Genomic DNA, 113,831 nt, shown 5'->3' with positions numbered 1-113,831 from the left:
GCGTGGGGCTGCTTCTCCCCACCGGGCGCGGGCTGCGCGTCGAACGGCCGCCTCCGCAGGCTGCGTGGCGGGGTCCGGTCCTCCGCGCGGTCCCGGTTTGACCGGATGCCACGGCCGCGCGTACCGTAACCAGGTCGAGTTGTCGATGGCTGCTGCCGCCTGCCTCCGATGGGCACGAGCCCGACGGTCCGGTCCCGGGCCCAGGGTGAAGAAGCGGTGCACTCGGGCGTTGCGAGCTACTCGTGGGCGCACGGTGACAGCCAGTCGACGCCCCACAGCGTCTCCCTGAGACACAAGGATTTCTGGAGCCCCCGAGTGAGCAAGCGCACCTTCCAGCCGAACAACCGCCGCCGCGCGAAGACCCACGGCTTCCGGCTGCGCATGCGGACCCGCGCCGGCCGCGCCATCGTCGCGAACCGGCGCAGCAAGGGCCGCGCCCGCCTGTCGGCCTGAGCCACGGCGCAGGTCCATGACGTGCTGCCTACCGAGCACCGGCTGAGGCGGCGCGAGGACTTCGCGGCCGCGGTACGGCGAGGACGGCGGGCCGGTCGCCCGCTACTCGTCGTTCATCTGCGCAGTGGAACGGACCCGCACGGGACGGGGGACAACGCTCCCCCGCCGCGTGCGGGTTTCGTCGTGAGTCGAGCCGTGGGGAACGCGGTCGTGCGTAACCGTGTGAAGCGGCGCCTGCGCCATCTGATGGGCGAACGGCTGCCGCAGCTGCCCCCCGGTAGCCTGGTGGTTGTACGGGCGTTGCCCGACGCGGGTGACGCGGGTCATGACTCGCTCGCCCGGGATCTCGACTCCGCGCTGCAGCGGCTGCTTGGAGGGCCGCCGACGTGAAGTACCCGCTCCTGTGGCTGATCAAGCTGTACCAGTGGACCATCAGTCCGATGCTCGGGCCGGTGTGCCGCTACTACCCGTCGTGCTCGCACTACGGGTACGAGGCCATTCGTCGGCACGGTGCGGTGAAGGGAACGGCACTGACCGCCTGGCGCATCCTGCGCTGCAACCCCTGGTCGCCCGGTGGTGTCGACCATGTTCCTGCCCGGAAGCACCCGGTCTGGCATCAGCGGCTCCGGAGCCGCTGGCAGCATCGGACCCAGTCCCACGCCCAAGGAGCCTGATTCGTGGACACGATCCTCGGTCCTCTCTATACCGCTGTTTCCTGGATCATCGTCCAGTTCCACTCGCTGTTCAGCCTGGTCTTCGACGAGGACAGCGGCTGGGCCTGGGGTCTGTCCATCGTCTTCCTGGTGGTGCTGATCCGCATCGCGCTGATCCCGCTCTTCGTGAAGCAGATCAAGGCGACGCGGAACATGCAGGCGCTGCAGCCGAGAATGAAGGCGATCCAGGAGCGCTACAAGAGCGACAAGCAGCGTCAGTCCGAAGAGATGATGAAGCTGTACAAGGAGACGGGCACCAACCCGCTCTCCAGCTGCCTTCCCATCCTGGCGCAGTCCCCGTTCTTCCTGGCCCTCTTCCAGGTGCTGAACAAGATCGCGAACGACCAAGAGGTCGGCGTGCTCGACGAGGGCCTGGTGGAGAGCGCGCGGAACGCGTCGATCTTCGGTGCCCCGATCGCGGCGAAGTTCATGGACAGCGCCGCCACGATCGACGAACTCGGCGCGACACTGCTGGACGTCCGGGTCGTCACCGTCATCATGATCGTCATGATGTCGCTGTCGCAGTTCTACACGCAGCGCCAGCTGATGACGAAGAACGTCGACCTCACGGTCAAGACGCCGTTCATGCAGCAGCAGAAGCTGCTCATGTACATCTTCCCGATCATGTTCGCGGTCTTCGGCATCAACTTCCCCGTGGGTGTTCTCGTCTACTGGCTCACCACCAACGTGTGGACGCTCGGCCAGCAGATGTACATCATCAAGCGCAACCCGACGCCGGGCTCCCTCGCCTACAAGCAGCGTCAGGAGAAGCTGCGGGCCAAGGGCAAGATCAAGGACGACCCGGTGGAGGTCGCGGCCAAGGAGGCCGTCGAGCAGGCCCGGGCCAACCGGACCCAGCCCAAGCGGCAGCCGAAGTCCAAGCGGCAGAACGCCGCGACCGGCACTGCTCCGGCCAAGGCGGCGGAGGGTGAGCAGAGCCAGGCCAAGACCGGTCAGGCCAAGGCGGCACCGAGCAAGCCGGGCCGGCCGCAGCAGAACAAGAAGAAGCCCCAGTCCGCGAAGTCGAAGAAGTGAGAGGGAGTCCATCAGTGACGGACACCACCGAAGCCGCTGAGGGCACCGACACCCTTTCCCACCTGGAGCAGGAGGGAGAGATCGCGGCCGATTACCTGGAGGGTCTGCTCGACATCGCGGACCTCGACGGCGACATCGACATGGACGTCGAGGGCGACCGTGCCGCTGTGTCGATCATCAGCGACAGCAACAGTCGTGACCTGCAGAAGCTGGTCGGCCGGGACGGTGAGGTGCTGGAGGCCCTCCAGGAGCTGACCCGCCTGGCCGTGCACCGGGAGACCGGCGACCGCAGCCGTCTCATGCTGGACATCGCCGGCTTCCGGGCGCGCAAGCGCGCCGAGCTGACGGAGCTGGCCGGCGAGGCTGCGGAGAAGGCGCAGAACAGCGGCGAGCCGGTGAAGCTGAAGCCGATGTCGCCCTTCGAGCGCAAGGTCGTCCACGATGCCGTGAAGGCGGCAGGGCTGCGCAGCGAGTCCGAGGGTGAGGAACCGCAGCGCTGCGTGGTCGTCCTGCCGTGACGGGCGAGAACGGTGACACGGGCGGACGAGGTGGTGACACCGAGCCCGTCGGAGCGCAGGAGCTCGCCCAGCCGCCGGAGAAGGCGGAGGTCGTGTTCGGCGACCGCCTGCCCGATGCCATTCGCTACGCGGAACTGCTGGCCGACGCCGGGGTGCGCCGAGGGCTGATCGGCCCTCGCGAGGTGCCCCGGCTGTGGGGGCGCCATCTGCTGAACTGCGCGGTGCTCTCCGAAATCGTTCCGGACGGCGTGACGGTCTGCGACGTCGGCTCGGGGGCGGGGCTGCCGGGCATTCCGCTCGCTCTCGTGCGGCCGGATCTGCGGATCACGCTGCTGGAGCCGCTGCTACGACGGACCACGTTCCTCCAGGAAGCGGTGGAACTCCTCGGTCTCGACCATGTGACGGTGGTCCGCGGCCGTGCCGAGGAGGTCCTGGGCACGCTTGAGCCCGTGCACGTCGTCACCGCGCGGGCTGTGGCTCCCCTGGACCGGCTCGCCGGATGGGGGGTGCCCCTGTTGCGCCCCTACGGGGAGATGCTGGCCCTGAAGGGGGACACGGCAGAGCAGGAGCTGACCGGGGCGCGGTCAGCGCTGCAGAAGCTCGGTGTGGTGCGGACCTCCGTGGTCCAGGTCGGTACCAGCGTGGTGGAACCGCCCTCGACCGTGGTGCGGGCCGAAGTCGGGGAGAGTCCCGGGGGCGTGCGCTTCGCGGCCAAGCGGGCCAAGGCGGCTCGTGCGGGACGCGCTGGTCGTCGCCGTCGCTGACGTTCGTGACGCCCGTGCGGCGTCACGGAGGGGGCCGTGACGCGCCTTACTCCATAAAAGCGGCAAAGCTGCCCATTGCGGAGTGTCTACGGATCCACTGCCTGGGTCGAGTGCATCGTGTTTCACGTGAAACGCCGCTCCCTTCTGCATGGAATCATCAGTCGGGGTCGTGCTGCTGCAGAGCCCCACGACCGAAAGCAGCGCGCCCCCAGCCGCGACACGTTGTCCACAACCGGCGAGTTGTCCACAGAACCGCGGGGCTCAGTGGTTCCCCGCTCCTCAGGCATGGCAGGCTTTGACTCTGCGAAGGTGCCTTTCGAGGAGAGTGAACCGTTGCGGTCCGACGCTGATACCGCGGGACCGATGGCCGATCCGGTCCCTGGTCCCCGCGCTGAACTGGCGGACGTTTCACGTGAAACACGTGAGACGCTGCCTCCCATGGACGACACCCCCATCGGCCGAGCCGCACAGCAGGCGGTCGAGGCGATGCACCGCGCCGGCGAAGGACTTCCCAGGCCCGAGCAGACGCGCGTGATGGTGGTCGCCAACCAGAAGGGCGGGGTCGGCAAGACCACCACCACGGTGAACCTTGCGGCCTCTCTGGCTCTCCACGGTGCACGGGTCCTGGTCGTCGACCTGGACCCGCAGGGGAACGCCTCCACGGCATTGGGTATCGATCACCACGCGGAAGTGCCTTCGATCTACGACGTCCTCGTGGAGAGCAAGCCACTGTCCGAGGTGGTCCAGCCGGTGCGGGACGTCGAGGGTCTGTTCTGCGCGCCTGCCACGATCGATCTCGCCGGTGCGGAGATCGAGCTCGTGTCGTTGGTCGCGCGGGAAAGCAGACTCCAGCGGGCGATCTCCGCCTACGAGCAGCCGCTGGACTACATCCTGATCGACTGCCCGCCCTCGCTCGGGCTGCTCACCGTCAACGCACTGGTGGCCAGCACCGAGGTCCTCATCCCGATCCAGTGCGAGTACTACGCGCTGGAGGGCCTCGGCCAACTCCTGCGGAACGTGGACCTCGTCAAGGGTCACCTGAACCCCGCGCTGCACGTTTCCACCATCCTGCTGACGATGTACGACGGGCGGACGCGGCTGGCCTCGCAGGTCGCCGACGAGGTGCGCGGACACTTCCACAACGAGGTGCTGCGCACGAACATCCCGCGTTCCGTCCGCATCTCCGAGGCACCGAGCTACGGCCAGACGGTGCTCACGTACGACCCGGGCTCCAGCGGTGCGCTCTCCTACCTGGAGGCGGCCCGGGAGATCGCTCTGCGCAACGCTGAGGCGCACCAGAACCACCAGCACAGTACGGCGGAGGGGAATCAGTGACCGAACGACGAAGGGGCCTGGGACGCGGTCTCGCCGCGCTGATCCCTGAAGCCCCGAAGAGCCAGGACGACCACAACGGCCCGGTACCCACCATCGGGATCAACGGCACGACGTCTCCCACCGCGGTGCCGGTCATCTCCTCCGAGCGCGGTGTAGCGGCTGCGGCCGTCACGGCCCTTCCGGACGGTGCAGGCCCGGAGCCGTCGTCCGGCGAGGTGGAGCGGCCCACAGCCGAAGCCCAGGGATCGGCTCTCGCGGAGGTGGCGGGAGCGCACTTCGCCGAGGTGCCGCTGGAGGCGATCACCCCGAACCCACGGCAGCCCCGCGAGGTCTTCGACGAGGACGCCTTGGCGGAGCTGGTCACGTCCATCAAGGAGGTGGGCCTGCTCCAGCCGGTCGTCGTCCGTCAGACCGGACCGGAGCGTTACGAGCTCATCATGGGCGAGCGCCGGTGGCGCGCCTGTGGCGAGGCCGGGCTCGACCGCATTCCCGCTATCGTCCGGGCGACCGGCGACGATCAGCTGCTCCTGGACGCACTCCTGGAGAACCTGCACCGCGCACAGCTGAATCCTTTGGAAGAGGCAGCGGCGTATGACCAGCTGCTGAAGGACTTCAACTGTACGCACGACCAGCTCGCCGACCGGATCGGTCGCTCGCGTCCTCAGGTGTCCAACACCCTGCGCCTGCTGCGTCTGTCGCCGTCCGTGCAGCGCAGGGTGGCCGCCGGAGTGCTCTCCGCCGGACACGCTCGGGCCCTGCTGTCCGTGGATGACTCCGAGGAGCAGGACCGACTCGCTCACCGCATCGTGGCCGAGGGGTTGTCGGTGCGGGCGGTCGAAGAGATCGTGACCCTGATGAGCGACAAGCCCGGTCGTTCGAGCAAGGCCAAGGGGCCCCGAGCGGGCAAGCGTGTCTCCCCCGCCCTCGACCACCTCTCCAGCCGCCTTTCCGATCGGTTCGAGACGCGGGTGAAGGTGGATCTGGGGCAGAAGAAGGGCAAGATCGTCGTGGAGTTCGCCTCGATAGACGATCTGGAGCGCATCCTTGCCCAGCTTGCTCCTGGAGAGGGAAAGGTCTTGGAACAGCGGCTCTCCGCAGAAGCCGAGCAGGACGCACCGCAGCAGCGGACGTAGGCTCCGCCCCACGCACGCCGCGACTCCTTCGCGCCGTCGGGGGAGGCAGCGGACCGAATTGACGCCCCATGGATACGATGAATCCATGGGGCGTCAACTCGTTCCGCTCACCTTGGACAACCTGTCGGATCTGCCGTCGGCCTGCCGTCGCTGTGTTCATTGGGAGCTCGATCCCGTCAGGGCCGGGCATGCGGAGCGGGCAGGCACGGCAAAGGCGGAGAAGGAGGCATGGGTCTCCTCGGTTCTCCTGGAGTGGGGCTCCTGCGGTCGCGTGGTCTATGTGGACGAGCAGCCGGTGGGCTTCGTGATGTACGCGCCGCCCGCCTACGTCCCTCGGACCACGGCCTTTCCGACCGGTCCTGTTTCCCCGGACGCGGTCCAACTGATCACGGCAGCCCTCCTGCCCGCCTTCCGAGGCCAGGGGTTGGGGCGTGTCATGGTGCAGACGGTGGCCAAGGACGTGCTGCGTCGCCGGTTCAAGGCGATCGAGGCCATCGCTGACGCACGTGGAGCCGAAAGCCGCTGCCTGCTGCCCGCCGAGCACCTGCGAGCGGTGGGCTTCAAGACGGTGCGACACCACGTCCGGTACCCCAGGTTGCGGCTGGAACTGCGGTCCACGCTTTCCTGGAAGGAGGATGTCGAGCGGGCCCTCGACCAGCTGCTCGGTGCGGTGCAGAAGGACCCTGTGCTCCGTCCGCTGTGACAGCGACAGGGATGAGAAAACGGCCCGGCCTCCTCATGGGGCCGAGCCGTTTCACGTGAAACCTTGTACCGGGTGTCAGCCGATGAAGTCGGACAGCTCCTTCTCCAGCGCCGCCTTCGGCTTTGCGCCGACGATCGTCTTGACCACGTCGCCGCCCTGGTAGACGTTCATCGTCGGGATGGACATGATCCCGTACTTGGCGGCCGTCTCCGGGTTCTCGTCGATGTTCAGCTTGACGACCTTGATCTTCTCCGCCTGCTCCTCGGAGATGGCCTCCAGGGAAGGGGCGATCTGACGGCACGGCCCGCACCACGCGGCCCAGAAGTCGACGAGCACGGGCTTGTCGCTCTTGAGCACGACCGACTCGAAGTCGGCGTCAGTGACGGTCTGGGTGGCCATGGAGTCTCCTCAGTGTTGTCCGTACGGGGAAAGCTGGATGGTCTGTGTCAGGCGGTGGCTGCGGCGTGTTCGGCTTCGATGGCCTTCTCCGGTTCGGCGGGTTGGGTGTCGGAGAGGGCGGCGAGGTGGCGTTCGGCGTCGAGGGCGGCGGAGCAGCCGGTGCCTGCGGCGGTGATGGCTTGGCGGTAGGTGTGGTCGACGACGTCGCCGGCGGCGAAGACGCCGGGGATGTTGGTGCGGGTGGAGGGGGCGTCGACCAGGAGGTAGCCCTCGTCGTCGAGGTCGAGGACGTCGGTGAAGAGTTCGGTGCGGGGGTCGTGGCCGATGGCGACGAAGAGGCCGGTGACGGGGAGTTCGGCGGTGTCGCCGTTCTTGGTGGAGCGCAGGGTGAGGCTGGAGAGTTTGCCGTCGGTGGCGTGGATCGTCTGGACCTCGCTGTCCCAGGCGAAGCGGATCTTGGGGTCGGCGAAGGCGCGGTCCTGCATGGCCTTGGAGGCGCGCAGGGTGTCGCGGCGGTGGACGACGGTGACGGTTTTGGCGAAGCGGGAGAGGAAGGTGGCTTCTTCCATGGCGGTGTCGCCGCCGCCGACGACGGCGATGTCCTGGTCGCGGAAGAAGAAGCCGTCGCAGGTGGCGCAGTAGGAGACGCCGCGTCCGGAGAGTTCGTCCTCCTGGGGGAGGCCGAGGCGGCGGTGCTGGGAGCCGGTGGCGATGATGACGGTGCGGGCGCGGTGGACGGTGCCGGCGGAGTCGGTGACGGTCTTGATGTCGGCCTTGAGGTCGACGGCGGTGACGTCGTCGGGGATGAGTTCGGCGCCGAAGCGTTCGGCCTGGCCGCGCATCTGGTCCATGAGTTCGGGGCCCATGATGCCGGTGGCGAAGCCGGGGAAGTTCTCGACCTCGGTGGTGTTCATCAGGGCGCCGCCGGCGGTGACCGAGCCTTCGAAGATCAGGGGCTTCAGGGACGCGCGCGCGGTGTAGAGGGCCGCGGTGTAACCGGCGGGCCCGGAGCCGATGATGATCACATTGCGAACGTCACTCACAGGTGTCTTCCTTCTGTTGGCCGACGGCTTCCGGTTCCGAGTGGGGGTCTCACCCCGCCCAACGGATACTACGGGCCGCACATTCCCGCCGGTTCTCACCGGGCGGGCGGGCCGGCTCCCGTGCCGGAGTCAGGAACGCTCGACGGTGCGGAAGGCCAACTGTCGGCCCTCCCCCTGGGGGGCCTGGGTGACACAGCTCGCATCGACCACATAGGCGTCGACACGGCTCTCGTCACCAGGGTGCGGAAGCACGACCAGGTAGGCCGCAGTGCCCTGGTAGCTGTCCTCACCCAGGGCGATCGGCTGCTCGGCCCGGCCCACAGCGCGCTCGACGCAGGGCGGGACGGCAGGGGCGGTCTCCGCGGTGAAGGGAAGGTTGGGGTCTCCCTGGGCGCTCGGTCCGTCGGGCGTCGCCGGGTCCTGGTCGGGACGCGGGGCCGGGGACGTGGTCGGCGCTGCGAGGAGGGCATGAACCTGGTCTTCCAACCGATCGTGTCCGGCCGCCTCCTCCTGGGGCTTCGCCACGCTCGGTGGGTCGTTCGTGCTGTCACTCGTGAGGGCCCCGGACGCGAGCACCCCACCGAGGGCCGCGACAGCCAGGGCACCGGCCGCGCTGAGCAGTGCCGTGCGGCGGCGGGCCCAGGGGCGACGCCGTGGCCGGGGGCGGCCGGGCCCGGTCGCAGCTGCCGAGGTGCTGGAAGGGCGTCGTGTTTCACGTGAAACATGAGCCCTGGGATCTGTGGAGGGCCCCGGGAGACGCGTGGTGGGCCGGGCCGACTGCGCAGCCTCGGCGGCCAGGGCGGCCTCGATCCGGCCGACGACGTCCTCCGGCATCGGCTCCGCGGCGTTCAGCTCACGGAGATCTCCCTGGAGCGCGGCCAGGGTGTCGCGGACCTCGGCGCAGCGTCGGCACCGCTGGACGTGGTCCCGCACCCGAGCGGAGTGCTCGGGGGCCAGCAGGCCCTCGGCCAGGTCAGCGATGTCCTCGACCTCGGGATGGTCGTTCCGGTCGGGTGTCGCGAAAGACGCGGTCATGCTGCTCCACCTCCGCCCTTCACGGCTCCACTTCCTCTGACCCCTTGTGGCGGTGGGACGGATGCCCCGCCCGTCCGGTTCCGTCCTGGTGCCGAGGCGGTGCCGCCGTCCGGTGGGCCGCCGTCCGGCCGCAGGTGCCCGACGAGGGGGAGGAGTCGGGCCCGGCCACGGGCGCAGCGACTCTTGACGGTACCGACGGCCACATCGAGGATCTGGGCCGCCTCCGCGACGGGATACCCCTGCATGTCCACGAGCACCAGAGCGGCCCGCTGATCGGCCGGGAGCCGGCTCAGCGCGGCGATGAGCTGGCGGTGCACGTCCGAGCGCTCCGCAGGCGCCTCGGCGGACTCCTCCGGCTCCATCAACCGGTCCAGACGCTCGGTGTCGTCGGTCAGGGAGGTCCGCCGCGAAGCGGCCTTCCGCGCACGGTCGAGGCAGGCGTTGACGGTGATGCGATGCAGCCAGGTCGTCACTGCGGAGCGGCCACGGAAGGTCTCGGCCCGGCGGTACGCCGACACCAGGGCGTCCTGAACGGCGTCGGCCGCCTCCTCGCGGTCCCCGAGTGTGCGCAGCGCCACGGCCCACAGCCGGTCGCGGTGGCGGCGTACGAGCTCGCCGAAGGCCTCCGGGTCGCCGGCCACGTGGCGGGCCAGCAGCTCGTGGTCGTCGAGCGGCTCGGGGGCGTCACCGCGCCGGGTGCGCCCCATGGCGTTCTCGCCCACCGCAGGGCCCTCCCTCAGCCTGGGTACGGATCCGGATCAGCTCCGTATGCCGATCTCCGTGATCCGGCCACGGTATTCGCCGTCCTCGGTGAGCGGTAGCTCCGTGAGCCAGACCAGCACGTACCGCGTCTTGATCGGCTTCTTCGCCTCCAGGGCGACCTCGGACCCACGGCCGCTGCTGACCATGCTGAAATCGTGCAGCGAGTCCGGCTCACCGCTCGATGAGGATGGTGCGGCGAGGAAGTCGACGGCCGTCTCTCCCCGGAACCGGACGTCGAGTGTGTTCACCTGCTGCACGGAGCCGAGGTCCAGGATGAGCCCCACTCCCGGCTTGAGGTTCCCGAACTGCGCGCTGGCGTAGTACAGGGTCTGCCAGTAGCTGCCCTCGTCGCCGTCGAAGGCCAGGGCCGCGTCCTTGGCGCTCTCACGGCCCACGCCGCCGGGATCGAGGATGCGGGCCGACTCGATGCTGACCGGCTCCCCGGTCTCCGGCTTCTCGGCCGGGGAGTCCTTGCTCTGCTCCTCCGCGTCGTCCTCGTTCTGCTGCGTCGTGTCCGTTCCGCGGTCACCACGCAGCAACGTGTCGGCGACCTGCCAGCTGCCCAGGCTCAGGGCGGCGACCAGGAGCGCCGCAACCCCCCACTTGAGGGCCTTGCCGGTCCGGCCGCCGGGCAGCGCGGGCGGCGCGTCGGCGACCAGCCCGGGGCGGGCCCCGGGCCCGACGGGTCCGCGGTCCGCCGCCAGAACGCCCTGCTGGTAGGTGGTCCGCTCGTACGGTGCCGGATGCACGAAGTCCGGCTCCGGGGGACGGATGCGTGGCAGCTCGGCGACGGCCGCCACCAGCTCCGCGGGCGTCGTGCACGGCGGGTTCTCGCTGGAGGCCGTTGCCCCGTCGTTGACCAGAGCACGCATGGCCAGCTCCGACAGCCCTCGGTGAACGCCCGCGCGGACCTGGTCGGGAGGCATCAGGGTGCCGCCGGCAAGCTGGGTGGCGGCGCTCAGCCCGTAGGCGTCCTCCTCGTACGGCCAGAGCCGGGTGAGGGCGGCGTAGAGCAGCGCGCCGATGGCCTCCGTGTCGGAGCGCTGCGGGGTGTCCGAGGAGATGCCGCGCAGCGCCGCGTTCACCGCGAGGCCGCGGATGCGGTACTGGCCGGTCACGGTGCGCAGCACGGCGCCCGGGGTGAGCCGGAGGTGTGCGAGTCCCTCGCGGTGGGCCGCCGCCAAGGCCCCGGCGAGGTGCCGCACCAGCTCGTAGGCCTCGTGGGCGGGCAGCGGACCGGCGGCGAGAAGCGCCGTCAGTGGCGTCGCGTCCGGGAGCCACTCGTGGACGACGTAGACCAGCTCGCCATCCTCGACGGCATCCAGGACCTGGACGAAGCGGGGGTCGCCCAGGAGCGCGGCGGAGCGGGCGGCGGCCAGGACGGGACGGACGCGCCGGTGGTCGGCCGGTAGCACGTGGACGCCCACGGCTCGGCGCAGCTTCTCGTCCACGGCACGCCAGCTGCTGAAGCCGTCGAGCCGGGTGACGCACTCCTCCAGGCGGTAGCGCTTGGCGAGCTTGTGGCCGCTGTGCAGCTCGGGAGGTGGCGGGCTCGGCCGGGTGGCTCGGGCGGGCGCTGCGGGCGTCCGCCCAGGATCGTCCGAGGAGGCGGTGCCGTCGTCGGGGGAGGCCGAAGCAGGTGGCGAAGCGGCGTCCTCGCGGGGCGCCGTGTCCTCGGTGCTGTCGGCGGCAGCGGCGTCTGCCTCCCGGTCCTCGTGCTGGGGCGTGGCACCGTCGGCCGCGGTGTCCTCGGCGGTGTCGGTGCGTGGCGTCTTCTCGCCACCGCCCTGACCGCCCGAGTGCCCCACGTCGACGGCAGCTGTGCTCCGTTCCGCCACCGTCGCTCCTGCCTCCCCGTCCGTTCCGTCCCGTACCGGCCCGATGTGCCCGGTACATCGGGCGGGCCGGGACCGGCCACAGCCAATTGTGCCCGCCCTCCCCCGTGGCGCACGACACGGGAGGGCGGTTGGGGTGGTATCAGCGACCGAGTTTGGCGCGGACCATGCCGATCATCGCGGTCATTTCCTGGATCCGGAGTCGCTTCGCCATCAGGACGAAGAGCACCGCCATGACGAGCGATCCTGCGACGAGCGCGCTCAGCCCGCCCATGAAGCCGTCACCGAGCGTCCGCACGATGCCGTAGGCGGCCGCGCCACCCGCGAGGGTGCCCGGAACGCTGGCGAGCCCGAGCCGGGCGTAGGTGCGGGCGATGCGGGAGCCGTCGAGGTCGCCGTCGAGCTTGGCGCGCAGTCGGCGCCAGGCCACGGCGACGCCGATGACGTAGGCCAGGCCATAGGTGGCGGCCATGCCCGCGACCGCGTACCGGCCGGGCAGCAGCAGGTAGCAGAGACCGGCGCCCGCCGCGTTGCCGATCGCGACGATGACGGTGTTGTAGAAGGGCGTGCGCGTGTCCTCGTAGGCGTAGAACGCCCGCAACACGATGTACTGCACGGAGTAGGGAATGAGCCCGAGGCCGAACGCCATGAGGATCAGGCCCATCGACGTCGCCGGGTCGGAACCCACCGACGCGTAGAGCACGAGGCACATCGGCACGCCCAGGGCCAGGAACGCGAAGGCGATCGGCACGATGGCGACCGCCGAGGTGCGCAGGCCGTGCGAGAGGTCGTCACGGACGGCGTCCCGGTCCTCGTCATGGGCCGAGCGGGAGAGCCTGGGCAGCAGCGCGGCCATGACGGAGACGGTGATGATGGCCTGCGGCATCTGCCAGATGAGCAGGGCGTTCTGGTAGCCGAGGATGCCGGCGCCGTCGTTGCCTCCGGCCGCCGCCTCGGCCCCCGCCGCAGTGGCGAGCTGCGTGACGACCAGGAGGCCGGCCTGGTTGGCGAGCACGAAGAAGAACGTCCATTTGGCCAGCTTGGCGGCCTTGCCGAGACCCTGCCCCTTCCAGTCGAAGCGGGGCCGGAAGCGGAAGCCCGCGGCCCGGAGGTAGGGCAGCATCGCCAGGGCCTGGACCACCAACCCGAGCAGGGTCCCGACGCCGAGGAGCCGGATGCCCTCGGGCGGGATGCTCCCGACGCCGAGGCCTGAGCTCTCCGCGCTGCCGTAGACCCAGATGAACGAGCCGAACGTGAAGATGATGACGAGGTTGTTGAGGACCGGCGTCCACATCATGGCGCCGAACCGGCCGCGGGCGTTGAGGATCTGCCCCATGACGACGTGCACGCCCATGAAGAAGATCGTCGGTAGGCAGTAGCGTGCGAACGTCACGGCCACGTTGTTCGCGTCGGGGCGGTCCGCGATGGACACCGAGAGCATGCGTACCAGCAGCGGCGCGGCCAGGAAGGTGAGCAGCGTCAGACCGGCGAGGATCACCATCACGAGCGTGAGCAGCCGACTGGCGTACGCTTCCCCGCCGTCCTCGTCGTTCTTCATGGCCCGGACGAGCTGCGGCACGAAGACGGAGTTGAGGCCGCCGCCGATCGACAGCATGTAGACCATGGTGGGCAGCGTGTACGCGACCGTGTAGGCATCGCCGAGGAGAGCTGCGCCGAGGGCGGCGGTGATCACGAGCGTGCGGACGAAGCCGGTGATGCGGGACACGAGGGTGCCTGCGGCCATCACCGCGCTGGACTTCAGCAGTCCGCCGCCGCCGCGGCGGCCGCCGGGCTTGGCGGGAGCGGGCCGTGCCGCGTCACCGGTCGGGGCGTCCTGCGGGGGCGCCGTGGTCGCGGTGGGCGGGGCACCGGGAGCGGGCGGGGAAAGCGGAGCCTCGTGCTGCGGGACGGCGCCCGCCGGCGCCTGGTGGTGCGGTGCCCGTGGCGGCTCTCCGTACTCGCCGTACTGCGCGTACTCGGGGCTCTGCGCGTACCCGGGGTGCTGCGGTGCCCCCCCGCTCCCGTACGGCGCCTGGTGGGCGTACGGGGCGCCGGGCGGCTGCGGTCCGCGGTTCGAGGCCGGTTGCTGCCGGTCCTGGCCCTCGTACGGCACCCCGTACGGCGGCCCGGCCTGTGCGGAGGCAGGGGAGGAGCCGGGGTGGCCGTACGGGTGCTGCGGCGGCTGCTGCGGAATCTGCTGCTGATCCCGGAAGAGGTGCGCGAAGGCGTCCTCGGGCCGCTCGCGGGGGACGGCGCCGTGGCGGTCGTCATGGTCGGGCGCCCGGGTGATCAGCTCGTCCACACCGGTGTACTGGACGCGCGCCGCCTCGTCGGCGTAGGGCAGATGCCGGGAGGGCCCGTCGGGCTCGGGCGCGGGGGGTGTGGCCCACCGGCGGGGATCCGGTGCGTGGGGTGGAGCCTGCGGCGGCTGGTAGAGCGTCTCCGGCGCGGGGGGCGGGGGTGGCGGGGGGTGCTCGGCACGGTCGTACAGTGCCTCGTCCACCGGGTCCTGCGAGGCGAGGTCGCGGTTGCGGTAGGGGTCGGCGGCATAGGCGTCCTGCACGTACGCGTCGTGTCCCTCCTCGCCCGGTGCGGCCGGTCCCCGCTCACCGCCCTCGCGGTCGTACGGCACATTCACTGCGTACCCCACCTCATCAGTCGCGCCGGCGTTCGGCCCGGTACCTCGCTCAACGGTCCACTTTCTCACCTGGTCCGGGGGACTCCGTGCTTTCCGGCCCGGTGTCCTCGCTTCCGGTCGCCCCGGAGTCGTCCTCGGGGACGTCCTCGCCGGAGGAAAGCGGGGCGTCGGGGTCGGGTCGGGGGCCGCGTCGCTTGCGCTGCGTGTACATCCGCACGCCGGCGAGTACGACGAGCAGGACGCCGCCGGCGATGACGAGCAGCACGGTGGAGGTGATCTCCGTGACGTCGACCTGGAACGTCATCGGCTCGCCGTACGGCTTGTTGTCCTCGGTGTAGAGCTGGGCGGTCAGGAAGGTGCGGCCGTTCGCCTTGGCCGAGGTGTCGAAGGTGATCGACTGGCTGTGTCCGCCCTCGACGACGACGGACTTGACCTCGTCGTCGATCTCCAACCCGATCCGGCGCCCGGAGGTCAGCCGCAGCTCCAGGCCGTCGACCTCCTGCACCAGGTTGTTCTGCACCGTCACGGGGATGGTGGCGCTCCGGCCGGACAGCGTCATGGGCGACTTCGGGACGAGCTGGACCTGCTGGGTGAGGCTCATGAGGTAGTCGTGGACGGACTCCCGGTATGCCTGGGCCTCCTCGCCACGGCCGCGCCAGGCCGTGGACATCTCGCGCCGGACGGCACTGCCGAACGGCGTCACCACGCGGTCCTCCTGGCTGAGGATGACCGCGAAGTCCTTGAGGGTGGTCTGCGTCGCCCGCATGGACTCGAAGGCCTCGGTGGGCAGCTCCTGCTCCCGTAGCCGCTCGGGATAGGCCTTGGCCCCCGGCACCTTCCGGTTCGCCCGAGCGTCCGGCTCCGCCTTCGCCGTCTCGGCGAGGTCGATGAAGCGGGCCCAGCCGCCGTGCTCCGCCAGCGCCTCCACGGCCGTCGCCATGACCCCCGCCTGGCTCGCCGTGGGCATGCGCTCCGGCGCCACAAGGATGCTGCGGCGCTTCGTCGGGTTCTCCTCGGTGATGGACAGCGTGTGGGAGACGAACCGCTGGACCGCGTCCGTGGTGGTGTCCGCCCGGGTCATGTCGCTGCGGAACAGAGTGGACAGCGTGGCGTCCGCCGACACCGCGGTGATGCCCCCGCCGATCGGCCGCGCGGCGTTCGGCGTGTAGGGGAGGCTGCGGTCCTCCCGCAGGCTGTCGCTGCGCGTGATGACGTTCCGGGCCCCCGCCGAGGTGGCGACAGCGACGACGGAGCCGTCGACGGCGCCCTCCACCGGCCAGGCGAAGTCGGTCTCGGGAGTGGTGTTGAGGATCGTCTCGGTGGTGACCTCGGCCGCCGCGGTGGCCGTCTGCAGATGCCCCAGGGAGCCGGACACGTCGCGGCCGCGGTGGGCCAGGGAGGCCACGTCGGGATCACCGAAGGGAAGGGCGACGACCTCGCGGTCCTCGGTGGCGTCCTGGAGATCGTTGAGCCACCGGTTCGCGACGTCCTGGCCGCGTCCTGCGACCGGCCCGTCGGGCGTCTCGACCTGGTAGGCCTGTCGCATCGCGTCCACCGAGGCGAGGAGGTCGGGGTCGATGACCCACGTCACCGGGAGGTCGGCCCCCTGCCGTACGAGCTCGTAGAGGCGCCCGCCCGGGGAGATCTCGTCGAGAAGGTCCTCATCGCGGAAGACGGGCGTCTGCTGTTCGTCCGATGCGGTACGGGCGGTGAGGTGCGGGGTGGAGACCAGCGGCCACAGGAACGTGATGTCGGTACGGGTCGAGGCCGGCTCCGGCTGCCAGGGCAGGAAGGTCCGCTCGATACCGAGCACCTGCTCGTACCCCACGGAACGGGTGTGACCGGACAGGGCCACACCGAGCTGGTACGTCCCGCTCTCGTCGAACCCGAGGTCCTCTACCGGCACGTCGAGCGTGAAGGACCGCGTACTACCGGAGGGCAGGTCCTCCATCGGCAGCGCCGTGGCGTCGTCCGTGACCTCCCGGCCGTCCTGGTCGTAGGCGAAGCCCTCTCGGTCGGCGGCCCGCTCGATCGAGCTCCGCGTGGTGAGGACCGGGCCGGTGCGAAGGTTGACCTCAAGCTCGGTGAGAGCATCGCGTGACCGGTTGGTCACGCTTCCGCTGATGGTGAGCGTGTCCTCCCCGTCGGGGATCACGGGGCTCACCTTGGTGATCGACACCTCGGCCGCCTCGGCGCCCGCCTCCGCGTCGGTCAGTGTGGTGCTCCCGGTGCTGGTGCCGAGGGCGGGGGCGGCGGGAGCCGCTGAGGCCGGTGCCGCGTGCAGGGCGCTCGCGAGTAGCGGCGAGAGCATGACGGCCGTCGCCATGCGGTGCAGTCGACGTCTGGGCGCAGGGGCGGAATGCCTCCCCGGGGTCTTCGGCGCTTCGGCCACGCGATCGTCCGTCCCGTCTTCCGCTCTACCGCTGGTGGTCTGCCGCTCTCCCGATGCTAACGAGCCCTGCGGGCCGGGGGTGCCGCGGTGTACGTCACGCCCCCAGCCTCCCCGCGCGCACCGGGATAAGGGCCTACGGCGGCACCGGAGCGGAATGGGTGCGCGGCGGGCGGGAAGCGGCACGTACCCTGTGCTGTTGTGCCGAACGCCAAGACTGACAGCAACGTCCAGCAGCCGAACCAGGAGCTCAGCACCGCGCAGCGCCGTGCGGTGACGGAGCTGCTGAGGGTGTCCCCCGTGGCCGACGACCTGGCCCGGCGCTTCCAGGACGCCGGCTTCTCCCTCGCCCTGGTCGGCGGATCAGTACGGGACGCTCTGCTGGGGCGGCTCGGCAACGATCTGGACTTCACCACGGACGCGCGCCCGCAGGACGTCCTGAAGATCGTGCGGCCGTGGGCGGACGCGGTGTGGGAGGTCGGCATCGCCTTCGGCACGGTCGGCTGTATCAAGGCCGTCGAGGAGGACGAAGGCGCCCAGGAGTACCAGATCGAGGTCACGACCTACCGGTCCGAGATCTACGACCGTTCTTCCCGGAAGCCGGACGTGTCCTACGGCGACTCCATCGAGGAAGACCTCGTGCGTCGTGATTTCACGGTCAACGCGATGGCGGTGGCCCTGCCGGAGAAGGAGTTCATCGATCCGCACCGAGGTCTGGAGGATCTGGCGCGCAGGGTGCTGCGCACGCCGGGCACCCCGGAGGCGTCCTTCTCGGACGACCCGCTGCGGATGATGCGGGCCGCCCGGTTCGCGGCCCAGCTCGACTTCACCGTGGCCGGGCCCGTGCTGGCGGCCCTGCGCGACATGGCCGAGCGCATCGACATCGTCTCGGCGGAACGGGTCCGGGACGAGCTGAACAAGCTGGTCCTCTCCGACCATCCCCGGAAGGGGCTGGAGATCCTGGTGGACACCGGACTGGCCGAGCGCGTGGTGCCCGAGCTGCCCGCCCTGCGGCTGGAGCGGGACGAGCACCACCGGCACAAGGACGTCTACGAGCACTCGCTGACCGTGCTGGAGCAGGCGATGGATCTGGAGGACGGCGGACCGGACCTCACGCTCCGCCTGGCCGCCCTCCTGCACGACATCGGGAAGCCGAGGACGCGACGCTTCGAGAAGGACGGTCGGGTCTCGTTCCACCACCACGAGGTGGTGGGGGCGAAGATGACCCGGAAGCGGATGACGGCACTGAAGTACTCGGGTGAGCTCGTCAAGGACGTCTCCCGACTCGTCGAGCTACACCTGCGCTTTCACGGGTACGGCTCGGGCGAGTGGACGGATTCCGCAGTGCGGCGCTACGTACGCGACGCGGGCCCGCTCCTGGACCGGCTGCACAGGCTCACCCGCTCCGACTGCACCACCAGGAACAAGCGCAAGGCCGCCGCGCTCTCACGCGCCTATGACGGTCTGGAGGAGCGCATCGCCCAGCTGCAGGAGCAGGAGGAACTGGACGCGATCCGCCCGGACCTCAACGGCAACGAGATCATGGAGGCCCTGGACCTGAAGCCGGGCCCGGAGATCGGCGCGGCCTACCGGTTCCTGCTGGACCAGAGGCTGGAGCACGGTCCGATGAGTCGGGAGGCGGCGGTCTCCCTGCTCAAGAAGTGGTGGGCGGAGCAGCAGGGCTGATACGCGAGCGAGCGGGACGGTGGGCTGTGTTTCACGTGAAACACAGCCCACCGTCCACGAGCCGAGCCCATGGGTCCGCTGTCAGGGCTGCCTCGACTCGATCGTCCTGAGCCGGAAAACCCCGACGGCCGTCAGCCCGTACAGCACCGCGATGCCGACGACGAGAGCGGCCGACCGGCCATCGGGAGGCAGCACCAGCGCGGCCACCGCCGCCGCCCCGACGAACGCCACGTTGTACTGCATGTCGTACAGGGCGAACACCCGCCCGCGGAAGCCGTCGTCCACGGCAGACTGCACGACGGTGTCAGTGATGATCTTCGCTCCCTGGGATGCCGCGCCCAGGAGGAAGGCGGCGGCCAGCATGGGGACGGGCTGGAACGGAAGACCCAACACAGGCAGGAGGGCGGCTGCGCCCGTCGCGCACCAAGCCATCCAGCCGAGCCGGCCGAGCCGTCGGGCGCCCCAGGGGGTGACGACGGCCGCGACGAAGAAACCGAGGCCGGACACGGCGAGCGCGACACCGAGGAGCGCCATCCCCTCCGAGACGCTGTCACTCCATGCGTAGCGGCACAGCATCAGCACCATGACGGTCAGTCCGCCGTAGCAGAAGCGCATGACGCCCACGGCGAGCAGCGTGTGAGCGGCGATGCGCCGGTGGACCAGGTGACGGACCCCGTCCACGAGCCCCCGAGCCGTGCCGACGACTGCCGCAAGGACACGGGGCTGCGCCTGTGCGGGATCGGGGCCCAGGAGATCGGGCCCCATCCGCAGCGCCGAGAGTCCGGCGAGTGCGTAGATCGCGGCTGCGCTCAGTACCACCCAGGCGTCCGCGGTGGCGCCCTCGCTGAGGAGGGCCCGCAGACCGAGGGCCAGCCCGGCGCCCAGGGTCGCTGCGAGGGTCCCCGCCGTGGGCGAGACCGAGTTGGCCATCACCAGGCGGTCGCCGTCCACCACGCGTGGCAGTGCTGCGGAGAGCCCGGCCAGGATGAACCGGTTGACGGCGGTGACCGAGAGGGCGGAGAGGTAGAACAACCACGTCGGGACGGAGGCCAGCACCAGGGCGCAGGTGCCGAGAGCCAGGACGGAACGCAGCAGGTTGCCGAAGAGCAGCACCTGACGACGGCGCCAGCGGTCCAGCAGCACGCCGACGAACGGGCCGAGGAGGGAGTAGGGGAGCAGCAGCACGGCGAGAGCTCCCGCGATGGCTCCCGCCGAGGCTTCCCGCTCGGGGGAGAAGACCACGTATGCCGCCAGAGCCACCTGGTAGACACCGTCAGCCAGTTGGGACAGGAGGCGGACCGTGAGGAGCCGGCGGAAGTTCCGGAACCGCGCGAGGGTCCGTGCGTCGTGGATCAGGTTCCCCCGTACGGCGGGCATACGTCGCCTCGGCTTCCGGTCGTTCTCATGTTTCACGTGAAACAGCGCCTGAGGACTCCGTTCAGCCGCTCGGGTTCCCCCAGCGTACGGTGCGGCCCTCCGCGTCGAACGACGGCTCGGAGTCACCTGAGAGAGTCCCGTTCGCCGTAAAGGCATCGGGGGCACCGTCGAGCACTCCGCCGGCGGGATCGTCCGAACCGTCCCGGCGGACCGGGTCGTTCTCGGGCAGCATCACGTCTCGGACGACCATGCCGCACAGGTAGAGCACGCCGATGAGGTGCACGGCGATCGCGACGTGGTACCCGTCCTGCGGCAGACCCTGCTCGTTCCCGCCCGTCGTGTAGGCCAGGTACATCCAGATGCCGAGGAAGTAGAGGACTTCGCAGGCCTGCCAGATCAGGAAGTCGCGCCAGCGAGGGCGCGCGAGGGCGGCGAGGGGGATCAGCCACAGCACGTACTGCGGCGAGTAGACCTTGTTGGTGAGGATGAAGAGGGCCACCACCAGGAAGGCCAACTGCGCGAAGCGCGGCCGACGGGGTGCGTAGAGGGCCAGCAAGGCGATGGCCGCGCAGCCCAGCAGCATCAGGAGGATGCCGTAGGCGTTGGCCTTCTCCAACGGCTGACCGGTCTGCTGGGAGATGATCAGCCAGACCGAGCCGTAGTCCACGGGCCGTTCCTGGGAGAAGGTGTAGAACGTCGCCCAGCCCTCCGCCGCGAACAGCATCACCGGCAGGTTGACCCCCAGCCACGACACCGCTGTGCCCACCAGTGCCGCACCGAACGCCCGCCAGCGGGCCGCACGCCAGCACAACACGAGCAGGGGACCCAGCAGGAGCACGGGATAGAGCTTGGCGGCCGTGGCGAGGCCGAGCAGCAGGCCGAAGGCCAGCGGACGACTCCGGGACCACATCAGCATCGCGGCCGCCGTCAGGGCGACGGCCAGCAGGTCCCAGTTGATCGTGGCGGTCAGCGCGAGGGCCGGGGCCAGCGCCACCAGGAGCCCGTCCCAGGGGCGCCTGCGGTGGGTGCGGGCCACGCACACCGCGAGCACCGCGGTGCAGGCCATCAGCATCCCGGCGTTGACCAGCCAGTAGGCCTGCTGCTCCTGCATCGTTTGGGCGAAGTCGGGCGTCAACCAGGCGGCGACCTGCATGAAGAGCCCGGTCAGCACGGGGTACTCCAGGAACTCCATGCCCCCGGAGTACTGCGTGATGCGGTCGAAGTACGGGGTCATGCCCGCTTCGAAACCCCGGCCCGTATAGAGGTGCGGAATGTCGGAGTAGCAGGCGTGCACGTACTGGGCACCCTGGCCGAAGAACCAACCGCCCTCGTAGCAGGGCAGCTTCTGCACCATTCCCAGGGCGAAAAGGCCCAACGCACACAGCGCCACGACCCGCACGGGTGTCCACCAGTGCGCACCGAGCAGCGCGCGCCGCCCCACGGGGCCGCCGATCAGCTCACTCCCGGCGGCAGCGACCTCGTCCTCGACCGTGGGCCGCACGACCCCCTCGTCACGCACGCTCGTCATGCCCCACATCCTGCCTCACACCGCCTCGACCCAGCCCCGAGGCACCGACCCGCACCGACGCCGTTCGCCCCCCCCACGGCAGCGGGTCAGGTCTGGGCCATGTCCACGAAGCGGGAGTAGTGGCCCTGGAACGCCACCGTGATGGTGGCGGTGGGGCCGTTGCGGTGCTTGGCCACGATCAGGTCGGCCTCGCCGGCCCTGGGGGACTCCTTCTCGTAGGCGTCCTCACGGTGGAGGAGGATCACCATGTCGGCGTCCTGCTCGATGGAGCCGGACTCACGCAGGTCCGAGACCATCGGCTTCTTGTCGGTGCGCTGTTCCGGTCCACGGTTGAGCTGGGACAGCGCGATGACGGGGACTTCGAGTTCCTTGGCGAGCAGCTTCAGGTTCCGCGACATCTCGGAGACTTCCTGCTGGCGGGACTCGGGACGCCGGGAGCCGCCGGACTGCATGAGCTGGAGGTAGTCGATGACGATCAGTTGGAGGTCGTTGCGCTGCTTGAGGCGCCGGCACTTGGCGCGGATCTCCATCATCGTCAGGTTCGGTGAGTCGTCGATGTAGAGGGGGGCGTCGGTGACCTGCGGCATCTGCCGGGCGATCTTGTTCCAGTCGTCGTCCGTCATGCTGCCGGACCGCATGTGGTGCAGGGCGACGCGGGCCTCGGCGGACAGCAGACGCATCGCGATCTCGTTGCGTCCCATCTCGAGCGAGAAGATGACGCTGGGCAGGTTGTTGCGGATGGAACACGCTCGGGCGAAGTCGAGGGCGAGCGTGGACTTGCCCATGGCGGGGCGGGCGGCGATGACGACCATCTGTCCCGGGTGGAGGCCGTTCGTCAGCGAGTCGAGGTCGGTGAAGCCGGTGGGCACGCCGGTCATCTGGCCGCTGCGGGAGCCGATGGCCTCGATCTCGTCGAGGGCGCCCTCCATGATCTCGTTGAGCGGCAGATAGTCCTCGGACGTGCGCTGCTCGGTGACGGCGTAGATCTCGGCCTGCGCGGAGTTCACGATCTCGTCGACGTCGCCGTCGGCCGCGTATCCCATCTGGGTGATGCGGGTGCCGGCCTCGACGAGGCGCCGCAGGACGGCCCGTTCGTGGACGATCTCCGCGTAGTACTCGGCGTTGGCGGCCGTGGGAACCGTCTGGACCAGCGAGTGCAGGTAGCCGTTGCCGCCGACCTTCGTGAGCTCGCCGCGCCGGGTGAGCTCGGCCGCGACCGTGATCGGGTCGGCCGGCTCTCCCTTGGCGTAGAGGTCGAGGACGGCCTGGTAGATCGTCTCGTGCGCCGGGCGGTAGAAGTCCTGCCCCTGCAGGACCTCCACGACGTCCGCGATCGCCTCCTTCGACAGGAGCATGCCGCCCAGGACCGACTGTTCGGCGGCGAGGTCCTGCGGCGGGACGCGTTCGAAGGTACTTCCGGAGAAGCCGTCGTGACTGCGGTCGTGCTGTTCGCCCTCGGGCTCGCCCCCGCGCCGGGGGCGGGAGACGGGAAGGCGGTCACCGGGCCGCTCGGCGGTGGGCGTCGCCGCCCAGGGGTCCTCCAGATGCTCGGGCTGAGTCACCCTGCCCACCTCCTCCCGTGCGAGCCGCAGCGCGCAGTTCCTCTGGCTTTCTACGGCACAGCTCTGACAACTGAGGCGCCGCACTCCGGTTACGTCATGTGGGTCGTGCGGCGAAGACGAGGGGAACGCGGGGCGGGCGCCGGACAACGGTACGGCCGCACGGGAGCTGGGCCAATTCGGTTATCCACAGGGCCCTGTGGGTGACGTGCCCCATCCTGTGGAGAACTGCCGTGAACCTGTGCACGGGGCGGGGGACAGGCCTGTGGAGAAGCTCACCCGGGACCCGCAGCACCCCGCTTGACCTGCATGTTCTCCGTCCACCGGCTGTGCAGGGGAAAAAGTCGACGTCGAGCTGCGCGAACAGGGGCGGAGAGCGGTCGAGGCCGCCCGGACGTTGACCTTTGTAAGGGTCATCGATGCATTGTGCTTATTACCTGTGGATGTTTGAATCTCCTCATGCCCCCGCTCCGCCCCACGTCCGGCTCCCGGCAGGAGTCGGACGTCGCCCACGCCGGCCGACGCTCCACCCGGCGCCGCCACGACCGCGAGATCCTCGCCCTCGCCCTGCCGGCCTTCGGCGCCCTGGTGGCCGAACCGCTCTTCCTCATGGCCGACAGCGCCATCGTCGGCCACCTGGGCACGCCGCAGCTGGCCGGTCTCGGGATCGCGGCGGCGCTGCTCACCACCGGCGTCAACGTCTTCGTCTTCCTCGCCTACGCCACCACGGCCGCCGTGGCGCGCCGCGTCGGCGCGCAGGACCTGCCCGCCGCGATCCGGCAGGGCATGGACGGCATCTGGCTCGCCCTCGTCCTCGGCCTGGCGGTCCTCGCCGTCGTGTACCCGCTGGCCCCGGCCCTCGTCGACGCCTTCGGCGCCTCGGCCACCGCGGCCCCGCACGCGGTGACGTACCTGCGGATCAGCCTCTTCGGCATCCCCGCCATGCTCGTCGTCCTGGCGGCCACGGGAGTGCTGCGCGGCCTGCAGGACACCCGGACGCCGCTGTACGTCGCGATCGCGGGCTTCACGGCCAACGCCGTGCTTAACGTCGTCCTCGTCTACGGCGTGGGCCTCGGCATCGCGGGCTCCGCCTGGGGGACCGTGCTGGCCCAGTGCGGCATGGCCGCCGTCTACCTCGGGGTCGTCGTGCGCGGAGCGCGTCGACACGGCGCATCCCTCCGTCCCGACGCGGCGGGCATCCTGGCCTGCGCCCAGGCCGGCGCACCCCTGCTCGTGCGCACCCTGTCGCTCCGCGCGGTGCTGCTCATCGCGACGGCCGTCGCGGCGCGGCTGGGAGACGCCTCGGTCGCGGCGCACCAGATCACCCTCACCCTGTGGTCGCTGCTCGCCTTCGCACTCGACGCCATCGCCATCGCGGGCCAGGCCATCATCGGCCGGTACCTGGGTGCCGACGACGCCGCCGGGGCCCGGGCGGCCTGCCGTCGCATGGTGCAGTGGGGCATCGCCTCCGGGGTCGTGCTGGGCCTGCTGGTCCTGCTGGCCCGGCCGCTCATCCTGCCCCTGTTCACCAGCGATCCGGGCGTGCACGAGGTGCTGATGCCGGCGCTGCTGGTCGTGGCCCTCACCCAGCCCGTGGCGGGTGTGGTGTTCGTCCTGGACGGGGTTCTGATGGGCGCGGGCGACGGACCGTACCTGGCCTGGGCCATGCTGGCCGTGCTGGTGGTGTTCGCCCCGGTGGCCCTCGCCGTACCGGCCCTCGGGGGCGGCCTCACCGCCCTGTGGTGGACGATCGCCGGGCTCATGATGACGACGCGTCTGGTGACGCTCTGGGCGCGGGCCCGCTCCGGCCGGTGGATGGTCACCGGGGCCGTCCGCGTCTGAGAGGGTGCGCCCGGGCGGGCGGCCCCCGCACGGCGAAGCGGGCCGCACCCCGGCAGGGTGCGGCCCGCTTCCGTGAGCCGGTCGGCAGCGCAGTGGTTACGCGGCCTGGACCTCGACGCCGACCTTGGCGACGACGTCGGTGTGCAGCCGGACCGAGACCTCGTGCGCGCCGAGGGTCTTGATCGGGGAGCCCAGCTCGATGCGGCGCTTGTCCACGTCCGGACCGCCGGCCGACTTCACCGCGGTGGCGATGTCGGAGGGGGTGACGGAGCCGAAGAGCCGGCCGCCGTCGCCGGCGCGGACCTTGAGGCGCACGCGGGTGCCCTCGAGCTGCGCCTTGACGTCGTTGGCCTGCTCGATCGTGGCGATCTCGCGGATCTTGCGGGCTCGACGGATCTGCTCGACGTCCTTCTCGCCACCGCGGGTCCAGCGAATCGCGAAACCACGGGGGAGCAGGTAGTTGCGGGCGTACCCGTCACGGACGTCGACGACGTCCCCGGCGATGCCGAGGCCGGACACCTCGTTGGTAAGGATGATCTTCATGATGCGGTCACCCTTCCTTATCGAGCGGTCGACGTGTAGGGCAGCAGCGCCATCTCACGGCTGTTCTTCACGGCCGTGGCGACGTCGCGCTGGTGCTGGGTGCAGTTGCCGGTGACCCGGCGGGCACGGATCTTGCCGCGGTCGGAAATGAACTTCCGCAGCAGGTTCGTGTCCTTGTAGTCGACGTAGGAGATCTTCTCCTTGCAGAAAACGCAAACCTTCTTCTTCGGCTTGCGAGCAGGCGGCTTCGCCATGGTCTCTCTCCAGTGAGTTCAAGAAGTTGCGGGTGAGCCCGCTTCCGGCCGGTCGGAACCGGTCAGAACGGGGGCTCGTCCGAGTAGCCGCCGCCGGAGCCGCCGCCCCAGCCGCTGTTGCCACCGCCGCCCTGCTGGCCGCCGGCCGGAGCACCGGTCGCCCACGGGTCGCCGGCGGGGGCACCGCCCCCGCCCTGCTGGCCGCCGGGACCGCTGTTCCAGCCGCCGCCGCCCTGCTGACCGCCGCCGCGCCCGCTGGTCTTGGTGACCTTCGCGGTCGCGTTGCGCAGGCTGGCGCCGACCTCGTCGACGTCCAGCTCGTAGACCGTGCGCTTGATCCCTTCACGGTCCTCGTACGACCGCTGCTTGAGGCGGCCCTGCACGATGACCCGGGTACCCCGGGTCAGGGACTCGGCGACGTTCTCCGCCGCCTGCCGCCAGACCGAGCAGGTCAGGAACAGGCTGTCGCCGTCCTTCCACTCGTTCGTCTGCCGGTCGAAGGTGCGGGGCGTGGACGCGACGCGGAACTTCGCGACCGCCGCACCGGAAGGGGTGAAGCGCAGCTCGGGGTCGTCGACAAGATTGCCGACGACCGTGATGACGGTCTCGCCTGCCATGGGGGTACCTCTCGGCGTGCTGCTGGCTGCTGGGGCTGCGTGGCGCTGCTACTCGGGGCCTTCGTCCGTGAGCCGGGGCTCAGCGAACGGAGGGACGGAGCACCTTGGTCCGGAGGACCGACTCGTTCAGGTTCATCTGGCGGTCGAGCTCCTTGACGACCGCAGGCTCGGCCTGCAGGTCGATGACCGAGTAGATGCCCTCGGGCTTCTTGTTGATCTCGTAGGAGAGACGACGACGGCCCCAGGTGTCGACCTTCTCGACCTTCCCCTTGCCCTCACGGACAACGGAAAGGAAGTTCTCGATCAGGGGGGCGACAGAGCGCTCCTCGAGATCGGGGTCGAGGATCACCATCACCTCGTAGTGACGCATGTGGAACCCACCTCCTCTGGACTCGGCGGCCACGGTCGTTCCGTGGCAGGAGGGTTGTGTATGCGTGTAGCCACGGTCCCTGCCGTTATATCCGCCGCCACTGACAGTCCCCGGATTCGGCCGGAGCAGCGTGGGCGGACGGGACAGACACCGGTGCAGACGGCACAGCCTACCCGCGATGGGCCTTCCGGTTGAAATCCGGCCCGAGCACCCCGCAATCTGGACACAACGGGTGTGAGCGGCGCCACAGCGCGCCGCCTTCCGCTGGGAGGTGCCCCATGGCACAGGCAACACGGCAGCACGACCACCGGCACGGCCTTCTGTCCGTGCTCAACACCGACGGCCGGGCGCATCCGGTGGAGAACGCCTTCGCCGCGGCGACGATCGTGCTGGGGCTCGTCGCCTTCGTCACGTCCTTCTTCGCCGGGCTGCACATCCTGGCGTCCTGGGTGGGCCTCGTGGGGGTCCTGACCGGCTTGCGCGGCCAGATGATCTCCGCGACGACCGCCGAGCGCTTCCTGCTGATCATCGGACTCGGCATGGCCGCCTTCGGCCTGTACCTCGGCATGGCGAACGGCGGCTTCTTCGACGGCTTCTTCGGCGACCGCCACGGCGGCTTCAGCGCGCTCTGATCGTCGCTGCGGCACGGGACCGGTGTGGTGACGTCCGCTCCGGCCGTGCCGCGCCCCGTACGGGGCGTTCCCCGGACCAGTAGGCTTCGCGCCAGACCCTGCGAAGTACGCCGGAGGAGCGCCCCCGAATGAGCCTGACCCTGAGGACCATCAGCCGCGAAGAGCATCTGGCGTACATCCGGAGCCTGCCGTCGGCCAGCCACTGTCAGGTCCCGGCGTGGGCGGACGTGAAGACCGAGTGGCGCGCGGAGAACCTGGGCTGGTTCGACGAGCGCACGGGCGCGCAGGTCGGTGCCGGGCTGGTGCTCTACCGGCAGTTGCCGAAGGTCAAGCGCTATCTCGCGTACCTGCCGGAAGGGCCGGTGATCAACTGGTACTCGCCCCATCTGGAGGACTGGCTCAAGCCCATGCTGGCGCACCTCAAGAGCCAGGGCGCGTTCTCGGTGAAGATGGGCCCGCCGGTGGTGATCCGCCGTTGGGACGCGGTCGCGATCAAGAAGGGCATCCAGGATCCCGACGTGAAGCGCCTGCGCGACGTCGAGGCGACCTTCATCGAGCCGCGCGCCTTCGAGGTGGCCGACAAACTGCGCCGGATGGGCTGGCAGCAGGGTGAGGACGGTGGCGCCGGCTTCGGCGACGTCCAGCCGCGCTACGTCTTCCAGGTCCCGCTGGAACAGCGCAGCCTGGAGGACGTTCACAAGGGCTTCAACCAGCTGTGGCGGCGGAACATCAAGAAGGCCGAGAAGGCCGGCGTGGAGGTCGTCCAGGGCGGCTTCGACGACCTTCCGCAGTGGCAGAGGCTCTACGAGGTGACGGCCGAGCGCGACCGCTTCCGGCCCCGCCCGCTGAGCTACTTCCAGCAGATGTGGAAGGCGCTCAACAACGAGGACCCCAACCGGATGCGGCTGTACTTCGCCGTGCACGAGGGCGAGCCGGTCGCGGCCGCGACGATGCTCGTCGTCGGTGGGCACGTCTGGTACTCCTACGGCGCCTCCGCCAACCACAAGCGTGAGGTGCGCCCGTCCAACGCCATGCAGTGGCGCATGTTGCAGGACGCCTACGCGCTCGGCGCGAGTGTCTACGACCTGCGGGGCATCTCGGACTCGCTCGATGACAGCGACCACCTCTTCGGGCTGATCCAGTTCAAGGTCGGTACCGGCGGGGAGGCCGCGGAGTACCTCGGCGAATGGGACTTCCCGCTCAACAAGCTGTTGCACAAGGCGCTCGACATCTACATGTCGCGTCGCTGACCCCCTCTCGCCCGCGCCGGTCGACCGAACACCGGCCGGGCCGCTCTCCGTCCACCAGGCCCGCGTACACGAGAAAGGTCCCCCACCGGCATGGCGCTCTCCCTTTACGTCAACACGTCCAGCTGGCGAGCGCACCAGCAGACGGTGCTGGAGCAGTTCCCCGGCATCGTCCCCGTCTGCAAGGGCAACGGCTACGGCTTCGGTCACCAGCGGCTCGCCGAGGAGGTCACGCGCTTCGGCTCGGACATCCTGGCCGTGGGCACGACCTACGAGGCGGCCCGCATGAAGGACTGGTTCAGCGGGGACCTGCTGGTGCTGACCCCGTTCCGCCGCAGCGAGGAGCCGGTGCCGCTGCCCGACCGGGTCATCCGGTCCGTCTCCTCGGTGGACGGTGTCGGTGCGCTCGTCGGTGCGCGGGTCGTCATCGAGGTGATGAGCTCGATGAAGCGGCACGGCGTCCAGGAGGAGGACCTCGGCAAGCTCCGGGCCTCGATCGAGGACGTGCGGCTGGAGGGCTTCGCGATCCATCTGCCCCTGGACCGCGCCGACGGTTCGGACGCCGTGGAGGAGGTCATCGGCTGGATGGACCGGCTGCGGGCCGCGCGGCTTCCGCTGGACACGATGTTCGTCAGCCATCTGCGGGCCGACGAGTTCCAGCGGCTCCAGCAGCAGTTCCCCCAGACCCGCTTCCGCGCGCGCATCGGTACGCGGCTGTGGCTGGGGGACCACGCGACCACGCAGTACAAGGGCGCCGTCCTGGACGTCACACAGGTCGCGCGCGGCGACCGGTTCGGCTACCGGCAGCAGAGGGCCCCGGGGGACGGCTGGCTGGTCGTCGTCGCGGGTGGTACCTCCCACGGGGTGGGCCTGGAAGCGCCGAAGGCGTTGCAGGGCATGACCTCACGGGCCAAGGGCGTCGCGCGGGCGGGGCTGGCGACGGTGAACCGCAACCTGTCGCCCTTCGTCTGGGACGGCAAGCAGCGGTGGTTCGCCGAGCCGCCGCACATGCAGGTCTCGATCCTGTTCGTGCCGGCGGAGGCGCGCGAACCGCACGTGGGCGACGAGCTGGAGGCCCACCTGCGGCACACGACGACGACGTTCGACCGGCTCGTGGAGCGCTGAGCGCCGACCCCTGCAGCACATGTGAAGGGGGTCGTGTTTCACGTGAAACACGACCCCCTTCACGGCGACCGGCCGACTCGCGCCGGATCAGTGCGACGGTCCGGCGCTCAGCGCTCGTCCTCGCCCCTGATGAACTTCTCGACGTTCTCCCGGGCCACGTCGTCGAAGTACTGCACCGGCGGGGACTTCATGAAGTAGGAGGAGGCCGACAGGATCGGGCCGCCGATGCCCCGGTCCTTGGCGATCTTCGCGGCGCGCAGCGCGTCGATGATGACTCCCGCGGAGTTCGGGGAGTCCCAGACCTCCAGCTTGTACTCCAGGTTCAGCGGCACGTCGCCGAAGGCACGGCCTTCGAGTCGGACGTAGGCCCACTTGCGGTCGTCGAGCCACGCCACGTAGTCCGAGGGACCGATGTGGACGTTGTGCTCACCGAGGTCGCGGTCGGGGATCTGCGACGTCACGGCCTGCGTCTTGGAGATCTTCTTGGACTCCAGGCGCTCGCGCTCGAGCATGTTCTTGAAGTCCATGTTTCCGCCGACGTTGAGCTGCATCGTGCGGTCCAGGATGACGCCGCGGTCCTCGAAGAGCTTCGCCATCACGCGGTGCGTGATCGTCGCGCCCACCTGGGACTTGATGTCGTCGCCGACGATCGGCACACCGGCCGCGGTGAACTTGTCGGCCCACTCCTTGGTGCCCGCGATGAACACCGGGAGGGCGTTGACGAAGGCGACCTTGGCGTCGATGGCCACCTGCGCGTAGAACTCGACGGCCGTCTGGGAGCCCACGGGCAGGTAGCAGACGAGGACGTCGACCTCGGCGTCCTTGAGCGCCTTCACCATGTCGACCGGCTCGTCGGCCGACTCCTCGATGGTCTCCCGGTAGTACTTGCCGAGACCGTCGTAGGTGTGACCGCGCTGGACCGTCACGCCGGTGCTGGGCACGTCACAGATCTTGATGGTGTTGTTCTCGCTGGCGCCGATGGCGTCGGCCAGGTCGAGGCCGACCTTCTTGGCGTCGACGTCGAAGGCGGCCACGAACTCCACGTCCCGGACGTGGTAGTCGCCGAACTGGACGTGCATCAGACCCGGGACGCGGCTGTCCGGGTCGGCGTCCTTGTAGTACTCGACGCCCTGGACCAGCGAGGCGGCGCAGTTGCCCACGCCGACGATGGCTACGCGAACCGAACCCATTCCGGTTGCTCCCCTTTGTACTCGAATGAATCCCGCACCATGCGGGACTCAGGTGGTGTCATCGGACGAATCCGGTCGGGTACCGCCCCGATGCCGGGGCAGATCGCCCGTGTCTCCTGACTGGCGGTGCTCGCGCTGATCGCGCCCCGCACGTTCGCTCTCGATCAGCTCGTTGAGCCAGCGGACTTCGCGCTCCACGGACTCCATGCCGTGGCGTTGCAGCTCGAGGGTGTAGTCGTCCAGCCGCTCGCGGGTGCGCGCCAGTGAGGCGCGCATCTTGTCGAGGCGCTCCTCCAGGCGGCTGCGGCGGCCCTCCAGGACCCGCATGCGCACGTCCCGCGAGGTCTGCCCGAAGAAGGCGAAGCGCACTCCGAAGTGCTCGTCCTCCCAGGCGTCCGGACCGGTCTGGGCGAGCAGCTCCTCGAAGTGCTCCTTGCCCTCGGCGGTGAGCCGGTAGACGATCTTCGCCCGCCTACCGGTCAGCGCCGCGGCCCGCGGGTCCTCCGTGAGGCCGCCTTCCTCCTCGGTGATCCATCCCTGCTGGACGAGTGTCTTGAGGCAGGGATAGAGCGTGCCGTAGCTGAAGGCGCGGAAGACGCCCAGCGAGGTGTTGAGCCGCTTGCGCAGCTCGTACCCGTGCATGGGGGCCTCCCGCAGCAGGCCCAGAACGGCGAACTCGAGGATGCCGGAACGCCTGCTCATAGGCGCCGTGCCTCCTTCCCGCCTCGCGGCCCGTTCGCCGATGTCCACACTGACCGTTGTCGTGCACCGCAGCGACGCGTCCCAGCTCCGCGGCGGACCGATGAAGGCCCGTCGACGGGCGCCCACCGATGTGTCTCACCGATGTACTGGGACGATGTATCGCTTCGATACATCCTGACGATAGAACGCTCCGAGGTATGCGGCAAGGCCGGAGTGGGCGTGTTCGGTCTCACATCTGTGAATCCCCAGATGTGATCTGCCTGCTTTCGGATGAATGTCAGGCAAGAAGTGTTTTGATGATGCGTACGCTGACGCTGTGCAGAAGACCACCAGGAACCAGGGGCCGCCGGACGGCGTCCTCATCCTGGACGCAGTGCGCCCAATGAGGCTGACGGGACGCACGTGGGGGGTCCGGAAGTACACTGCCGCCTTCAGGCGCGGGTGCCTGACCGAGGAGTAGCTGTTCCCATGAGCGAGCACCGCCGCAAGCCGCCGCAGTCGCGCGGCCGCCGCGCAGCGCAGCCGTCGTCATCCGGGCGTCGTGCTGCGGCTGCCCCCAGCGGTCCCACCACGAGCACACACGGCGTGCCCGAGCAGCGGCCGCACGGCAGCCGCGCCGAAGCGCGCCGCGCCGCGCAGCGGGGCGGGAGCCGGCGGCGCGCGCAGACCGCGACGGCGGCCGGGGCGGGGGTCGCCGCCGCGCACGGGCGGGGGCGCGCGGCACCGGTGGCCAAGAAACGCTTCATCGACTACCCGCGCTCGGGTAAGGACGGCGTCCGACGGTGGCTGCCGTCCTTCAAGCAGATCGCCGGCCTGTGCGTGACGGGCCTCGGGCTTCTCGTCGGCCTCTTCATCGTGGGCTACCTCATGGTCCAGGTGCCGAGCGAGGCGAACGCCGCCGCCCAGCAGCAGAACAACGTCTACTACTGGTCGGACAACACCGTCCTGGGCCGGGAGGGCGAGAAGAACCGGCAGAACATCCAGTTCGCCGACATCCCCAAGTCGATGCAAGAGGCCGTCGTCGCCGCGGAGAACGAGACGTTCTGGACGGACAGCGGTGTGGACCCGAGGGGCATCGCCCGCGCCGTGGTGAACATGGCCAAGGGGGGTGACACCCAGGGCGGCTCGACGATCACGCAGCAGTTCGTGAAGAACAACTTCCTCACGCAGGACCAGACGCTGACGCGCAAGTTCAAGGAACTCTTCATCGCCATCAAGGCGGACTCCGAGATGGAGAAGGAGGAGATCCTCCAGGGGTACCTGAACACCGCCTACTACGGACGCAACGCCTACGGGCTCCAGGCGGCCGCGCAGGCGTACTACGGCAAGAACGCCGTGGACCTCGAACCGGACGAGAGCGCGTTCCTCGCCACCGTCCTCAAGGGGCCGGACCTCTATGACCCGGCCGGCGGACTCAGCGAGATCGCCACCCCGAAGGCCAACACGGAGCGGGCCAAGGAGCGGTACGCCTGGATCCTCGACCGTCAGCTCGAACTGAAGATGCTGTCGAAGGAGGAGTACACCGAGTACCGGGACTTCCCGGATCCGCAGGACCCGAAGCCCGTCTCGGGGGACTCCGCCCAGGCCAGCTACATGATGGAGACCGCCAAGCGGTACGTCATGGCCAAGACCGGTCTCAACCGTGACGACTTCGAACGCGGCGGCTTCCAGATCTACACGACCTTCGACAAGAAGAAGACCGGGCAGCTGGAGAAGGCGGTCGAGTCGGCCCGCGAGAAGCACCTCAAGCCGGAGGAGCGGGAGAAGGACCGGTTCGTCCAGTTCGGCGCGGCCTCCGTGAAGCCGAACGACGGAGCGATCGTGGCCATCTACGGCGGTGAGGGCGTCGAGAAGGGCCACTACAACAACAACGCCGACACCAGCGGCATTCAGGTCGGTTCGACGTGGAAGCCGTTCGTCCTGGCGGCGGCCATGGAACACGGCACCTACCGCAGCGACGGCCAGGGCATCTCGCCGAAGAGCGAGTACGACGGCGACAACGCGATCGTCATCGAGAACCAGGACGGTACGCCGTACCTGACGGACGACAACGAACCCTTCCAGCAGGTGAACGAGGGCGACGCCGACTACGGGGTCGTCACCCTGCGGGAGGCGATGGAGCGCTCGGTCAACACCCCGTTCGTCCAGCTCGGCATGGACGTCGGGATGGAGAAGGTGCGGGACGTGGCCTCCGCCGCCGGCATCAGCGACCACAGCTTCGACGCCCTCAACCCGTCCTTCGCCCTCGGCACCTCCACCCCCTCGGCGATCCGCATGGCCGACGCCTACGCGACGTTCGCGGCGTCCGGCGTGCAGACGGAGCCTTACTCCGTCACCAAGGTGGTCCACAAGGGGGAGGAGCAGGAGGGGTTCGAGAAGCCGAAGAAGGAGCAGGCCCTCGACGCCAACGTCGCCAACACGATCACCGACGTGCTGAAGGGCGTCATCCAGAAGCCGCACGGCACCGGGTACAAGAACGCCCGTGAGCTGGGCCGGCCGGCGGCCGGGAAGACCGGTACCACCGACGACAACAAGTCGGCCTGGTGGGTCGGGTACACCCCGCAGCTGTCCACGGCGGTGACGATGTTCCGCGAGGACCCGAAGAACCCCAAGCTGCTCTCCATGAAGGGCACCGGCGACCTGGACTCCATCCACGGTGGTGACATCCCCACCCGGGTCTGGGTCGACTTCATGAAGCCCGCGCTGGAGGGCGTCGACGTGGAGGACTTCCCGAAGCCGACGCCGATCGACAACGTCGTCAACGGCGGCAACGTGCCCGAGCCCGAGCCGGAGCCGAGCGAGGAGCCCTCGGAGGAGCCCAGCGAGGAGCCGAGCGAGGAGCCCTCGGAGGAGCCCAGCGAGGAGCCGAGCGAGGAGCCCTCGGAGGAGCCCAGCGAGGACCCGTCGTGCGGTCCGCTCGACTGGGGCTGCGACGACTCCTCCGGGCAGGACCCCGGCGGCCAGAACGGCGGCGGGGAGACCGACGGTCAGACGAACGGTCAGACGGACGGTCAGACGGACGGTCAGACGGACGGCCAGACCGACGGGCAGAGCGGCGGCGACTCCGACGGCGGGAGCCAGGGCAACGGTGGTGACAGCGGCGGCCTGTTCGGCGGCCCGGGCCGCCCGGAGGACGAGTAGCGGTCGGCGGGTGCGGTCGGCGGGCGCCCGGCGGCGTCGGTCGGCGGCACCCGCCCGACCGCCGTCAGAGCGTGAGCTTGAAGCCCACGTGCGAGGCGGTGAAGCCCAGCCGCTCGTAGAAGCGGTGCGCGTCCGTGCGCGACGCGTCCGACGTCAGCTGCACCAGTCGGCAGCCGAGCCGCCGTGCCTCGTCCACCGCCCAGCCGATCAGCTCGGAGCCCAGGCCGCTCCCGCGCTCGTCGCGGTGCACGCGTACCGCCTCGACGAGGGCCCGGGAGGCGCCCCGCCGCGAGAGCCCGGGGACGACGGTGAGCTGGAGCGTACCGACGGTCCGCCCCGCGCTCTCGGCGACCACCAGGTGCTGCTGCGGGTCGGCGGTGATGGCGGCGAACGCGGCACGGTACGGCGCGAGGTCGTCCGGCGACTCGCGTGCGGCGCCCAGGGGGTCGTCGGCGAGCATGGCCACGAGGTCCGCGATGTCGTCCGCCGTGGCGGGACGAATGGTCAGGTCGCTCATGGCCGCAGCCTACGGCGGGCGATCACCGGGCCTGCGGGGACGACGGAACGTCACATCCGTACGGCGTGGGCGGATTCGCGGAATTACTCCGCCACCGACGGCTCTTGTGTATGCATGAGGTAACGGTATGGTCGACTCCGCATCACGCCGCAATGCTCGGTCGGACGTCTGCCCTGCCCACAATCCGCGGTGCCATAACCGCGTCAGATAGGGGAAAAGACGAGTCACTTCCGCTCAGTCGAGAGTGCACGAACCGACCAAAGACGTAGAGGACGAGGCACACCATGACCACCACGTCGGCCGACAACGGGATACCCGGCTCCGACCCCGGCAACGATGGTGACTGGGGCTGGTTCTCCACCACCAGACGGAGCCCCGGCTCGGAGGGCCCCCGGACGTCGGGCGGCGGCCAGGGCGGGCGCCCCGGCGGCGTGCCCCCGCAGCAGCCGCAGCAGCCGCAGCACCGGCAACAACCGCAAGGCGGCGGCAACTGGCCCCAGCAGGTCCGGCAAAGTCCACCGACGCCGCCGCGCTCCGCGTTCGAGCCGGTGACCACCCCGCCGCCCATGGCGAACACCGCCCCGCCCACCGCCGACGCCACGCTCATCCGCCGCACGATGGAGGAGATCGAGCCGGCCGCGGACGCCGTCACCTCGTACTTCTACGCGATGCTCTTCGTGCGCCACCCCTATCTCCGGGACCTTTTCCCCGCCTCGATGGACTCCCAGCGCGACCGGCTCTTCGCGGCGCTCCTCACCGCCGCCCAGAACGTCGACAACCCGGCCGTGCTGACCGAGTACCTCCAGGGGCTGGGCCGCGGCCACCGCAAGTACGGCACCCGGCCCGAGCACTACCCGGCGGTCGGCGAGTGCCTGATCGCCGCACTCACGCGGTACGCGCACCACAGCTGGTCGCCGCAGACGGAGGCCGCCTGGGTGCGCGCCTACACGACGATCTCGCAGATCATGATCGACGCCGCCGCCGACGACGAGGCACACTCCCCGGCCTGGTGGCACGCGGAGATCGTCTCCCACGAGAAGCGCACCGACGACATCGCCGTCATCACGCTGCGCCCCGACCAGCCCTACCCCTTCCTCGCGGGCCAGTACACGACCGTGGAGACGCCCTGGTGGCCACGGGTGTGGCGCAGCTACTCGCTGGCCTCCGCGCCGCGCGCCGACGGGACGCTCAGCCTCCACGTGAAGGCCGTCCCCGCCGGTTGGGTCTCCGGCGCGCTGGTACGACGGGCCCGGCCCGGGGACGTCGTACGGCTCGGCCCGGCGGCGGGCTCGATGACCGTGGACCACCGGACGGACAACGGACTGCTGTGCCTGGGCGGCGGCACGGGCATCGCGCCGATCAAGGCGCTGGTGGAGGACGTCGCCGAGCACGGCAGGCCCCGCCCGGTGGAGGTGTTCTACGGTGCCCGCAGCGATCACGACCTGTACGACCTGGAGACGATGCTGAAGCTGGAGGCGCGCCTCCCGTGGCTGTCCGTCCGGCCGGTCGTCGCGGCCGGCTGCCCGGTGCGTGCGTCGGGCCTGGCGGGGCAGTTGCCGGACGCGGTCCGGGGCGCGGGGCGGTGGAGTGCGTACGACGGTTACGTCTCCGGCCCGCCCGGCATGATCCGCAGCGGGGTTGACGCACTCCGGGGTGTGGGGATACCCGTCAACCGGATACGGCACGACTCCCTGGACGAGCTCGTGTCGCAGAGCACACAGAACTGAACCCTTGGGGGCACACGACGTGGCGACCAGCGGAAGCAGCGGCCGGCCGGGCAGCTCGGGTGAGCACGCGATACAGGAGCAGCTCGGTTCGACGCACCGCGCGGACCGCTTCTACGCCGACCAGGTGCTCGATCACCTGAACGAGCGCATGCGCGAGTTCACCGGGCGGCAGGAGATGTTCTTCCTTTCGACAGCGGACCGGGACGGCAACTGCGACAGCACCTTCCGGGCCGGTCCGCCGGGATTTCTCCAGGTGCTGGACGAGCGCACCCTGGCGTTTCCGGAGTACCGGGGCAACGGCGTGCACGCGAGCCTGGGGAATATCCGGGAGAATCCGCATCTGGGCATTCTTCTGGTGGATTTCGTCCGGGCCCGGATCGGCCTGCACGTCAACGGCTCGGCGGAGATCCTGGAGGACGCCGAGATCCGCGCCGAGCACCCCGGCCTCCCGCAGGACCCGGTGCCCGGGCGCCGGGCGGAGCTGTGGGTGCGGGTGACGGTCGACGAGGCGTACATCCACTGCGCGAAGCACATCCCGCACCTCCAGTACGCCCCCAAGCGGACGTCGCAGGACTGGGGCACCGACGACTACAAGCGCAAGGGCGGCGACTTCTTCGGAACGGCCCGCGACCGGGCCGAGCGCGAGAGCGCCGAGGCCGGCGCCCCCGCCGGTCCCGCTGAGCCCGAGGTCCCGGCCGTCCCCGAGGACGGACCGCGGCCCGTGGACGCTCCGCCGACGCCTGCCCCGGTGTCCGCGGACGCCGCCGGGCGGCCGGGGGGCGTGCCCGCCCCGGCGCCCGTCCCGGCGGCGGAAACGATCCGGCCGCCCGCGCCCGAGCGGCCGCCCGTCCCGGCCGAGCCGCCCGCCCCCGCGCCCTCGGCGCAGGCCTGGCGGGAGCGGGCCGAGCGGCTCCTCGCGGAGGCGCGGGCCCGCCGGGCCGCCGGGGAACGGCCCTCGTACGAGGAGTGGTTCAGCCCGCCGCAGTGAGCCACCGGGCCGGGCTCGGGCCGGGCCCCGTGTCGGGCCCGGTCACCCGAGGTCGTCCGCCAGGAGCGCGCGGACGCCCTCGATGTTGCCCCGCAGGTACGCCCGGAGCGTGGGCGGGACGACGTCCACGCCGTCGATCCCCTCCGGTGTGAAGGGCAGCCGGACGACGTCGTACGTGCCGCACGGCTCCTCCACCTCGGGGCCGTGCCGCAGCGTGAGGTCCATCGACGTCAGCCGGCACACGAAGAAGTGCTGGACCTTCACCCCGCCCTCGTCGCCCTCGGGCACGGTGTCGACGAAGGCGGGGACGACGTCCGTCACCTTCGCGCCCAGCTCCTCGTCCAGTTCCCGGTGCAGCGCGTCGATCACCGAGGCGTCCTCGGGCTCCATGCCGCCGCCCGGCGTGATCCAGTACGGCTCCTGGCCGGGCTTGGTGCGTTTGATGACGATCAGCGAGTCACCGTCGAGCAGGATCGCGCGGGCCGTGCGCTTGACGACGGGTCGGACGGAGGACATGTGAGGGATCTGCCGCAGGACGGTGTGGCCGAAACCTCATCCACGGCCTCCTCCCGCGTGTTTCACGGGCGCGCGGTGTCGTCCACGCTTACGGCCTCTCGGCCGCGTCCAGCGCCCGCAGGACGTCGGCCACCACGTCCTCGGTGTCCTCCACGCCCACCGACAGCCGCACGAAACCCTCCGGCACCGCGTCCCCGCCCCAGCGGCCCCGCCGCTCCGCCGTGCTGCGCACCCCGCCGAAGCTCGTCGCCTGGTGCACCAGGCGCAGCGCGGCGAGGAACCGCTCGGCGTGCTCCAGGTCGGGCAGTGTGAAGGAGACGACACAGCCGAAGCGCCGCATCTGGCGGGCGGCCAGCGGGTGCGCCGCGTCCTCCGGCAGGCCCGGGTGCCGCAGCCCGCTCACCTCCGAGCGTCCGGCCAGCGCGCGCGCCACGGCCAGTGCGGTCCGCGCCTGCTGGTCCACGCGCAGGCGCAGGGTCGCGAGGCTGCGGTGGGCGAGCCACGCCTCCATCGGGCCCGGCACGGCGCCGACGATCTTCCGCCACTGCCGCACGCCGTCGGCCACCTCGGCGTCCCGGCAGGCGACGTAACCGAGGAGCACGTCGCCGTGGCCGGTCAGCGCCTTCGTGCCGCTGGCCACCGAGACGTCGGCCCCCAGCTGCAGCGGACGCTGCCCGAGCGGCGTCGCGAGGGTGTTGTCGACGACGACGAGGGCGCCCTCCCGGTGCGCGGCCTCCGCGAGCGCCCGGATGTCGCAGACGTCCAGGCCGGGGTTGGACGGCGTCTCCAGCCACAGCAGGGACGCGCCCGCCAGCGCACGGAACTGCTCCTCCCCGCCCGTCGGCACGCAGCGGACCCGGGCGCCGTGGTCCTCCAGCCGCTCCCGCAGCCGCGCCAGCAGGTTGTAGCCGTCGTCGGGGAGGACGACGACGTCGCCGGGCCGCACGCGGGAGAGCAACACGGCGGACATCGCCGCCATACCCGAGGCGAACGCCAGCGCGTGGGCCGTGCCGTCCGGGTCCTCCAGCTCCGCCAGCGCCCGCTCCAGGGCCGTCCACGTGGGGTTGCCGTCGCGGCCGTAGGTGTACGGGGCCCCGGCCGGATCGCCGGGCAGGTGGTAGTGGGCGGCGAAGGCGGGCCCGGCCAGGGGCGGCGCGTACGGCTCCTCCGGCGGCAGCCCGGCGTGCACGACCCGCGTGCCGTCGCCGAGCGGTGCGCCGGCGTGGCCGTCCGGTCGTTCGGTGGGGTTCATCGTGCGTGCGGCTCCTTCGTGGGAGGGGGCCCGGAAGGCGTCGGTCATGCTCCCATCATCGGTGACCGGTTCCGTCCGTCCGGCGGCGGGTCGGCCGGACGGAACCGGTCACCGTCCGGTGGCTCAGTCGGGCAGGACCAGCTCCACCGCCCAGGCGACGATGGCGATGATCAGCCCGCCCAGCAACGCGGTGCCGAAACCGTCGACGTGGAAGGGCACGTCCAGCACGTCGGCGATCCAGGAGGTGAGCAACAGCATGAGCGCGTTGATCACCAGCATGAACAGGCCGAGCGTGAGGATCAGAGCCGGGAGTGACAGCAGGTTCACGATCGGCTTGACCACGAGGTTGACCACACCGAAGATCAAGGCGACCACGACGAGCGTGAGCGCCTTCGAGCCGGTGCTGTCACCGGTGAGCGTGATGTCGCCGAGCAGCCACACGGCGACGCCGAGGGCGACCGCGTTGGCGATGGTTTTGACGATGAGATTCATCATGGTGGGGATGGTCTCCCAGAACCGCCCGGCGAAACGGCGAGAGGGCACTGGAGATGAAGACATTTCGGCTGGAGGAGCTGGAGGCGGAGCGCGCGGCGAACGACGGCGCCTACCTGCAGTTCCTGCGGGAGCGGAACATGTCGGTCGGTTTGTACGCGCTCGACCGCGGTGTCCCGGATCCGCAGCAGCCGCACCGTCAGGACGAGGTGTACTTCGTGGTCAGCGGACGGGCCGCGCTCACCGTCGGTGACGAGACCACCAGCGTCGCGCGCGGCAGCGTCGTCTACGTGCCCGCCGGGGTGCCCCACCGCTTCCACCACATCAGCGAGGACCTGCGCGTCCTCGTGGTCTTCTCTCCCCCGGAGGGATGACCGCCGGTGCCGCGCCGGGGCCGGCACCCCTAAGGGAACGGTCAGGGACGGGCGGGGGCCGACCGACCTCCGCCGCCGACCGGTCCCTGCCTAGCATGGGAGGTGTCCGGGCGGGACGCGTCACGGACCTCGGAGACAGGAAGCAGGGGACGGACATGACGGCAAAGGGGACGCTGGCGGGGCTGCCGACGTGGGTGAAGTGGGTCGGCGTCATCGTCGTCGCGCTCATCGTCTTCAAGGTGGTGATGGCCGTCCTGACGACGGTGATCGGTCTGCTGTTCAACATCCTGCTGTTCGCGGCGATCGTGGCCGCCGTCGTCTTCCTCGCACGGAAGTTCCTGTCGTCGTCCTCGGGTTCCTCCTCCGACCGCTGGTGACGGGCCGCTCCGGGCCGCTGAACTGGGCGGTCCGGGCGGGCTGCGGTAGGTGGTGACACCAACTCCGTTGTCAATCGGGTGACTTTGAAGCACGCGCATTGTGCTACTTCTCGATCTTGGTGAACGATGCCCCCAGGGGCCACCGGCCCCGAAATCCACAGCGAGATCCACAGCACCCGGTCGAGCCGCGACCGGGCACGAGTCGCCGGGGGCGCGGATGAACGGCAGGGTTCAGGCGCAGGTCATGATGAGCTTCCTCGCCTCGGAGGAGCTCTCCTTCCGGATTCCGGTGGAGCTGGTCTACGAGCCCGACGACCCGTACGCGGTGCGCTTCACCTTCGGTCTGCCCGGCGACGAACCGGTCACGTGGGTCTTCGGGCGCGAGCTCCTGGTGGACGGCGTGAGCCGTCCCGCCGGTGAGGGCGACGTGCACATCGCTCCGGTCGCCGACGAGGCCCTCGCCGACCTGCACATCCGCCTCCAGGTCGGCCCGGAGAGCGCGCTCCTGCGGGTCAGCGCCCCGCCTCTGGTGGCGTTCCTGGACCGCACCGACCGCGTCGTCCCCCTCGGCCAGGAGCCCGCCTGCGCGGACATCGACGCCGAGCTGGACCGCATCCTCGCCGGCCGGCCGTAGCGGACGCGCCCCCGGCGGCACCCGCCACGGGCGTCATCTGGCACGCCGTCGGCGTCCCCTCGGCGCACGGCGCAGTCCGGCGTCCTCCCGACCGAGCCCGGCGGAGACGACGAGCGCGGCCAGGCCCGTCGTCACCGGTACGGACGCGACGAGGCCGATCGAGCCCACGAGCGTGCGGACGATCTCCTCCGCCACCAGCTCACTCGTCGCCACCCTGCCGACGCCCGCCTCCGCGATGGAGAACAGCAGCAGCAGCGGTAGCGCGGCGCCCGCGTACGCCAGGACCAGCGTGTTCACCACGGACGCGATGTGGTCCCGCCCGATGCGCATCGCGGCACTGTAGAGGCCGCGCCGGCTCGCCGTCGGATCCGCCTGCTTCAGCTCCCACACCGCCGAGGTCTGGGTGACGGTGACGTCGTCGAGCACACCGAGCGAACCGATCAGCACCCCCGCCAGCAGCAGCCCGCGGATCTCGATGTCCGGATAGAGGCTGTGCACCAGCGCCGTCTGGTCGTCGGTGTTGCCCGACAGCTCGGCCCAGTCGATGAACAGCGAGCCCAGCAGGCCGATCAGCACGAGGGAGATCAGGGTGCCCAGCACGGCCACGGACGTGCGCGCCGTCAGGCCGTGACACAGGTACAGCGTCACCAGCATCACCGCGCTGCCCCCCACCACGGCCACCAGCAGCGGGTTCGACCCCTGCAGTATCGCGGGCAGGATGAACAGCGTCAGCACCCCGAACGTCACGGCGAGCCCCACCAGCGCCAGCAGTCCGCGCAGCCGGCCCACCGCGACGACCACCAGCGCGAAGAAGACGGCGAGCAGGATCATCGGGAACTCGCGCTCGATGTCGACGATGCTGTACTGCAGCTCCTCCGGGGCCTGCGGAGCGTAGGCGACGACGACGCCCTGCCCGGTGTCGGGACGGCGGGTGGCGTCCGGTGTGAGGACCTCGGTGAACGTCCGCCCGACGTGCGGACCCGTCGTCACCTCCACCGTCAGCAGGCGGCACGGGCCCGCCGTGGCCGCGTCACCGTCCTGCTGCTGCGCGTTGACGTCCGCGCAGTCCACCTCCTCCGACTTCGTGACCCGGGCCTCCTGCGTCTGCCGGTCGAAGCCGACGCCCGTCCGGCCGTCCTCGCCCTCCGGCGCGCCGCCGGGCCACAGGGCGACGAGGCCGACGAGAACGGCGGTGGCGAACGGGATCAGCACCGCGGCGATGACCGTCCGCAGGTGCCGGGACACCGGTGCGGCGGGGCCGTGGTGATGGGTGTGGTGAGGGCCGCCGTGCGGGCTGTGGGAATCGGTCACGGGACCGATCATCGCAAGACCTACTGGCGCGGCGCCCGGACGAACCGCTAGCGTGTGCGTGCTTTTGCACATCGCGGGAGCTCCGAGCACGGGGCTGAGAGGGCGCTGACGTCCGTACGGAGATACGGAAGAAAGCTGCGTCGACCGCCGAACCTGTTACCGGGTAATGCCGGCGTAGGGAGTGGGTCTCATGACCATGCACGATGCACGCATGCGCGCGGAAGCCGACGGCGGGGCCGACGGGTCCGCCGAGCGGACGGAGCAGCCGCGCTTCGGCTGGCACAAGGGCTACGTCGACGGCTCACGCCCCGACATCCGCGTGCCGGTGCGGCGGGTGCACCTGACCAACGGCAAGGACGTGACGCTCTACGACACCTCCGGGCCGCACACCGACCCCACCATCGACACCGACGTCCGCCGCGGCCTGCCGCCCCTGCGGGAGAACTGGATCATCGCCCGGGGCGACACCGAGGAGTACGCGGGCCGGGAGCTGCGGCCCGAGGACGACGGCGTCAAGCACACCGCGCCGCGCGGCGGGCTGCGCAACCTCGACGCCGTCTTCCCCGGCCGCCCGCGCCAGCCCCGCCGGGGCCGCGACGGTGCCGCCGTCACCCAGCTCGCCTACGCGCGACGCGGCGAGATCACCCCCGAGATGGAGTACGTCGCCGTCCGGGAGAACCGCTCGCCCGCGTTCGTGCGCGACGAGATCGCGGCGGGACGCGCCGTCCTGCCCGCCAACGTCAACCACCCGGAGATCGAGCCGATGATCATCGGCAAGAACTTCCTGGTGAAGGTCAACGCCAACATCGGCAACTCCGCCGTCACCTCCTCCATCGAGGAGGAGGTCGAGAAGATGACGTGGGCGACCCACTGGGGCGCCGACACCGTCATGGACCTCTCCACCGGCCGGAACATCCACACCACCCGCGAGTGGGTCCTGCGCAACTCTCCCGTGCCCATCGGCACCGTCCCCCTCTACCAGGCCCTGGAGAAGGTGGACGGCAGGGCCGAGGAGCTGAGCTGGGAGGTCTACAAGGACACCATCATCGAGCAGGCCGAACAGGGCGTGGACTACATGACCGTCCACGCGGGCGTGCTGCTGCGGTACGTGCCGATGACCGCACGCCGCAAGACCGGCATCGTCTCCCGGGGCGGCTCGATCATGGCCGCGTGGTGCCTGGCGCACCACAAGGAGAGCTTCCTCTACACCCACTTCGAGGAACTCTGCGAGATCCTGCGGGCCTACGACATCACGTTCTCCCTGGGCGACGGCCTGCGCCCCGGCTCCATCGCCGACGCCAACGACGAGGCCCAGTTCGCGGAGCTCAGGACGCTCGGCGAGCTGAACAGCATCGCCAAGTCGCACGGCGTCCAGACGATGATCGAAGGCCCCGGGCACGTCCCGATGCACAAGATCAAGGAGAACATCGACCTCCAGCAGGAGATCTGCGAGGAGGCGCCGTTCTACACGCTCGGCCCCCTGACGACGGACGTGGCCCCCGGCTACGACCACATCACCTCCGGCATCGGGGCCGCCATGATCGGCTGGTGGGGCACCGCGATGCTCTGCTACGTCACGCCCAAGGAGCACCTGGGCCTGCCGAACAAGGACGACGTCAAGACGGGCGTCATCACCTACAAGATCGCCGCCCACGCCGCCGACCTGGCCAAGGGCCACCCCGGCGTGCAGGAATGGGACGACGCGCTGTCCGACGCGCGGTTCGAGTTCCGTTGGGAGGACCAGTTCAACCTGGCCCTCGACCCGGACACGGCCCGCGCCTTCCACGACGAGACGCTCCCGGCCGAGCCGGCCAAGACCGCGCACTTCTGCTCCATGTGCGGGCCCAAGTTCTGCTCCATGAAGATCAGTCAGGACATCCGACGCGAGCACGGCGGGGACCTGACGACGCAGGAGATCGACGAGGGCATGGCCGAGAAGTCGAAGGAGTTCGCCGAGGCGGGCAACCGCGTCTACCTGCCCCTGGCCGACTGACGCGCCGGGCACGGTGCGCTCGCCCGGACGGCCCCGCCCCCGGCCGAGCGCACCACCGCCCCCGGCCGGGCGGGGCGGTCAGGGACAGAGGACCAGGACGGGGCTGCCGTTGTCGGCGAAGCCACGCTGCTCCACGCAGCCGTGACGGCGCAGCTCGGTCAGGGCCTGGCTCGTCCGCTGCGCGGTCAGCCCGGCCTTGACGGCGAGGAAGTCGACCGACATCCGTACCTCGCCCCGCTCCACGAGGTGCGGAAGCAGGTACAGCGCCACCGGCCACGCCCGGCTCCCACGCGGCAGGCGTAGACGCCACCGGTCGAGGACCTCCCGGGCCGTGGGAGCCGGCGCGGGTGCCGCCGCCTCGGCCGGAGCGTCCGGTTCCGGGCGCCGGCCCGTAGCGGCCATGCCTTCCACCGCCGCCGCGATGCGCTCCATGGCGTCGGCCACGCGCTGCTGCGTCGCGAGGGATGCCCGCTGCGCCGTGGCGAGCATCTCGTCGGCGCGCAGGTTGCGCTCCTCCAGGCGCACGATCGCGTCCGCAACCGGCTGCGGCATCGCGTAGGCGACCGGTGCGGCCGGGTCTGGGGGCTGCACGGCGGCGGGCTCCAGCTCGTACACCCCGTCGCGCTGCACGGTGACGACGACCTCGGTCACCCACTGCTTGAACGGCATGGCCTCGGGCTTGGTGCAGCCGTTGACGAGCTGGACGAGACCCTGGAGATTCACCATACGCATCGACTTTTGCAGCCTGTGACCTGCAAGTTTGCCCAAGGTGTCTGTCCCGTAGACGCCTTGGGCGAGCTCTCGCAGAGTGGCACAGCACTCCTTGGGGACATGCCACTGCAGAGCCTGACGGGTGTTGGCGTACCCCAGCTCGCTCGCCACGTCGACGGCCGGGAACCAGTGGGTGCCGTCGGGCAGGGTGACGCGGCGGACGCGGCTGCCGGTCGCGGCGTGGACGAAGTCGCTGATGTCGATGGCTTCGTGGCGGACCGCCCGCTCGGGCGACGTGTCGTGCTCGGACATCGAGCATCACCTCCGCCGTGGAGCGTAGGTGTACGAAAATCGAACACGCCCGGGCTAAACGTCAGTTCACCCGAACGGGTAACGGCAGGTCAGTCGGGGTTGCCGTCGGGTCCGGTGAAGTCCGGGCTGGTGAAGTCGGGGCTGGAGTAGCGAGGGCGGTCGCGGGTCTCCTGCGGGGCGCCGGGGCTGGTGAATCCGGGGTGGGAGTACCCCAGGCGCGGGGTGCGCGACGGGTCGGGCGGGGTGGTGGACGCCCCCGTGGCGGCGAGGGCGTCGCGGAGGAAGGGGGTGATGCCCCGGTCGAGGAGGGCGCGCCGCCAGGCTTCCCGGGCCCGGTCGACCTCGGCGGCGAGGGAGCCGTCACCGCCCCGGGGCGACGTGCCGCCCGGTGCGGACGCGGCGGACGGCGGACCGGCGGAGTTCCGCAAGGCCGTGAACACCAGGCTGACGCAGGCGGCGAGCAGGCCGGCGGCGGTCAGGGCGGCGAAGACCCAGCCCACGTTGCGCAGGGGTTCGGCCAGGGCGACGTCGGGCGAGACGGCGGCGAGGGTGTAGCCGACCGCGAGGAAGATGACGGCCGCCGCCCCCGCGAGGATCGGGGCGAGGACGGACAGGAGGGCGAAGAGTCCGGCGCCGCTGGTCTCGGCCACGGTGGCGGCCAGGCCGGAGGAGCCCCGGGTGCTGCGCCGCAGGTCCTCGCGCAGGCCGGTGAAGTGCTGGTACTCCGTGGCCGCGCAGGCGGCGATGGTGGAGACGGCGGCCAGCGCCATGGCGCGCAGCTGCTCGCGGCCGAGCCGTGGCCCGGTGGCCTCGCCGCCGGGCCGTACCGAGGCGGTGTTCAGTGCGGCGTCCAGGAGCCGCTCGAACTCGGGGCGGTCCTCGAGCCGCAGGTGTGGAGCGCTGTTCATGTGCATCCCCCGATGCTCCGTAGGGCCGTGGGCCGTGGTGGCGGCCGGCTTCCGGGCAGGTGGAAGGGCGGATGGAAGGGCCTTGATGGTAGAGCGCATCCGGTGCACCGTGACAGGGGTTTCCGAAATTGCTCACAGGGCGCTGTGACCGGCTCCGCCCGCTCCCGTGGCAGGTCAAGCCGCTGTGGCTGGAACTGTGCGGTCAGTTGCCGAGGGGAAGACGGCTCACCAGGAGCTTCCCGGCCATCGTCACACCGCCGTCCATGGCGATGGCGAGGCCGTCCGCGTAGACGTGGGGGCCGATGACCCGTGGCTCGTTGTCGCCCTCCGCGTCGTCCTCGACGGGCGGGACGTCGCCGAGCAGGTAGGGGATGGGGCTGTGACCGTGGACGATGCGTCGGCCGCCGTAGGTGTCGAGCAGTTCCCGGGCCGCCCGCGGGCCCACCTCCTCGTCGCGGAAGGCGAAGCGCTTGGTGAACTTGCGGAACAGGTCCCAGGTCTCGTCCGCGTCGCGCCGTTCGAGCGCCTCGGTGATGGCGTCGTTGACGGCCCCGATGGTCTCGCCGTACTCGAGGTAGGCGCTGGTGTCGGAGTGGAGGAGCAGGTGGTCGTCGGCGAGCGTCATGGCGTCCAGCCGGGACATCCACTGGAGGTGGTGCTCCTCCAGCCGCTCCATGTCGCCGCGCTGGCCGCCGTTGAGGAGCCAGGCGGCCTGGAAGGAGGCGGTTCCGGCGCCGGAGTCGACGGGCGTGTCGCCGAAGCGCTTGGCCCCGAGGATGAGCAGCTCGTGGTTGCCGAGCAGGGCCTTGCAGTAGCCGCCCGCGGCGGCGGCCTCGGCGGACAGGCGCATGACGAGGTCGATGACGCCGACGCCGTCCGGGCCTCGGTCGGTGAAGTCCCCGAGGAACCACAGTCGGGTGTTCCCGGCGGCCCAGCGGTCCTCGGCGTCGACGAGGCCGGCCTCGCGCAGCGCCGCGCGGAGCTCGTCGAGGTACCCGTGGACGTCGCCGACGACGTAGAGGGGGCCGAGCGGGTCCGCCTCGGATGCGCTCGGTGACGGGGTGTCGACCAGCGTCGGGGTGGGCCGGGCGCTGGCGGCTCCGGCGCCGATGACGGGCAGGTCGCGCACGGTGGGCGTGTAGCCGTCGTCCTCGGGTGGGTAGGCGTCGCCGGTCTGTGCCGCGTACCCGACGTGCGGCTGTGGCGGGTGAGTCGGCCCGTGAGCGCTCCCCACGGGGTACTCCGGGGGCGTCGCCGACCCCACCCGGGGTGGCGTGGGAACGGGCGTGAGCGTGGGCCGGGGTGTGACGGAGCCGCCGCCCATGTCCGTCGGCTGCCACCTCGCGGGTCCCTGACCGGCCCCCTGAGTCATCGACCCCTCCACCCTTGCGCGCAGCTTGCACCTGCCGGACCGTGATGTCGTGGGCTTTCCTGGTCGGAGGCCGGACCGGTGCCGTGCGCTCCATCATAGGAACGCCGCTCGGGGCTTGTGACGCACCTGGGGGGTGGCAATTCCCGCCAGGACGCCGGTGAACGCGATTTCCTCCGCATTTTTCCGGAGTGTGGGGTGTGCACCGGAGCGGGCCGTCAGCCCGCGGAGCCGGGGCCCCGGCGCGGCGGGCTGATGGTGGTCCGGGGCGGACGGCGTTGGGAGGAGGCGCGCACGATGAGTTCCGTGGGCATGACCTGCTGGACGGGCCGCCCCGCGCCGCCCACTCCTTCGATGGCGTCGATGAGGAGCTGGACGACGGCGGTGCCGATGCGTCCGGGTTTGAGGGAGAGCGTGGTGATCGGCGGTTCGGTGGCGGCGTACACCGAGGATTCGCTGCAGCAGACGAGCAGCAGGTCCTCGGGGACGCGGAGTCCGTAGCGCCGGGCGGCGGCGAGGAGGTCGGTGCCGTTCGGGTCGAAGAGCCCGTAGACGGCGTCGGGCCGGTCGGGCCGCGCGAGGAGCCGGTCGGCGGCGACGGCGCCGGCGCAGGGGTCGTGCGCGGGGTAGGTCTCGTAGACGGGGGGTTGGCCGACGCGTTCGCACCAGGTGAGGTAGGCGGTCGTGGAGAGCCGCGTGTAGGTGTCGGTGCTGGTGCCGGTGAGGAGCCCGATGCGCCGGGCTCCGGACTCGGCGAGGTGGTCGAGGAGACCGGTGACGGCCGCCTCGTGGTCGTTGTCGACCCAGGCGGTCACAGGGAGGGTGGCGCCCGGACGGCCGTCGGAGACGACGGGGATGCCCTGGCGGACGAGTTCGGTGACGACGGGGTCGTGGTCGGCGGGGTCGATGACGACGGTGCCGTCGAGGGCGACGTTGGCCCAGACGTCGTAGGCGCTGTGCCGGGCGGGGGCCGGGAGGATGACGAGGGCGTACCCACGGGCGAGCGCGGCCGACGTGGCGGCGCGCACCATGTCCGCGAAGTAGGCGAACTCGGTGAAGGTGAACGGTTCTTCGCCGTAGGTCGTGACGGTGAGCCCGATGAGCCCGGACTTGCCGGTGCGCAGGGTGCGGGCGGCGGCGGAGGGGCGGTAGCCGAGGCGGTCCGCGACCTCCCGGACGTGGCGGCGCGTGGCGTCGGGGAGCCGGCCCTTGCCGTTGAGTGCGTCGGAGACGGTCGTGATGGAGACGCCGGCGGCGGCGGCGACGTCCCGGATGCCCGCACGCGCCAGCCGGCGACCGGTGGACCGGCTCACCTGGTGCTTCCCTGCTGCTGTCATGGCGAGCCGATAGTAGGGCTGTGGGAGGGGCCTCGCGGCGCCACCGACCCCCCGGGGGAAAGGCACGATTCTGCAAGATCGACAACGGGTAACTACCTTGGATTACAGGGCAGTTGGGCTCGATGAGGAAGGGTGCAGGGGTCCAAGAGGTGCTTGGCCCCTCACTTCTTCGGAGGTTGCGAAGAGGTCTCAACTCACCTGCATGAGTGATGCGCGCCAGGGAGTCCGCCACCGGCGCGCAATTTTCGTTCCGCGCCCCATTGAACGGACGGGGCGGCGGATCGCGCAGCGGGAGGCCGTGACCGGCCCTGTGTGCCCGTGGACCATTCCTCTTAGGGTGTGCAGTATTGGCGGACGGGCTCGCGGGGCGGTCGACCCGGAGCCCGCCGAGGCTGTCAAGGAGGACTGCGATGACCGACAAGACCCCGAAGCTGCGCGCGGCGCTGGACGGTGTCCCCACGTACAAGCCGGGCAGGCCGGGGGCCGCGTCCGCCGCCGGGGCCGTGTCCTACAAGCTGTCCTCCAACGAGAACCCCTACCCGCCGCTGCCGGGTGTGCTGGAGTCCGCCGTGGCGGCGTCCGGCGCCTTCAACCGCTACCCGGACATGGCCTGCACCGGTCTCATGGCCGCGCTCGCCGAGCGGTTCGACGTGCCCGTGACGCACCTGGCCACGGGCACCGGCTCGGTGGGCGTCGCCCAGCAGCTGCTCCAGGCCACCGCGGGCCCCGGCGACGAGGTGATCTTCGCCTGGCGCTCCTTCGAGGCCTACCCGATCATCACGCAGATCTCCGGGGCGACGGCGGTCAGAGTGCCGCTGACCGCGACCGAGGAGCACGACCTCGACGCGATGGCCGACGCGATCACCGACCGCACCCGGCTGATCTTCGTCTGCAACCCGAACAACCCCACGGGTGCCGCCATCCGCCGCCGCGAGCTGGAACGTTTCCTTGACCGGGTGCCCGGTGACGTCCTCGTGGTGCTGGACGAGGCGTACCGGGAGTTCGTCCGCGACGAGGACATCCCGGACGGCCTGGAGCTGTACCGGGACCGTCCGAACGTGTGCGTCCTGCGGACGTTCTCCAAGGCGTACGGGCTGGCGGGGCTGCGCGTCGGCTTCGCGGTGGCGCACGAGCCGGTCGCGGCGGCCCTGCGCAAGACGGCGGTGCCCTTCGGCGTCAGTCAGATCGCCCAGGACGCGGCCGTCGCCTCGCTCGCGAGCGAGCAGGAGCTGCTGGAGCGGGTGGAGGGGCTCGTCGCCGAGCGGGCCCGGGTGAGCCGGGAGTTGGTCGTACAGGGCTGGACCGTGCCCGAGACGCAGGCCAACTTCGTCTGGCTGCGGCTGGGGGAGCGCACCGCGGACTTCGCGGCCGCGGCGGAGCGGGCCGGTGTGGTCGTCAGGCCGTTCCCGGGGGAGGGCGTGCGGGTGACCATCGGGGAGCCCGAGGCGAACGACCTCTTCCTCCAGGCGGCCGCCGCGTTCCGCAAAGAGCCGGAGGCGTGAGACTCCTGGCGGGTCACGTGGCGTGAGCCGCCAGGAGGTCGCGTCGTCCCCGTCCGCGTCGGTCAGGCGAGCTCGACACGGACGGGGTCGCCGCTGCGGACCGTCGCGAGCCGGCGGGGGTCGCCGTCGACGGACCCCAGCACGTTGCACGGGCCGGCCAGCCGGCACTCGTCCCCACGGGATATCGGTGTGGGTCCGTAGGGCAGCGCGAGGGCGTCGCCCTCCGTCCAGAACGCGACGGTGCCCGGGTCGACGACCTGCAGGGCGCCGCTCTCCAGCGGAAGGCTCAGCCCGGTGTCGAAGTAGACCTCCTCGCCCCAGGTCGCGGCCCGGGACTCGACCGGGAGGGCGCCCAGCAGGGCCCGCGCGGCCGGAGTGTCGTCGAGGGTCGCGGTGAGCCGGCCGGCGGGCCAGACGATGCGGATGCTGCGGGCTTCGGGTGTCTCGCTCATAGCCAGATTTCAACATTCTGTTGACTTCCGAGGAAGGGGGGGACCCCCCTTTTCGGTCCCTCACGCCGGTACGACATAATGCTTGTGATTGTGAACGCATTCACGAGCGTGTCCGCTTCGGTCCGTTTCAGGCGTCCATGATCGAAAAGCGACATCACGACAAGACGCCACATGCCCGGATCAGACCGGAAGGGAGAGCCGGACGCGACGGGCGGCAGCCGTGCGCACCCGATGCCCACGGCGAAGTGAAGGAGACAGCGACGTGCACGTGGATCTCGCTCTGGCGCCGGAGACGCTGGCGCGCTGGCAGTTCGGCATCACGACCGTCTACCACTTCCTCTTCGTCCCCCTGACGATCTCGCTGGCCTCGCTCACGGCGGGCCTGCAGACGGCGTGGGTCAGAACGGGGAAGGAGAAGTACCTCAGGGCCACCAAGTTCTGGGGGAAGCTTTTCCTGATCAACATCGCGATGGGCGTCGTCACCGGCATCCTGCAGGAGTTCCAGTTCGGCATGAACTGGTCCGACTACTCCCGCTTCGTCGGGGACGTCTTCGGCGCTCCGCTCGCCTTCGAGGCGCTGATCGCCTTCTTCTTCGAGTCGACCTTCATCGGCCTGTGGATCTTCGGCTGGGACAAGCTCCCGCAGCGCATCCACCTGGCCTGCATCTGGATGGTCGCGGTCGGCACCATCCTGTCCGCCTACTTCATCCTCGCCGCCAACTCCTGGATGCAGCACCCGGTCGGCTACCGCATCGACCCGGAGTCGGGACGTGCGGAGCTGACCGACTTCTGGCACGTGCTGACCCAGAACACGGCGGTGGCGCAGTTCGCGCACACCATCACCGCGGCCTTCCTCACCGGCGCCGCCTTCATGGTGGGCATCGCCGCCTACCACCTGATCCGCCGTCGACACATTCCGGTGATGCGCACCTCGCTCCGGGTGGGCCTGGTGACCATGGTGGTCAGCGGCCTCCTCGTCGCCGTCAGCGGCGACCGGCTCGCCAAGATCATGTACGAGCAGCAGCCCATGAAGATGGCCGCCGCCGAGGCGCTGTGGGACACCGAGGGCCCGGCGCCCTTCTCCGTGTTCGCCTACGGCGACGTCGACGAGGGGCACAACACGGTGGCCGTCGAGATCCCCGGCCTGCTCTCCTTCCTCGCCCACGACGACTTCAGCACTCCCGTCCCGGGGATCAACGACACCAACGAGGCCCTCAAGGAACAGTTCGACGAGGAGCTGGGCCTCGGCGACTACCGGCCCAACATCCCCGTCGCCTACTGGGGCTTCCGGTGGATGATCGGCTTCGGCATGACGTCCCTCGCCCTCGGCGTCGTCGGGCTCTACCTGACGCGCCGGAAGCGCTGGCTCGCGCCCTCCCTGCGCACCGGCGCGGAGGAGGTGCCGCGGCTGGCGCTCACCCGGACCCGGGAGCTCGGACCCACGCTGACCCGCTGGTACTGGCGTGCGGCGTTCCTCACGATGGCCTTCCCCCTCATCGCGAACTGCTGGGGCTGGATCTTCACCGAGATGGGCCGCCAGCCCTGGGCGGTGTACGGGGTGCTCCCGACGGCCTCCGCCGTCTCCCCGAGCGTCTCCCAGGGCGAGGTGATCGCGTCGATGTCCCTCTACACGGCCCTGTACGCGGTGCTCGCCGTGGTGGAGTTCCGGCTGCTGGCCAAGTACGCCAAGGCCGGTCCCCCGGAGCTGACCGAGGCGGACCTGGACCCGCCCACCCGCATCGGGGGCGGACGCGGTCCCCGGGCCGACGAGGACGCCGACCGTCCCATGGCCTTCTCCTACTGACCGACGCCGAGCCCCGGGCGCCCGGCCTCCCGGTCGCCCCGGACCCCCGAAAGGAGCGTCATGGAGCTCCCCACCCTCTGGTTCGTCCTCATCGCCGTCCTGTGGACCGGCTACTTCTTCCTCGAAGGATTCGACTTCGGCGTCGGCGTCCTCACCAAGGTCCTCGCCCGCGACCGCGCCGAGCGCCGCGTCCTGATCAACACCATCGGCCCCGTCTGGGACGGGAACGAGGTCTGGCTGCTCGCCGCGGCGGGCGGGACGTTCGCCGCCTTCCCCGACTGGTACGCCACTCTCTTCTCCGGCTTCTACCTGCCGCTGCTGGCCGTGCTCATCAGCCTCATCGTGCGCGGGGTCGCCTTCGAGTACCGGGCCAAGCGCCCTGAGGAGCGGTGGCAGCGCAACTGGGAGCACGCCGTCTTCTGGTGCTCGGCCCTGCCCGCGTTCCTGTGGGGCGTCATCTTCGCGGGCGTCGTCCGGGGGGTGCCGATCGACGCGGAGAAGGAGTACGTCGGCACGCTGCTGGACCTGTTCACCCCCTACGCCCTGCTGGGCGGGCTGCTCACCCTGGCGCTCTTCACCTTCCACGGCGCGGTGTTCACGGCCCTGAAGACGGTCGGGGACATCCGGGCCCGGGCACGGAAGCTGGCCACGGGGCTGGGTGTCTTCGTCACGGTGCTGGCGTTGGCCTTCCTCGGTGCCACCCAGGCGGACGGCGGCGGGTCGGCCTCCCTGGCCGCCTTCCTGGTGGCCGTGGCCGGGCTGCTCGCGGCGCTCGTCGCGAACGGCCGGGGGCGGGAGGGCTGGGCCTTCACCTTCTCCGGCGTCACCGTCGTGGCGGTGGTGGCCATGCTGTTCCTCGTCCTCTTCCCGGACGTCATGCCCTCCTCGCTGAACGAGGAGTGGAACCTGACCGTGGAGAACGCGGCCTCCAGCCCGTACACGCTGACGATCATGACCTGGTGCGCGGGCATCGCCACGCCGCTCGTCCTGCTCTACCAGGGCTGGACGTACTGGGTCTTCCGCAAGCGCATCGGCACCCAGCACCTCGCACCCGACCCGCACGCGGGGACGGCCTCCGACGAGCCGACGGCCTCCGACGAGCCGACGGCTCCGGCCGCCCGGTGACGCCGTGCGCCCGATAGACCCGCGGCTGATCCGCCACGCGCGCGCCACCCGGCTGTTCCTCCTGGCCGCGGTGGTGCTCGGGCTGGCCGGCGCGGGCCTGGTCATCGGCCAGGCCATGCTGATCGCCGAGATCGTCGTCCGCGCCTTCCAGCAGGGCGCCGACGTGTCCTCTCTCGCACGGCCGCTGCTGCTGCTCGTGCTCGTCTCCCTGGGCCGGGCCCTCGTGGCCTGGCTCACGGAGCTGTCCGCGCACCGTTCCAGCGCTGCTGTGAAGTCGGAGCTGCGCATGCGGCTGCTGGTCCATGCCTCCGCGCTGGGGCCCGCCTGGCTCGGCGGCCGGCGGACCGGTGAGCTGACGACGCTCGCCACCCGGGGGATCGACGCACTCGACGACTACTTCGCCCGCTACCTCCCGCAACTGGGGCTGGCGGCCGTCGTCCCGGCCGCCGTGCTGGCCCGCATCGTCTGGTCGGACTGGATCGCCGCAGCCACGATCGCGGTGACGCTGCCGCTGATCCCCATCTTCATGGTGCTGATCGGCTGGGCCACCCAGACCCACATGGACCGGCAGTGGCGGCTGCTCGCACGGCTCTCCCACCACTTCCTCGATCTGGTGGACGGACTGCCCACGCTCCGGGTGTTCGGGCGCGCGAAGGCACAGGCCGACAACATCCGGGCCATCACCGGTGACTACCGGTCCGCGACCCTGCGCACCCTGCGCATCGCCTTCCTCTCCTCCTTCGCACTGGAGCTGCTCGCGACGATCTCCGTCGCGCTGGTGGCGGTGGGCATCGGCATGCGGCTGGTGCACGGAGAGCTGGATCTGTACACCGGGCTCGTCGTGCTCATCCTGGCGCCCGAGGCGTACCTGCCGCTGCGCCAGGTGGGTGCGCAGTACCACGCCGCCGCCGAAGGGATCGCGGCGGCGGACGAGGCCTTCGCGGTGCTGGAGACGCCGCTGCCCGAAGGGGGCGACCGCCCGCTGGGGCCGGTCGGCCCCGTTCGGGAGCTGCGGCTGGACGGGGTCAGCGTCCGGCACGAGGGCCGGACCACCGCGTCGCTGCCGGTCACCGACCTGACCGTGCGGGCGGGCGAGACGGTCGCCCTGGTCGGCCCCTCGGGGGCGGGGAAGTCCACGCTGCTCGCCGCCGTGCTGGGCTTCACCCGGCCGGACACCGGCCGGGTCCGAGTGGACGGCGTGGACCTGGCGGAGCTGGACCTCGCGGAGTGGCACCGGCGCATCGCCTGGCTGCCCCAGCACCCGTACCTGTTCGCCGGGACGGTCGCGGACAACGTGCGGCTGGCGCGTCCCGAGGCGGGCGACGACGCCGTCCGTGCGGCGCTCCGCGACGCCGGGGCCACCGAGCTGGACGCCTCGGCGGAGGTGGGGGAGGGCGGGGCCGGGCTCTCCGCCGGTCAGCGGCAACGCGTGGCGCTGGCCCGCGCGTTCCTCGCCGACCGGCCGGTGCTGCTGCTCGACGAACCGACCGCCGCGTTGGACGGTTCCACCGAGGGTGCCGTGGTGGACGCGATCCGGCGGCTCGCCGCAGGCCGTACCGTGCTGCTGGTCGTCCACCGTCCCGCACTGCTGGCGGTGGCGGACCGCGTCGTCCGGATCGGCGGCCCACCGATGGTGACGCCGCCCCCGAGGACGACGGTCGGCGGCCGGGCGGACGGGGACGCTCCGGCGACCGGTGCGGTGGGTGGCCGTGCACCGGAAGAGGCCATGTTTCACGTGAAACCACCTCCCGGGGCCGCCGCCACCCCCCAGCCCTCACCGGCCCCGGCGGCGGCCCCGGCGCCGGACGCGCTGAGCCGCGTCCGGAGTGCGGGACGCCGGCTGCGCGGCCGGTTCGCCCTCGCGGCCACGCTGGGCGCGCTGGCCCTGGCCAGCGCGGTCGGGCTGATGGCGGTGTCGGGCTGGCTCATCTCCCGGGCGTCCGAACAGCCCCCGGTGCTCTACCTGCTGACGGCCGTCACCGCGACCCGGGCCTTCGGTATCGGCCGAGCCGTCTTCCGCTACGCCGAGCGCCTCGTCTCCCACGACGCGGTCCTGCGCGTGCTCGCGGACCTGCGCGTGGCGGTGTACACACGCCTGGAACGGCTCGCTCCGGCGGCTCTGCACCGCAGCCGCCGGGGAGACATGCTGGCCCGGCTGGTGGGGGACGTGGACGCCCTCCAGGACTACTTCCTCCGCTGGCTCCTCCCCGTCGTGTCCGCAGCCGTGGTCTCCGTCGGGGCGACGGGATTCACGGCGTGGCTGCTGCCGGAGGCCGGGGCGGCCCTGGCCGTCGGGCTGCTGCTGGCCGGGGTGGGCGTGCCGTGGCTGACCTCCGTGGTGGCCCGCCGAGCCGGACGCAGGCTGGCCCCCGCGCGCGGCGTCCTGAGCGCGCGGACCGTCGAACTGTTGACCGGTGTCGGTGAGCTGACCGTGGCCGGGGCCCTGCCCTCCCGCGTCGCCGCCGCCCGCCACGCCGACGCGGAACTGACCGCTATCGCGGCGCGCGGGTCCGCCGCAACGGCCCTGGCCGGTGCCGCGACGGCGCTGGTGACGGGGGTGACCGTCGTGGCGGCCGCCGCCTTCGGCGTCGCAGCCGTGCAGACGGGACGGCTGGAGGGCGTCTGGCTGGCGGTCGTCGTGCTGACCCCGCTCGCGGCCTTCGAGGCGGTACTCGGACTGCCGTCGGCCGCGCAGTACCGGCAGCGAGTGCGGCGCAGCGCCGAACGCCTGCACGAGGTGATGGACACCCCCGAACCGGTGCGGGAGCCGCGTACGCCGCTGCCGGAACCCGAGAGCGTCTTCCCGCTGCAGCTGCGGGACGTGACGGTCCGCCATCCGGGGCAGGCGCGCCCGGCCCTGGCCGGGGTCGACCTCACCCTGACCCCCGGCCGGCGGGTCGCCGTGGTCGGCCGCTCGGGTTCGGGCAAGACGACGCTCGCCCACACCCTGCTGCGGTTCCTGGACCCGGAGTCCGGGACGTACCTCTACGGCGGCGCCGACGCGGCGTCCTACGACTCGGACACCGTGCGGCGCGGCGTGGGCCTGTGCGCCCAGGACGCCCACCTCTTCGACTCCACGCTGCGGGAGAACCTGCGGCTGGCCCGGCCGGGCGCGACGGACGCAGACCTGCGCCGGGCGCTCGCGCAGGCCCGGCTGCTCGACTGGGTGGAGGCGCTGCCGCAGGGGCTGGACACCCCGGTGGGCGAACACGGCGCCCGCCTCTCGGGCGGGCAGCGGCAGCGGCTCGCCCTGGCCCGCGCGCTCCTCGCCGGGTTCCCGGTCCTCGTCCTCGACGAACCGGCCGAGCACCTGGACCTGGAGACGGCGGACGCGCTCACGGCGGACCTGCTCACGGCCACCGAGGGCCGGACCACGCTGCTCATCACCCACCGACTGGCCGGGCTCGCCGCCGTGGACGAGGTCGTCGTGCTGGAGGGCGGACGCTGTGTGCAGCGCGGCCCGTACGCGGAGCTGTCCACCGTGCCCGGACCGCTGCGCGAGCTGCTCGCCCGGGAGGCGGAGAGCGACGCACTCCGGTCCACTGGAGGGAGGGACGACGCTCCGGACACCGCGCTCCGGACGCTGCTGCCGCAGACCTGACGGGGCGGGGAGAGGGGTGAGCCATGGCGCCGCACGACCCGGACGCCGACCGTGCCCCCGCGCCCGGTGCGGAGGCGGTCACCGGTTCACTCGCCGAGCAGCTGGCCGCCGAGTCGTTGCAGAGCCTGACGCCCGAGCTGGTCCGCAGGCTGCCGCAGGCCCTGGAGGCGATGGTCGCGATCGGCGGTGACGTCGACCTGCGGACGGTGCTCGACCGCATCGTCCGCACCGCCGCAGCGCTCACCGACGCCCGGCACGCGGCGATCGGGGTGCTGGGCGTCGAGGAGAGCGCCGCACTCGACGACTACGTCACCCACGGCGACGCGTCGACCATCCGCAGCCGCATCCGGGGCAGGCCCGACGCGCACTTCCTCAGCGTTCCGATCCGGGTGCGGGACGAGCCGTTCGGCCACCTCTACCTGAGTGACAAGGCCGACGGTTCGCCTTTCACGGACGCCGACCTCCAGCTGATCAGGGTCGTGGCGACGGAGGCCGGCATCGCCATCGGGCACGTGCGGCTCCTGGAATCCGCCCGGCAGCGGGCCCGATGGATCGACGGCAGCGCCGCCCTGACGACGGCCCTGCTCCAGGGGACGGGCGACGCCCTGTCGGTGGTCGCCGAGCAGGCACGGAGGCTGGCCGACGCCGCTGCGGGCCTGGTACTGACCCCGAGCGACGAGGGCGGCCTGGAGATCGTGGCCGTGGCCGGGGACGACCCGGACGCTCTGCTGGGCGTGCGCATCCCGCCGCACAGCCCCCTGGTGGCCGCCCTGCTGCTGGGGCAGCCCGTCTTCGTGGCGGACTGCGCCACCGATCCGCGCATGATGACGCGTGCGGCGGCCCGCTACGGGCCGAGCATGATGCTCCCACTGGGCAACGAGGGCCGCATCCTCGGCACGCTCGCGGTGCCCCGGAAGCCGGGCGCCCCCCTGTTCACCGCGACCGAGCGCACCCTGGCGCAGCGGTTCGCCTCCCAGGCGGCCCTCGCGCTGTTGCTGACCGAGGCGCAGCAGGACCGGGAACGGCTGGCCGTCTACGAGGACCGCGACCGCATCGCCCGGGACCTCCACGACCTCGTGATCCAGCGGCTCTTCGCCACCGGCATGCTGCTGGAGAGCGCGCGCAAGCGGGCCGGCCGCCCGCCCGACGCCGAGGCGGCGCCGGAGGTGCGGGACCGGATCTCGCAAGCCGTGGACGAACTGGACACCACGATCCAGGAGATCCGCACCGCCATCTACGCACTCCAGCAGGCGCCCGCGCCCCACCCGGAGTCGCTGCGCACCCGGGTGCTGCGGGAGGTGGGCGCCGCCGCCCTCGCCGCCGGCTTCCAGCCCGCGGCGACGTTCACGGGGATGGTGGACGTCCTGGTCGGTGAGCAGGCGGGCCGGAACCTGGTGGCGGCGGCCCGCGAGGCGCTCTCCAACGCCGTGCGGCACGCGGGCGGGAGCCGGATCGAGCTGACGGTCGACGCCTCCGTCACCCTGCCCGACGGCCGTCCGGGCGTGCGTCTCACCGTGGCGGACGACGGCGTGGGGCTGCCGCCGGACGGGCGGCGCAGTGGGCTCGTCAACCTGCGCCGCCGGGCGGAGCAGCTGGGTGGCACCTGCCGCACGGCACCCGGTCTGGGCGGCGCGGGCACCACGCTCGTGTGGGAGGTGCCGTTGTGAGGCCCCGGTCCACGGCGGCTCCGGACGACGCGCCGGGCACGGACGGTGCACGGACCCGGCACGGACGGGCCGAGTGAGGAAACGTTCCGCCGGGCCCGGCTACCGCAACGTCAGCAACCCCTCGATGGCCACCGCGACGCCGTCCTCGTTGTTGCTGAGCGTCTCGAAGGTCGTCGCCGCCCGCACCTGCGCATGGCCGTTGGCCATGGCGTACGACGTGCCGGCCCAGGTCAGCATCTCCAGGTCGTTGGGCATGTCGCCGAAGGCCACGACCTCGTCGGGCGCGATCCCCCGCGCCAGGCAGCAGCGCGCCAGCGTGCTCGCCTTGCTCACCCCGCGCCCGCTCACCTCCAGCAACGCGCTCGGGCTGGACCGGGTGAACTCCGCGAAGTCCCCGGCGGCCCTGCGCGCCAGCTCCAGGAAGAAGTCCGGCGCCAGCTCGGTGTGGTGCGCGAGCAGCTTGAGGACCGGCTGCTCCGCACCGAGGCCCCGGCCCCGGTGCCGGCCCGCCCGGTGCCCGTCCCCGCCGCCCTCGCCGAGCAGCTTCGCGATCGGCGCCACCACCGCACCCGGGTCCTCGAAGAACGGCGGGTAGTCCGGCTCGTAGGTGATGCCCCCGGTCCGCTCCACGGCGAACGTCACCCCCGGGGCCACCTCGCGCAAGGCCCTCACCACTGCCATGGCCGACGAGTGGCTCAGCTCCCGCACCTCGACGATCTCCCGCCCCCGGTGCAGGTCCACCACGGCCGCTCCGTTGCCGCAGATCGCCAGTCCGTGCCGGTGCACGTGGTCGCTGACGACGTCCATCCACCGGGCCGGCCGGCCGGTGACGAAGAAGACCTCGATCCCCGCCTTCTCCGCCGCGTCCAGCGCCGCGACCGTCCGCGCGGACACGGACTTGTCGTCGTGCAGCAGGGTGCCGTCCAGGTCCGTGGCGATCAGCCGCGGCACACGTGCGGGCAGGGGAACACGACGGAACGTAGCGGGGGCATCAGTCACGGTAACCATCCTCCCCCACCCGTCCGCACACTCGTGCAGCACCCTGCCCATTCGAGTACGTGCCGAAGCGCGGCCGCCCGTACGGACCGGTTCCCGGGTCAGAGCCGACCCGGGACCTCCGTGGCGATGCGTTCGAAAACTCCCTGGTCGGCCGCGAACCGCGTCCCCGGGATCGGCCAGTGCATCACCAGTTCCGTGACGCCGACCTCCGCGTGACGCCCCGCGAAGTCCACGAACGCCTCCACCGAATCCAGTGGGCGGTCCGGAGTGAAGCCGATGAGCAGCACCTTCTCCAACTCCGCCGCGTCCCGGCCGGCGGCCTCGCAGGCGGCCCCCAGCCGTTCGATCTGCTCCCCGACGGCGGTCAGCGACTGCTCCGGCGTCCCCGAGTCGCCCAGCTTCGGATCGCCGGTGGTCACCCACGCCTGCCCGTGCCGGGCCGCGAGCCGCAGGCCGCGCGGGCCGTTCGCCGCCACGGCGAACGGCAGCCGGGGCCGCTGCACGCAGCCGGGCACGGTGCGTGCCTCCACCGCCGAGTAGAACCGGCCCTCGAACGTCAGCGCCGGCTCCGTCAGCAGCCGGTCCAGCAGCGGCACGAACTCGGCGAAGCGGTCCGCCCGCTCCTTCGGCGTCCACGGCTCCTGGCCCAGCGCCGTCGCGTCGAAGCCGCTGCCCCCGGCCCCGATGCCGAGCGTGACGCGCCCGCCGGAGACGTCGTCGAGGGAGATGAGCTCCTTCGCCAGCGTCACGGGGTGCCGGAAGTTCGGCGAGGTGACCAGGGTGCCCAGGCGCAGCCGGGTCGTCGCCGTGGCCGCCGCCGTCAGCGTGGGCACAGCGCCGAACCAGGGCCCGTCGCGGAACGGCACCCGCCACGAGAGGTGGTCGTAGGTGTAAGCGGTGTGGAAGCCGAGCGACTCGGCGCGGCGCCACTTCTCGCCGCCCCCCTCGTGCCAGCGGTCGACGGGGAGGATCACGGTACTCAGTCGCATGACCCCGACGATACGTGCGCCTCCTGCTGCGCTGGATATGCCGAACGGAGCAGATTCGGGAAGCCGCGCCGACGTCGCCGTGGGGGCCGCCACCGTGGCGCCATGGGCATGCTGGGGAGGGCCCTTGAAGCCTTGATCGACGCGGCGATCGGTCTACGCCGACCACGGGATGCTCCGGGACCTCTTGGCGGAGCCCGCCCTCACGAGCCGCGGACACCTTGGGACCTGCTGCGCACGTACCTGCGCGAGGGTTCGATCCAGCCACTGCCGATCCTCCGGCTGGTCGCCGCTCACCTGGCGACAGCGTACGCCGTGTTCCGGAAGCTGCCATGGCTGACACGACCCGCATCACGGTCACTCTGCCCACTGAGCAGGTGGCGGAGCTGAAGAGGCTCACGGTCCTTCCATTCGATGGCTGCCGATCTGGTGGTCGGTTCCAACACCATCGTGGAAGTCATGCACGCCCGGGTGAACACCGCCCGACTGGACTGGGTGCTCTCCCAGGTCACGGTGGAAGCGGTGACCGAGCAGACGGCCAGAGCCGCCGCCGGGCTGTTGAAAGAGGCCGGACTGCACGGCCACACGTACGCGATCGATGTCACCGTCGCCGAGCTGGCGCTTCGCCGGCCGGGCCCGGTGGCCATGCTCACGTCGGACGTCGACGACATGGCCAAGCTGTGCGGTAGCCGCGTCCGACTCATCGCGCTCTGATCCGCCGCGGTCGGGACCAAGCCGCCCGGCGTACGTCTTCCCAGTTCAGGCCGCGACAGGCGAACGAGGCTCGACCGGGGTGGCCAGGGTGCCCAGGCGCAGCCGGGGCGTCGCCGTCGCGGGCGCCGTCGGCGGTTGACCGGCGGCGGGGGCGGGGTGCGGCGCGTGTGTCGCCGTCGGGGCGCGGGGTACCCGGCGCGGGTCGCGGGCGCGTGCGGTGGTGCACGGGCCCGGCGGGAGCCGGAGAGCCGGACCGGGCGCGGAACGGGAAGCGGAGGTCGAGCGGATGACGAGCAGGGTCACCGACGTCTGGGGAGCCAGGACGCCGTACGGGCCGGGCGAGCCGTGGCCCGAGCGGGTGGACCAGCACCTCACCGTGGCGGAGTCCGCCGTCGAGCGCTGGGTGCCGTCGGCCTGCGTGCTGTGCTCGAACGGCTGCGGGCTGGACATCGCCGTCGCCGACGGCCGCATCGTCGGGGTCCGGGGCCGGGCGCAGGACCGCGTCAACCGGGGCCGGCTCGGGCCGAAGGGCCTCTACGGCTGGCAGGGCAACCGCTCGCCGGAACGGCTCACGTGGCCGCTCGTGCGCGTCGACGGCGAGCTGCGGCCCACCGACTGGGACACCGCCATGGCCGCCGTCGTCGCCCGCTCCCAGCACGTCATCGACCGGCACGGGCCCCTGGCCACCGCCTTCTACACCTCCGGCCAGCTGTTCGCCGAGGAGTACTACGCGCAGGCCCTCATTGCGCGCGGCGGCATCGGCACCCCGCACCTGGACGGCAACACCCGGCTGTGCACGGCCACCTCGGAGTGGGCGCTCATCGAGAGCTTCGGCAGCGACGGCGATCCGGGGGCCTACGAGGACATCGACGTCTGCGACACCCTCTTCGTCGTCGGCCACAACCCCGCCGAGACGCAGACGGTGCAGTGGGCGCGCATCCTGGACCGGCTGCACGGACCGGACCGCCCGAGCCTGGTGGTCGTCGACCCCCGCGCGACGCCCACCGCCCGCCAGGCCGACGTCCACCTGCGGCTGCGCCCCGGCACGAACGTGGCGCTGCTGAACGCGATCCTGCACGAGCTGATCCGCACCGAGCGGGTCGACACCGCCTTCGTGCGCGACCACACCGTCGGCTACGCGGAGCTGCGCGACACCGTCGCCGCGTACCCGCCGGAGACGGCGGAGGAGATCTGCGGCGTCCCCGCCGCCGACATCCGCGACGCCGCGCACCTCCTCGGCCGCGCCGAGCGGCTGGTGTCCACGGTCCTGCAGGGCGTGTACCAGTCGCACCAGGCGACCGCCGCCGCCGTGCAGGTCAACAACGTCAACCTGCTGCGCGGCATGATCGGCCGCCCCGGCCGCACGGTCTTCCAGATGAACGGCCAGCCCACCGCCCAGAACACCCGGGAGGCCGGTGCCAACGGCACCATGCCCGCCTTCCGTAACTGGCAGAACGACGCCCACATGCGGGAGCTCGCCGACGCCTGGAACGTCGACGTCATGCGGATCCCGCACTGGGCGCCTCCCACGCACGCCCTGGAGATCTTCCGGCACTGCGAGAACGGCTCCGTGCGCTTCCTGTGGGTGACGGGGACCAACCCCGCCGTCTCCCTGCCCGAGCTGCGCCGCATCCGCCGCATCGCCGAGGACGAGCGGCTGTTCCTCGTCGTCTCCGACGCCTTCCTCACCGAGACGGCCCAGCTCGCCGACGTCGTCCTGCCCGCAGCGCTGTGGGGGGAGAAGACCGGCTGCTACACCAACGCCGACCGGACGGTGCACCTGTCCGAGCAGGCCGTCGACCCGCCCGGGGAGGCCCGCTCCGACTTCGCCATCCTCCTGGACTACGCCCGCCGCATGGACCTGCGCGACCAGGACGGCGAGCCGCTCGTCCGCTGGCGGGAACCGGAGGACGCCTGGCGCGACTTCACCGCCCTCACCCGGGGCCGCCCCTGCGACCAGAGTGCCCTCACCTACGCCACCCTGCGCGACGGCACCGGCATCCAGTGGCCCGTCACCGACGCCGCTCCCGAGGGCACCCCCCGCCTCTACAGCGACCACGTCTTCCCCACCTCCGCCGACCACTGCGAGGACTACGGGCACGACATCCTCACCGGCGGGCAGAACCAGGAGGACGAGTACCGCGCCCACGACCCGGCGGGCCGGGCCCGCTTCAAGGCCGCCCCCTACCTGCCGCCGCACGAGCCCGTCGACGACGACTACCCGCTCCAGCTCACCACCGGCCGCACCGTCCACCACTTCCACACCCGCACCAAGACCGGACGCAGCCCCGAACTCCAGGAGGCCGCACCGGAGATGTGGATCGAGCTGACGGCCGAGGACGCCGCGCCGCACGGCATCCGGGACGGCGACCTCGTCCGGGTGTACTCCCGGCGCGGCGAGGTGGCGGCGCCCGCCGTCGTCCGAGGCCATCGGCCCGGCGTCGTCTTCGCCCCCTTCCACTACGGCTACTGGGACGAGGCCGAACCCGGCCGCCACACCCGCGCCGCCAACGAACTCACCCGGACCGAGTGGGATCCGGTGTCCAAGCAGCCCCTCTACAAGCAGACGGCCGTCCGCATCGAGAAGGTCGCCGACGCACGCGACGTGGCCCCCGGCCGCTACTGAGACGGGCAGGTACGGAGATGAACAAGATCGGACAGCTCCTCGGCGAGCTCCACGACGCCGAGACGGACCTGGCCCGGGAGTACCGGCGCGTCAGCGAGCGGCAGGCCGCCGACCACGGGACGCACTACCCCTGCCTCACCCTCGCCGCGCAGTGCGACGAGCACGCCGCGACCGTGCGGGAGCTCGCCGGGCGCTACGAGGAGGACCTCGGCGAGCCCCGGCACTTCGAGGCCCTCGGCAGCGCGCTCGGCGCCCTGCGGCACCGGACCTCCGAGCGGCTGGGCAGCCGGCCGGAGTCGGGGCTGCTGCTCCTGCACGACCTGCGGCACCTGTTCCTGCTCGCGCAGTCGGTGCACGTTTACTGGGTCCTGCTCGGCCAGGCCGCGAGGGCCGTGCGGGACCGGGAGATGCTCGCCGACGTCACCCGGCTGCACCAGCAGACCCTCGCGCAGGTGAAGTGGCTGACGACCCGGCTCAAGAGCACCGCGCCGCAGGTGCTCGCCACCCGCTGAGCGGGCCCGCCGCACCGGAGTCCCGCACCCTGGTGCGGGCGCGCGTTCCCCGCCAGGATGGGCCGCATGGCCAAGGTTGATATCAGTCTCGACGCGGAACTCGTCATCGAGGCGATGCTGCTGTCCGGCACGCGCGATCCCCAGGACGCCGTGGAGGTCGTCGTCCGCGACTACGTCCGGCGCGGGCACCGCACCGAAGCCCGCACCGGGACCACCGACGAGGAGCTGCGGCGCATGGAGCTCCGGCGGACGGAGACCGACACCGCCGGGTGACCCCGGTCGGCGCGGGAAGCGCCGCGGGAGGGATCGGCCTACAGTCGGACGCGTGGGCTTCTGGGACGCGCTGATGGGCCGCAGGAAGCCGGTCAGGCCCGACCTCGACCGGCTCTTCGCGCTGCCCTCCGCCGCCGTGACCCTCCAGGCCGGGGCGGGCTTCGCCCCCACCGGCCTCGGCTCGGTGTGCTTCGCGGGCGTCGAGGGCGGGGCGTTCGACCGGCTCGAGACCGACGTCCGCGCGCTGCTGCCCGGGGCCGAGTTCAGCGAGGACCAGTACGGCTACACCTGGGCGCTCTCGCGGCACACCCCCCAGGAGCTCCCCGCGCTGGTCAACGACCTCCACGCCGTCAACACGCTGCTCCAGGACGGCGGCTTCGGACCGCAGCTGCTGTGCTCGCTCGTCGGCTTCCGCGACCGGGACGGGGACGGTCGTCCGCTCGCGCTCGTCTACCTCTACAAGCGCGGCACCTTCTACCCCTTCGCCCCGCTGCCCGGCATCGCGGCCGAGCGACGGGACAACGCGCTCGAACTCCAGACCCGCGGCCTCCTCGCCGACGACCTGCCGGTGGAGGAGGACCTCAGCCGCTGGTTCCCGCTCTGGGGCGCGCCGGGCCTGTGAACGGGCTCACGGGGCCGGCCCCGTGAGCAGATGGAAGCACGAGAAGCACGAGAAGCACGAAAAGCGCTAGAAAGCATGAAAAGCGGACAAGGCGTACAGTCCGAAGGAGATGGGGTGACCGGGGAGGCAGGAGGCGCGTGTCATGGCCAGAACGACCCGTTACGCACCGGACCGCGGCCTCACCCGCCGTATGGCCACGACGATGTTCTTCATCGGCCTGCTCTACGTCGTCTTCATGGGCGTGCTGATCGCGCTGCTGCAGAACGCCTGGCCGCTGATCGTCCTCTTCGCCGGGGGCATGTTCGTCGTCCAGTTCTGGTTCAGCGACCGCATCGCCGCCTACAGCATGGGCGCCCGTGAGGTGACCCCCGAGCAGGCCCCCGAGCTGCACGGGGCCGTCGACCGCCTCTGCGCCCTGGCGGACATGCCCAAACCCCGTGTCGCCATCGCCGATTCCGACGTCCCCAACGCCTTCGCCACCGGCCGCAGCCAGGACAAGGCCCTCGTCTGCGCCACCACCGGGCTGCTGCGGCGTCTGGAGCCGGAGGAACTGGAAGGCGTCCTGGCGCACGAACTGTCCCACGTCGCCCATCGCGACGTCGCCGTCATGACCTTCGCCTCCTTCCTCGGCGTCCTCGCGGGCAGCCTCACCCGGCTGGCACTGTGGGGCGGCATCATGCGCGGTGGCGAGCGCAACCAGAACACCGCGATCCTCGCCCTGGTCATTCCGCTGGTCAGCGTCGTGGTGTACGTGATCAGCTTCCTGCTGACGCGGCTCCTGTCCCGGTACCGCGAGCTGTCCGCCGACCGGGGCGCGGCGCTGCTCACCGGCAAGCCGTCGGCGCTCGCCGCCGCCCTGACGAAGATCAGCGGCCAGATGTCCCGCATCCCCACCCGCGACCTGCGCCGCGCCGAGCCGTTCAACGCCTTCTTCTTCGTCCCCGCCTTCTCCGGCGACTCACTCGCCCGGCTGTTCTCCTCGCACCCCACCCTCGAACAGCGCCTGGCCCAGCTCGCCACCATCACCCGGCACCTGAACCGCTGACCGTGGCGACCCGGCACCGCGCCGCCGGTGCCGGACCGCCCCGCGCCGCACGACCTCGCCGTCACCCCAGCCGGTAGGTGGTGTGGTGCGCCCGTGACGTCTCCCCGACCGGGCGGAGGCAACCGGCCAGGCACAGGTCCAGCAGCGCCCGGTTGACCACGGCGACGTCCAGCCCGGTGCGCTCGGCGATCCTGCGCGGTGAGGCCTGGAGCGTGCCGTGGCTGAGGATGATCGGCAGCGCGTAGGCGGCCACGGCCCACACCTCCTTGCTCAGCAGGTGCTGCGCGCGCCACCGCTCCAGCAGCGCGGCGGCCTCGTCCCGACGCTGAGCGGGCAGCATCGGTCGCGGCGGCTTCTGCGGCTCGGCCGTCACCCGGTCGAGGATCTCGGTGATCCTCACCATCGTCTCGGACTGCTGGCGCTGCACCGCCGCGACGCCCGCCTGCGTCTCGAAGGCCAGGGCGAGGATGGAGTCGACGTACTCCGCGTTGGCGCAGGGGGGCCGGGCTTCGCTCGACTGGGCCTGGTCCTTGGTCCCCCCGGTCTCCGTCGCACCGGACGGCCCCTTCGCCAACAGCGGCGCCAGCACCTCGTGCCGCGCCCACCGGTCGAACGCCTTGGCCCTGGGGTTCTTTCGTGCCACGGAGAGCACCTTGACGGTGCCGGGCAGGCTCAGCAGCACGCGGACGGTGTTCGGGCCGGTCGGTCCACGTCGACTATTAGTCGACGTGGTGTGACCTGCGGAGACGTCGACGGTCATCCACTCGTCCCCGTCCAGGAGCCGCCGGTACGTGGTGTTGAGATGCGGCAGGTCTGCGGCTGCCGAGACCTCGTGGAGCCAGAACCACTTGCCGCCGTCCTCGGCGGTGACGAGTTGGACGGTCTCGCCCGTCCCCGGGTAGGTGAGGGCCTCGGCGAGGAGCCCGAGACCCCTGAGCTGAGGGTCGGCGGGCAGGGTCGGGGGGCGTTCGGTCATGGTCGTCCTCTTTCGGGTGTCGTCGTTCCCACGCGGTGGTCGGCCGGTGGGCTTGAGGGGCCCGCGCCGGTCAGGCGGGGGCGGGGGTCGGGTTCGTGCCGCGGAGTGCCGCACGGGCGGCTGCGGCGCCCCGGCGGACCCGTTCGCGGTGGGCCTCCGTCACCGGGGGTGTGGCCGGTTCGCCCGTCCGGCACGCCCGGCATCGGCCGGGCTTGCGCAGGGGGGCCGCGCAGTCCGCGCACTCGGCGGGCCGCCTGGGAGGCGGGGGCGGCGCCGGCCGGTCGGGCATCTTGCGGCGCAGCCGGTTCGCCAGGAGGGCGAGGGGCGAGTGGACGCGGTCGGGAAGCCCTGCGGTGAGGGCGCCCCGGAGGGCGTCGCCGCCGAGGCCGCCCGCCCGCCACCGGTCGACGAGCGGCGCCAGCTCGACGGCCTCCGCCGTGCCGAGCGCGATCCGTGGTTCCCTCCGGCCGAGCGAGAGCAGCAGCGAGACGGCGGAGCGCAGCGGCTCCGGCACGGCGACGGGTCCGCTCCCGGCGCCCGGCGTGCGTGGCGGTCGCGGCGTGCGCGGTGGGCGTGGCGGGCGTGGCGGGCGACTGCGGCGGGGGCTGGGGGTGGGAGGTTCTTGTGCCCCGGTGGTTGAACCCGAAGGGTTGCCTCCCGCACGCCCAGTCGCCGGTTCACCGGAGTCCGGAACGCCGGACGCGGTGGTCGGCTCGGGCTCCCGGGTTTCCCGTACCTCGTCGTACGGGGTGTCGTACACCTCGTACACCGTGTACCTCTGGCCGGTGACGGAGTCGTTGCCCTGTTGACGGCGCAGGTAGCAGGCCGACTCCAGCTCGCGCAGGGCGTCCGCGACGCGGTCGCGGCCCTCCTTGCGCTGTTTGGCCAGGGAGTGGATGTCCGTGGCGGCCCGCTCGGGGAGGCTCAGGAGGTAGACGAGGATGCCGGCGGCGCACCACGAGATGCGTCGGTCGCGGAGCAACGCGTTCGAGTAGGTGGAGAAGGAGCGCCGGGGCGTCATACGATGAATGCGCATGGGAAGTGCTGTTCCTCGTGCCACGGCCCTCGGATGTTGGCGCATCGCGGGGGCCTTTTCGTGTTTGCGGTCGAGCTGAACCTATCTGCACGGAGTGCGGATAAAGCAAGTTCCGGGAATAGGTGAAACATCAAGTACACCGGAGCCCGGAAACCCGTACACGGCGCCTTCTTGCCTACATTTTCCCGGCTCTGAGCTGCGGTGACGCCCATTCTCTGCCTCAATGCCGGTGCCGGAATGTGGCATTCCGCGATAATGCTTTTCACCCTCCCGGGTGAACGTGAAAAGATGCGGTCATGACACATTCCTTCATCCGGTTCCAGGCGACGACGCCGAACCACCGAGGCGTCCTCCCCGGCATCTTCGTCGTCGTGAACGGGCTCGCCCGGGACGGGAGGCTGACCGCCGAGCAGGAGGAGTTCCGCCGGACGACGAACGCCTGGTACGACGCCGCCTACACCAACCCCACCCACGTCGAGCCCACCGTCTACGACCACGCCGTGAACCCGGGCGCCGTCGCGTGGTTCAGGGCGTCGGCCGGGCACCTGCTGGCCCGCGTCGAGGGCTACCTCGCCATCCTGACCGCCCACGGCGTGCCCCACGTGCGCCTGGAGTCCGCCGATCCGGGGCGGATCGTCTACGAGGACGCCGACCAGGTCGTCGTCGTCCCGCACACCCCGCACCCGCCGCGCGCCCCGCATGCGGCAGGCTGAGCCCGGAACGTCAGTCCGTCCGGCGGGTTTCGCCGAGCCAGGTGCGCAGGGCCCAGTGCCAGTGGAGGCAGGTCAGGAGGGACGGGCGGTCACCGGGGTCGGCGGCCTCCAGCGGGGTGCCGGTCAGGGCGGCCAGGCGGCCCAGCCGGTAGCGGACGGTGTTGGGGTGGACGTGCAGCACGGCCGCCGTCTGGTCCTGCCGCATCCCGTGGTCGAAGTAGGCGCGTGCGGTGACGGCCAGCTCCCGGTGGAAGTCGTCGGCGGGGTTCAGAGCTCCGAGCAGGTCCCGGCACAGCAGCTCGGCGAGCCGGGGCTGGGCGTCCAGGGCGATCTCCACGGCGAGGTCCGTGAGGTGGTGCAGGCCCGTCGCGCGCGCCCCGGCGGGCCCCTGGGCGCCCACGGCGCGCAGCCCGGCGTCGCACAGTGCGTGCAGGTGGCGCGCCTGGCTCAGCGAAGCGGCGGGCGCCACGACGACGAGGGCGTCGGCGCCCAGGGCCTCGGCGGTGGGGAGGCGGGCGGCGAGACCGGCCAGCCGTCCCTCCACCAGCCCGAACGCGCCGTCCGAGGAGGCCAGTCGGCCTTCCAGCGCCTGTGCGCGTACCGGGTCCGTCACGTCGGACAGCACACAGTGGTACGGCCGGTCGTGGTGCAGCCCGGCCCGCGCCAGCTCGTCCGCACCGACAGCGCCCGGGGGACCCGCGCCGTCGGCCGTCCGCCGGTCGCCGTGCAGCAGGCGGCGCAGGACCTGGGTGCGGGCGTCCCGCGCCGTGCGGGCCAGTTCGAGCTGCGCGGTGTGGTAGCCGTCGATGACGTGCAGCTCCATCGCCCCCGCGTAGCGGTCGAAGTCCAGGAGCGCCTGGATGACCGCCCCGGAGGCGACGCCCGCCGTCCGGCCGCGCTCGACGGCGATCTCCGTGGCGCGGCTGCGGCCGGCCTGGACGCCACGGAGGAGCGCGGTGATCGGGACGCCCTGGGCCGCGCGATCGCGCCCGAGCAGCGTCGCGGCGGTGAAGTCCTGTTCGCCCGAGGCCCGGGGTTCCCCGGCGGACGCCAGGGCCGCCGCCAGCAGCACCGCGATGTGGCGGCGGTTCTCGGACTCCGGCAGCCGGGCCACGGCGGGGGAGTGGCGTCGGGCCGCCGCCACGATCTCCTCGACGACCCCGGCGTCGGCCGCGAGGTCGTGCAGCACCCGCCGGAACAGGGCGCGTTCGGCCGCTTCCGTCACCGGCGTCCCGCCTCTCCCGCCGGTCCGGCGTGTTGTGGCCCGGACACAACCCGGGCGCCCGGCCGGTGGCTGCCGCTGCCTACCTCGGGGGCCGCGCCGCTCGCCTCCCTGGTGGCTACCGCAAAGTAACACCGGCTCCACCGCCCCGGCACACCCCCCACGTCAGCCGAAGGGTGCACCTCATGGCAGTAGCTCTCCGCACGCGTCCCGTGGCCGCCCCGGCGCTCACCCCTGCCCTCGTCGCCGCCCTTGGCGCGCTCCCCGCGCCGACGGCCTGGGCCGCCGCCCCGGCTCCCGCCACTCCGGTCGGCACTGCGGCCGCCGAACCGGACGAGCCGCTCCGGGAGGTCTTCTTCGCGGGCAACAACGGGGAGGGCACGGCGACGGTCCTCACCTCGCGCGGCGACCCGGAGCCGATCGGCACGCTCGACCTCATTCTCCGAGAGCGCGGCCGACCGGGTGACGGCGATCAGCTTCGCGACCGGCGAGAAGCTGGGCTCCGTGGCCGTCGGGGACCACCCGCAGCGCGTCCGCCTCGGGCACGTCCCGGCGGGCTGGACCGGTGCGTCAACGCGGTGACGTCCCCGCGCCCGGCTCGGCGTCGGTCGCCAGCCGGGCGTGCACCTCCACGTCGTGGCGGACGCCGTCGTAGGCCAGGCGCTGCCGCTGGAGCCCCTCCACAGCGTAGCCGGACGCGAGGGCGACGGCGCAGGAGGCCGGATTGTCCACCCGGTGCCCCAACTCCAGCCGGAAGAGGCCCAGGTCGTCGAAGGCCCAGCGTGACGCCGTCCGGCACGCGAACGTCGCCACGCCACGGCCACGCGCGGCGGTGACCGTCCAGTACGACACCCAGCCGGTGCCGTGCACGCGCTCCACCGCGCTCACCGCCACGTTGCCCAGGACGGCGTCGTCCCCGTCCACGACGGCGAACGCGTACGACGTGCCCGCCCCCCACTCCTCGGCACTTCGGCCGATCCAGGACCGCGCCGCGGCCGGGGTGTCGACGGGCGTCGCCGTCTGGCGGTCCATCTCGGGCTCGGCGAAGGCCGCGACGAGCGCGTCGGCGTCGTCGGTACGCCACTGACGAAGCTGCACGGGACGGACCTCCTGTCGGATCGCCGGACGAGGTGCGGGGTACCAGGTGCGGGGTACGAGCGGGGTACGAAGGCGGTGACGGCACACGGCCCGCCCGCGTCGGCCAGGTAGGCGGGCAGGCCGTGGACCGAGCAAGTCACCCGTTCGAGTGACATGTTGCCATCATCGAACAGCGGACCGGGCCGGCGCCACCGCGCCCCGCCCGGCACCGTCCGTCGCCGTCACACTTCAGCCACGGACACGGACACCGGACCGTCGCCCCGACGGACGCGCCCGGCGTGCCCGCCCTCCCGGCCCGCTCCACGCTGGACGGACGAGTCGAGCGGAGGCAGCCATGGAGAGCACCGAGTACGTCGACCTGACGGGACGGCGCGCCCTGGTCACCGGCGGCGCCCGTGGCCTGGGCGCGGCCATCGCCCGGAGGCTGGCCCGCAGCGGGGCGGCCGTACGGGTCGCCGACGTGCGCTGGCAGGAGGCCGAGGAGCTGTGCGACGCGCTGAAGGAGGAGGGCCGCGACGTCCGGTTCCTGGAGCTGGACATCCGTGAACCGGCCGCCGTCGCGGCGGCGTTCACGGAACTCGACGACGCCGGGCAGCCCCTGGACATCCTCGTCAACAACGCGGCCGTCGACATCTCCAAGCCCATCGAGCACCTGACCGCCGACGAGGTCACCCACGTCGTCACCACGAACCTGCTCGGACCGATGTACCTGTGCCTGGAGACCTACCGTCGCATGGTGGCGCGCGGCGGCGGGCACATCGTCAACATCCTCTCCACGGCATCGCGCCGGACGTGGACCGAGGCGGCACCCTACGCCGCCGGCAAGGCGGGGCTGCGCGCCTTCACCCACACCCTCTTCCAGGAGGCCCAGCGCGACTGCCTGGGCGTCGGCGTCACCGGCATCATCGCGGGCGGTATGGAGACCCCCTTCATCCTGGAGCGTTTCCCCGACGCCGACACGACCAAGCTCCAGGACCCGGCCGTCGTCGCCGACACCGTGCTGTACGCCCTCTCCGTGCCGCAGACCAGCGCCGTCGGTGAGCTCACGATCGTGCCGCGCAACGAGCCCTCCTGGCCCTGAACCTCTCCCTCACAGCCAGCCGTTGCGGCGGAAGGCGCGGTACAGCAGACCGCTGATGGAGGCCATGAGCCCGAGGGCGGCCGGGTAGCCGTAGGCCCAGTGCAGCTCGGGCATGTGGGCGAAGTTCATGCCGTAGATCCCGGCGATCATCGTCGGAGCGGCGATGATCGCCGCCCAGGCCGAGATCTTGCGCATGTCCTCGTTCTGCCACATGCCCGCCTGGGTGCTGTGGGCGTCCAGCATGGAGTCGGTGAGCTCGTCGCACCCGGCCACGGCCGACGCGACCCGCAGCACGTGGTCGGCCACGTCGCGGAAGTAGGGCACCAGGGCCTCCGGATAGCGCTGCGGAGCCGGTGACATGAACTCGTGGGCGACGGGCACGAGCGGCCGGATCGCGCCCCGGAACTCCAGGACCTCCCGCTTGAGCGAGTAGATCTCCCGCGTCAGGTCCACCCGCTCCGGGGTGAACACCCGCAGCTCCAGCTCCTCGATGTCCTCGCCGACGAGGCCGACGATGTGCCCGTAGGTGTCCACGACGGCGTCGGCGAGGGCGTACAGCAGCCCGTACGCCCCGTGCTCCAGCAGCTCCGGCTTCCGCGCCAGCGCCGCACGGGCCGTGTCCGGGGCGTCGCTCGGGCCGTGCTGGACCGTGACGACCCAGCACGGGTTGCTGAAGATCATCAGCTCCCCGGTGTCGATGGCGCTGGTCGCCTCGGTGTAGCGCAGGGTGCGCAACACGTAGAACACCATGTCGTCCCCGTACCGCTCCCGCTTGGCCCGCTGGTGCGCGTGCAGCGCGTCCTCGACGGCCAGCGGGGGCAGCTCCAGCGCCTGCGCGACCGGCAGCAGGTCCTCCGCCGTCGGCTCGCCGAGGTGCACCCACGCGAGGCCGCCCTCGGGCAGATCCCGGGCGTACCGAACGGCCTCACCGGGGCTGACGGCACGCAGCACCGGATCGTCGGGAAGGGAAACGAACCCCTGCATGCGGCCCATCCTGGAGCTTGACGCCAACTCCCGCACTCCTGCCCACCCCGTACGGCCGCATGCGGACGCCCGCTGCGCCGCCCCGGAGTGGGCGGGTGGGGTCACAGGTGGCGGGTGAGGCGGGCGGTGGCGCGGAGGAGGCGGGGGGAGAGGCGGGAGAGGGCGTGGACGAGGTGTGCCTCCGGTGTCACCGGGACGACCGCACGGTTGTGGACGACGGCCCGGATGACGGCGGCCGCCACCTTCTCCGGCGGGTAGCCGCGCCGGGCGTAGAGCCCGGCCGCACGGTCCCGGCGGCGCTGCTGCTCGGCGGCGTCCACCCCGGCGAACCGGGACGTGCGGGTGATGCCGGTGTTGACGACTCCGGGGCAGACGGCGGTGACGCCGATGCCCTGCCCGGCCAGCTCGGCGCGCAACGACTGGGTGAGCATGAGCACCGCCGCCTTGGAGGTGCTGTAGGCGGGGAGCATCGTCGAGGGCAGGAAGGCGGCGGCCGAGGCGATGGTGACGATGTGTCCGCCCTGGCCGCGCGCGGCCATCTGGCGGCCGAAGAGGCGGCAGCCGTGGATGACGCCCCAGAGGTTGACGTCCAGCAGCCGCCGCCAGTCCTCCGCGGTGGTGTCCAGCAGCGGGCCGGCCAGTCCGACCCCGGCGTTGTTGACCAGGACGTCGACGACGCCGTGGTCGGCGGCGGTCCGGGCGGCCAGCTCCTCCATCGCCCGCTCGTCGGCCACGTCGACCTCCTCGGCCCAGGCCTCCTCGGCGCCGACCAGCCGGGCCGTCTCGGCGGTGCGGGCCGCCCCCGCGCCGTCCCGGTCGACCGCGACGACGCGGGCCCCCGCCTCGGCGAAGGACAGGGCCACGGCCCGGCCGATGCCGCCCGCCGCGCCCGTCACCAGGACGAGGCGGCCACCGAACCGCTCGGCGTGGGGGCCGGGCGCCACGACCTGCCGGGGCGCCGTCGCGCCCTCGTGGGCGGTGATGTGGGAGGCGATCCACCGGGCGAGCTGGTCCGGGCGGGTGCGCTGCACCCAGTGCTTCGCGGAGATCGTCCGCCGCGTGAGCTGCGGCGCCCACCGGTCCAGGTCGTCGTAGAGGGAGGGGTGCAGGTAGGCGTCACGCGTGGGGACGACGAGCTGCACCGGCACGTGCGCGGTGGCGTCCGTGCGCGGCCGCCGCATCCGGGGCCTGATGTTGTCCCGGTAGAGCCAGGCCCCGTGCACGGCGTCGTCGGTGAAGGAGGCGGTGGGGTAGCCGTCGTCCGGGAGGCCCTCCAGGCGCCGCAGCAGAGCGGGGCCCCGGCGCCCGAGCGGCCCTCTGAGTACCCGCTCCGGCAGGCCGGGGACGTGCAGGGCCCCGATGTACCACGACTTGGCGCGCTGCCGGGCGAGCTGAACGGTGTGCCGGGGCGTCGGCCGGGCCCGGCGCTCGCGCATCCAGAGCGCGAAGTGGTCGGTCAGCGGACCGGAGACGGACGTGAACGTGGCGATCCGGCCCTCGGTACGCCGCACGGTCGCGAACTCCCAGCCCTGCACCGAGCCCCAGTCGTGCCCGACGAGGTGCACCGGACGGTCGGGGCTCACGGCGTCGGCCACGGCGAGGAAGTCGTCGGTGAGCTTCTCCAGGGTGAAGCCGCCGTGCAGTGGCCTGGGCGCGCTGGACCGGCCGTGCCCGCGCACGTCGTACAGCACCACGTGGAAGCGGTCCGCCAGCCGCTCGGCGACGAGGGACCACACCTCCTTGGAATCCGGATAGCCGTGGACGAGGACGACGGTCGGCCGCTCGGTGTCGCCGAACTCGGCGACGCACAGCCGCACCCCTTCGGGCCTGACGACCCACCGCTCCCGCGCGGCCGCCCGTGATCCGCCCTCGCTGCTCATACGGCTGCTCCTCCACCTGGTGCGCCCCCGCCGGCCCCCGTCGGGCCCGGACCCTTCCGGACGTCGCTGTCCGAGCCGATCCCGCCTCACCCTAAGGCGGTGCGTCAGCGCCGCGAAAGACCTGTGGATACCTGCGGTAACGCCCCGTGTGCGTCGCCGACACCAGGGGTGGCCCTACGGAGGGGAGGGGCCGGTCTCCGACCTGAGGCGGAGACCGGTCCCCCCGCAGAGGCGGACGCCACGCCCCCGCACCACCGATAGCGTCGGGCCCGTGACTGTGATCGTGACCCAGAGCCTCACCAAGCGGTATCCCCGGGTGACCGCGCTCGACCGCCTGACCGTCGACATCACCCCGGGCGTCACCGGCCTCGTGGGGGCCAACGGCGCGGGCAAGTCGACGCTCATCAAGATCCTGCTCGGCCTCTCCCCGGCCACCGAGGGGGACGCCCGCGTCCTCGGCCTGGACGTCGCCACCGAAGGCCCGGCCATCCGGGAGCGGGTCGGGTACATGCCCGAACACGACTGCCTGCCGCCCGACGTCTCGGCCACCGAGTTCGTCGTCCACATGGCGCGGATGTCGGGGCTGCCGCCGACAGCGGCCCGGGAACGCACCGCCGACACCCTGCGCCACGTGGGCCTCTACGAGGAGCGCTACCGCCCGATGGGCGGCTACTCCACCGGCATGAAGCAGCGCGTCAAACTCGCGCAGGCCCTCGTCCACGACCCGCGGCTGGTGCTGCTGGACGAGCCCACCAACGGCCTCGACCCGGTGGGCCGCGACCACATGCTCGACCTCATCCGGCGCGTCCACACCGACTTCGGCATCTCCGTCCTCGTCACCTCGCACCTGCTCGGCGAGCTGGAGCGCACCTGCGACCACGTGGTCGTCGTCGACGGCGGGCGGCTCCTGCGCTCCTCGTCGACCTCCGACTTCACGCAGGCCACGGCCGCGCTCGCCGTCGAGGTCACCGACACCGACACCCACCCCGACGGCGGGGCGGCCCTCCTGGACGCCCTCACCACCGCCGGGCTCGCCGCGCGGCCGGCCTCCGCCGAGGGCGGACTGCCGGGCGCCGGGCACGTCCTCCTCGTCGACGTGGCCGGGGAGGAGACCTACGACCTGGTGCGGGACGCCGTCGTCGACCTCGGTCTCGGCCTCGTCCGCATGGAGCAGCGCCAGCACCACATCGCCGAGGTCTTCCAGCAGCACGACAGCGACAGGAAGGGAGGCAGCGGCCATGCAGGCTGACCCCACCCACCCGGGCGGCGGGCCGAGCGACACCTCCGGGCACGCCGCCAGCATCCACAACATCGGCTACCGCGCCTACGAGGGTGCCCGGCTCGGCCGGGGCTACGCCCGCCGCTCGCTGTTCGCCCAGTCCCTGCGCGGGGGCTACGGGCTCGGCCGGTCCGCCCGCTCCAAGGTCACGCCGATGCTCCTCTTCGGGATCATGTGCGTGCCCGCCCTCGTCGTCGTGGCCGTGGCCATCACCACCGGCGTCGACGAGCTGCCGGTGGACTACCGCGCGTACGCCTCCTTCCTGGCGCCGGTCATCGGCCTCTACCTGGCGGCCATGGCTCCGCAGTCCGTCTCCCGGGACCTGCGCTTCCGCACCGTGCCGCTGTACTTCTCCCGGCCCATCGAGCGCGTCGACTACGTCCTCGCCAAGTACGCGGCCATGGCGGCGGCGCTGTTCGTCTTCACCGCCGCGCCCCTGGTGGTGCTGTACGCCGGGGCGCTGCTGGGCGAGCTGGACTTCGCCGAGCAGACGCGGGACTTCTCGCTCGGCCTGGTCTCCGTCGCCGTGCTCTCCCTCGTCTACGCCGGGATCGGGCTCGTCGTGGCCGCCCTCACCCCGCGTCGCGGCTTCGGCGTCGCCGCGATCATCGCGGTGCTGACGATCCCCTACTTCGCCGTCAGCACCCTGCAGTTCATCGCCTCCGAGAGTGGTGGCGCCGGCGACGGCACCGCAGCCGTCGGCTGGCTGGGGCTGGCCTCCCCGGGCACGCTGATGTCCGGCTTCCAGGCGAAGTTCCTCGACGCCCCCTCCGACTTCCCCGGCGGCGTCGTCCCGAGCGACGCGGCGGGCCTGTGCTACCTCCTCCTCGTCCTCGCCCTCGTGGCCGGCTCGTACGCCGCCCTGATGGCCCGCTACCGGAAGGCCGGACTGTGACCACGATCCGCATCGACCACGTCTCGCGCTGGTTCGGGAACGTCGTCGCTGTCAACGACGTCACGATGGACGTGGGCCCGGGCGTCACCGGCCTGCTCGGCCCGAACGGCGCGGGCAAGTCCACGCTCATCTCCATGATGGCCGGGTTCCTCGCCCCGTCCGTCGGCAGCGTCACCCTCGACGGCGCCACGATCTGGCGCAACGAGGCGGTGTACCGGCACATCGGCATCGTGCCGGAGCGCGAGGGCATGTACGACTTCCTCACCGGCGAGGAGTTCGTCCGCGCCAACGCCGAGCTGCACGGCCTGCCGGACCCGGGCGCCGCGGCCCGTCGCGCCCTGGCCACCGTCGAGATGGAGTACGCGCAGGACCGGCGCATCGACACCTACAGCAAGGGCATGCGGCAGCGCGTCAAGATGGCCTCCGCGCTCGTGCACGAGCCTGCGGTGCTGCTGCTCGACGAGCCGTTCAACGGCATGGACCCGCGCCAGCGCATGCAACTCATGACCCTGCTGCGGCGCATGGGCGAGGAGGGCCGCACGGTGCTGTTCTCCTCCCACATCCTGGAGGAGGTCGAGCAGCTCGCCGCGCACATCGAGGTCATCGTCGCCGGGCGGCACGCCGCCAGCGGCGACTTCCGGCGCATCCGCCGGCTGATGACCGATCGGCCGCACCGCTACCTGGTCCGCTCCACGGACGACCGGGCCCTCGCGGCCGCCCTCATCGCCGACGAGTCCACGGCCGGCATCGAACTCGACTGGAACGAAAGGGCCCTGCGCGTCCAGGCGATCGACTTCGCGCGCTTCACCCGGGAACTGCCGCGCATCGCCCGTGCCCACGACATCCGGCTCCTGACCGTCTCGCCCTCGGACGAGTCGCTGGAGTCCGTCTTCGCCTACCTCGTCTCGGCCTAGCTAGGAGCCCGCGATATGTACGATCCCACCGTCGCCCGGCTCACCTACCGGGCGCTGCTCGGCCGCCGCCGGGCCGCCCTGCTGGCCGCGCTCCCCGCGCTGCTGCTCCTCATCGCCACGGTCGTGCGCGTGATGGACCTCGCGGACCAGGACGTCGCCGTCAACCTGCTCAGCGGCTTCGCCCTCGCCACGATGGTGCCCCTGATCGGCGTCATCGCCGGCACCGGGGCCATCGGTCCGGAGATCGACGACGGCTCCATCGTCTACCTGCTGTCCAAGCCGGTGAAGCGGCCGACGATCATCGTCACCAAGCTCGTCGTGGCGGTCGCCGTGACGATCGCCTTCTCCGCGCTGCCCGTCCTGCTGGCCGGGTTCATCCTCGTCGGCGGCGACCAGCAGATCGCCATCGCCTTCGCACTCGCCGCCATGTTCGCGTCCCTCGCGTACAGCGCCCTGTTCCTGCTGCTCGGCACGGTCACCCGGCACGCCGTGGTCTTCGGCCTGGTGTACGCGCTGCTGTGGGAGACGCTGATCGGCTCGCTCATGCCCGGCGCCCGCACCCTCAGCGTGCAGCAGTGGGGCCTGGCGGTGGCCGACGAGGTCGTGGCGAGCGGCGTTCGCCTCGACGCCGACGTGAGCCTCGGCCTGGCGGCCGTCCTGATCGCCGTCGTGACGGTCGTGGGCACCTGGTACGCGGGACAGCGCCTCAAGGTGCTGACGCTGGCCGGCGAGGAGTGAGGAGTGCCGCTGGTTTCACGTGAAACCAGCGGCACCCACCCGCGTCCCACCACGGCGACAGCGACGGCGACGGCAACGGCACGGCCACGACAGCACGCAGCCCTCCGCCGTTCAGGTCGGACCGACCGCCCGTCAGAGGGACGGGCCGTGACGCCACCCCGGCGTGCGGAGTTGTACGCGGCGCACTTGCTCCCCCACCGTAGGGATGTACGCCGATGACCACTCCGTCCCCCTCCCCGACCTCCGGCCTGCTGCGCCCGGCCGCCCGCGCCGTCACCGCCGCGGCCCTCGCCGCGGCCCTCGCCCTGACCGCCGCTCCGAGCGCCACCGCCCTGGCCGCGCCGGCCGCCGGTGCGCCCGCCTCCGGTGCGCTGCTCGGCCCGGCTCTCAAGGCCGGGCCGCTGCCCGTCGGAGGCCCCACCGACACGATCGACACCACTCCGGCACCCCGGCCCGAGGCCGCGCCCGCCGAGGGGGGCGGCTGGCGTCAGGGGGACCTGCACCTCGACGCCCGGGAGAACGCCGCCGTCGAGGAGTTCCTGGACGAGGCGTCCCGGGCCGAGAAGACCATCACCCCGCAGCTGCGCACCGTTGCCGCGTGGACGGGCGCGGAACTGGTCGGCCTCGACCAGCGGCTCAAGTCCGAGGACTCCACGAAGCGCAAGATCGCCACCTGGCTGGCGGGCGACCCGAACCAGACCGTCCACGAAGCCCTGGACGACCTCAACGACTCCGTGCGCTACACCTTCCAGTGGGAGGACCACGCGTACACCGAGGGCGTCCGGACGGCCTCCCATCTGCTCGTCGACTGGGGACACGAGAGCGTGCGCTGGGCCAACACCTGGAAGGACCGCTCCACCTACCAGGGCGTCAACGCCGCCTGGAAGGAACCCATGTGGGGTCACACCTACGAGATCCAGTTCCACACCCCGGCCAGCAAGCACGCCGCGACGGTGACGCACCCGCTCTACGAGGAGCAGCGCCTCCCCGGCACGTCGCCGCAGCGCAAGGCCGAACTGGCCGAGCGGCAGAGCCGGATCTTCGCCGCCGTCCCGGTGCCCGAGGGTGCCGAGGAGCTGGCCGCGCCCGCGCACACGCGGCCGCCCCGGGTGCCCCAGCCCGCCTGAGCGACCGCCCGGAGCGCGGTCGTCCCCGCAGGACGGCCGCGATGCGGCCATGATGGCGGAATGGACGACTTCGATGTGATTGTGGTGGGCGCGGGCCCGGTCGGGGAGAACGTCGCCGACCGGGCCCGCGCGGCGGGCCTGTCCGTGGCACTCGTCGAGAACGAACGCGCCGGGGGCGAGTGCTCGTACTGGGCCTGCATGCCGAGCAAGGCGCTGCTGCGTCCGCCCGCCGCCCTGGCCGAGGCGCGCGCCGTGGCGGGAGCCCGCGAGGCGGCGGGGGGACGGCTGGACGCGGGCGCGGTCCTCGCGCGCCGCGACTCCTTCGCCGCGCACTGGGACGACGCGGGACAGGTCCGGTGGATCGACTCCACCGGGGCGGAGTTCCTGCGCGGCCACGGCCGGCTCGACGGCCCGAGGCGCGTGACGGTCGAGGACGCCCACGGGGGGCGGCGCACGCTGACCGCGCGGCACGCGGTCGCCGTCTGCACCGGGACGCGGGCGAAGATCCCCGGCCTCCCCGGCCTGGCGCGCGCCGGGAGCGGTGGCGGGAGCCCCGACGGGAGCGCCGACGCGGGCGCCGACGTGGACACCGACGCGGGCGTGCGGCCGTGGACCAACCGCGAGGGGACGGCCGCGTCGAGCGTGCCGGACGCGCTGGCCGTGGTCGGGGGCGGGCCCGTCGCCGTCGAGCTGGCCTCGGCCTGGCAGGCGCTGGGCTCGTCCGTCACCCTCCTCGTCCGGGGCGCGGGCGTGCTGGACCGGATGGAGTCCTTCGTCGGGGAGTACGTCACCGAGGGGCTGCGGGCCGCCGGGGTGGACGTGCGGCTGGGCACCGAAGCGGCCGAGGTGGCCCGCACGGCCCCGGACGGCCCGGTCACCGTCCGGCTGCGGGGCGGGGGAGAGCTGCGGGTCGACGAGATTCTGTTCGCCACCGGGCGCGAGCCCCGCACCGACGACATCGGCCTGGACACCGTCGGCCTGGAGCCCGGCGCGTGGCTGGACGTGGACGACTCCTGCCGTGTCGACGGAGTGCGCGGCGGGTGGCTGTACGGCGTGGGCGACGTCAACCACCGCGCACTCCTCACCCACCAGGGCAAGTACCAGGCCCGCATCGCCGGTGCCGCCATCGCCGCCCGCGCGGCGGGCGTGCCGCTGCTGGAGAGCGACCGCTGGGGCGCGCACGCCGCCACCGCCGACCACGACGCCGTCCCGCAGGTCGTCTTCTGCCACCCCGAGGCGGCGTCCGTGGGCCGCACGGCCGCCCAGGCGGAGGCGGCCGGGCTGCGGGTACGGGCCGTGGACCAGGACCTCGGTGCGGTCGCGGGCGCCTCCCTCTTCGGTGACGACTACCGGGGCCGCGCCCGCATGGTCGTCGACGAGGACCGCCGGGTGCTGGTGGGCGTGACGTTCGTCGGGCCCGGCGTCAGCGAGCTCCTGCACGCCGCTACGGTCGCCGTCGCGGCCGAGGTGCCCGTCGAGAGGCTCTGGCACGCGGTACCGGCCTACCCGACGATGAGCGAGGTGTGGCTGAAGCTGCTGGAGGGCTACCGGGGCTGACGCCGCGTAGGGTGCCGGGCGTGTGCCCGGCGCCCTCAGAGCCCGAGCCGCGCTCCGCCGTTCACCTGGATGACCTGGCCGGTGATGTGCCCGGCCGAGTGCGAGGCGAGCCAGTGCAGCGTCTCCGCGACGTCCCCGGGCGTGCCGGGCCGGCCGGTGAACGTCTCCTCGACGAGGTGTTCGTGCCGCTCGGGCGACAGGCCCGCGCCGAAGAACTCCGTGGACTCGACGTACCCGGGCGCCACCACGTTGACCGTCACGCCGCGCGGCCCGAGCGTGCGGGCCAGGTCGAAGGCGTACGGGTGGAGCGCGGCCTTGCTCGCCGCGTAGGCGCCCGAGCCGGAGCCCCGGTAGGCGGCGATGGAGCTGAGGAACAGCACCCGGCCGCCGGGGGAGGCCAGCCGGGGCCGCAGGGCCTCCGTGAGCAGCACGGCGGTCAGCGTGTTGAGCCGGAAGTTCAGCGTCCAGTCGTGCTCGGCGCCGGCCACCGGGTCCGTGCGGTCCAGGTCCTCGGGCTCCGGCTCCCGGCCGCCGTTCCCGCCCGCGCTGTGCACGAGCACGTCCACCGCGCCGAACTCCGCCGCCACGACCCGGGCCACCTGCCGCGCGCCCGCCGCCGTGGCGAGGTCGGCCGGGACGGCGAGGGCGCCGGGCACCCGTCGCACCGCCTCGTCCAGGACGTCCGCGCGCCGCCCGGCCAGGACGACCTGGTCACCCTCCGCCGCGAAGCACCGCGCCGTCGCCAGTCCGATACCGCTGCCGCCTCCGCTGATCACCACTGTCCGCGTCATGGCGTGAGCGTAGCGTCAGGGAGCCGGGGAACCTCAGAGCGCGAGCAGGCGTTCCAGCACGCGGGCGACGCCGTCGTCGTCGTGGGACGCGGTGACCTCGTCGGCGACGTCCCGCAGCTCGGGGTGGGCGTCCGCCATGGCCACGCCGTACCCGGCCCAGCGGAGCATGGGCACGTCGTTCGGCATGTCGCCGAACGCGATCGTCCCGGCGGCCCGGACGCCGAGCCGACGGGCGGCCAGCGACAGGCCGGTGGCCTTCGAGAGCCCCGGCGGCAGCAGCTCGACGAGGTCGGGCCCGGACACGGTGACGCCGACGAGCGCACCGGCCGCCTCCCAGGCCGCCTTGGCCAGGGCGTCCTCGGAGAGCTCGGAGTGCTGGAGGTAGAGCTTGGCCAGCGGCGCCGCCCACAGCTCGTCCCGCTCCGGGCAGGCCCGCACCGGCGGCGGCCCGGGCTGGACGCGGTAGCCAGCCGTGGCCAGCACCTCGCCGTCCAGACCGTCCCGCGCGGCGGCCAGCAGCAGCGGTCCGGTCACGGCCTCGATGCGCTCCACCGCGAGCTGAGCCAGCCGGCGGTCGAGCGTGACGGACGTCAGCAGCCGGTGCTCGCCCGCGTGGTACACCTGCCCGCCCTGCCCGCACACGGCGAGACCCCGGTAGTCGAGGGCGTCGAGGAGGTGGCGCGCCCAGGGCACGGAGCGGCCGGTGACCACCAGGTGCGCGGCACCGGCCGCCGTGGCGGCGGCCAGCGCGTCACGGGTGCGCGGGGAGACGGTCTCGTCGCTCCGCAGCAGGGTGCCGTCGAGGTCGGTCGCCACAAGCCCGTAGGGGAAGCTCACGAGGCGACGGGCTCCAGCAGCTCGCGCCCGCCCAGGTACGGGCGGAGCGCCTCCGGCACGCGCACCGAACCGTCCGCCCGCTGGTGGTTCTCCAGCAGCGCGACGATGGTGCGGGGGACGGCGCACAGGGTGCCGTTCAGCGTGGCCAGCGGGCGCACCTGCTTGCCGTCGCGCATCCGCACCCCGAGGCGCCGGGCCTGGAACTCGTCGCAGTTGGACGTGGAGGTCAGCTCGCGGTACTTGCCCTGGGTGGGGATCCACGCCTCGCAGTCGAACTTGCGCGAGGCGGAGGCGCCGAGGTCGCCGGTGGCGACGTCGATGACCTGGAAGGGCAGTTCGAGGGAGGTCAGCCACTGCTTCTCCCACTCCAGCAGGCGCGCGTGCTCCGCCTCGGCCTCCTCGGGGGCGACGAAGGAGAACATCTCCACCTTGTCGAACTGGTGGACGCGGAAGATGCCCCGGGTGTCCTTGCCGTAGGTGCCGGCCTCGCGGCGGAAGCAGGGCGAGAAACCCGCGTACCGCAGCGGCAGCTTTCCGCCGTCCACGATCTCGTCCATGTGGTAGGCGGCGAGCGGGACCTCGGAGGTGCCGACGAGGTAGAGGTCGTCCTTCTCCAGGTGGTAGACGTCCTGGGCGGCCTGCCCGAGGAAGCCGGTGCCCTCCATGGCACGCGGCGTGACGAGGGCGGGCGTCAGCATCGGGGTGAAACCGGCCGCGGTGGCCTGCGCGATGGCCGCGTTGACCAGGGCCAGCTCCAGCAGCGCGCCCACGCCCGAGAGGTAGTAGAAACGCGAGCCGGAGACCTTCGCGCCGCGCTCCACGTCGATCGCGCCGAGCAGCCTGCCCAGGTCCAGGTGGTCCTTCGGCTCGAAGCCCTCGGCCGCGAAGTCGCGGGGGGTGCCGATCGTCTCCAGCACGGTGAAGTCGTCCTCGCCGCCGACCGGGACGTCGGGGTGGACGAGGTTGCCGAGCCGCCCCAGCAGCTCCTGCGTCCGGGCGACGGCCTCGTTCTGCTCGGCGTCGGCGGCCTTGACGGCGGAGGACAGCTCCCCGGCCCGGCGCAGGAGCTCGGCCTTCTCGTCCCCGGTGGCCTTGGGAACGAGCTTGCCGAGCTGCTTCTGCTCGGAGCGCAGTTCGTCGAAGCGGACGCTGGAGGACCTGCGCCGCTCGTCGGCGGCGAGGAGTTCGTCGACGAGGCCGACGTCCTCTCCTCGGGCGCGCTGGGAGGCGCGCACACGGTCCGGGTCCTCACGAAGCAGGCGAAGGTCGATCACCACCCCAGGCTACCGGCGCCGGGGCGGGAGCCCCCAACCGATATCCGACGCGCTGGTTTTTCGTCCGTTTTCCACGGTTTTGCAGCGCATGGTCCCATGGTGGGTCGTGAAGCTTCCGTGACGGCTTATCCACAGGTCACGCGGGGTCCGCGGGGATATCCACAGGGTGCACGAACAGCTTGTGGAAATGAGGGGTGGAGGTTTGCGGGGTAGGTTTCGCGGGCTTGGTCGCATCGAATTACCCGGGCAATTCGGGCTATTCGCCGGGTAAACCCGAGCCCCCTCCCCATGCGGGCGGATTCCGCGTGACGTGCCTCACCGTATCGGGTGACGGGCGGGTGTCGCCTTGACCGCTCGACGGTGTGACGTGGCGGCCGCCTCCGTGTCGTCGGGCGCCGGTGTCGACTTATGCACAGGAAGGACACCCCAACCTGTGGATAACTCCCGCACTCCGGCGGCCGCGCTCAGCCCCGGCCGTCCATGCACCGCTGGACCCAGTCCGCCGCCGCCGTGAAGTCCCCGTCCGTCGTGCCGGGTTCCAGCGTGGGCCGGACCTCGTCGGCGCGCGGGTAGGAGCCGAGGAAACGCACCTCCCGGCAGGACCGCCGCAGCCCCATCAGCACGTCCGCCACCCGCCGGTCCTGGAGGTGGCCCTCGCAGTCGACCGAGAAGCAGTACCGGCCGATGCCCTCACCGGTGGGACGCGACTCGATGCGCATCATGTTGACGCCGCGCGAGGAGAACTCGTGCAGCAGCTCCAGCAGCGCACCCGGGTGGTCCTTGCGCAGCCACATCACCACCGACGTCTTGTCCGCGCCCGTCGGGGCGGCCGGCCGGGCCGGGCGGCCCACGAGCACGAACCGCGTCACCGCGTTCTCCGCGTCGTGGATGTCCCGCACGAGGGGCTCAAGGCCGTAGGTCGCGGCGGCGAACTCACCGGCGAACGCGGCGTCGTAACGGCCCTCCTGCACCAGCCGGGCGCCGTCGGCGTTCGACGCGGCCGACTCCCAGCCGGCCTCCGGCAGGTGTGCGGCGAGCCACTTGCGCACCTGCGGCTGGGCCACCGGGTGACCGGTGACCGTCTTGATCGACTCCAGCCCGGTACCGGGCCGCACCAGCAGCGCGAACGCGATCGGCAGCAGCACCTCCCGGTAGATCATCAGCGGTCGCCCGGACGCCAGTTCGTCCAGCGTCGCCGTGACGCCGCCCTCCACCGAGTTCTCGATGGGGACGAGCGCCCCGGCCGCCTCGCCGGCCCGCACCGCGTCCAGGGCGGTGGCCACGGAGACCATGGGGACGAGCTCGCGGGTCGCGGCTTCCGGGAGTGAGCGCAGCGCCGCCTCGGTGAAGGTTCCCTCGGGGCCCAGATAGGTGTAGCGGCTGGCAGGTGACATGGCGCAAGAGTAGGCGCAGCCGACGCGCCCGTGGGGCGCCGTCTCACGCGCCGCCTCAGCGCTGTCCCGGGGGCCGTCGGCGCGCGCGTCAGCCCTCCAGCAGGGGCTGGGCCACGTACCCGCCCTCCGGCGCGGCCGGGGGCACGGCGAACAGCGCGCTGGCCTCGTGCCGGACGAACGCCGACAGCGCGTCGCCCCGGTCCAGCTTGCGCTGCACCGGCACGAAGCCGCGCACCGGGTCCGCCTGCCAGGCGACGAACAGCAGCCCCGCGTCCGGGGCGCCGTCGGCGTCGTGGCCGTCGTGGTACGAGTACGAGCGGCGCAGCATCGCGGCACCGCCGTTCGTCTCCGGGGCCGACACCCGCACATGGGCGTCGGCCGCGATCGCGAGTGTGCCGTCTGCCGTGCGCTTGTCCAGGTCCACCGGGGTCCGCTCACCGCCGCCGGACAGCGGCGCGCCGTCCGACCTGCGTCGGCCGATGACCTTCTCCTGCTCGGCGAGCGGGGCCCGGTCCCAGTCGTCGAGCAGCATCCGGATGCGGCGGACGACGGCGTAGGAGCCGTCGGCCATCCAGGCCGGGTGCCGACCGCCGGTGCCCTCGCGCGGGACGAAGACGCGCTCGTCGAAGTCCGGGTCCGACGGCACGGGGTTGTTCGTGCCGTCGACCTGGCCCATGAGGTTGCGCTGCGGACGCGGTCGCGCGGTCGCGCCGGGCGTCCGGTTGAAGCCCGCCATCTGCCAGCGGACGCGGGCGGCGTCACCGGCCGCGCGCTCGACGGCGCGCAGGGCGTCGAAGGCCACCAGGGCGTCGTCGGCGCCGATCTGCACCCACAGGTCGCCGTCCGAGCGCCGCCGGTCCAGCGCGTCGCCGGAGAACTCCGGCAGCGGCGCGAGCGCGGCGGGCCGGGCGTCGGCCAGCCCGGTGCGGTCGAAGAAGGAGGCACCGAGCCCGAAGGTGACCGTCAGCGCGGAGGGCCCGGCGTCCAGCGCGCTCCCCGTGCTCGTGTCCTCGGCCGTCCGGCCCGCCATCAGCTCGGCGGCCGCGCGCGACCAGCGGCGCAGCAGGGCGGCCGCCTCCCGGCGTCCGGCCCCCGGCGCGAGGTCGAAGGCGACGAGCCGGCCGTGCGCCTGCACCGGCTCGACGATGCCGGGCTGGTGGCGTCCGTGGAAGGCGTAGGCCGTGCGGCCGACGCTGCTCAGCGCCGTCGGCGCCGCCTCCCGCGTCGCCGCGTGCCCGAGGACGCCGCCCGCCGCGCCCACGGCCAGACCGGCCGCCCCGGCGGCCCCGGCCGTCCCGAGGAGCCGTCGCCGGGAGACGTGCGGGCCGCTGTGACCGGCGGTGCGGTCGGTGTCAGGGGTGTCGGGGGTGTCGGGGATGCTGTCGTTACGTGTGCTCATGAGTGTCGCTTCGGCCGATCGTGACGGTCTTCTTCTCGGTCACCTGGTCGACGTCCGAGGTGCGGACGGTGACGGCTATCTCCCACTCGCCCTCGACGGGCACCTGGACGTCCGGCGCCGACCAGCGCAGTCCGGTGCTGTCGGACGCCTCCGGCGTGACGGTGAGTGGGCCGATGTCCCGGGAGGGCAGCGTCAGCGCGACGCGCACCTCCACCGCCGACACGTCGGTGTCGACGGTCAGCGTGTTCTCCCCGGGGCCGCCCGGGTCCAGCTCCACCTCCGCCGTCCCCGCGCCGCCGGGTCCGCCCGTGTCGAACGGGACGCTCACCGCGACGGATCCGGCCGCGCCGGGTGCGGTGCCCCCGGCGGCCGTGCGGGCCGGTTCGCTGCCGGTCAGCCCGGTGGTGACGGCCAGCAGCACGACGGCGATCCCCGCCTCGGCCAGCACGGAGCGGCGCAACGCGGCGCGGGGCGCGTCGGCGTCCCTCGCGCGCCTGCGGCGTGCGGTCGCCACGGCCGCGCGCTGCCGGGCGAGTTGCGCGGCCCGCTCGGGGGAGACGGCGTCCGGCAGCGGGTCCCCGCCCCGGCCCGCGTCCCCGGCGGCGGCGTCGGTGTCGGTGTCGGTGTCGGCGTTCTCTGCGGCCCCTTCGGGCGGGGCGTCGCCGAGCCGGGCCGTCCACCGCCGGGAACCGGCGGCCACGCCCACCAGGACGGCGACGAGCACCGCCTTCACCAGCAGCAGCCGTCCGTAGTCGGTGGACGTCAGCGCCGACCAGTCGCCGACCTGCCGCCACGACTGGTACAGCCCCGTCGCGACGAGCAGCACCACGCTGCCGAACGCCAGCCGGGAGAAGGCCGTCACCGCCGTGCGGGGTACCGGCGGGCCCCACCGCAGGGTCGCGGCCAGCGCGGCCAGCCCGCCCAGCCACGCGGCGACGCACAGCAGGTGCACGATGTCCACGGGGACGGCGATGCTCGTCTGGATGCCGGTGGAGGCGTGCTCGGACAGCGCCCACGTCGCCGCCAGCCCCACCGCGACCACGCCGCCGCCGAGTGCGAGCCCGTACCGCAGGTCCCGCCGGTCCTTCTCGGCCTGCTCGTCCCGCGCCCCCGGCCCGTCCGGCTCCCGCTGTTGCTCCGGTTCCCCGGAGCCGGTGCGCAGCCGGGCGAACGTCCCGAACAGGACGGCGACGAACAGCGCCGCGGCGCCCAGCAGCAGCAGCCGGGAGACGAGGGCGGTGCCCGTCTTCGTGTCCAGCACCGCGCGGACGCCGCCGAGGTCGAGGGCGTCCGCGAGGCCGCCCCCGGTGGTGTACGGGGCGCGCAGCAGGAGCAGGGCGAGCGTGGCCACCAGCAGCGTCACCCAGCCCGTGATGACGACCCGACGCACCGGCTGGGCGCCCGCCCCGCCGGGCCAGCACGCCAGCACGAACGCGACGCCGCCGACCAGCAGCACGAAGCCCGCGTAGGCCGCGTAGCGGGCGACGTCGTAGAGCAGCGCCACCGGCCCGGTGCCGGGCCGCTCCTGCGCCAGGCTGACGCTCGTCTCCGACGGGGCGCCGATGGAGAAGGTGAACGCCCCGGCGATGGGGTGGCTGTCGGCGGACACGGCCTGCCAGGCCACCGTGTACGTGCCGTCGGGGATGCCCGGGGTCAGGGCCACGTCGAACGTGCGCGGTGCCGACTCGGTCACCTGGCCGCTGTCCGCCCGGTCCCCGCCCGGGTCCAGCACCCGCACGCCGTCGGCGGAGAGGGCGACGTCCTCGGAGAAGGTCAGCGAGACGTCCTCGGGTGCCCGGTCGACGACCGAGCCCTCCGCCGGGTCGGTGCCGACCAGCGAGGCGTGGGCGGCCGCCGGAGCGGCCCAGGCCAGCGACGCGAGCAGGGTCGCGCAGGCGAGCGCGAGGCCGAGCAGCAGGCGCGGGTGCGCGGCGGGACGCCGACGCGGCGGGAGGGCGGTGGTCATCGTCGGCAGGACCTCACTGGTGGTCTCCGTGGTCTCCGTGGTCCTCGTGCGCTCCGTCCCCGTGGTCCTCGTGTTCGTCGGGGGCCGCTCCCGCGTCGCCGGAGCCGCCCCCGTCCGAGGCCGGGCGGTAGGTGGCGGCCTTCACCGGCACCTCCAGCGTGAGGGGGTCGGACGTCTCGAAGTGCAGTGTCACGGTCACGGTGTCCCCCTCACTCGGCTTGCGCTCGAGGTCCGCGAACATCAGGTGATTGCCGCCCCTGCGCAGTTCGAGCCGCCCGTCGGCCGGGACGGGGAAGGATTCCACGCGCTTCATCGTGTTGTCGACGGTGCGGTGGAGCGTGATGTCGTCGGAGAGGTCGCTGGTCACGGACGTCAGCGTGTCCGCCTCGTCGCCGTCGTTGGTGAGCGTGAGGTACCCGGCGGCGAGCTTCTCGGTGACGGGGACGGGCATGTACGCGCTGCCCTCGACCGCGCCCGGTGCGGGGCCGGAGGACCCGCACGCGGAGAGGACGAACGAGCCGGCGAGGGCGAGCGCGGCGGCCAGGGGCGTGCGGAAACGCTTCGCCCCGGTCACGGCAGCTTCCCCTCGACGAGCTTGGGCAGGTCCTTCTCGTACGTCTCCAGCGGCACGTCCTCCGTGTAGAGGACGCGGGCCTTGTCGTCCTCGGGGGAGAAGAACAGCACCTGCGAGCCGTGCATGGACTCGACCTCGCCGTCCTCGTTCACGGTCGACGGTTCGACGCTGATCCCGAGGCTGCGCGCACCGGCCTGGATGGTGGCGAAGTCGCCGGTGAGGCCGACGGCCCCGGGCGCCACACCCTTGAGCCAGGACCCGAGCTCCTCTGGGGTGTCCCGGTCCGGGTCGGTGGTGACGAAGACGACCTGGAGCTCCTCCCGCTGCTCCGCGTCGAGCTGGGACTCGGCGACGGCGATGTTGCCCATGGTCAACGGGCACACGTCGGGGCAGTTGGTGTAGCCGAAGTAGATGAGGGTGGGCTTCCCCTTCGTCTCCTCGACCAGGCTGTACTCCTCGCCGGCGGTGTCGGTGAGCACGAGGTCGGGCTTGGCGAAGGGCTTGCTGAGCACGGTGCCCTGCTCGGTGTCGGCGGCGCCGGACACCTCGGCGACGGACCGGTCCTCGTCCCCGGTGCCGTCCGATCCGCCGCAGGCGGCGAGGCCGAGAGCCAGGACGGCGGCGGTGCCGAGGGCGACACCGGCGCGGTGGAGGCGCCCTCGGCGCGGAGGGGTGGAGCTGCTGTGCATGAGACGTTCCTTGCGTTGTCCCCCGGCCGGCGGGCCGGGGAGGTGCGGTGCTGGGGGACGGGGCGGGTGACGCCGGTCCGGCCCGTCGCCGGGCCGGACCGGAACCACCGCCGGGGGCCTACGGTCCGTCAGGCGTTGCGGCGGCGCCCGGCGTACGCGCCGAACGCGAGGCCGCCGAGTCCGACGACGATGCCGATGACGGCGAGGACGCGCGCGGTGGAGTCCGTGCCGCCGTCCCCGTCGTCGGCGGCGGACGTCTCGGCTGCCGGTTCGGCGTCGTCCGCGTCCGACGCCTCGCCGGGGCCGCCGCCGTGGTGACCGTCCTCGGACGCGGTGAGCTTCAGGACGGGCGCCGGGCTGTCGGGCGCCTCGCCGCCCTCCTCCGGCACCTCGATCCAGCGCACGACCTCGTCGCTGTCGTAGGTCTGGACGGCCTTGAAGACGAGCCGGTCGGCGTCCTGCGGCAGGCGGCCGACGGAGACGGGGAACCGCTGGAAGGTGCCGGGCGCGATGCCGTCACCGTCCGCCGTCCAGGTGATCTTGCTGGGCGCCTCGTCGATCTCCTCGCCGTGCACCTCGATCGGCTTCTCGAGCTTGCCGTCCTCCACCGTGGCCTTCCAGCCCGGCACGGGCTCCGGCATGACCGAGGCGAGCGGGTGGTCCGTCGGCAGGGTGACCTCCAGCTTCACGGTCGAGGCGTCGTCGCGTTCGTTCGGCACCTTGAAGTTGACGGTGGCGTAGCCGCCCCCGGGAGCGGACTGGGGGTCGACGGTGACGTGGGCGAGGGCCGGGCCCGCCGTGGCGAGGACGGCGGCGGAGGCCAGGGCGGCAGCGGCGGCGAACCGGCGCGGGACTGCGTTCATCAAGGTGAACACTCCAGAGATGAGGACGACGGAGGGGAGCGTGCGCGGACCCGCCCCGTGGGCGCCGCCCGGAAGGGCGTACCGCCGGGTGGCCACGGCCGGGCACGAGGAGAACGGTGAACGTACGCGCGCGCATGCCGTTCCGCTCGCCCCATCGGTGAAGTCCGTCATCCCGTGAGCGGAGAACCGCCCGGTGAACGGGGACGTATCAGGAGGAACGTCAGAAAGGGGCTGCGTCAGGCCGCGAGCGCGTAGCCGGGGACGGGCGGCGGCGGGCCGCGCCGGACGACGGAGTGCCGCAGCGCCTGCGGCTCGTCCGGTACGTCGTCGTGAGCGCTCCCCACCGGAACGCCGAGGGCCGCGGGCGCGACGGACGCCGTACCGCGCAGCCAGGCCAGCGCCGCCCGCAGGGAGCGCAGCAGCAGGCCGTCGACCGCCGTCGCCGACAGCCGCAGCAGCCGCCACAGCGCGGTGTCACCGCGCCGCAGCAGCCATCCGGCGGCCAGCGCGGCCAGCAGGTGACCGCACAGCATCGGCCACGACGCCAGGTCGAGGAAGGCGGCGCTCTCGTGGCTCGCCGACGCCGCGCCGGGACCGGGGGCGGCGGCGAGGTCCGGGGCGGTGGGGCCGATCCCCGCGTCGTCCAGGACCCGCCGTGCCTCGCTGTCCGTCAGCGACCCGGCCTTGGCGTCGTTGCACAGGACGCTCCGGGCGAGGGCGGCGAGGCCGCCTTCTCCGGGGGGCTCGCCGCCCGACGCGGGCGTCGCGTGGACCTGCGCGGCGGAGAAGAGCAGGTGCAGCCCGAGCTGCCCGGCCGCGAGCGCGGCGGCGATCCCCGGCAGGGAACGCTCCCGCCCGGCCAGGGGAAGCGCGAGGGCGAACACGAGCGCGGCGGCGACCCCGAACGTCCACACGGGGAGCGTCGCTCCGGCGGCCAGCACGTGCCCCGCCGAGGACAGCGCGACACAGGCCGCGGTGAACACCGCGGCCCTCAGAAGTCGCAGATCGGCGCTCGCGCGCGCGACGGGCACACCCATGGCGGGCACATCATCTCACCAGGGGGCGTGCGGCACGGTGCGCAGGGTCCGTTTGGCCCCTTCCCGCGCGACATCGGCCGAATGAGCGTTGTGCCACGACGCTCATGCTTACGGTCCGCTGAGAAGGGCAATACGTATCCGTATGTCAAGCCTCGGTTCGTCGAGCCGCAGCCAGGAGGCTGAAGCATGAGCATCTGGTGGTCTCTGCACCTGCGGCGTGAGGCCGCGAGCGTGCCGCTCGCGCGGCGGCTCCTGCTCGGTGCGATGGAAACCGCCGGGGTCGAACCGGACATCGCCTACGAACTCTCCCTGGCCCTGTCCGAAGCGTGCGCCAACGCCGTCGAACACGGCGGCGGCCCGGACCGCGCGGAGGACTACCAGGTCACGGCGTACCTGAACGGCGAGATCTGCCGGATCGAGGTCACCGACCACGGCCCCGGCTTCGTGCCCCCGGCCTTCCCGGCCGGTGCCACCGGGCCGCACGACGCCGAGCACGGCCGCGGGCTCTTCCTCATCAACGCCCTCGCCGACCGCGTCCGCTTCCGCAACGGCCCCGAGGAGGGTGCCGTCGTCACGTTCGACAAGATCCTCAAGTGGCGTGACGACGCGCCGCTTCTCTCGGCCTGACGCGGACGTTCACCGGTGGTCCGGCTCGGGGTCCCGCTCCGGGGGTGGTGCGGGAGAGCCCGGGTCCAGCGGCGGTGAGGTGACGCCGCAGTGGGTCCGGCACTCGGCGGTGCACGGGTGCTCCCCGGCCGGGGCCGCGTCCGGGGCGTGGTCGCCGGTCTCCAGCACGTCGCGGTGGACGGTCAGCCAGGCGAGCACCGCCCCGACGACCAGGATGACCGCGCAGTAGACCATCGAGCGCCGGAACGCCGCGTCGAACACCTCCGGGTCGCGGTAGGAGTCGGGCCCCATGCCCGCCAGCAGCGGCAGGGCCGCCACGGCGAGCAGCCCGGCCGCGCGGGCGACGGCGTTGTTGACGCCGCTGGCGAGCCCGGCGCGGGCGACGTCCACGGACGCCAGCACCGTCGCCGTGAGGGGAGCCACCAGCAGCACCATGCCCGCGCCGAGCACCAGCAGCGCGGGCAGCACGTCGGTGGCGTAGGAGGCGCCCGGCCCGACCCGGGCCATCAGCAGCATGCCGGCCGCGCACAGCAGCGGCCCGAGCGTGAGGGGGATGCGCGGCCCGATCCGCTGGCCCAGTTCCCCGGCCCGCGCCGAGAGCAGCAGCATCAGGATCGTGGTGGGCAGCAGCGCCGTACCCGCCGCGAGCGCCGAGTAACCCAGCGAGACCTGGAACTGCACGACGGAGAGGAAGAAGAAGCCGCCGAACGCCGCGTACACGCACAGCGTCACCGCGTTGACGGCCGTGAACTGCCGGGACGCGAAGACGGCCGGCGGCACCATCGGCGCCGCCAGCCGCCGCTCCAGCCGGACGAACAGGGCCCCGAGGACGACACCCGCCACCGCCGCTCCGATGACCACGGGCGACGCCCCGTCCTCCGGCGCCGCGATCATGGCGTAGGTGACGCCGCCCAGCGCCAGGGCGGCCAGCGCGGCCCCGGCGTAGTCGAACCGCCCCTCGGCGGCCGGATCGCGGGACTCCGGCACGTGCCGCAACGCCACCGGGACGCACAGCAGGGCCAGCGGCACGTTGAGCAGGAACACCCAGCGCCAGCCGAAGGCGTCCACCAGCCAGCCGCCGAGGAAGGGGCCGACGGCTGCCGCCACACCGCCGAGACCGGACCAGGCGCCGACCGCGCGCGCCCGGTCGCCGGGGCGGAACGTGGCCTGGATGAGCGCGAGGGAGCCGGGCGTCAGCAGGGCGCCGCCGACCCCCTGCAGGGCGCGAGCGGCGACCAGCACGCCCGCGTTCCACGCCAGCCCGCACAGCACCGAGGCCAGCGTGAACCAGACGACGCCGACGAGGAAGACGCGGCGCCGTCCGTAGCGGTCGCCGAGCGCGCCGCCGAGGAGGATGAGCCCCGCGAGGGTGAGCATGTAGGCGTTGACGGTCCACTGGAGCGCGCCGAGGTCGGCGTCGAGGTCGGCACCGATGCGCGGGAGGGCCACGTTCACGACGGTGCTGTCGAGCATCGCCATGCCCGAGCCCAGCACGGTGGTGAACAGCACCCAGCGGCCCTGCCGCGCCGAGAGCCGCAGGGCACCGGCGGGAGCCGGGCCGTCCGAGGGTGCGCTCATACGCGGATCATCTCCGCTCCGGCACGGTCGGGCCACCGGGAGGCCGCTCACGCATTACCCTGCCAAGGGCCGAAGGGGCGGGCCGCGCAGGGGTGGTGACGAGAACATGGACGACAGCACGGCGACGGGCCGGACGGGCGGCAGGACACCGACAACGCCGACCACGCCGACGAGGCGGCCGACGCGACCGACGGGCACGACGCGCGCGGGCCGGGCGACCGCTCTGCTGGGCGCGGCACTGGTGCTCGCCGGGGCCGCCGTCGCCCTCACCGCCTTCCCCGCGGGGCTGACCGGCGCGGACGCCCCGCCGCCCCCCGCCGCCTCGCCGCCCGACGGCCGCGCCCCGGCCGTCACCCCCGTGACGGCGGAGGCCGAGGCGGCGTTGCGCCGCCTCCAGCGGGCCGGGCTGCCGGTCGAGGGCTACCGGTCCCTCACGCGCGGCAGCGACCCGGACCGGCTGCTCGGCCGTGCCGACGGGTACCGCAGCAAGCTGACGTTCGAGGACCGCAGGGTCAACGGTGGCCTGGTCGTCGACAACGACCCCGGCAGCGTGGCGCTCGGCGGCGTGATCGAGGTCTTCCCCGACGCCGCGTCCGCGCGGGCCCGGGCGGAGCAGCTGCAGCGCGACGCCCTCGGCATCCCGCCGAAGGCCGAGCGCGGCTACCTCTCGGGACGCGTGCTGCTGCGGCTGTCGCCGTACCTGGCCGAAGCGCAGGCCCTGGAGTACCGGCGCGCGCTGGACGCCGAGCCGGTGCCCCCGGCCTCCCCGCCGCAGGACCTGCGCGACGCGTAGGGCCTGTCTGTCAGACAGGCCACGGCGCGCCCGGTGCGGCGAGGCGGTCAGCCGCGCAGGCCCGTGAAGTCCGAGCCGATCACGAGGGTCAGCAGCCCGGGCGTCGCGGTGCCGTCGGCGGAGACGGCCGCGTCCTGGAGGCGTCCGGCGAGGGCGTCGGCGTGGACGTCCAGCCCCTCCGGGAACCGGACGGTCGTCTCCGTCGCGGGCTCCTCGGCGTTGCCCGTGGCGACGACCTGGAAGCCGGCCCGGCGCAGTTCCTCGGCGACCTCGCCCGCCCGGCCCGGGGTGTCCGTGCCGTTGAGCACCTGGACCCGGGTGGTGGAGGGCCGCACGTCCTGGCTCTCCTCCGCGCTCTTCGTCAGCTCCTTCTTGTCCACCTCCTCGTCGTTCGCGAGGCGGGTGAACAGGGTGTCGGCCTGGGGGTACTGCCACACGACGTTCGCCCGGTCGGTGGGGTGGTCCAGCTCCCGGGGGTAGTTCGGCACGGTGAGGAAGGTCAGCCGGTCCGAGGGGATGCCCTGCACGCTGGTGGCCAGCTTGCGCAGCGGGTCGATCCCGGCCATCGCCCGGTCCGTGGCGAGGTTGGAGGTGAAGGCCTCCAGGAAGTCGAAGAGGGCCTTCGGGTCCGTCAGTTTCGACCGGGCCTTCTCCGCCAGCGTCTTGAGGAAGTCCTGCTGACGTCCGATGCGGCCGATGTCGCTTCCGTCCCCGACGCCGTAGCGGGTGCGGACGTAGCCGAGGGAGTCCTCGCCGTCCAGCGTCTGGCAGCCGGCCTCCAGGTCGAGGTTGGCCTTCTTGTCCCGGATCGCCTGCTCCGGGCAGACCTCGACCCCGTCCAGCGCGTCGACCATGCCCTTGAAACCGTTGAAGTCCAGCGACATGAAGTGGTCGACGCGCAGCCCGGTGTTCTGCTCGACCGCCTTCACGGCGCAGGTCAGAGCCCCCTTGACCTCACCGGTCAACCCGCCGATGGCGAAGGCCGAGTTGATCTTCGCGTGGTGGGGCTTGGACGTCTGGCCGTCGCCCTGGTCGCAGGAGGGGATCTCCACCCAGGAGTCGCGCGGCAGGGACACGACGGTCGCCCACTCGCGGTTCGCCGCGATGTGCACGAGCATCAGCGTGTCCGACTGCATGGTCTCGAAGCCCGAGCCGTACTCGCCACCGGTGCCCTCACGGCTGTCCGAGCCGACGACGAGGATGTTCTTCGCCCCCGGGCTCAGGTTGACCGGGCGGTTGTCGCCGAGGTCGTCCTCGATGTCGTAGCCCTGGATGTTGCCGTCGAGACGCTGGTACAGGTAGGCGCCGACACCGGTGCCGGCGACGAGCAGCACCGCGAGCGTCCCCGCCGTCCAGAGCAGGGCGCGGCGGCGCGTCGAACGTGGCGCCCTGCGGCCCCGGCGACGCTCCCGGCGGCCGGCCTCCGGCTCACCGTCCTCCGCGGCCGCCGTGGTGTTCCGGGCCGCCCGGGACGCGCTGTGTATACCCACGTCCAAACCTTTCCTGCCGTTCGGGGCCTGCCACGCCCGGAGAACCAGCCGGGGTTCGGGCCCCGGCCGGGCAGGCCTGACCATGACAGCTGCACATCGTGCCCGGAAGGACGGTGGGGCGCCGGACCGGGTTCCGCGCGCGCCGTGGGGGCCGCACAGAGAGGAGGCGGCAGGCGCGAAAGGGGACAGTACCAACAGGTAGGCCCGGAACGGCAGATCCGTGATCTTGAACCGGGCCGCACGCGGAGCCTCCGGCCCGGTGACCGGCCGCGCACGGCCGGTGAGGGGCGCCGGAGAGGCGGTGCCCGACGGCCCGCCGCGTGGCACCGCCACCGCCGGGCCGAAGCCCTGGTCGGACGGTCGGTGCGCGGCGGGCGGGGAATCCGGGGGCACCCGGGCCGGTTCTTGCTTTCGAAGCCGTCGATGCCCCGTTCGCCTCAGAGTGTGGCACGGACCACGCGCGAATATTTGCGTTTCCTTTACTATGCCCGGATAGGAATTGATTGCAGCGGGCATACCAGAGTTCCGGCCGTACGGTGGTTCCCCACCGGCGGCCGACCCACGGATCCGGCTGGTCCCCATGACCGGCCACCCGCCTCACCGAAAGGAGCCGTAGTCCCGTCATGGGCGAACCTCCCAGTACCGGCCGTGCCAGGCCCTGCGTCCCGACGATGCGTGCGGAAGCGGGGGTGGCACGGTGACCGAAGTGCTGCTTCTGCTCCTTGCCCTGCTGCTGACTCTGGCCTGCGCCCTCTTCGTGGCGGCCGAGTTCTCCCTGACCACCGTCGAGCGCGGCGCGCTGGAGCGTGCCGCGGAGTCCGGTGAGCGCGGCGCCGAGGGTGCGCTGCGCGCGGTCAGGAAGCTGACGTTCCAGCTCTCCGGCGCCCAGTTGGGCATCACCGTGACCTCGCTGGTCATCGGCATGCTCGCGGAGCCGTCCCTCGCGGCGCTGCTGCGCGGCCCGCTGCGGTCGGCCGGTCTGCCCGGCGGTGTCGCGTCCTCCGTGGCGCTCGCCCTCGGCGTGGTCATCTCCACGGTGGTCCTCATGGTCATCGGTGAGCTCGTGCCGAAGAACTGGGCGATCTCCCGGCCGCTGGCCGTGGCCAAGGTCGTCGCCGGGCCGCAGCGCGGCTTCACGGCCGTCTTCTCCCCCCTGATCCACCACCTCAACGAGACGGCCAACCGGCTCCTGCGCCGCATGGGCCTGGAGCCCGCCGAGGAGCTGGCCTCGGCCCGCACCCCGGCCGAGCTGATCGCCCTCGCCCAGCACTCGGCGGCCGAAGGCGCCATCGAGCCGGACTCCGCCGAGCTGTTCGTGCGCACCCTGCACCTGAGCGAGCTGACCGCCGAGAACGTCATGACGCCCCGGGTGGACGTCAAGGCCCTGGAGGTGCGGGCGACCGCCGCCGACGCGGCGAACCTCACCCTCGCCACCGGCCTGTCCCGCTTCCCCGTCTACCGCGAGTCACTCGACGAGGTGATCGGCATCGTCCACGTACGGGACGTGCTGGCGCTGGACGAGGCGCAGCGCGGCTTCACCCCGGTGGGGGAGCTGGCCGCCGAGCCGCTGTTCGTCCCGGACAGCCTCCCGGTGGACCGGCTGCTGGACCGGCTGCGCGGCAGCCGCACCATGGCCGTCGTCGTGGACGAGTACGGCGGCACCGCCGGTGTCGCGACGCTGGAGGACATCGTCGAGGAGGTCGTCGGCGAGGTGCGGGACGAGCACGATCCGGAGGAGCACCCGGGCCTGCTCCCCACCGGAAGCACGGGTGCCGGGCAGCCGGTGTGGGACGCGGAGGGCAGCGTCCGCATGGACGAGCTGGCCGACATCGGCCTGGACGCCCCCGAGGGCCCGTACGAGACGCTGGCCGGGCTCATCGCGACCCGGCTGGAGCGCATCCCCGACAAGGGCGACCGGGTGCTGCTGGACGGCTGGGAGCTGACGGTCCTGGAGACCGAGCACCACCGTGCGGACCGCATCCGCATCACCGGCCCGCGGGACGCCGACCCGTCGGCGGCCACCGGCCCCGCGTCCGTGCCCCGGCACGTGGCCCCCGCCGCCGACACCGCCGCCACCGACGCCGCCCCCGGCGTGCCGGCCGACGCCGACGCCGAGGCCGGTCGTGCGCGCAGCCTGGAGGACGCCCGATGACCGCGCTGCAACTCACCATCGGCGTGCTCACGCTGTTCACCAACGCCTTCTTCGTCGGCGCCGAGTTCGCCCTGATCTCCGTGCGCCGCAGCCAGATCGAGCCGCTGGCCCGGGCGGGCGACAAGCGTGCCCGCACGGTGCTGTGGGGCCTGGAGCACGTCTCCGTGCTCATGGCCACGGCCCAGCTGGGCATCACCGTCTCCTCGCTCGTGCTCGGCATGGTCGCCGAACCGGCCATCGCGCACCTGCTGGAGCCGCCGTTCGAGGCGCTCAACGTGCCGGCGGCGCTGGTGCACCCGATCGCGTTCGCCATCGCCCTGACGCTGGCGACGTACCTGCACATGCTCATCGGCGAGATGGTGCCGAAGAACATCGCGCTGGCCGCACCCGAGCGCACCGCGCTCGTGCTCGGCCCGGCGCTGGTCGGCCTCACCCGCGTCATGCGGCCGGTCGTCTTCGGCATCAACAAGCTGGCCAACGTGCTGCTGCGGATGCTGCGCGTGGAGCCCAAGGACGAGGTGGCCTCCGTCTTCACCGACGACGAACTGGCCCGTCTCGTCGAGGACTCCCGCGCGGCGGGGCTCCTGGAGCCGGGCGACAGCGCGCGGCTGCGGGACGCCCTGGAGCTGGGGCGCCGCCCCGTCGGCACCGTCATCGTGCCCTTCGGCCGCATGGTGACCGTCGGCCACGGCGTCACCCCGGCGCAGCTCGAACGGGCGGCGACGACCTCCGGGTTCTCCCGCTTCCCGGTGGCGGGCCCCGGCGGCACGGTGCTGGGCTACCTGCACATCAAGGACGCCCTCGGGGTGCCCCGGGACAAGCCGTACCCGCGCGGCGCGCTGCACACGGTGATCCGGGTCCGCATCGACACGCCGCTGGACGACGCGCTCACCGCCATGCGGGCGGCGGGTACGCACCTGGCCGCCGTCACCGGTGACAAGGGGGCCGTCCTCGGCTTCGTCACCATGGGCGACGTCCTGGAGGAGCTCGTCGGCTCCACTCCGGCGGTGGGCTGAGACGGCGGAACCCGCCGCGCTCCGCAGCGCGTCCTCGAGGTGTGCGTCCGGCCCGTCGCCGCGGGCCGGACGCACACCACCCGGTGTCAGCTCTGCGACAGCGCGAAGGCTGCGAGGAAGCCGAGCACGGTCACCAGCCCGGTGAGCAGGTGCGCCTTCTCGAACGCCTCGGGGATCATCGTGTCCGCGATCATCGACAGGATCGCCCCGGCCGCGAGCGCGCTGACGGCGGCCAGCGCGGCGTCCGGCATCGTGCCCAGCACGGTGCGGCCCAGCAGCGCGGACATGCCGCTGATCACCGTGATCCCGCCCCACAGCCCGAACACGTAGCGACGCTCGCGCCCCGACCTGCGCATCCCCGCCGAACTGGACAGGCCCTCCGGCACGTTGCTGATGAACACGGCCGCGACCGTCGCCGCGCCGACCCCGCCGCCGCCGATCAGGCTGGCCCCGATCACGACCGACTCCGGGATGCCGTCCAGCAGGGCGCCCAGCGCGATGGCGTTGCCGGAACCGGGCCGTTCCGCCTCGGACGGCTGCTGGCCGCCGGAGCGCTTGCGGTGCCGGGCGCCTCGGCGGGCCAGGAGCACGTTCGCCCCCGTGTACAGGACCGCGCCGGCCAGGGCGCCCAGCAGCGTCGGCGTCAGGCCCCCGCGTTCGTCCGCGTCCGCGACGAGGTCGAAGGAGATCGCCGAGATCAGGACGCCGCTGCCGAAGGCCATGACCAGGGCCACGACTCGGGCCGGCACCCGCAGGTCGTAGCCGACGAAGGCGCCGATCAGCAGTGCCGAGCCCGCCAGCAGCCCCCAGCCGCCCGCGACGAGTGCCTCTTCCAGCACGTCTCTCCCTCTCCACGACGGTCACGCGTGCGCGTCGCCAGGAGGGCGGTCGGCCACGGGCCGCCGCGGGGGTCTCCCGCGGCGGCCCGTCCGGTGCTCCGGGGCTCAGGCCCGTCCGTGGCGGCGGTACCAGAGTGCGCCACCGATGAGTGCGAGCACGCCCGCCCCGCCGAGGCCCCAGGCGGTCGTGTCGGACGTGGCGCTGCCGCCGACGCCCGTCGCCACACCGCCCCGGGGCGGAGTGGCGACCGGCGTGCGGTGGGCCTGCGGTTCCGTGGCGCCGGTGTCCCGGACGCGGTCCTCGCGGTGGTCCGCCGCCGCGTCGCCGTGCTCCCCGTCCCCGCGCCGCGCCGGGGCCGCCGTCCCGGACGCCTCGTGCCCGGCCTCGCCCGCGCGGACGTCCTCCTCGGCGGCGCCGCGCTCGTGTTCCCCGTCCTGACCGGGCGCGGACTCGTCGTGCCGGTCCTGGTGCCGCCGGTCCGCCTCCGGACCGGCCTGCGCCTCGCCCTGCGGCTGCGCGCCGGCGTCCCCGTCCTCGTGACGGGTGGCGGGGTCGTCGGTGCGGTCGCGGTCGCCGTCGTCACGACCGGGCTTCGTCACGGTGAAGCTGCCCGTGAACGGGCCCGCGCCGTCGTCGCACTCCACCGTGACCTTGTAGTACCCGGGCTCCGCGTCCTTCGGCAGGGCGCTCACCGCGCCGATCATGTTGCTCAGCGGTTCCAGCCGCAGGTCGGGCAGCCGGGTCCCGCCGGGCGGCGGGACGAAGGAGGCCGTGCCGGTCTCGGCCGCGCAGTTGCCGCCGTCGAAGACGGAGAAGTCGCCGCCCGGCGCCACCCGGGTCGGCTGCACGACGACGCCACGGCCCCGCTCGTTCCCGGTGCCGGGCAGGTCACCGTCGCCGTCTCCATCCGCCGCCGGGGCCCCGGCGGCGGCGCCCAGCACGGCGGTGGCGGCGAGGGCGGTGGCTGCGGTCAGGGTCGGGAGGGTCGGTATACGCATGGTGCTGCTCCTCGGGACACGCGGAAGGCGTCGGACGTGCCACGTGCCATGTCACCCGCTGCGACACCCCGGGACCACCGGACGTGCTCCGTTCAGGCGAGCCCCGGGGAGCGGCGGGCCGGGCGGGTGCGGCGTTTCCGGCGGGGCCGCCGGGGCAGACGCAGCTCTGCACCGGCGCGGCACAGGCATACCGCGCCGCACCACCACAGGGAGGGCCGCCGGATGAGTGTCGGGACCGCTGCGCGGAAGGGCCGGGCCGCCGCCCGACGCACGGCCGGGAGTTCCGCGATGGACGCCGCCGCCCGCTGGGGCCTGGCCGCCCGTGGCGTGATCTACCTGCTCGTCGGGCTGCTGGCGCTCCAGATCGCCTTCGGAGGCGGCGGGGAGGAGGCGGACCAGTCGGGGGCGCTGCGGCAGGTCGCCGAGCAGCCCTTCGGCCGCGTCGTCGTGTGGGCGATCGGCCTCGGACTCGTCGGCATGGCGGTGTGGCGCCTGGCCGAGGCGCTGTTCGGCGCGGCGGGGAGCGGCGGCCGGAAGCCGTCCCGGCGGCTCGTGTCGGCGGCCCGCTTCGCCGTCTACACGGTGCTCGCCACCTCCGTCCTGCTGTTCGCGGCCGGGGAGAAGGGCAGTGGCTCCAGCGACGAGCAGTCGCAGGACCTCACCGCACGGGCCCTGGAGCTTCCGGCGGGCCGGTGGCTGGTGGGCGCCGCGTGCCTCGTGGTCGTGGGCGCCGGGTGCTACATCGCCTGGAAGGGGCTGAAGCGGAAGTTCCGGGAGGAGCTGAAACGTTCGGCCATGTCGCGCACCACGCGCCGCACGGTCGACGTGCTCGGCGTCGCGGGCAGCGTGAGCCGGGGGGCCGTCTTCATCGTGGCCGGTGTCTTCCTCGGCCGGGCGGCGCTGGCCTCCGACGCCGACCAGGCCAAGGGCGTCGACCAGACCCTGCGCTCGTTCGCCGACACCCCGGCGGGTCCCTGGCTGCTGGTGGCGGTCTCCGTCGGCCTCGCCCTCTTCGGCGCCTTCTCCCTGGCGCTGGCCCGCTGGAGCCGCGTCTGACCCCGCCCCGTGCCGACCCCGCGCGGAGACCCCCGACATGCGGAGGGCCCGGCCGATCTCCCGGCCGGGCCCTCCCTGACGGGACGGTCCCCGTCCGCAGGCGGCTCAGCCGCGCAGGCGGGCCATCCACGCCTCGACGTCGGCCGAGGTGCGCGGCAGCCCCGCCGACATGTTCCGGTTGCCGTCCTCGGTGACGAGGATGTCGTCCTCGATGCGGACGCCGATGCCCCGGTACTCCTCGGGCACGGTCAGGTCGTCCGGCTGGAAGTACAGGCCGGGCTCCACGGTCAGGCACATGCCCGGCTCCAGCGTGCCCTCCGCGTAGAACTCGCGGCGGGCGGCGGCGCAGTCGTGCACGTCGAGGCCGAGCATGTGGCCGGTGCCGTGCAACGTCCACCGGCGCTGGAGACCCAGCTCTAGAACCCGCTCCACCGGGCCCTCCAGCAGTCCCCACTCGACCAGCTTCTCCGCCAGGACCCGCTGGGCGGCGTGGTGGAAGTCCAGGTACTTCGCGCCGGGCCGCACGGCCGCGATCCCCGCCTCCTGCGCCTCGTACACCGCGTCGTAGATCGTGCGCTGGAGCTCGGTGAACGTGCCGTTCACCGGCATCGTGCGCGTGACGTCGGCCGTGTACAGGGTGTGCGTCTCGACGCCGGCGTCGAGCAGCAGCAGGTCGCCCGAGCGCACCGGTCCGTCGTTGCGCACCCAGTGCAGGGTCGTGGCGTGCGGACCGGCGGCGCAGATCGAGCCGTACCCGATGTCGTTGCCCTCGACGCGGGCGCGCAGGAAGAACGTTCCCTCGATGTAGCGCTCGGACGTGGCCTCCGCCTTGTCGAGCACCCGGACGACGTCCTCGAAGCCGCGCACCGTGGAGTCCACGGCCTTCTGCAGCTCGCCGACCTCGAAGTCGTCCTTCACGAGCCGCGCCTCGGAGAGGTGAACCCGCAGCTCCTCGTCCCGCTCGGCCGTGACCTTGTCGGTGAGCGCCTTCTCCACCTCCGCGTCGTGGCCGCGCACGACGCGCACGGGGCCGGTGGCCTCCCGCAGCTTCCCGGCGACCTCGCGGACGTCCGCGCACGGCAGGCCGTACAGCTGCTCGCCCTCGGTCAGGCTGTTGCGCCGGCCGACCCACAGCTCGCCCTGGCCGTCCAGCCAGAACTCGCCGTTCTCCCGGTTCGAGCGGGGCAGCAGGTAGAGCGTCGCGTCGTGGCCGCCCTCCGGCCGGGGCTCCATGACGAGGACGCTGTCCTCCGTCTGGTTCCCGGTGAGGTAGACGTACTCCACCGACGCACGGAAGGGGTACTCCGTGTCGTTGGAGCGGGTCTTGAGCCGTCCGGCCGGGACGACCAGCCGCTCGCCGGGGAAGCGCTCGGACAGCGCCGCTCGGCGGCGGGCGGTCTGCCCGGCCTGCTCGATGGGTTCGAGGTCACGCCGCTCGGTGTCGGCCCACCCCGACTTCATGTTCTCCGCGAGCTCGTCGGACACACCGGGTTCCAGACTGTTCTTCCGTCCCTCGTTCGGCTGCTCGTCTTCCGGGGTCTCCGGCGACTGCTGCTCGGCCACGTCGCTGCCTCCTTGCGTACGGACTGAAGCCGCGTCCATCGTATGTCCGAACGACGGGCGACCCCAGGGGACGACCGTTCACGAACCGAGGGCCACCGGGACGCTCCGCAGCGTGGTCGGGCGGCGCGTGCTCAGAAGCCGGCGGCCAGCAGGACGACGTCCTCCTCGCTGTCCGTGTCGTCCGCCAGACCGTCCGGCAGGACGGTGTGCAGCACGTGGTCGGCCAGCCTCTCCGGGTCCTCGCGGACGGACGGCGGCGCCGCGGCGGCCGCGGCGTGCAGCCGGGCGAACGCCCGGTCCATGGGCTCACCGGTGCGCTGCACGAGCCCGTCGCTGTACAGGAGGAGCGTTTCACCCGCCGCGAGACTCAGCTCCACGCTCGGCGCCTCCCAGCACGTCAGCATGCCCAGCGGGGCGGAGAGCGTCGTCTCGGCGAACTCGCACCGCGTCGGCCCCACGATCAGCGGCGGGCAGTGCCCCGCCCCGGCCAGGGTGACGCGTCCCTCCGCCGGCTCGGCGTAGCCGAACAGCGCCGTGGCGCAGCGGGCGGGCTCGGTCACCCGCAGCAGCAGCTCCAGGTCGGACAGGACGGCGACCGGGTCCTCGCCCTCCATGACCGCGTAGGCCCGCAGCGACGCGCGTAGCCGGCCCATGACGGCGACGGCGCCGGGCCCGGTCTCGCTCACCCCGCCCACGGAGAGCCCGAGCGCGCCCTCGGGCAGCGGGAGGACGTCGTACCAGTCCCCACCACCGCGTGGCCCCGTGCGGTGGCGCACCGCCGTCCGCACGCCCGGCACCCTCGGCAGCCGGGCGGGCAGCAGCTCCTCGCGGACCGCCGCGACCGCGCTGTGGGCGCGGGCCAGCTCCAGGTGGCGGGCGAGGTGCTCGCCCGCGCAGCGCAGGTAGAGGTGCAGCAGGTGCCGCTGGCGTTCCGAGGGGCGGCCCGGCTCCGCGTACAGCCAGACCGCCGTGCCGAGCGCGGGCGTGGGCCCGGCGGCCAGCCGTACGGCGTGGCTGGCGGCGAAGCCCAGCCGTGCGGCGACCTCCCGGTGCCGGGGGCCCGTGCCCTCGGCCCGCGCGAGGTCGGTATGGGTGACGGCCACGCCCGGGACCGTCTCCAACTGCCCGAGCTCGGCGCGGTCGAGGCCGAGCCCGACGGTCGTCCGGGGGCCCAGGCCGTCGTCCGGCTCCAGGGACAGCAGACCGCGCCGGGCTCCGAGGAGGGCGGCGCCGCCGCGCAGCGTCTCGTGCAGCGCGGCGTCGAGCGTCCCGCTGCGGGCGAGCCGCTCCGTCAGGTCGTGCAGCGTGCTGAGGTCGGCGATCCAGCCGGCGAGCCGGTCCTGCGCGGCGGCGAGCCGCTCGACGGGATGACCGAGGGGGTCCGGCGCCTCGTCGGCGGCGCCGTGCGACGGGGGCCGGGAGGCGGCGTGCGCGGCCGGGCCCGGACTCCCCGGTGACCGGACGAGCGCCGAACTCCCGGACGTGGTGGGCGGGTCAGTGTGCTCCGGCGACGTCGAGGGCGGATTGATTCCGGCCACTTTCGACGTATGGGGCGTACTCATGAGAAGCAGCTCCCGCCAGGGGTGAATTCTCGCAAGAGCATCGCAAACCCCCATGTCGTGCTGCTCTGCTACCAATGCCTCCAGATGTACACGTCGCGGCGACGGGATGTCCAGCATTGCCCGGTTGGGTGCGGTGGTGTCCAGGAGGTCCGGGGCCGGGGGGTGACGCTCTCAGTCTCCCGCAGATTGGCTGAAAATGTACCCTGCTTGCGCATATTCACGGTCGACTGGCCTGGCTCAGCAGCGGTCGCACGGCTGCACCGGGTACGCATGAACACGGCGGACGCGGGCAGTTGGCGCCATGTGGAACCTGACGACGAGGCTGCACGTCGTAGTCGGTGAGGCGCGGTCGGCCCGGTGGACCGGTCGCCCGGCCTCCCGAGTGGCGAAAACGCAGGGCATCAGGCACGTTCGGATCGAACGCACAACCCAGCACGACGAGAGCGCAAGCGCCACGCGCGCGCCACCCCCCGCCACGTTCCACGCCCGGCCCCGGCATGATGCGCTGCCTTGCACGCGCGGTGACGGGATCCGGACCCAGTGCAGCAGTACCGGCGATGCGGCAGAACGCCCGGCGCATCACGCAGTACGGCACGACGCAAAGCGACAGCCTTCCTTCGTCGAGCTGTCGGTGTTTACGGACGTTACGGAAAGGAACGAGCGCTCATGCGCGAGATCCTCGGAAGGCGACGTGTCACTCGATGGGCGCGGCGTACGGCCGCGCTGACCTGCGCCACCCGGTGGCGATGGCCGGTGGTCCCCGGCGTCGAGACGCGGACCCCGCCCTGGCGGCCGTCACGGCAGCTGCGGCAGGCCGTCGGTGCCGCGCGGGGGAACGGTTCCGGACGGCGCACCGACGCGACAATGGCCTGTTCGTGCCCGCTGCCGGAGTGCGCCGTACCCGGCGCGCACCCCCTGGACCCCCCGCTGCTCGCCGCCACGACCGACGCCCGCATGGTGCGCTGGTGGTGGACGAACCGTCCCGGCGCGGCCCTCCTCCTGGCCACCGGCGGCCGGGCGCCGTGCGCGCTGAGCCTCCCGCTGGAGGCCGGCGTCGGGGCGCTGGAGGCGTGCGACCGGCTGGGCCTGCGGACCGGGCCCGCGCTGGCCACCCCGACCCGCGTCGCCCTGCTCGTCCGGCCGTACGACCTGGCCGAACTCGGGGAACTGCTGTACGCGCGGGACTGGGTGCCCAGCTCCCTGCGCTTTCACGGGGAGGGCGGCTACGTGCCGCTGCCCCCCACACAGTTGCCCGCCGGGCCGGTGCGCTGGCTGCGTCCGCCGGAGGGCGACGTGCCGTACCTGCCCGGCACGGAGCCGCTGCTCGACGTCCTGGTGGACGCCGGTAGGGCCGCTCCGGACGGTGGTGACCGCCTCGCGCACTGAGGGGCGCGAGGGGGCGGCCCGGGGCGCACGCGGTGCGTCCGGGGCGCGTCCGGGCATGAGAAAACCCGGTCGCTGGCGACGGGGGATGCACCAGCGACCGGGCTCTGAGAACGGTAACAAGACTTGGGCCGTTCGCAAATCCCGCACTCCTTTTCAGCCCCGTACTGCGGGCCTGAAAAGGGGAGTTGTGACGAGGGTCACAAGTAATTGAGTGTTCAACGGCGTCGCCGCCGGGCGGACGCGCGCCGCCGCGCGTCCGCCGCCCGCCACGGGCCGCCGGTGACGCCCCCGCTCAACTCAGCGTGATCTGCCGGTTGGTCAGCCCGCTGCGCGCCCGCCGTTCGTCCGCCGTGAGCGGCCCGTCGTCGGCCAGCGCGTCACCCAGCCGCTCCGCGAACGCCTGCGCGGGCTTCTCGCACTCCTCGGCGGTCATCGCGCCCGGCAGGTCCCACACCGGCACCATCAGACCGTGCGCGCGGAACGAGCCCACCAGCCGCGTGCCGTCGCCCAGCCCGGACGCGCCTGCGGCGTGCAGCCTGGCCAGCGCGTTCATCAGCCGCTCCTCGGAGTGCGGCATGACCCAGCGCAGGTGGTTCTTCTCCGGCGTGCGGCACCAGTAGGCCGCCTCCACGCCGGTGAGCCGAGCGGTCGGCAGCGCGGCGGCGTTGGCCCGCTCCAACGAGGCCGCCACCTCGCCGCTCGCGCTCTCGGCGTCCGGCAGCCAGAACTCGAAACCCTCGTGCACCTCCGGGACGAACGCCGCCGCCGGGTCCAGCAGATCCTGCAACCGCGGCCCGCCGCTCTCCGCGCGCTCCGCCGGCACCGGCTGCCCGGGCTCGGACGTCAGCGCACGCCGCAGGACGTCCGCCAGGTCGCGGCTCAGGTCGCCCGAGGCCGTGTCGTTCTGCAGCCCGATCATCACCGCGCCGTCGTCGCGCCGCAGCGCCGGCCAGGCCATCGGCAGCACCGTCGCCAGCGTGAGGGAGGGGACGCCGTCGGGCAGACCGTCGGCCAACGTCAACGGGACCGTCGCGGCGGGGACCAGCTCGCGCAGCGCGACCCAGTCGCACTCACCGGCCAGGCCCTCGAAGGGCCGCTGCACCAGCTCCGTCGCCGCCTGCGCCGCCGCGCGCCCGTGGCACGCCTTGTAGCGGCGTCCCGAACCGCACGGGCACGGTTCCCGCGCACCGACGACCGGGACCTCCCCGTCGACGAGTTGCGGCTTCGCGGACTGGGGCTGGGGACGGCGCTTCTTGGCCATGAGGCGGATTCTCCGTGCGTCACACTGGCGGACAGACTGACCGGCAGCGCTGGGGCCCGGCCGGCGCTTCAAACCGTACGCCGTTCCCGCCGTCGTCGGGTATTCCCCGCGCAGAGGAGGGCTTCCCCCGGGCCGGTCGCCGCTCGGGCCCCGCCAGGACAGGAAGCCGCCCGGGCAGGCCGCCGCGTCAGACGCCGATGCCGTCCAGCCCCTCGAACCCGTCCAGGCCCTCGATGCCGCCCCGCCCCGTCGGCACACCTGTCGGCGCGTGCGCCGCGCCCTTCGCGCCCGCGCCGAACTCCGGGCGCCCCACCACGGCCCAGACCGTGACGGCCTCCTGCTCCACGTCCTCCCGCACACCCCAGGCCTGCGCGAGCGTCGTGATGATGGAGAGCCCGCGCCCCCCTCGGGCCGTGACCGAGGGCGTCGCGGGCAGCGGGCGCGTCGGCCCGCCCCCGTCCGTGACGGAGATCGTGACCTCCCCGGCGACACCCCGGTGCCAGCCCGCCCGCACCGACTCGTCCGGCGGCAGCGGACGTGCGTGCCGGGCCGCGTTGCTCAGCAGCTCCGAGAGGATCAGCACGGCGTCGTCCACGACCGTGTCGGGCGTCCCGGAGGCGCGCAGCTCGTCCCGCATCCGCCGTCTCGCCGGGCCGACGCCGACGGGACCGTGGGGAACGGCCATCGTCGAAGACGTCGGCACTTCCTGTGCCACCACGAATGCCACCCCCGTACCTCCTTCGCCCCACGCAACGTCATGAATGCCCTCTCGGCACAGGGCGGAAACCGACCCGTGCCCGAGTATTGACGCATTACTCACGAAGCGGTACCCACCGAATGCGCCGGTGCACTCCCCGTGAGTAACCCGCGCCGGTGGTCTTGACAAACGTCGCCGAAGCGACCGCCGTCACCCCGTCCCGGCGCTCACCTGCGACCCAGGACCCGCAGCTGGTCGATGACCTGACGCGGCCGGTTGGTGATGATCGCGTCGACGTCCAGCCGCGCGCACAGCTCCACGTCCACCGGATCGTCCACCGTCCACACGTGCACCTGGTGCCCGGCGCGCTGAGCGCGGATGACGTAGTCCGGGTGGTTGCGGATGATCCGCATGCCCGGCCCGGTGATCCCCACGCCCGGCGGCAGCCGCCCCTCGCGGTGGCGCGGCAGCAGGAACTGCATCAGGTACACCGTCGGGACCTGCGGGAGCGCCCTGCGCACCCGGTGCAGCGACCGCGCCGAGAAGCTCATCACCCGCACCGACTCCGTCAACTCGTACTCCCGCACCAGCGCCACCAGCCGGTCCTCCACCTGCCCCGCCCAACGCGTCGGGTGCTTGGTCTCGATGGCGAGCTCCACCCGGCGCCCCGCCTGCTCGGACTCCTTCACCAGCCGGAGCAACCGCTCCAGCGTCAGCACCGAACGGCCGTGCCGGTCCATGGACTCGGGCTTCTCGTACGGGTCCTTCCACGAGCCGAAGTCCAGCGCCGCGAGATCGGCCAGCTCCAGCGTCGACACCGCGCCCCGGCCGTTGGACACCCGGTCGACGCGGCGGTCGTGCACGCACACCAGATGCCCGTCGGCCGTGAGCCGGACGTCGCACTCCAGGCCGTCGGCGCCGTGCTCGATGGCCATCCGGTAGGCGGCGAGCGTGTGCTCCGGGGCGTCCTCGGACGCGCCGCGGTGCGCTATGACGGAAACAGGACGTCGCACGCTGACATCGTGCCACCCCACGCCACCCTCCCGTACCGTCCGTGGCCGGGCACGATGTGCGGCGCGTAAAGGAGCGGCCGCAGGGTAGCCGCATGGCTTACGCCGCCCTGACGTCCTATGGGCAAAGCTGTCTGCACACTGGAACCGGGGCCGCAGCGCCGCCGGCTCCGTGCGGCGCCACCGCGTCCCACACCGGTGGTGACCGCGAAGGCGACGACTGGAACCGAGGAGACTGCTGTGAACACCGAGCACGAGGGCGTGGACCGATCGGCTGAGGAGCGCCGCGCCGGCCGGCCGTCGGCCTCCGGCGACCACGTGCCCCCGGCGGCGTCCCCCGACGCTCCGCAGCGGCCCGCATCCGACGACGCGACGGCGCCGCTCCCGGCCACCGAAGCCGCTCCCGAAGCCACCGACGCGGCCGGTCCGCCCGCTCCGGGGCCGGACTCCGCCCCCGCCCCCGCGCCTCCCGCCGCGCCCCCGGCCGCGCCGGGTTCCACGGTCCCCGCCGAGGCGTGGCAGCAGCACCCGGCCCCGGCGGCCCAGCAGCCCACGGCCGGCTGGGGCCCGCCCCCGGCCTCCCCGACGCCCCCGCCGGGCACCCCGGGCGCGTCCTCTGGTGACACCCCGCCCCCCACCACCCCGCCCCCCGGCCACGCCCACGGCCCGAACGACCCGGGCCCCGGCGGCCCCGGCTACGGCGGCCACGGGGGGGCCGGTGGCCCCGGCCACGGCGGCCCCGGCCACGGGCCCGGGGGCCACGGCGGTCCCGGGGGCCACGGCCCGACCCAGCCGTGGGGGGCCCCGCTGCCTCCGCCCCCGGCCCCCCGCAAGCGCCGCGGCCCGCTGATCGCCGCGGCCCTGGTGGGCGCCCTCCTCATCGGCGGCGTCGGCGGCGGCGTCGGATACTGGGCGGCCGACCGCACCAGCGGCTCCTCCTCCGAGACCGTCGAGTCACCCGCGCGCGACGGGCGCCAGGCCCTCAACCGCCCGCCGGACTCCGTCGCCGGCATCGCCGACGAGGCCCTGCCGAGCGTCGTCACCATCCAGGTCAACGGCGGCAGCGACAGCCAGGGCGGCGGCACCGGCACCGGCTTCGTCTTCGACAAGCAGGGCCACATCCTGACGAACAACCACGTGGTCGCCAGCGCTGCCGACGGCGCCGAGCTCACCGTCGTCTTCTCCGACGGCAAGCAGTACGACGCCGAGGTCGTCGGCCGCGCCGAGGGGTACGACATCGCCGTCATCAAGCTCACCGACCCCGAGGGCGTCACCCTCACCCCGCTCCCCCTCGGCGACTCCGACGACGTGGCCGTCGGCGACTCGACGATCGCCATCGGCGCGCCCTTCGGTCTCTCCGGCACCGTGACCACCGGCATCGTCTCCGCGCTCAACCGCCCCGTCGCCTCCAGCGACGCCCAGGGCTCCTCGGCCTCCTACATGAGCGCCCTCCAGACCGACGCCTCGATCAACCCCGGCAACTCCGGCGGCCCGCTCCTCAACGCGGACGGCGAGGTCATCGGCGTCAACTCCGCCATCCAGTCCACGGGCGGCGGCCCGATGGAGGGCCCGGCCGGCAGCATCGGCCTCGGCTTCGCCATCCCCGTCGACCAGGCCAAGCGCGTCGCCCAGACCCTCATCGAGACCGGCCGCCCGGTCTACCCGATCATCGGCGCCACCGTCGACATGCGGCAGGGCAACGACGGCGCCGTCATCTCCGAACGCGGCGAGGGCGACTCCGAGGCCCTCACCCCGGGCGGCCCGGCGGACGAGGCCGGCCTCCGGCCGGGCGACGTCATCACCAAGTTCGACGGCGCCCCGATCGACAGCGGCCCGACCCTCATCAGCGAGATCTGGACCCACACGCCCGGCGACAAGGTCACCCTGACCTACGAGCGCGACGGCAAGCAGAACCAGATCGAACTGACCCTGGGCGAGCGCGTCGGCGACGGCTGACCGGTTAGGCTGTTCCCGCGCCGCGCAGCGCACCCGCGTGGCGCGGGGAGGTGTGCCCGAGCGGCCGAAGGGAACGGTCTTGAAAACCGTCGTGGCAGCGATGTCACCGTGGGTTCAAATCCCACCGCCTCCGCCCAGGTCGTAGAACGCCCAGCTCAGAAGGGGTGCCCGTCCACGACGGGCACCCCTTCGGCGTTCACCCTGTCTC

99 protein-coding genes, 1 tRNA gene and 2 pseudogenes are annotated in these 113,831 nt (G+C 72.5%); 49 read left to right on the top strand and 53 right to left on the bottom strand.

What is annotated here, in order from left to right; all coding sequences use genetic code 11:
• Positions 1–315: 315 nt before the first annotated feature.
• From rpmH to V6D49_RS12745, 9 genes are all read left to right on the top strand, one after another.
• Entirely contained in the window at positions 316–453 is a 138-nt protein-coding gene (rpmH, locus tag V6D49_RS12785; protein ID WP_016906158.1) for a 50S ribosomal protein L34, read from the top strand.
• Positions 454–474: 21 nt separating this feature from the next.
• Positions 475–843 carry a ribonuclease P protein component gene (gene rnpA, locus V6D49_RS12780; RefSeq protein WP_340559654.1) on the top strand — a complete coding sequence of 123 codons (369 nt, stop codon included), beginning with the start codon at positions 475–477 and terminating at the stop codon, positions 841–843.
• Positions 840–1,127, top strand: coding sequence for a membrane protein insertion efficiency factor YidD (yidD, locus tag V6D49_RS12775; protein ID WP_191211626.1), 288 nt, complete (start codon positions 840–842; stop codon positions 1,125–1,127). Before rnpA ends, yidD begins: the two co-directional genes overlap by 4 nt.
• 3 nt (positions 1,128–1,130) lie before the next feature.
• Positions 1,131–2,201, top strand: a complete 1,071-nt coding sequence (gene yidC / locus V6D49_RS12770; RefSeq protein ID WP_340559653.1) for a membrane protein insertase YidC — start codon at positions 1,131–1,133, stop codon at positions 2,199–2,201.
• Positions 2,202–2,215: 14 nt separating this feature from the next.
• Complete coding sequence (locus tag V6D49_RS12765; protein ID WP_340559652.1) at positions 2,216–2,719, top strand: Jag family protein; 504 nt, start codon at positions 2,216–2,218, stop codon at positions 2,717–2,719.
• On the top strand, positions 2,716–3,483 hold the full coding sequence (rsmG, locus tag V6D49_RS12760) for a 16S rRNA (guanine(527)-N(7))-methyltransferase RsmG (RefSeq protein WP_445330515.1): 768 nt from the start codon (positions 2,716–2,718) through the stop codon (positions 3,481–3,483). Before V6D49_RS12765 ends, rsmG begins: the two co-directional genes overlap by 4 nt.
• A 285-nt stretch (positions 3,484–3,768) precedes the next feature.
• On the top strand, positions 3,769–4,818 hold the full coding sequence (locus V6D49_RS12755; protein ID WP_224755405.1) for an AAA family ATPase: 1,050 nt from the start codon (positions 3,769–3,771) through the stop codon (positions 4,816–4,818).
• Positions 4,815–5,951 carry a ParB/RepB/Spo0J family partition protein gene (locus V6D49_RS12750; protein WP_340559651.1) on the top strand — a complete coding sequence of 379 codons (1,137 nt, stop codon included), beginning with the start codon at positions 4,815–4,817 and terminating at the stop codon, positions 5,949–5,951. Before V6D49_RS12755 ends, V6D49_RS12750 begins: the two co-directional genes overlap by 4 nt.
• An 85-nt stretch (positions 5,952–6,036) precedes the next feature.
• Positions 6,037–6,654: a GNAT family N-acetyltransferase gene (locus V6D49_RS12745; protein WP_340559650.1), complete on the top strand. Its 618-nt coding sequence runs from the start codon at positions 6,037–6,039 to the stop codon at positions 6,652–6,654.
• A 75-nt stretch (positions 6,655–6,729) separates the two neighbouring features.
• Here V6D49_RS12745 and trxA read toward each other — a convergent pair whose 3' ends face one another.
• From trxA to V6D49_RS12710, 7 genes are all read right to left on the bottom strand, one after another.
• Complete coding sequence (gene trxA, locus V6D49_RS12740; RefSeq protein WP_340559649.1) at positions 6,730–7,053, bottom strand: thioredoxin; 324 nt, start codon at positions 7,051–7,053, stop codon at positions 6,730–6,732.
• 47 nt (positions 7,054–7,100) lie between these two features.
• Positions 7,101–8,096, bottom strand: a complete 996-nt coding sequence (gene trxB, locus V6D49_RS12735; RefSeq protein ID WP_340559648.1) for a thioredoxin-disulfide reductase — start codon at positions 8,094–8,096, stop codon at positions 7,101–7,103.
• 129 nt (positions 8,097–8,225) lie between these two features.
• Positions 8,226–9,131 carry a hypothetical protein gene (locus V6D49_RS12730; protein ID WP_340559646.1) on the bottom strand — a complete coding sequence of 302 codons (906 nt, stop codon included), beginning with the start codon at positions 9,129–9,131 and terminating at the stop codon, positions 8,226–8,228.
• Complete coding sequence (sigM, locus tag V6D49_RS12725; RefSeq protein ID WP_340563937.1) at positions 9,128–9,838, bottom strand: RNA polymerase sigma factor SigM; 711 nt, start codon at positions 9,836–9,838, stop codon at positions 9,128–9,130. Before sigM ends, V6D49_RS12730 begins: the two co-directional genes overlap by 4 nt.
• 51 nt (positions 9,839–9,889) lie before the next feature.
• Complete coding sequence (locus tag V6D49_RS12720; protein ID WP_340559644.1) at positions 9,890–11,731, bottom strand: protein kinase family protein; 1,842 nt, start codon at positions 11,729–11,731, stop codon at positions 9,890–9,892.
• Positions 11,732–11,870: 139 nt separating this feature from the next.
• Positions 11,871–14,366 carry a murein biosynthesis integral membrane protein MurJ gene (murJ, locus tag V6D49_RS12715; RefSeq protein WP_445330514.1) on the bottom strand — a complete coding sequence of 832 codons (2,496 nt, stop codon included), beginning with the start codon at positions 14,364–14,366 and terminating at the stop codon, positions 11,871–11,873.
• Positions 14,367–14,415: 49 nt separating this feature from the next.
• Positions 14,416–16,692 carry a DUF6049 family protein gene (locus V6D49_RS12710; protein ID WP_340559641.1) on the bottom strand — a complete coding sequence of 759 codons (2,277 nt, stop codon included), beginning with the start codon at positions 16,690–16,692 and terminating at the stop codon, positions 14,416–14,418.
• 264 nt (positions 16,693–16,956) lie between these two features.
• Here V6D49_RS12710 and V6D49_RS12705 point away from each other — a divergent pair, with 264 nt between their 5' ends.
• A complete protein-coding gene (locus tag V6D49_RS12705; protein WP_340559639.1) occupies positions 16,957–18,441 on the top strand; it encodes a CCA tRNA nucleotidyltransferase in 1,485 nt (494 codons plus the stop codon).
• A gap of 81 nt (positions 18,442–18,522) precedes the next feature.
• Here the strand turns inward: V6D49_RS12705 and V6D49_RS12700 are convergent, their stop codons facing one another.
• The 3 genes from V6D49_RS12700 to dnaB form a co-directional block, all read right to left on the bottom strand.
• A complete protein-coding gene (locus V6D49_RS12700) occupies positions 18,523–19,818 on the bottom strand; it encodes an MFS transporter (protein WP_340559638.1) in 1,296 nt (431 codons plus the stop codon).
• A 61-nt stretch (positions 19,819–19,879) separates the two neighbouring features.
• Positions 19,880–21,346, bottom strand: coding sequence for a glycosyltransferase family 87 protein (locus V6D49_RS12695; RefSeq protein ID WP_340559636.1), 1,467 nt, complete (start codon positions 21,344–21,346; stop codon positions 19,880–19,882).
• Positions 21,347–21,432: 86 nt separating this feature from the next.
• The gene (gene dnaB, locus V6D49_RS12690; protein WP_340559635.1) at positions 21,433–22,908 is read right to left on the bottom strand and encodes a replicative DNA helicase; all 1,476 of its coding nucleotides are present in this window, start codon (positions 22,906–22,908) and stop codon (positions 21,433–21,435) included.
• 456 nt (positions 22,909–23,364) lie between these two features.
• On the opposite strand from dnaB, the gene V6D49_RS12685 reads away from it, so the two are divergent.
• Positions 23,365–24,747, top strand: a complete 1,383-nt coding sequence (locus V6D49_RS12685) for an MATE family efflux transporter (protein WP_340559634.1) — start codon at positions 23,365–23,367, stop codon at positions 24,745–24,747.
• A 96-nt stretch (positions 24,748–24,843) separates the two neighbouring features.
• Here the strand turns inward: V6D49_RS12685 and rplI are convergent, their stop codons facing one another.
• The 4 genes from rplI to rpsF all read right to left on the bottom strand — a co-directional run bounded on the left by rplI (position 24,844) and on the right by rpsF (position 26,531).
• Positions 24,844–25,290: a 50S ribosomal protein L9 gene (rplI, locus tag V6D49_RS12680; RefSeq protein ID WP_191210519.1), complete on the bottom strand. Its 447-nt coding sequence runs from the start codon at positions 25,288–25,290 to the stop codon at positions 24,844–24,846.
• Between the two features lie 17 nt (positions 25,291–25,307).
• Positions 25,308–25,544: a 30S ribosomal protein S18 gene (rpsR, locus tag V6D49_RS12675; protein WP_003978893.1), complete on the bottom strand. Its 237-nt coding sequence runs from the start codon at positions 25,542–25,544 to the stop codon at positions 25,308–25,310.
• 62 nt (positions 25,545–25,606) lie between these two features.
• Positions 25,607–26,161 carry a single-stranded DNA-binding protein gene (locus V6D49_RS12670; RefSeq protein WP_340559632.1) on the bottom strand — a complete coding sequence of 185 codons (555 nt, stop codon included), beginning with the start codon at positions 26,159–26,161 and terminating at the stop codon, positions 25,607–25,609.
• Positions 26,162–26,240: 79 nt separating this feature from the next.
• Positions 26,241–26,531, bottom strand: a complete 291-nt coding sequence (gene rpsF / locus V6D49_RS12665) for a 30S ribosomal protein S6 (RefSeq protein ID WP_191210517.1) — start codon at positions 26,529–26,531, stop codon at positions 26,241–26,243.
• A 278-nt stretch (positions 26,532–26,809) separates the two neighbouring features.
• Here rpsF and V6D49_RS12660 point away from each other — a divergent pair, with 278 nt between their 5' ends.
• The 3 genes from V6D49_RS12660 to V6D49_RS12650 all read left to right on the top strand — a co-directional run bounded on the left by V6D49_RS12660 (position 26,810) and on the right by V6D49_RS12650 (position 29,535).
• Positions 26,810–27,163 carry a hypothetical protein gene (locus V6D49_RS12660; RefSeq protein ID WP_340559631.1) on the top strand — a complete coding sequence of 118 codons (354 nt, stop codon included), beginning with the start codon at positions 26,810–26,812 and terminating at the stop codon, positions 27,161–27,163.
• Between the two features lie 128 nt (positions 27,164–27,291).
• Entirely contained in the window at positions 27,292–28,413 is a 1,122-nt protein-coding gene (locus V6D49_RS12655) for a lipid II:glycine glycyltransferase FemX (RefSeq protein WP_340559630.1), read from the top strand.
• A gap of 90 nt (positions 28,414–28,503) precedes the next feature.
• Complete coding sequence (locus V6D49_RS12650) at positions 28,504–29,535, top strand: alanine racemase (protein ID WP_340559629.1); 1,032 nt, start codon at positions 28,504–28,506, stop codon at positions 29,533–29,535.
• Positions 29,536–29,642: 107 nt separating this feature from the next.
• On the opposite strand, the gene V6D49_RS12645 is transcribed toward V6D49_RS12650, so the two are convergent.
• Positions 29,643–30,725 (bottom strand): inositol-3-phosphate synthase, encoded by a 1,083-nt coding sequence (locus V6D49_RS12645; RefSeq protein ID WP_340559627.1) that lies wholly within the window; start codon positions 30,723–30,725, stop codon positions 29,643–29,645.
• Between the two features lie 48 nt (positions 30,726–30,773).
• On the bottom strand, positions 30,774–31,427 hold the full coding sequence (locus tag V6D49_RS12640) for a PadR family transcriptional regulator (RefSeq protein WP_340559625.1): 654 nt from the start codon (positions 31,425–31,427) through the stop codon (positions 30,774–30,776).
• 468 nt (positions 31,428–31,895) lie between these two features.
• Between V6D49_RS12640 and V6D49_RS12635 the strand changes: the two genes are divergently transcribed.
• On the top strand, positions 31,896–34,568 hold the full coding sequence (locus tag V6D49_RS12635) for a transglycosylase domain-containing protein (RefSeq protein ID WP_340559623.1): 2,673 nt from the start codon (positions 31,896–31,898) through the stop codon (positions 34,566–34,568).
• Positions 34,569–34,632: 64 nt separating this feature from the next.
• Here V6D49_RS12635 and V6D49_RS12630 read toward each other — a convergent pair whose 3' ends face one another.
• Complete coding sequence (locus V6D49_RS12630; RefSeq protein ID WP_340559621.1) at positions 34,633–35,085, bottom strand: GNAT family N-acetyltransferase; 453 nt, start codon at positions 35,083–35,085, stop codon at positions 34,633–34,635.
• A 284-nt stretch (positions 35,086–35,369) separates the two neighbouring features.
• Here V6D49_RS12630 and V6D49_RS12625 point away from each other — a divergent pair, with 284 nt between their 5' ends.
• Both V6D49_RS12625 and V6D49_RS12620 read left to right on the top strand, forming a co-directional pair.
• Positions 35,370–36,812: a globin domain-containing protein gene (locus V6D49_RS12625; protein ID WP_340559620.1), complete on the top strand. Its 1,443-nt coding sequence runs from the start codon at positions 35,370–35,372 to the stop codon at positions 36,810–36,812.
• A 19-nt stretch (positions 36,813–36,831) separates the two neighbouring features.
• Positions 36,832–37,800 (top strand): pyridoxamine 5'-phosphate oxidase family protein, encoded by a 969-nt coding sequence (locus V6D49_RS12620; RefSeq protein ID WP_340559619.1) that lies wholly within the window; start codon positions 36,832–36,834, stop codon positions 37,798–37,800.
• Between the two features lie 42 nt (positions 37,801–37,842).
• Here V6D49_RS12620 and V6D49_RS12615 read toward each other — a convergent pair whose 3' ends face one another.
• The 3 genes from V6D49_RS12615 to V6D49_RS12605 all read right to left on the bottom strand — a co-directional run bounded on the left by V6D49_RS12615 (position 37,843) and on the right by V6D49_RS12605 (position 40,063).
• On the bottom strand, positions 37,843–38,316 hold the full coding sequence (locus V6D49_RS12615) for an NUDIX hydrolase (protein ID WP_340559618.1): 474 nt from the start codon (positions 38,314–38,316) through the stop codon (positions 37,843–37,845).
• Positions 38,317–38,404: 88 nt separating this feature from the next.
• Complete coding sequence (locus V6D49_RS12610; RefSeq protein ID WP_340563935.1) at positions 38,405–39,568, bottom strand: cystathionine gamma-lyase; 1,164 nt, start codon at positions 39,566–39,568, stop codon at positions 38,405–38,407.
• 123 nt (positions 39,569–39,691) lie between these two features.
• Positions 39,692–40,063, bottom strand: coding sequence for a phage holin family protein (locus V6D49_RS12605; protein ID WP_340559616.1), 372 nt, complete (start codon positions 40,061–40,063; stop codon positions 39,692–39,694).
• Between the two features lie 53 nt (positions 40,064–40,116).
• Between V6D49_RS12605 and V6D49_RS12600 the strand changes: the two genes are divergently transcribed.
• The 3 genes from V6D49_RS12600 (at position 40,117) to V6D49_RS12590 (ending at position 41,445) form a co-directional block, all read left to right on the top strand.
• Entirely contained in the window at positions 40,117–40,434 is a 318-nt protein-coding gene (locus tag V6D49_RS12600) for a cupin domain-containing protein (protein ID WP_340559614.1), read from the top strand.
• Positions 40,435–40,589: 155 nt separating this feature from the next.
• Complete coding sequence (locus V6D49_RS12595; RefSeq protein WP_340559612.1) at positions 40,590–40,811, top strand: DUF5326 family protein; 222 nt, start codon at positions 40,590–40,592, stop codon at positions 40,809–40,811.
• A 217-nt stretch (positions 40,812–41,028) separates the two neighbouring features.
• A complete protein-coding gene (locus V6D49_RS12590; RefSeq protein ID WP_340559610.1) occupies positions 41,029–41,445 on the top strand; it encodes an SsgA family sporulation/cell division regulator in 417 nt (138 codons plus the stop codon).
• 33 nt (positions 41,446–41,478) lie between these two features.
• On the opposite strand, the gene V6D49_RS12585 is transcribed toward V6D49_RS12590, so the two are convergent.
• On the bottom strand, positions 41,479–42,768 hold the full coding sequence (locus tag V6D49_RS12585) for a YibE/F family protein (protein ID WP_445330513.1): 1,290 nt from the start codon (positions 42,766–42,768) through the stop codon (positions 41,479–41,481).
• Positions 42,769–42,946: 178 nt separating this feature from the next.
• On the opposite strand from V6D49_RS12585, the gene thiC reads away from it, so the two are divergent.
• Positions 42,947–44,749 (top strand): phosphomethylpyrimidine synthase ThiC, encoded by a 1,803-nt coding sequence (gene thiC / locus V6D49_RS12580; protein ID WP_340559607.1) that lies wholly within the window; start codon positions 42,947–42,949, stop codon positions 44,747–44,749.
• Positions 44,750–44,827: 78 nt separating this feature from the next.
• Here the strand turns inward: thiC and V6D49_RS12575 are convergent, their stop codons facing one another.
• The 4 genes from V6D49_RS12575 to V6D49_RS12560 all read right to left on the bottom strand — a co-directional run bounded on the left by V6D49_RS12575 (position 44,828) and on the right by V6D49_RS12560 (position 49,386).
• A complete protein-coding gene (locus tag V6D49_RS12575; RefSeq protein ID WP_340559605.1) occupies positions 44,828–45,772 on the bottom strand; it encodes a BRO-N domain-containing protein in 945 nt (314 codons plus the stop codon).
• Between the two features lie 89 nt (positions 45,773–45,861).
• Positions 45,862–46,680: a hypothetical protein gene (locus tag V6D49_RS12570; protein ID WP_340559604.1), complete on the bottom strand. Its 819-nt coding sequence runs from the start codon at positions 46,678–46,680 to the stop codon at positions 45,862–45,864.
• 202 nt (positions 46,681–46,882) lie between these two features.
• Positions 46,883–48,052, bottom strand: a complete 1,170-nt coding sequence (locus V6D49_RS12565; RefSeq protein WP_340559602.1) for a metallophosphoesterase — start codon at positions 48,050–48,052, stop codon at positions 46,883–46,885.
• A gap of 215 nt (positions 48,053–48,267) precedes the next feature.
• Entirely contained in the window at positions 48,268–49,386 is a 1,119-nt protein-coding gene (locus tag V6D49_RS12560; protein WP_340559600.1) for a LacI family DNA-binding transcriptional regulator, read from the bottom strand.
• A gap of 410 nt (positions 49,387–49,796) precedes the next feature.
• Here V6D49_RS12560 and hisC point away from each other — a divergent pair, with 410 nt between their 5' ends.
• Entirely contained in the window at positions 49,797–50,888 is a 1,092-nt protein-coding gene (gene hisC, locus V6D49_RS12555; protein ID WP_340559598.1) for a histidinol-phosphate transaminase, read from the top strand.
• Positions 50,889–50,950: 62 nt separating this feature from the next.
• On the opposite strand, the gene V6D49_RS12550 is transcribed toward hisC, so the two are convergent.
• Positions 50,951–51,340, bottom strand: coding sequence for a cyclophilin-like fold protein (locus V6D49_RS12550; protein WP_340559596.1), 390 nt, complete (start codon positions 51,338–51,340; stop codon positions 50,951–50,953).
• Positions 51,341–51,608: 268 nt separating this feature from the next.
• On the opposite strand from V6D49_RS12550, the gene V6D49_RS12545 reads away from it, so the two are divergent.
• Genes V6D49_RS12545 through V6D49_RS12530 form a run of 4 tightly spaced genes read left to right on the top strand, consistent with a single transcriptional unit; the run spans position 51,609 to position 59,537 of the window.
• Positions 51,609–53,144 carry a cytochrome ubiquinol oxidase subunit I gene (locus V6D49_RS12545; RefSeq protein WP_340563932.1) on the top strand — a complete coding sequence of 512 codons (1,536 nt, stop codon included), beginning with the start codon at positions 51,609–51,611 and terminating at the stop codon, positions 53,142–53,144.
• Between the two features lie 60 nt (positions 53,145–53,204).
• Positions 53,205–54,269 carry a cytochrome d ubiquinol oxidase subunit II gene (gene cydB / locus V6D49_RS12540; protein ID WP_340559594.1) on the top strand — a complete coding sequence of 355 codons (1,065 nt, stop codon included), beginning with the start codon at positions 53,205–53,207 and terminating at the stop codon, positions 54,267–54,269.
• A gap of 4 nt (positions 54,270–54,273) precedes the next feature.
• Entirely contained in the window at positions 54,274–57,870 is a 3,597-nt protein-coding gene (gene cydD, locus V6D49_RS12535; RefSeq protein ID WP_340559592.1) for a thiol reductant ABC exporter subunit CydD, read from the top strand.
• 23 nt (positions 57,871–57,893) lie between these two features.
• Positions 57,894–59,537 (top strand): sensor histidine kinase, encoded by a 1,644-nt coding sequence (locus V6D49_RS12530; RefSeq protein ID WP_340559591.1) that lies wholly within the window; start codon positions 57,894–57,896, stop codon positions 59,535–59,537.
• A gap of 99 nt (positions 59,538–59,636) precedes the next feature.
• On the opposite strand, the gene V6D49_RS12525 is transcribed toward V6D49_RS12530, so the two are convergent.
• Both V6D49_RS12525 and V6D49_RS12520 read right to left on the bottom strand, forming a co-directional pair.
• Positions 59,637–60,545 carry a Cof-type HAD-IIB family hydrolase gene (locus V6D49_RS12525; RefSeq protein WP_340559589.1) on the bottom strand — a complete coding sequence of 303 codons (909 nt, stop codon included), beginning with the start codon at positions 60,543–60,545 and terminating at the stop codon, positions 59,637–59,639.
• 89 nt (positions 60,546–60,634) lie between these two features.
• Positions 60,635–61,525, bottom strand: coding sequence for an LLM class flavin-dependent oxidoreductase (locus V6D49_RS12520; RefSeq protein WP_340559587.1), 891 nt, complete (start codon positions 61,523–61,525; stop codon positions 60,635–60,637).
• A gap of 402 nt (positions 61,526–61,927) precedes the next feature.
• Here V6D49_RS12520 and V6D49_RS12515 point away from each other — a divergent pair.
• The 6 genes and pseudogenes from V6D49_RS12515 to htpX form a co-directional block, all read left to right on the top strand.
• Positions 61,928–62,236 (top strand): annotated as a pseudogene (locus V6D49_RS12515) (DNA-binding protein); the annotation flags it as partial.
• Between the two features lie 286 nt (positions 62,237–62,522).
• Complete coding sequence (locus V6D49_RS12510; RefSeq protein ID WP_340559585.1) at positions 62,523–64,862, top strand: molybdopterin oxidoreductase family protein; 2,340 nt, start codon at positions 62,523–62,525, stop codon at positions 64,860–64,862.
• A 17-nt stretch (positions 64,863–64,879) separates the two neighbouring features.
• Entirely contained in the window at positions 64,880–65,374 is a 495-nt protein-coding gene (locus V6D49_RS12505; protein ID WP_340559583.1) for a hypothetical protein, read from the top strand.
• Positions 65,375–65,440: 66 nt separating this feature from the next.
• Positions 65,441–65,647, top strand: coding sequence for a DUF2191 domain-containing protein (locus tag V6D49_RS12500; RefSeq protein WP_340559582.1), 207 nt, complete (start codon positions 65,441–65,443; stop codon positions 65,645–65,647).
• Between the two features lie 52 nt (positions 65,648–65,699).
• Entirely contained in the window at positions 65,700–66,269 is a 570-nt protein-coding gene (gene pspAB / locus V6D49_RS12495) for a PspA-associated protein PspAB (protein ID WP_340559580.1), read from the top strand.
• 142 nt (positions 66,270–66,411) lie between these two features.
• A complete protein-coding gene (gene htpX, locus V6D49_RS12490; protein ID WP_340559578.1) occupies positions 66,412–67,314 on the top strand; it encodes a zinc metalloprotease HtpX in 903 nt (300 codons plus the stop codon).
• A gap of 61 nt (positions 67,315–67,375) precedes the next feature.
• Here the strand turns inward: htpX and V6D49_RS12485 are convergent, their stop codons facing one another.
• Positions 67,376–68,290 (bottom strand): hypothetical protein, encoded by a 915-nt coding sequence (locus V6D49_RS12485; protein WP_340559577.1) that lies wholly within the window; start codon positions 68,288–68,290, stop codon positions 67,376–67,378.
• Between the two features lie 70 nt (positions 68,291–68,360).
• Positions 68,361–69,326 (bottom strand): hypothetical protein, encoded by a 966-nt coding sequence (locus V6D49_RS12480; protein WP_340559576.1) that lies wholly within the window; start codon positions 69,324–69,326, stop codon positions 68,361–68,363.
• A 296-nt stretch (positions 69,327–69,622) separates the two neighbouring features.
• Between V6D49_RS12480 and V6D49_RS12475 the strand changes: the two genes are divergently transcribed.
• Positions 69,623–70,039 (top strand): hypothetical protein, encoded by a 417-nt coding sequence (locus V6D49_RS12475; RefSeq protein ID WP_340559574.1) that lies wholly within the window; start codon positions 69,623–69,625, stop codon positions 70,037–70,039.
• A gap of 10 nt (positions 70,040–70,049) precedes the next feature.
• Here V6D49_RS12475 and V6D49_RS12470 read toward each other — a convergent pair whose 3' ends face one another.
• Positions 70,050–71,264, bottom strand: coding sequence for a PucR family transcriptional regulator (locus tag V6D49_RS12470; protein ID WP_340559573.1), 1,215 nt, complete (start codon positions 71,262–71,264; stop codon positions 70,050–70,052).
• A gap of 387 nt (positions 71,265–71,651) precedes the next feature.
• Between V6D49_RS12470 and V6D49_RS12465 the strand changes: the two are divergent.
• Positions 71,652–71,843 (top strand): annotated as a pseudogene (locus V6D49_RS12465) (YncE family protein); the annotation flags it as partial.
• Here the strand turns inward: V6D49_RS12465 and V6D49_RS12460 are convergent.
• Positions 71,832–72,359, bottom strand: a complete 528-nt coding sequence (locus V6D49_RS12460; protein ID WP_340559571.1) for a GNAT family N-acetyltransferase — start codon at positions 72,357–72,359, stop codon at positions 71,832–71,834. The pseudogene V6D49_RS12465 and the gene V6D49_RS12460 sit on opposite strands and share 12 nt — an antisense overlap.
• Before the next feature lie 334 nt (positions 72,360–72,693).
• On the opposite strand from V6D49_RS12460, the gene V6D49_RS12455 reads away from it, so the two are divergent.
• Entirely contained in the window at positions 72,694–73,440 is a 747-nt protein-coding gene (locus tag V6D49_RS12455) for an SDR family oxidoreductase (RefSeq protein WP_340559570.1), read from the top strand.
• Positions 73,441–73,449: 9 nt separating this feature from the next.
• Here the strand turns inward: V6D49_RS12455 and V6D49_RS12450 are convergent, their stop codons facing one another.
• Positions 73,450–74,424: a magnesium and cobalt transport protein CorA gene (locus V6D49_RS12450; RefSeq protein ID WP_340559568.1), complete on the bottom strand. Its 975-nt coding sequence runs from the start codon at positions 74,422–74,424 to the stop codon at positions 73,450–73,452.
• A gap of 101 nt (positions 74,425–74,525) precedes the next feature.
• Positions 74,526–76,304, bottom strand: a complete 1,779-nt coding sequence (locus V6D49_RS12445; protein ID WP_340559566.1) for an SDR family oxidoreductase — start codon at positions 76,302–76,304, stop codon at positions 74,526–74,528.
• A gap of 277 nt (positions 76,305–76,581) precedes the next feature.
• Here V6D49_RS12445 and V6D49_RS12440 point away from each other — a divergent pair, with 277 nt between their 5' ends.
• From V6D49_RS12440 to V6D49_RS12415, 6 genes are all read left to right on the top strand, one after another.
• On the top strand, positions 76,582–77,553 hold the full coding sequence (locus V6D49_RS12440; protein ID WP_340563929.1) for an ABC transporter ATP-binding protein: 972 nt from the start codon (positions 76,582–76,584) through the stop codon (positions 77,551–77,553).
• Positions 77,543–78,478, top strand: a complete 936-nt coding sequence (locus tag V6D49_RS12435; protein WP_340559565.1) for an ABC transporter permease subunit — start codon at positions 77,543–77,545, stop codon at positions 78,476–78,478. The genes V6D49_RS12440 and V6D49_RS12435 overlap by 11 nt, the downstream gene beginning before the upstream one ends.
• Positions 78,475–79,392, top strand: coding sequence for an ABC transporter ATP-binding protein (locus tag V6D49_RS12430; RefSeq protein ID WP_340559563.1), 918 nt, complete (start codon positions 78,475–78,477; stop codon positions 79,390–79,392). Before V6D49_RS12435 ends, V6D49_RS12430 begins: the two co-directional genes overlap by 4 nt.
• Positions 79,393–79,407: 15 nt before the next feature.
• Positions 79,408–80,130, top strand: a complete 723-nt coding sequence (locus tag V6D49_RS12425; protein WP_340559562.1) for an ABC transporter permease — start codon at positions 79,408–79,410, stop codon at positions 80,128–80,130.
• A 215-nt stretch (positions 80,131–80,345) separates the two neighbouring features.
• Positions 80,346–81,257: an ATP nucleotide 3'-pyrophosphokinase gene (locus V6D49_RS12420; protein WP_340559558.1), complete on the top strand. Its 912-nt coding sequence runs from the start codon at positions 80,346–80,348 to the stop codon at positions 81,255–81,257.
• Between the two features lie 60 nt (positions 81,258–81,317).
• The gene (locus V6D49_RS12415; protein ID WP_340559557.1) at positions 81,318–82,814 is read left to right on the top strand and encodes a dihydrolipoyl dehydrogenase family protein; all 1,497 of its coding nucleotides are present in this window, start codon (positions 81,318–81,320) and stop codon (positions 82,812–82,814) included.
• Positions 82,815–82,849: 35 nt separating this feature from the next.
• Here the strand turns inward: V6D49_RS12415 and V6D49_RS12410 are convergent, their stop codons facing one another.
• The 10 genes from V6D49_RS12410 to V6D49_RS12365 all read right to left on the bottom strand — a co-directional run bounded on the left by V6D49_RS12410 (position 82,850) and on the right by V6D49_RS12365 (position 93,638).
• Positions 82,850–83,605, bottom strand: coding sequence for an SDR family NAD(P)-dependent oxidoreductase (locus V6D49_RS12410; protein ID WP_340559556.1), 756 nt, complete (start codon positions 83,603–83,605; stop codon positions 82,850–82,852).
• Positions 83,606–83,638: 33 nt separating this feature from the next.
• Positions 83,639–84,442, bottom strand: coding sequence for an HAD family hydrolase (locus V6D49_RS12405; RefSeq protein WP_340559555.1), 804 nt, complete (start codon positions 84,440–84,442; stop codon positions 83,639–83,641).
• On the bottom strand, positions 84,439–85,716 hold the full coding sequence (gene serS, locus V6D49_RS12400; protein WP_340559553.1) for a serine--tRNA ligase: 1,278 nt from the start codon (positions 85,714–85,716) through the stop codon (positions 84,439–84,441). Before serS ends, V6D49_RS12405 begins: the two co-directional genes overlap by 4 nt.
• Positions 85,717–86,180: 464 nt before the next feature.
• Entirely contained in the window at positions 86,181–87,110 is a 930-nt protein-coding gene (pheA, locus tag V6D49_RS12395; protein WP_340559551.1) for a prephenate dehydratase, read from the bottom strand.
• A gap of 88 nt (positions 87,111–87,198) precedes the next feature.
• Positions 87,199–88,509, bottom strand: a complete 1,311-nt coding sequence (efeB, locus tag V6D49_RS12390; protein ID WP_340559549.1) for an iron uptake transporter deferrochelatase/peroxidase subunit — start codon at positions 88,507–88,509, stop codon at positions 87,199–87,201.
• The gene (locus V6D49_RS12385) at positions 88,496–90,475 is read right to left on the bottom strand and encodes a copper resistance CopC/CopD family protein (protein WP_340559547.1); all 1,980 of its coding nucleotides are present in this window, start codon (positions 90,473–90,475) and stop codon (positions 88,496–88,498) included. The genes efeB and V6D49_RS12385 overlap by 14 nt, the downstream gene beginning before the upstream one ends.
• Positions 90,476–90,488: 13 nt before the next feature.
• A complete protein-coding gene (locus tag V6D49_RS12380; protein ID WP_340559546.1) occupies positions 90,489–91,049 on the bottom strand; it encodes a copper chaperone PCu(A)C in 561 nt (186 codons plus the stop codon).
• Positions 91,046–91,738, bottom strand: coding sequence for an SCO family protein (locus V6D49_RS12375; protein WP_340559544.1), 693 nt, complete (start codon positions 91,736–91,738; stop codon positions 91,046–91,048). The genes V6D49_RS12380 and V6D49_RS12375 overlap by 4 nt, the downstream gene beginning before the upstream one ends.
• A gap of 128 nt (positions 91,739–91,866) precedes the next feature.
• Positions 91,867–92,601: a YcnI family copper-binding membrane protein gene (locus tag V6D49_RS12370; RefSeq protein ID WP_340559542.1), complete on the bottom strand. Its 735-nt coding sequence runs from the start codon at positions 92,599–92,601 to the stop codon at positions 91,867–91,869.
• A 236-nt stretch (positions 92,602–92,837) separates the two neighbouring features.
• Complete coding sequence (locus V6D49_RS12365) at positions 92,838–93,638, bottom strand: hypothetical protein (protein ID WP_340559541.1); 801 nt, start codon at positions 93,636–93,638, stop codon at positions 92,838–92,840.
• 186 nt (positions 93,639–93,824) lie between these two features.
• Here V6D49_RS12365 and V6D49_RS12360 point away from each other — a divergent pair, with 186 nt between their 5' ends.
• Positions 93,825–94,265 (top strand): ATP-binding protein, encoded by a 441-nt coding sequence (locus tag V6D49_RS12360; protein WP_340559539.1) that lies wholly within the window; start codon positions 93,825–93,827, stop codon positions 94,263–94,265.
• 9 nt (positions 94,266–94,274) lie between these two features.
• Here V6D49_RS12360 and V6D49_RS12355 read toward each other — a convergent pair whose 3' ends face one another.
• Entirely contained in the window at positions 94,275–95,843 is a 1,569-nt protein-coding gene (locus V6D49_RS12355; RefSeq protein WP_340559538.1) for an MFS transporter, read from the bottom strand.
• 106 nt (positions 95,844–95,949) lie between these two features.
• Between V6D49_RS12355 and V6D49_RS12350 the strand changes: the two genes are divergently transcribed.
• Complete coding sequence (locus V6D49_RS12350; protein ID WP_340559536.1) at positions 95,950–96,636, top strand: hypothetical protein; 687 nt, start codon at positions 95,950–95,952, stop codon at positions 96,634–96,636.
• A 47-nt stretch (positions 96,637–96,683) separates the two neighbouring features.
• Here the strand turns inward: V6D49_RS12350 and V6D49_RS12345 are convergent, their stop codons facing one another.
• The gene (locus tag V6D49_RS12345) at positions 96,684–98,126 is read right to left on the bottom strand and encodes an LCP family protein (protein WP_445330512.1); all 1,443 of its coding nucleotides are present in this window, start codon (positions 98,124–98,126) and stop codon (positions 96,684–96,686) included.
• A 697-nt stretch (positions 98,127–98,823) separates the two neighbouring features.
• Between V6D49_RS12345 and V6D49_RS12340 the strand changes: the two genes are divergently transcribed.
• On the top strand, positions 98,824–100,278 hold the full coding sequence (locus tag V6D49_RS12340; RefSeq protein ID WP_340559535.1) for a hemolysin family protein: 1,455 nt from the start codon (positions 98,824–98,826) through the stop codon (positions 100,276–100,278).
• Entirely contained in the window at positions 100,275–101,294 is a 1,020-nt protein-coding gene (locus tag V6D49_RS12335; protein ID WP_340559533.1) for a hemolysin family protein, read from the top strand. Before V6D49_RS12340 ends, V6D49_RS12335 begins: the two co-directional genes overlap by 4 nt.
• Positions 101,295–101,380: 86 nt before the next feature.
• On the opposite strand, the gene V6D49_RS12330 is transcribed toward V6D49_RS12335, so the two are convergent.
• Positions 101,381–102,130, bottom strand: coding sequence for a ZIP family metal transporter (locus V6D49_RS12330; RefSeq protein WP_340563923.1), 750 nt, complete (start codon positions 102,128–102,130; stop codon positions 101,381–101,383).
• Positions 102,131–102,238: 108 nt separating this feature from the next.
• Positions 102,239–103,132: a hypothetical protein gene (locus V6D49_RS12325; protein ID WP_340559531.1), complete on the bottom strand. Its 894-nt coding sequence runs from the start codon at positions 103,130–103,132 to the stop codon at positions 102,239–102,241.
• A gap of 222 nt (positions 103,133–103,354) precedes the next feature.
• Between V6D49_RS12325 and V6D49_RS12320 the strand changes: the two genes are divergently transcribed.
• Positions 103,355–104,188, top strand: a complete 834-nt coding sequence (locus V6D49_RS12320) for a DUF1206 domain-containing protein (RefSeq protein WP_340559529.1) — start codon at positions 103,355–103,357, stop codon at positions 104,186–104,188.
• 105 nt (positions 104,189–104,293) lie between these two features.
• Here V6D49_RS12320 and V6D49_RS12315 read toward each other — a convergent pair whose 3' ends face one another.
• Both V6D49_RS12315 and V6D49_RS12310 read right to left on the bottom strand, forming a co-directional pair.
• The gene (locus V6D49_RS12315) at positions 104,294–105,790 is read right to left on the bottom strand and encodes an aminopeptidase P family protein (RefSeq protein ID WP_340559528.1); all 1,497 of its coding nucleotides are present in this window, start codon (positions 105,788–105,790) and stop codon (positions 104,294–104,296) included.
• A 92-nt stretch (positions 105,791–105,882) separates the two neighbouring features.
• Positions 105,883–107,430: a PP2C family protein-serine/threonine phosphatase gene (locus V6D49_RS12310; RefSeq protein ID WP_340559527.1), complete on the bottom strand. Its 1,548-nt coding sequence runs from the start codon at positions 107,428–107,430 to the stop codon at positions 105,883–105,885.
• A gap of 549 nt (positions 107,431–107,979) precedes the next feature.
• Here V6D49_RS12310 and V6D49_RS12305 point away from each other — a divergent pair.
• Complete coding sequence (locus tag V6D49_RS12305) at positions 107,980–108,699, top strand: bifunctional DNA primase/polymerase (protein WP_340559525.1); 720 nt, start codon at positions 107,980–107,982, stop codon at positions 108,697–108,699.
• A 292-nt stretch (positions 108,700–108,991) separates the two neighbouring features.
• On the opposite strand, the gene V6D49_RS12300 is transcribed toward V6D49_RS12305, so the two are convergent.
• From V6D49_RS12300 to V6D49_RS12290, 3 genes are all read right to left on the bottom strand, one after another.
• Complete coding sequence (locus V6D49_RS12300; RefSeq protein ID WP_340559523.1) at positions 108,992–109,960, bottom strand: DUF5926 family protein; 969 nt, start codon at positions 109,958–109,960, stop codon at positions 108,992–108,994.
• Between the two features lie 187 nt (positions 109,961–110,147).
• Entirely contained in the window at positions 110,148–110,687 is a 540-nt protein-coding gene (locus tag V6D49_RS12295) for an ATP-binding protein (RefSeq protein WP_340559522.1), read from the bottom strand.
• 197 nt (positions 110,688–110,884) lie between these two features.
• Positions 110,885–111,670: a glycerophosphodiester phosphodiesterase gene (locus V6D49_RS12290; protein ID WP_340559521.1), complete on the bottom strand. Its 786-nt coding sequence runs from the start codon at positions 111,668–111,670 to the stop codon at positions 110,885–110,887.
• A 237-nt stretch (positions 111,671–111,907) separates the two neighbouring features.
• Between V6D49_RS12290 and V6D49_RS12285 the strand changes: the two genes are divergently transcribed.
• Complete coding sequence (locus tag V6D49_RS12285) at positions 111,908–113,623, top strand: S1C family serine protease (protein WP_340559519.1); 1,716 nt, start codon at positions 111,908–111,910, stop codon at positions 113,621–113,623.
• 46 nt (positions 113,624–113,669) lie between these two features.
• Positions 113,670–113,756 (top strand) — tRNA-Ser (locus V6D49_RS12280).
• The last annotated feature ends 75 nt before the right edge of the window (positions 113,757–113,831 follow it).

It is taken from the genome of Streptomyces sp. GSL17-111, assembly GCF_037911585.1.
Classification (GTDB): domain Bacteria; phylum Actinomycetota; class Actinomycetes; order Streptomycetales; family Streptomycetaceae; genus Streptomyces.
Note: the sequence above shows the minus strand (reverse complement) of the source record. Positions and strands in the feature narration are given on the sequence as shown.

Coding starts and splice junctions, on each gene's coding strand:
- V6D49_RS12525 (WP_340559589.1), bottom strand. CDS start 60,545: ATGGTTACCGTGACTGATGCCCCCGCTACGTTCCGTCGTGTTCCCCTG.
- pheA (WP_340559551.1), bottom strand. CDS start 87,110: ATGTCACCTGCCAGCCGCTACACCTATCTGGGCCCCGAGGGAACCTTC.
- rpsF (WP_191210517.1), bottom strand. CDS start 26,531: ATGCGTCACTACGAGGTGATGGTGATCCTCGACCCCGATCTCGAGGAG.
- V6D49_RS12565 (WP_340559602.1), bottom strand. CDS start 48,052: ATGACTCAGGGGGCCGGTCAGGGACCCGCGAGGTGGCAGCCGACGGAC.
- trxA (WP_340559649.1), bottom strand. CDS start 7,053: ATGGCCACCCAGACCGTCACTGACGCCGACTTCGAGTCGGTCGTGCTC.
- V6D49_RS12660 (WP_340559631.1), top strand. CDS start 26,810: ATGGCACAGGCAACACGGCAGCACGACCACCGGCACGGCCTTCTGTCC.
- V6D49_RS12625 (WP_340559620.1), top strand. CDS start 35,370: ATGACCACCACGTCGGCCGACAACGGGATACCCGGCTCCGACCCCGGC.
- V6D49_RS12335 (WP_340559533.1), top strand. CDS start 100,275: ATGACCGCGCTGCAACTCACCATCGGCGTGCTCACGCTGTTCACCAAC.
- V6D49_RS12385 (WP_340559547.1), bottom strand. CDS start 90,475: ATGACCACCGCCCTCCCGCCGCGTCGGCGTCCCGCCGCGCACCCGCGC.
- V6D49_RS12445 (WP_340559566.1), bottom strand. CDS start 76,304: ATGAGCAGCGAGGGCGGATCACGGGCGGCCGCGCGGGAGCGGTGGGTC.
- V6D49_RS12485 (WP_340559577.1), bottom strand. CDS start 68,290: ATGACCGAACGCCCCCCGACCCTGCCCGCCGACCCTCAGCTCAGGGGT.
- hisC (WP_340559598.1), top strand. CDS start 49,797: ATGACCGACAAGACCCCGAAGCTGCGCGCGGCGCTGGACGGTGTCCCC.
- V6D49_RS12415 (WP_340559557.1), top strand. CDS start 81,318: ATGGACGACTTCGATGTGATTGTGGTGGGCGCGGGCCCGGTCGGGGAG.
- V6D49_RS12605 (WP_340559616.1), bottom strand. CDS start 40,063: ATGATGAATCTCATCGTCAAAACCATCGCCAACGCGGTCGCCCTCGGC.
- V6D49_RS12640 (WP_340559625.1), bottom strand. CDS start 31,427: ATGAGCAGGCGTTCCGGCATCCTCGAGTTCGCCGTTCTGGGCCTGCTG.
- V6D49_RS12575 (WP_340559605.1), bottom strand. CDS start 45,772: ATGTCCGAGCACGACACGTCGCCCGAGCGGGCGGTCCGCCACGAAGCC.
- V6D49_RS12360 (WP_340559539.1), top strand. CDS start 93,825: ATGAGCATCTGGTGGTCTCTGCACCTGCGGCGTGAGGCCGCGAGCGTG.
- V6D49_RS12685 (WP_340559634.1), top strand. CDS start 23,365: ATGCCCCCGCTCCGCCCCACGTCCGGCTCCCGGCAGGAGTCGGACGTC.
- V6D49_RS12455 (WP_340559570.1), top strand. CDS start 72,694: ATGGAGAGCACCGAGTACGTCGACCTGACGGGACGGCGCGCCCTGGTC.
- V6D49_RS12320 (WP_340559529.1), top strand. CDS start 103,355: ATGAGTGTCGGGACCGCTGCGCGGAAGGGCCGGGCCGCCGCCCGACGC.
- V6D49_RS12300 (WP_340559523.1), bottom strand. CDS start 109,960: ATGGCCAAGAAGCGCCGTCCCCAGCCCCAGTCCGCGAAGCCGCAACTC.
- V6D49_RS12710 (WP_340559641.1), bottom strand. CDS start 16,692: ATGGCGACGGCCGTCATGCTCTCGCCGCTACTCGCGAGCGCCCTGCAC.
- V6D49_RS12325 (WP_340559531.1), bottom strand. CDS start 103,132: ATGCGTATACCGACCCTCCCGACCCTGACCGCAGCCACCGCCCTCGCC.
- V6D49_RS12425 (WP_340559562.1), top strand. CDS start 79,408: ATGTACGATCCCACCGTCGCCCGGCTCACCTACCGGGCGCTGCTCGGC.
- V6D49_RS12595 (WP_340559612.1), top strand. CDS start 40,590: ATGACGGCAAAGGGGACGCTGGCGGGGCTGCCGACGTGGGTGAAGTGG.
- V6D49_RS12560 (WP_340559600.1), bottom strand. CDS start 49,386: ATGACAGCAGCAGGGAAGCACCAGGTGAGCCGGTCCACCGGTCGCCGG.
- V6D49_RS12375 (WP_340559544.1), bottom strand. CDS start 91,738: ATGCACAGCAGCTCCACCCCTCCGCGCCGAGGGCGCCTCCACCGCGCC.
- V6D49_RS12480 (WP_340559576.1), bottom strand. CDS start 69,326: ATGCGCATTCATCGTATGACGCCCCGGCGCTCCTTCTCCACCTACTCG.
- V6D49_RS12420 (WP_340559558.1), top strand. CDS start 80,346: ATGACCACTCCGTCCCCCTCCCCGACCTCCGGCCTGCTGCGCCCGGCC.
- V6D49_RS12510 (WP_340559585.1), top strand. CDS start 62,523: ATGACGAGCAGGGTCACCGACGTCTGGGGAGCCAGGACGCCGTACGGG.
- thiC (WP_340559607.1), top strand. CDS start 42,947: ATGACCATGCACGATGCACGCATGCGCGCGGAAGCCGACGGCGGGGCC.
- V6D49_RS12585 (WP_445330513.1), bottom strand. CDS start 42,768: ATGATCGGTCCCGTGACCGATTCCCACAGCCCGCACGGCGGCCCTCAC.
- V6D49_RS12475 (WP_340559574.1), top strand. CDS start 69,623: ATGACACATTCCTTCATCCGGTTCCAGGCGACGACGCCGAACCACCGA.
- V6D49_RS12610 (WP_340563935.1), bottom strand. CDS start 39,568: ATGAACCCCACCGAACGACCGGACGGCCACGCCGGCGCACCGCTCGGC.
- V6D49_RS12435 (WP_340559565.1), top strand. CDS start 77,543: ATGCAGGCTGACCCCACCCACCCGGGCGGCGGGCCGAGCGACACCTCC.
- V6D49_RS12755 (WP_224755405.1), top strand. CDS start 3,769: ATGGCAGGCTTTGACTCTGCGAAGGTGCCTTTCGAGGAGAGTGAACCG.
- V6D49_RS12520 (WP_340559587.1), bottom strand. CDS start 61,525: ATGCGACTGAGTACCGTGATCCTCCCCGTCGACCGCTGGCACGAGGGG.
- htpX (WP_340559578.1), top strand. CDS start 66,412: ATGGCCAGAACGACCCGTTACGCACCGGACCGCGGCCTCACCCGCCGT.
- V6D49_RS12570 (WP_340559604.1), bottom strand. CDS start 46,680: ATGAACAGCGCTCCACACCTGCGGCTCGAGGACCGCCCCGAGTTCGAG.
- V6D49_RS12550 (WP_340559596.1), bottom strand. CDS start 51,340: ATGAGCGAGACACCCGAAGCCCGCAGCATCCGCATCGTCTGGCCCGCC.
- rplI (WP_191210519.1), bottom strand. CDS start 25,290: ATGAAGATCATCCTTACCAACGAGGTGTCCGGCCTCGGCATCGCCGGG.
- V6D49_RS12365 (WP_340559541.1), bottom strand. CDS start 93,638: ATGGGTGTGCCCGTCGCGCGCGCGAGCGCCGATCTGCGACTTCTGAGG.
- V6D49_RS12530 (WP_340559591.1), top strand. CDS start 57,894: ATGGCGCCGCACGACCCGGACGCCGACCGTGCCCCCGCGCCCGGTGCG.
- V6D49_RS12745 (WP_340559650.1), top strand. CDS start 6,037: ATGGGGCGTCAACTCGTTCCGCTCACCTTGGACAACCTGTCGGATCTG.
- V6D49_RS12730 (WP_340559646.1), bottom strand. CDS start 9,131: ATGACCGCGTCTTTCGCGACACCCGACCGGAACGACCATCCCGAGGTC.
- V6D49_RS12590 (WP_340559610.1), top strand. CDS start 41,029: ATGAACGGCAGGGTTCAGGCGCAGGTCATGATGAGCTTCCTCGCCTCG.
- V6D49_RS12645 (WP_340559627.1), bottom strand. CDS start 30,725: ATGGGTTCGGTTCGCGTAGCCATCGTCGGCGTGGGCAACTGCGCCGCC.
- V6D49_RS12450 (WP_340559568.1), bottom strand. CDS start 74,424: ATGCAGGGGTTCGTTTCCCTTCCCGACGATCCGGTGCTGCGTGCCGTC.
- V6D49_RS12370 (WP_340559542.1), bottom strand. CDS start 92,601: ATGAACGCAGTCCCGCGCCGGTTCGCCGCCGCTGCCGCCCTGGCCTCC.
- V6D49_RS12695 (WP_340559636.1), bottom strand. CDS start 21,346: ATGACGAGCGTGCGTGACGAGGGGGTCGTGCGGCCCACGGTCGAGGAC.
- V6D49_RS12630 (WP_340559621.1), bottom strand. CDS start 35,085: ATGAGCGACCTGACCATTCGTCCCGCCACGGCGGACGACATCGCGGAC.
- rpsR (WP_003978893.1), bottom strand. CDS start 25,544: ATGGCGAAGCCGCCTGCTCGCAAGCCGAAGAAGAAGGTTTGCGTTTTC.
- V6D49_RS12500 (WP_340559582.1), top strand. CDS start 65,441: ATGGCCAAGGTTGATATCAGTCTCGACGCGGAACTCGTCATCGAGGCG.
- V6D49_RS12650 (WP_340559629.1), top strand. CDS start 28,504: ATGGCGCTCTCCCTTTACGTCAACACGTCCAGCTGGCGAGCGCACCAG.
- V6D49_RS12615 (WP_340559618.1), bottom strand. CDS start 38,316: ATGTCCTCCGTCCGACCCGTCGTCAAGCGCACGGCCCGCGCGATCCTG.
- V6D49_RS12655 (WP_340559630.1), top strand. CDS start 27,292: ATGAGCCTGACCCTGAGGACCATCAGCCGCGAAGAGCATCTGGCGTAC.
- V6D49_RS12315 (WP_340559528.1), bottom strand. CDS start 105,790: ATGGACGCGGCTTCAGTCCGTACGCAAGGAGGCAGCGACGTGGCCGAG.
- V6D49_RS12355 (WP_340559538.1), bottom strand. CDS start 95,843: ATGAGCGCACCCTCGGACGGCCCGGCTCCCGCCGGTGCCCTGCGGCTC.
- V6D49_RS12350 (WP_340559536.1), top strand. CDS start 95,950: ATGGACGACAGCACGGCGACGGGCCGGACGGGCGGCAGGACACCGACA.
- V6D49_RS12505 (WP_340559583.1), top strand. CDS start 64,880: ATGAACAAGATCGGACAGCTCCTCGGCGAGCTCCACGACGCCGAGACG.
- V6D49_RS12670 (WP_340559632.1), bottom strand. CDS start 26,161: ATGGCAGGCGAGACCGTCATCACGGTCGTCGGCAATCTTGTCGACGAC.
- V6D49_RS12410 (WP_340559556.1), bottom strand. CDS start 83,605: ATGACGCGGACAGTGGTGATCAGCGGAGGCGGCAGCGGTATCGGACTG.
- efeB (WP_340559549.1), bottom strand. CDS start 88,509: ATGAGCACACGTAACGACAGCATCCCCGACACCCCCGACACCCCTGAC.
- V6D49_RS12635 (WP_340559623.1), top strand. CDS start 31,896: ATGAGCGAGCACCGCCGCAAGCCGCCGCAGTCGCGCGGCCGCCGCGCA.
- sigM (WP_340563937.1), bottom strand. CDS start 9,838: ATGGGGCGCACCCGGCGCGGTGACGCCCCCGAGCCGCTCGACGACCAC.
- V6D49_RS12700 (WP_340559638.1), bottom strand. CDS start 19,818: ATGCCCGCCGTACGGGGGAACCTGATCCACGACGCACGGACCCTCGCG.
- cydB (WP_340559594.1), top strand. CDS start 53,205: ATGGAGCTCCCCACCCTCTGGTTCGTCCTCATCGCCGTCCTGTGGACC.
- V6D49_RS12310 (WP_340559527.1), bottom strand. CDS start 107,430: ATGCTGGACATCCCGTCGCCGCGACGTGTACATCTGGAGGCATTGGTA.
- V6D49_RS12305 (WP_340559525.1), top strand. CDS start 107,980: ATGCGCGAGATCCTCGGAAGGCGACGTGTCACTCGATGGGCGCGGCGT.
- V6D49_RS12600 (WP_340559614.1), top strand. CDS start 40,117: ATGAAGACATTTCGGCTGGAGGAGCTGGAGGCGGAGCGCGCGGCGAAC.